The 112,949-nt window shown below is 65.1% G+C and carries 107 protein-coding genes, 3 tRNA genes and 2 pseudogenes (1 of these 112 cut by a window edge); 75 read left to right on the top strand and 37 right to left on the bottom strand.

Features of this window, described 5'->3' with window-relative positions; genetic code table 11:
* The 4 genes from rdgB to KHN96_RS11025 form a co-directional block, all read right to left on the bottom strand.
* Positions 1 to 27, bottom strand: the 5' portion of a protein-coding gene (gene rdgB / locus KHN96_RS11010) for an RdgB/HAM1 family non-canonical purine NTP pyrophosphatase (protein WP_045787903.1). The gene continues 579 nt to the left of window position 1, outside the view; the window shows 27 of its 606 coding nt (coding positions 1-27); the start codon lies at positions 25 to 27; its stop codon lies off the left edge, out of view.
* 20 nt (positions 28 to 47) lie between these two features.
* Positions 48 to 764, bottom strand: coding sequence for a ribonuclease PH (gene rph / locus KHN96_RS11015; RefSeq protein WP_045787280.1), 717 nt, complete (start codon positions 762 to 764; stop codon positions 48 to 50).
* Between the two features lie 100 nt (positions 765 to 864).
* The gene (locus tag KHN96_RS11020) at positions 865 to 1,779 is read right to left on the bottom strand and encodes a PP2C family protein-serine/threonine phosphatase (RefSeq protein WP_045787279.1); all 915 of its coding nucleotides are present in this window, start codon (positions 1,777 to 1,779) and stop codon (positions 865 to 867) included.
* A 101-nt stretch (positions 1,780 to 1,880) separates the two neighbouring features.
* Complete coding sequence (locus KHN96_RS11025; protein WP_045787278.1) at positions 1,881 to 2,903, bottom strand: serine/threonine-protein kinase; 1,023 nt, start codon at positions 2,901 to 2,903, stop codon at positions 1,881 to 1,883.
* 147 nt (positions 2,904 to 3,050) lie between these two features.
* On the opposite strand from KHN96_RS11025, the gene KHN96_RS11030 reads away from it, so the two are divergent.
* The 3 genes from KHN96_RS11030 to rpoZ all read left to right on the top strand — a co-directional run bounded on the left by KHN96_RS11030 (position 3,051) and on the right by rpoZ (position 5,020).
* A complete protein-coding gene (locus KHN96_RS11030; RefSeq protein WP_045787277.1) occupies positions 3,051 to 3,986 on the top strand; it encodes a YicC/YloC family endoribonuclease in 936 nt (311 codons plus the stop codon).
* A gap of 26 nt (positions 3,987 to 4,012) precedes the next feature.
* Positions 4,013 to 4,678 (top strand): guanylate kinase, encoded by a 666-nt coding sequence (gene gmk / locus KHN96_RS11035; RefSeq protein ID WP_045787276.1) that lies wholly within the window; start codon positions 4,013 to 4,015, stop codon positions 4,676 to 4,678.
* 138 nt (positions 4,679 to 4,816) lie between these two features.
* Positions 4,817 to 5,020 (top strand): DNA-directed RNA polymerase subunit omega, encoded by a 204-nt coding sequence (gene rpoZ / locus KHN96_RS11040; protein WP_045787275.1) that lies wholly within the window; start codon positions 4,817 to 4,819, stop codon positions 5,018 to 5,020.
* A gap of 71 nt (positions 5,021 to 5,091) precedes the next feature.
* Here the strand turns inward: rpoZ and KHN96_RS11045 are convergent, their stop codons facing one another.
* Positions 5,092 to 5,274: a hypothetical protein gene (locus KHN96_RS11045; RefSeq protein ID WP_045787274.1), complete on the bottom strand. Its 183-nt coding sequence runs from the start codon at positions 5,272 to 5,274 to the stop codon at positions 5,092 to 5,094.
* Between KHN96_RS11045 and KHN96_RS11050 the strand changes: the two genes are divergently transcribed.
* Positions 5,273 to 7,687: a RelA/SpoT family protein gene (locus tag KHN96_RS11050; protein WP_045787273.1), complete on the top strand. Its 2,415-nt coding sequence runs from the start codon at positions 5,273 to 5,275 to the stop codon at positions 7,685 to 7,687. The genes KHN96_RS11045 and KHN96_RS11050 overlap by 2 nt on opposite strands.
* A 161-nt stretch (positions 7,688 to 7,848) precedes the next feature.
* On the opposite strand, the gene KHN96_RS11055 is transcribed toward KHN96_RS11050, so the two are convergent.
* Positions 7,849 to 7,925 (bottom strand) — tRNA-Arg (locus KHN96_RS11055).
* A gap of 136 nt (positions 7,926 to 8,061) precedes the next feature.
* Here KHN96_RS11055 and greB point away from each other — a divergent pair.
* On the top strand, positions 8,062 to 8,625 hold the full coding sequence (greB, locus tag KHN96_RS11060) for a transcription elongation factor GreB (protein ID WP_062738347.1): 564 nt from the start codon (positions 8,062 to 8,064) through the stop codon (positions 8,623 to 8,625).
* Positions 8,626 to 8,634: 9 nt separating this feature from the next.
* On the opposite strand, the gene KHN96_RS11065 is transcribed toward greB, so the two are convergent.
* Positions 8,635 to 9,468 (bottom strand): DMT family transporter, encoded by an 834-nt coding sequence (locus KHN96_RS11065; RefSeq protein WP_045787271.1) that lies wholly within the window; start codon positions 9,466 to 9,468, stop codon positions 8,635 to 8,637.
* Positions 9,469 to 9,604: 136 nt separating this feature from the next.
* On the opposite strand from KHN96_RS11065, the gene KHN96_RS11070 reads away from it, so the two are divergent.
* From KHN96_RS11070 to KHN96_RS11080, 3 genes are all read left to right on the top strand, one after another.
* Positions 9,605 to 10,540 (top strand): transcriptional regulator GcvA, encoded by a 936-nt coding sequence (locus tag KHN96_RS11070; protein ID WP_062738348.1) that lies wholly within the window; start codon positions 9,605 to 9,607, stop codon positions 10,538 to 10,540.
* Positions 10,541 to 10,612: 72 nt separating this feature from the next.
* On the top strand, positions 10,613 to 11,008 hold the full coding sequence (locus KHN96_RS11075) for a YXWGXW repeat-containing protein (protein WP_062738349.1): 396 nt from the start codon (positions 10,613 to 10,615) through the stop codon (positions 11,006 to 11,008).
* 116 nt (positions 11,009 to 11,124) lie between these two features.
* Entirely contained in the window at positions 11,125 to 11,430 is a 306-nt protein-coding gene (locus tag KHN96_RS11080) for a hypothetical protein (RefSeq protein ID WP_062738350.1), read from the top strand.
* A gap of 6 nt (positions 11,431 to 11,436) precedes the next feature.
* Here the strand turns inward: KHN96_RS11080 and KHN96_RS11085 are convergent, their stop codons facing one another.
* Positions 11,437 to 12,471 (bottom strand): extracellular catalytic domain type 1 short-chain-length polyhydroxyalkanoate depolymerase, encoded by a 1,035-nt coding sequence (locus KHN96_RS11085; RefSeq protein ID WP_045787902.1) that lies wholly within the window; start codon positions 12,469 to 12,471, stop codon positions 11,437 to 11,439.
* Between the two features lie 298 nt (positions 12,472 to 12,769).
* On the opposite strand from KHN96_RS11085, the gene lysM reads away from it, so the two are divergent.
* The 9 genes from lysM to KHN96_RS11130 all read left to right on the top strand — a co-directional run bounded on the left by lysM (position 12,770) and on the right by KHN96_RS11130 (position 21,828).
* On the top strand, positions 12,770 to 13,255 hold the full coding sequence (gene lysM, locus KHN96_RS11090) for a peptidoglycan-binding protein LysM (RefSeq protein WP_062738351.1): 486 nt from the start codon (positions 12,770 to 12,772) through the stop codon (positions 13,253 to 13,255).
* Between the two features lie 366 nt (positions 13,256 to 13,621).
* Positions 13,622 to 14,632 (top strand): thiamine pyrophosphate-dependent dehydrogenase E1 component subunit alpha, encoded by a 1,011-nt coding sequence (locus KHN96_RS11095; RefSeq protein WP_062738352.1) that lies wholly within the window; start codon positions 13,622 to 13,624, stop codon positions 14,630 to 14,632.
* A 32-nt stretch (positions 14,633 to 14,664) separates the two neighbouring features.
* Positions 14,665 to 15,738 carry an alpha-ketoacid dehydrogenase subunit beta gene (locus KHN96_RS11100; RefSeq protein ID WP_062738353.1) on the top strand — a complete coding sequence of 358 codons (1,074 nt, stop codon included), beginning with the start codon at positions 14,665 to 14,667 and terminating at the stop codon, positions 15,736 to 15,738.
* Positions 15,735 to 15,986: a lipoyl domain-containing protein gene (locus KHN96_RS11105; protein ID WP_045787264.1), complete on the top strand. Its 252-nt coding sequence runs from the start codon at positions 15,735 to 15,737 to the stop codon at positions 15,984 to 15,986. Before KHN96_RS11100 ends, KHN96_RS11105 begins: the two co-directional genes overlap by 4 nt.
* Complete coding sequence (locus tag KHN96_RS11110; protein ID WP_045787263.1) at positions 15,983 to 16,693, top strand: dihydrolipoamide acetyltransferase family protein; 711 nt, start codon at positions 15,983 to 15,985, stop codon at positions 16,691 to 16,693. Before KHN96_RS11105 ends, KHN96_RS11110 begins: the two co-directional genes overlap by 4 nt.
* On the top strand, positions 16,693 to 17,472 hold the full coding sequence (locus KHN96_RS11115) for a lipoate--protein ligase family protein (protein ID WP_062738354.1): 780 nt from the start codon (positions 16,693 to 16,695) through the stop codon (positions 17,470 to 17,472). Before KHN96_RS11110 ends, KHN96_RS11115 begins: the two co-directional genes overlap by 1 nt.
* Positions 17,473 to 17,546: 74 nt before the next feature.
* On the top strand, positions 17,547 to 18,119 hold the full coding sequence (locus tag KHN96_RS11120) for a twin-arginine translocation signal domain-containing protein (protein ID WP_115043885.1): 573 nt from the start codon (positions 17,547 to 17,549) through the stop codon (positions 18,117 to 18,119).
* Positions 18,120 to 18,151: 32 nt separating this feature from the next.
* Complete coding sequence (locus KHN96_RS11125; RefSeq protein ID WP_045787261.1) at positions 18,152 to 19,732, top strand: GMC family oxidoreductase; 1,581 nt, start codon at positions 18,152 to 18,154, stop codon at positions 19,730 to 19,732.
* Between the two features lie 143 nt (positions 19,733 to 19,875).
* Entirely contained in the window at positions 19,876 to 21,828 is a 1,953-nt protein-coding gene (locus tag KHN96_RS11130; RefSeq protein WP_062738356.1) for a sigma-54-dependent Fis family transcriptional regulator, read from the top strand.
* 132 nt (positions 21,829 to 21,960) lie between these two features.
* Here the strand turns inward: KHN96_RS11130 and KHN96_RS11135 are convergent.
* The 5 genes and pseudogenes from KHN96_RS11135 to pepN all read right to left on the bottom strand — a co-directional run bounded on the left by KHN96_RS11135 (position 21,961) and on the right by pepN (position 28,498).
* A pseudogene (locus KHN96_RS11135) lies at positions 21,961 to 23,473 on the bottom strand (sensor domain-containing diguanylate cyclase).
* A 404-nt stretch (positions 23,474 to 23,877) separates the two neighbouring features.
* Positions 23,878 to 24,270: a LysR substrate-binding domain-containing protein gene (locus KHN96_RS11140; RefSeq protein WP_181817394.1), complete on the bottom strand. Its 393-nt coding sequence runs from the start codon at positions 24,268 to 24,270 to the stop codon at positions 23,878 to 23,880.
* A gap of 299 nt (positions 24,271 to 24,569) precedes the next feature.
* Positions 24,570 to 24,645: transfer RNA gene (locus KHN96_RS11145), tRNA-Thr, on the bottom strand.
* A gap of 75 nt (positions 24,646 to 24,720) precedes the next feature.
* Complete coding sequence (locus KHN96_RS11150) at positions 24,721 to 25,737, bottom strand: class 1 fructose-bisphosphatase (protein ID WP_045787258.1); 1,017 nt, start codon at positions 25,735 to 25,737, stop codon at positions 24,721 to 24,723.
* Between the two features lie 46 nt (positions 25,738 to 25,783).
* Positions 25,784 to 28,498: an aminopeptidase N gene (pepN, locus tag KHN96_RS11155; protein ID WP_062738358.1), complete on the bottom strand. Its 2,715-nt coding sequence runs from the start codon at positions 28,496 to 28,498 to the stop codon at positions 25,784 to 25,786.
* A gap of 154 nt (positions 28,499 to 28,652) precedes the next feature.
* On the opposite strand from pepN, the gene KHN96_RS11160 reads away from it, so the two are divergent.
* Positions 28,653 to 29,297 carry a DUF4136 domain-containing protein gene (locus KHN96_RS11160; protein ID WP_062738359.1) on the top strand — a complete coding sequence of 215 codons (645 nt, stop codon included), beginning with the start codon at positions 28,653 to 28,655 and terminating at the stop codon, positions 29,295 to 29,297.
* 294 nt (positions 29,298 to 29,591) lie between these two features.
* The gene (locus tag KHN96_RS11165) at positions 29,592 to 31,913 is read left to right on the top strand and encodes an NADP-dependent malic enzyme (protein WP_062738360.1); all 2,322 of its coding nucleotides are present in this window, start codon (positions 29,592 to 29,594) and stop codon (positions 31,911 to 31,913) included.
* A 99-nt stretch (positions 31,914 to 32,012) separates the two neighbouring features.
* On the opposite strand, the gene KHN96_RS11170 is transcribed toward KHN96_RS11165, so the two are convergent.
* The 6 genes from KHN96_RS11170 to KHN96_RS11195 form a co-directional block, all read right to left on the bottom strand.
* A complete protein-coding gene (locus KHN96_RS11170) occupies positions 32,013 to 33,083 on the bottom strand; it encodes a porin (RefSeq protein ID WP_062738361.1) in 1,071 nt (356 codons plus the stop codon).
* A 137-nt stretch (positions 33,084 to 33,220) separates the two neighbouring features.
* A complete protein-coding gene (gene uraD / locus KHN96_RS11175; protein ID WP_062738362.1) occupies positions 33,221 to 33,742 on the bottom strand; it encodes a 2-oxo-4-hydroxy-4-carboxy-5-ureidoimidazoline decarboxylase in 522 nt (173 codons plus the stop codon).
* On the bottom strand, positions 33,739 to 34,701 hold the full coding sequence (puuE, locus tag KHN96_RS11180) for an allantoinase PuuE (RefSeq protein ID WP_045787252.1): 963 nt from the start codon (positions 34,699 to 34,701) through the stop codon (positions 33,739 to 33,741). Before puuE ends, uraD begins: the two co-directional genes overlap by 4 nt.
* Positions 34,702 to 34,894: 193 nt before the next feature.
* On the bottom strand, positions 34,895 to 36,313 hold the full coding sequence (locus KHN96_RS11185) for an 8-oxoguanine deaminase (RefSeq protein WP_062738390.1): 1,419 nt from the start codon (positions 36,311 to 36,313) through the stop codon (positions 34,895 to 34,897).
* Between the two features lie 16 nt (positions 36,314 to 36,329).
* Positions 36,330 to 37,739, bottom strand: a complete 1,410-nt coding sequence (locus KHN96_RS11190) for a nucleobase:cation symporter-2 family protein (RefSeq protein ID WP_062738363.1) — start codon at positions 37,737 to 37,739, stop codon at positions 36,330 to 36,332.
* 93 nt (positions 37,740 to 37,832) lie between these two features.
* Positions 37,833 to 38,588, bottom strand: coding sequence for a GntR family transcriptional regulator (locus KHN96_RS11195; RefSeq protein WP_045787250.1), 756 nt, complete (start codon positions 38,586 to 38,588; stop codon positions 37,833 to 37,835).
* A 367-nt stretch (positions 38,589 to 38,955) separates the two neighbouring features.
* On the opposite strand from KHN96_RS11195, the gene uraH reads away from it, so the two are divergent.
* Positions 38,956 to 39,309 carry a hydroxyisourate hydrolase gene (gene uraH, locus KHN96_RS11200; RefSeq protein WP_045787249.1) on the top strand — a complete coding sequence of 118 codons (354 nt, stop codon included), beginning with the start codon at positions 38,956 to 38,958 and terminating at the stop codon, positions 39,307 to 39,309.
* A gap of 17 nt (positions 39,310 to 39,326) precedes the next feature.
* The gene (locus KHN96_RS11205; protein ID WP_045787248.1) at positions 39,327 to 40,595 is read left to right on the top strand and encodes a urate hydroxylase PuuD; all 1,269 of its coding nucleotides are present in this window, start codon (positions 39,327 to 39,329) and stop codon (positions 40,593 to 40,595) included.
* A gap of 212 nt (positions 40,596 to 40,807) precedes the next feature.
* Here KHN96_RS11205 and KHN96_RS11210 read toward each other — a convergent pair whose 3' ends face one another.
* The 6 genes from KHN96_RS11210 to xdhA all read right to left on the bottom strand — a co-directional run bounded on the left by KHN96_RS11210 (position 40,808) and on the right by xdhA (position 48,817).
* On the bottom strand, positions 40,808 to 41,380 hold the full coding sequence (locus tag KHN96_RS11210; RefSeq protein WP_045787247.1) for a TMEM165/GDT1 family protein: 573 nt from the start codon (positions 41,378 to 41,380) through the stop codon (positions 40,808 to 40,810).
* A 90-nt stretch (positions 41,381 to 41,470) separates the two neighbouring features.
* Positions 41,471 to 42,817: a guanine deaminase gene (gene guaD / locus KHN96_RS11215; protein ID WP_244855865.1), complete on the bottom strand. Its 1,347-nt coding sequence runs from the start codon at positions 42,815 to 42,817 to the stop codon at positions 41,471 to 41,473.
* 18 nt (positions 42,818 to 42,835) lie between these two features.
* Positions 42,836 to 43,873 carry an adenosine deaminase gene (locus tag KHN96_RS11220; RefSeq protein ID WP_062738365.1) on the bottom strand — a complete coding sequence of 346 codons (1,038 nt, stop codon included), beginning with the start codon at positions 43,871 to 43,873 and terminating at the stop codon, positions 42,836 to 42,838.
* 2 nt (positions 43,874 to 43,875) lie between these two features.
* Entirely contained in the window at positions 43,876 to 44,904 is a 1,029-nt protein-coding gene (gene xdhC / locus KHN96_RS11225; protein WP_045787244.1) for a xanthine dehydrogenase accessory protein XdhC, read from the bottom strand.
* 19 nt (positions 44,905 to 44,923) lie between these two features.
* On the bottom strand, positions 44,924 to 47,290 hold the full coding sequence (gene xdhB / locus KHN96_RS11230; protein ID WP_062738366.1) for a xanthine dehydrogenase molybdopterin binding subunit: 2,367 nt from the start codon (positions 47,288 to 47,290) through the stop codon (positions 44,924 to 44,926).
* A gap of 3 nt (positions 47,291 to 47,293) precedes the next feature.
* Positions 47,294 to 48,817, bottom strand: a complete 1,524-nt coding sequence (gene xdhA, locus KHN96_RS11235) for a xanthine dehydrogenase small subunit (protein WP_045787242.1) — start codon at positions 48,815 to 48,817, stop codon at positions 47,294 to 47,296.
* 210 nt (positions 48,818 to 49,027) lie between these two features.
* Here xdhA and KHN96_RS11240 point away from each other — a divergent pair, with 210 nt between their 5' ends.
* Positions 49,028 to 49,972: a LysR substrate-binding domain-containing protein gene (locus KHN96_RS11240; RefSeq protein ID WP_045787241.1), complete on the top strand. Its 945-nt coding sequence runs from the start codon at positions 49,028 to 49,030 to the stop codon at positions 49,970 to 49,972.
* A gap of 34 nt (positions 49,973 to 50,006) precedes the next feature.
* Here KHN96_RS11240 and KHN96_RS11245 read toward each other — a convergent pair whose 3' ends face one another.
* Positions 50,007 to 50,843: an ABC transporter substrate-binding protein gene (locus KHN96_RS11245; RefSeq protein ID WP_045787240.1), complete on the bottom strand. Its 837-nt coding sequence runs from the start codon at positions 50,841 to 50,843 to the stop codon at positions 50,007 to 50,009.
* Positions 50,844 to 51,000: 157 nt separating this feature from the next.
* Between KHN96_RS11245 and KHN96_RS11250 the strand changes: the two genes are divergently transcribed.
* From KHN96_RS11250 to KHN96_RS11265, 4 genes are read left to right on the top strand one after another with little or no spacing between them, the layout of a single operon-like run.
* Positions 51,001 to 52,101, top strand: a complete 1,101-nt coding sequence (locus tag KHN96_RS11250; protein WP_045787239.1) for a substrate-binding domain-containing protein — start codon at positions 51,001 to 51,003, stop codon at positions 52,099 to 52,101.
* A 56-nt stretch (positions 52,102 to 52,157) separates the two neighbouring features.
* The gene (locus tag KHN96_RS11255) at positions 52,158 to 54,692 is read left to right on the top strand and encodes an ABC transporter permease (protein ID WP_062738367.1); all 2,535 of its coding nucleotides are present in this window, start codon (positions 52,158 to 52,160) and stop codon (positions 54,690 to 54,692) included.
* A 21-nt stretch (positions 54,693 to 54,713) separates the two neighbouring features.
* A complete protein-coding gene (locus KHN96_RS11260) occupies positions 54,714 to 55,118 on the top strand; it encodes a group II truncated hemoglobin (protein ID WP_045787237.1) in 405 nt (134 codons plus the stop codon).
* Between the two features lie 36 nt (positions 55,119 to 55,154).
* The gene (locus tag KHN96_RS11265) at positions 55,155 to 55,733 is read left to right on the top strand and encodes a DUF924 family protein (RefSeq protein ID WP_045787236.1); all 579 of its coding nucleotides are present in this window, start codon (positions 55,155 to 55,157) and stop codon (positions 55,731 to 55,733) included.
* 6 nt (positions 55,734 to 55,739) lie between these two features.
* Here KHN96_RS11265 and KHN96_RS11270 read toward each other — a convergent pair whose 3' ends face one another.
* From KHN96_RS11270 to KHN96_RS11320, 11 genes are all read right to left on the bottom strand, one after another.
* Entirely contained in the window at positions 55,740 to 56,336 is a 597-nt protein-coding gene (locus KHN96_RS11270; protein WP_045787235.1) for a LysE family translocator, read from the bottom strand.
* 8 nt (positions 56,337 to 56,344) lie between these two features.
* Positions 56,345 to 56,929, bottom strand: a complete 585-nt coding sequence (locus KHN96_RS11275; protein WP_045787234.1) for an LOG family protein — start codon at positions 56,927 to 56,929, stop codon at positions 56,345 to 56,347.
* A complete protein-coding gene (locus tag KHN96_RS11280; RefSeq protein ID WP_045787233.1) occupies positions 56,926 to 57,627 on the bottom strand; it encodes a TetR/AcrR family transcriptional regulator in 702 nt (233 codons plus the stop codon). Before KHN96_RS11280 ends, KHN96_RS11275 begins: the two co-directional genes overlap by 4 nt.
* A 127-nt stretch (positions 57,628 to 57,754) precedes the next feature.
* Complete coding sequence (locus tag KHN96_RS11285) at positions 57,755 to 58,207, bottom strand: diacylglycerol kinase (RefSeq protein WP_045787232.1); 453 nt, start codon at positions 58,205 to 58,207, stop codon at positions 57,755 to 57,757.
* Between the two features lie 12 nt (positions 58,208 to 58,219).
* The gene (locus KHN96_RS11290) at positions 58,220 to 59,263 is read right to left on the bottom strand and encodes a glycosyltransferase family 4 protein (RefSeq protein WP_181817423.1); all 1,044 of its coding nucleotides are present in this window, start codon (positions 59,261 to 59,263) and stop codon (positions 58,220 to 58,222) included.
* 98 nt (positions 59,264 to 59,361) lie between these two features.
* Entirely contained in the window at positions 59,362 to 60,312 is a 951-nt protein-coding gene (locus KHN96_RS11295; RefSeq protein ID WP_045787231.1) for a UDP-2,3-diacylglucosamine diphosphatase, read from the bottom strand.
* Between the two features lie 244 nt (positions 60,313 to 60,556).
* Positions 60,557 to 61,573, bottom strand: a complete 1,017-nt coding sequence (locus KHN96_RS11300; RefSeq protein WP_045787230.1) for an esterase/lipase family protein — start codon at positions 61,571 to 61,573, stop codon at positions 60,557 to 60,559.
* A 27-nt stretch (positions 61,574 to 61,600) separates the two neighbouring features.
* Positions 61,601 to 62,125 (bottom strand): RDD family protein, encoded by a 525-nt coding sequence (locus KHN96_RS11305; RefSeq protein ID WP_062738368.1) that lies wholly within the window; start codon positions 62,123 to 62,125, stop codon positions 61,601 to 61,603.
* A gap of 88 nt (positions 62,126 to 62,213) precedes the next feature.
* Positions 62,214 to 63,065 (bottom strand): DUF3106 domain-containing protein, encoded by an 852-nt coding sequence (locus tag KHN96_RS11310; RefSeq protein WP_062738369.1) that lies wholly within the window; start codon positions 63,063 to 63,065, stop codon positions 62,214 to 62,216.
* 11 nt (positions 63,066 to 63,076) lie between these two features.
* Entirely contained in the window at positions 63,077 to 63,514 is a 438-nt protein-coding gene (locus tag KHN96_RS11315; RefSeq protein WP_045787227.1) for a DUF3619 family protein, read from the bottom strand.
* Positions 63,511 to 64,077, bottom strand: a complete 567-nt coding sequence (locus KHN96_RS11320) for an RNA polymerase sigma factor (protein WP_045787226.1) — start codon at positions 64,075 to 64,077, stop codon at positions 63,511 to 63,513. Before KHN96_RS11320 ends, KHN96_RS11315 begins: the two co-directional genes overlap by 4 nt.
* A 359-nt stretch (positions 64,078 to 64,436) precedes the next feature.
* On the opposite strand from KHN96_RS11320, the gene KHN96_RS11325 reads away from it, so the two are divergent.
* The 49 genes and pseudogenes from KHN96_RS11325 to KHN96_RS11565 form a co-directional block, all read left to right on the top strand.
* Positions 64,437 to 66,194 carry an acetolactate synthase 3 catalytic subunit gene (locus KHN96_RS11325; protein WP_062738370.1) on the top strand — a complete coding sequence of 586 codons (1,758 nt, stop codon included), beginning with the start codon at positions 64,437 to 64,439 and terminating at the stop codon, positions 66,192 to 66,194.
* Complete coding sequence (gene ilvN / locus KHN96_RS11330) at positions 66,194 to 66,685, top strand: acetolactate synthase small subunit (protein WP_004630835.1); 492 nt, start codon at positions 66,194 to 66,196, stop codon at positions 66,683 to 66,685. The genes KHN96_RS11325 and ilvN overlap by 1 nt, the downstream gene beginning before the upstream one ends.
* 75 nt (positions 66,686 to 66,760) lie before the next feature.
* The gene (ilvC, locus tag KHN96_RS11335) at positions 66,761 to 67,777 is read left to right on the top strand and encodes a ketol-acid reductoisomerase (RefSeq protein WP_045787224.1); all 1,017 of its coding nucleotides are present in this window, start codon (positions 66,761 to 66,763) and stop codon (positions 67,775 to 67,777) included.
* 147 nt (positions 67,778 to 67,924) lie between these two features.
* Entirely contained in the window at positions 67,925 to 68,572 is a 648-nt protein-coding gene (locus tag KHN96_RS11340; RefSeq protein ID WP_062738371.1) for a phosphatidylserine decarboxylase, read from the top strand.
* A 12-nt stretch (positions 68,573 to 68,584) separates the two neighbouring features.
* On the top strand, positions 68,585 to 69,457 hold the full coding sequence (gene pssA / locus KHN96_RS11345) for a CDP-diacylglycerol--serine O-phosphatidyltransferase (RefSeq protein ID WP_045787222.1): 873 nt from the start codon (positions 68,585 to 68,587) through the stop codon (positions 69,455 to 69,457).
* Positions 69,458 to 69,773: 316 nt separating this feature from the next.
* Entirely contained in the window at positions 69,774 to 71,315 is a 1,542-nt protein-coding gene (locus KHN96_RS11350; RefSeq protein ID WP_045787221.1) for a 2-isopropylmalate synthase, read from the top strand.
* Between the two features lie 316 nt (positions 71,316 to 71,631).
* Entirely contained in the window at positions 71,632 to 72,891 is a 1,260-nt protein-coding gene (locus tag KHN96_RS11355) for a branched-chain amino acid ABC transporter substrate-binding protein (protein ID WP_045787220.1), read from the top strand.
* Between the two features lie 159 nt (positions 72,892 to 73,050).
* Positions 73,051 to 73,320, top strand: a complete 270-nt coding sequence (rpsO, locus tag KHN96_RS11360) for a 30S ribosomal protein S15 (RefSeq protein WP_045787219.1) — start codon at positions 73,051 to 73,053, stop codon at positions 73,318 to 73,320.
* Between the two features lie 310 nt (positions 73,321 to 73,630).
* Entirely contained in the window at positions 73,631 to 75,805 is a 2,175-nt protein-coding gene (gene pnp / locus KHN96_RS11365; protein ID WP_045787218.1) for a polyribonucleotide nucleotidyltransferase, read from the top strand.
* 91 nt (positions 75,806 to 75,896) lie between these two features.
* A complete protein-coding gene (locus KHN96_RS11370) occupies positions 75,897 to 76,844 on the top strand; it encodes an HAD family hydrolase (protein WP_045787217.1) in 948 nt (315 codons plus the stop codon).
* Between the two features lie 20 nt (positions 76,845 to 76,864).
* Positions 76,865 to 77,869: an NAD(P)H-quinone oxidoreductase gene (locus KHN96_RS11375; RefSeq protein WP_062738372.1), complete on the top strand. Its 1,005-nt coding sequence runs from the start codon at positions 76,865 to 76,867 to the stop codon at positions 77,867 to 77,869.
* Between the two features lie 81 nt (positions 77,870 to 77,950).
* Positions 77,951 to 78,697, top strand: coding sequence for a triose-phosphate isomerase (gene tpiA, locus KHN96_RS11380; RefSeq protein WP_045787215.1), 747 nt, complete (start codon positions 77,951 to 77,953; stop codon positions 78,695 to 78,697).
* 63 nt (positions 78,698 to 78,760) lie between these two features.
* The gene (secG, locus tag KHN96_RS11385; RefSeq protein WP_062738373.1) at positions 78,761 to 79,111 is read left to right on the top strand and encodes a preprotein translocase subunit SecG; all 351 of its coding nucleotides are present in this window, start codon (positions 78,761 to 78,763) and stop codon (positions 79,109 to 79,111) included.
* A gap of 178 nt (positions 79,112 to 79,289) precedes the next feature.
* Positions 79,290 to 79,374, top strand: a tRNA-Leu gene (locus KHN96_RS11390).
* Between the two features lie 164 nt (positions 79,375 to 79,538).
* Positions 79,539 to 79,898 (top strand): NADH-quinone oxidoreductase subunit A, encoded by a 360-nt coding sequence (locus tag KHN96_RS11395; RefSeq protein WP_062738374.1) that lies wholly within the window; start codon positions 79,539 to 79,541, stop codon positions 79,896 to 79,898.
* A gap of 6 nt (positions 79,899 to 79,904) precedes the next feature.
* Positions 79,905 to 80,387 (top strand): NuoB/complex I 20 kDa subunit family protein, encoded by a 483-nt coding sequence (locus KHN96_RS11400; protein WP_003261929.1) that lies wholly within the window; start codon positions 79,905 to 79,907, stop codon positions 80,385 to 80,387.
* A gap of 1 nt (position 80,388) precedes the next feature.
* Positions 80,389 to 80,991, top strand: a complete 603-nt coding sequence (locus KHN96_RS11405) for an NADH-quinone oxidoreductase subunit C (protein ID WP_045787213.1) — start codon at positions 80,389 to 80,391, stop codon at positions 80,989 to 80,991.
* Between the two features lie 13 nt (positions 80,992 to 81,004).
* Positions 81,005 to 82,258, top strand: coding sequence for an NADH-quinone oxidoreductase subunit D (locus KHN96_RS11410; RefSeq protein ID WP_045787212.1), 1,254 nt, complete (start codon positions 81,005 to 81,007; stop codon positions 82,256 to 82,258).
* A gap of 112 nt (positions 82,259 to 82,370) precedes the next feature.
* Positions 82,371 to 82,874 (top strand): NADH-quinone oxidoreductase subunit NuoE, encoded by a 504-nt coding sequence (gene nuoE, locus KHN96_RS11415; RefSeq protein WP_062738375.1) that lies wholly within the window; start codon positions 82,371 to 82,373, stop codon positions 82,872 to 82,874.
* Positions 82,875 to 84,170 carry an NADH-quinone oxidoreductase subunit NuoF gene (nuoF, locus tag KHN96_RS11420; RefSeq protein WP_045787210.1) on the top strand — a complete coding sequence of 432 codons (1,296 nt, stop codon included), beginning with the start codon at positions 82,875 to 82,877 and terminating at the stop codon, positions 84,168 to 84,170.
* A gap of 12 nt (positions 84,171 to 84,182) precedes the next feature.
* Positions 84,183 to 86,534, top strand: coding sequence for an NADH-quinone oxidoreductase subunit NuoG (gene nuoG / locus KHN96_RS11425; RefSeq protein WP_045787209.1), 2,352 nt, complete (start codon positions 84,183 to 84,185; stop codon positions 86,532 to 86,534).
* Between the two features lie 8 nt (positions 86,535 to 86,542).
* Positions 86,543 to 87,607 (top strand): NADH-quinone oxidoreductase subunit NuoH, encoded by a 1,065-nt coding sequence (gene nuoH, locus KHN96_RS11430; RefSeq protein WP_045787208.1) that lies wholly within the window; start codon positions 86,543 to 86,545, stop codon positions 87,605 to 87,607.
* A gap of 20 nt (positions 87,608 to 87,627) precedes the next feature.
* A complete protein-coding gene (nuoI, locus tag KHN96_RS11435) occupies positions 87,628 to 88,119 on the top strand; it encodes an NADH-quinone oxidoreductase subunit NuoI (protein ID WP_003261939.1) in 492 nt (163 codons plus the stop codon).
* A 154-nt stretch (positions 88,120 to 88,273) separates the two neighbouring features.
* Entirely contained in the window at positions 88,274 to 88,906 is a 633-nt protein-coding gene (locus KHN96_RS11440) for an NADH-quinone oxidoreductase subunit J (RefSeq protein WP_062738376.1), read from the top strand.
* A gap of 17 nt (positions 88,907 to 88,923) precedes the next feature.
* A complete protein-coding gene (gene nuoK, locus KHN96_RS11445; protein ID WP_004630788.1) occupies positions 88,924 to 89,235 on the top strand; it encodes an NADH-quinone oxidoreductase subunit NuoK in 312 nt (103 codons plus the stop codon).
* A gap of 27 nt (positions 89,236 to 89,262) precedes the next feature.
* Positions 89,263 to 91,320: an NADH-quinone oxidoreductase subunit L gene (gene nuoL, locus KHN96_RS11450; protein ID WP_062738377.1), complete on the top strand. Its 2,058-nt coding sequence runs from the start codon at positions 89,263 to 89,265 to the stop codon at positions 91,318 to 91,320.
* 12 nt (positions 91,321 to 91,332) lie between these two features.
* Positions 91,333 to 92,799 carry an NADH-quinone oxidoreductase subunit M gene (locus KHN96_RS11455; RefSeq protein ID WP_045787205.1) on the top strand — a complete coding sequence of 489 codons (1,467 nt, stop codon included), beginning with the start codon at positions 91,333 to 91,335 and terminating at the stop codon, positions 92,797 to 92,799.
* A 16-nt stretch (positions 92,800 to 92,815) separates the two neighbouring features.
* The gene (gene nuoN / locus KHN96_RS11460; RefSeq protein ID WP_045787204.1) at positions 92,816 to 94,291 is read left to right on the top strand and encodes an NADH-quinone oxidoreductase subunit NuoN; all 1,476 of its coding nucleotides are present in this window, start codon (positions 92,816 to 92,818) and stop codon (positions 94,289 to 94,291) included.
* A gap of 13 nt (positions 94,292 to 94,304) precedes the next feature.
* Positions 94,305 to 94,610 (top strand): DUF2818 family protein, encoded by a 306-nt coding sequence (locus tag KHN96_RS11465; RefSeq protein WP_045787203.1) that lies wholly within the window; start codon positions 94,305 to 94,307, stop codon positions 94,608 to 94,610.
* A gap of 43 nt (positions 94,611 to 94,653) precedes the next feature.
* Positions 94,654 to 95,271 carry an NUDIX domain-containing protein gene (locus KHN96_RS11470; protein WP_062738378.1) on the top strand — a complete coding sequence of 206 codons (618 nt, stop codon included), beginning with the start codon at positions 94,654 to 94,656 and terminating at the stop codon, positions 95,269 to 95,271.
* Positions 95,272 to 95,408: 137 nt separating this feature from the next.
* Entirely contained in the window at positions 95,409 to 95,873 is a 465-nt protein-coding gene (locus KHN96_RS11475; RefSeq protein WP_045787201.1) for a DUF1178 family protein, read from the top strand.
* 84 nt (positions 95,874 to 95,957) lie between these two features.
* Positions 95,958 to 97,154 (top strand): acyl-CoA dehydrogenase family protein, encoded by a 1,197-nt coding sequence (locus KHN96_RS11480; RefSeq protein ID WP_045787200.1) that lies wholly within the window; start codon positions 95,958 to 95,960, stop codon positions 97,152 to 97,154.
* A 25-nt stretch (positions 97,155 to 97,179) separates the two neighbouring features.
* Positions 97,180 to 98,310 (top strand): acyl-CoA dehydrogenase family protein, encoded by a 1,131-nt coding sequence (locus KHN96_RS11485; RefSeq protein WP_045787199.1) that lies wholly within the window; start codon positions 97,180 to 97,182, stop codon positions 98,308 to 98,310.
* Positions 98,311 to 98,366: 56 nt separating this feature from the next.
* Positions 98,367 to 98,837 (top strand): MaoC family dehydratase, encoded by a 471-nt coding sequence (locus tag KHN96_RS11490; protein WP_062738380.1) that lies wholly within the window; start codon positions 98,367 to 98,369, stop codon positions 98,835 to 98,837.
* Positions 98,838 to 98,874: 37 nt separating this feature from the next.
* The gene (locus KHN96_RS11495) at positions 98,875 to 99,354 is read left to right on the top strand and encodes a MaoC family dehydratase (protein WP_045787197.1); all 480 of its coding nucleotides are present in this window, start codon (positions 98,875 to 98,877) and stop codon (positions 99,352 to 99,354) included.
* A 260-nt stretch (positions 99,355 to 99,614) separates the two neighbouring features.
* Positions 99,615 to 100,877: an urea ABC transporter substrate-binding protein gene (gene urtA, locus KHN96_RS11500; protein ID WP_045787196.1), complete on the top strand. Its 1,263-nt coding sequence runs from the start codon at positions 99,615 to 99,617 to the stop codon at positions 100,875 to 100,877.
* 105 nt (positions 100,878 to 100,982) lie between these two features.
* Complete coding sequence (gene urtB, locus KHN96_RS11505; RefSeq protein ID WP_062738392.1) at positions 100,983 to 102,593, top strand: urea ABC transporter permease subunit UrtB; 1,611 nt, start codon at positions 100,983 to 100,985, stop codon at positions 102,591 to 102,593.
* Between the two features lies 1 nt (position 102,594).
* Positions 102,595 to 103,764, top strand: a complete 1,170-nt coding sequence (gene urtC, locus KHN96_RS11510) for an urea ABC transporter permease subunit UrtC (RefSeq protein ID WP_062738381.1) — start codon at positions 102,595 to 102,597, stop codon at positions 103,762 to 103,764.
* Positions 103,761 to 104,612 (top strand): urea ABC transporter ATP-binding protein UrtD, encoded by an 852-nt coding sequence (urtD, locus tag KHN96_RS11515; RefSeq protein WP_009241045.1) that lies wholly within the window; start codon positions 103,761 to 103,763, stop codon positions 104,610 to 104,612. Before urtC ends, urtD begins: the two co-directional genes overlap by 4 nt.
* Before the next feature lie 141 nt (positions 104,613 to 104,753).
* Positions 104,754 to 105,446, top strand: coding sequence for an urea ABC transporter ATP-binding subunit UrtE (gene urtE, locus KHN96_RS11520; RefSeq protein ID WP_045787193.1), 693 nt, complete (start codon positions 104,754 to 104,756; stop codon positions 105,444 to 105,446).
* A gap of 102 nt (positions 105,447 to 105,548) precedes the next feature.
* Positions 105,549 to 106,436, top strand: coding sequence for an urease accessory protein UreD (locus KHN96_RS11525; protein ID WP_062738382.1), 888 nt, complete (start codon positions 105,549 to 105,551; stop codon positions 106,434 to 106,436).
* 79 nt (positions 106,437 to 106,515) lie between these two features.
* Positions 106,516 to 106,818, top strand: a complete 303-nt coding sequence (ureA, locus tag KHN96_RS11530) for an urease subunit gamma (RefSeq protein ID WP_045206205.1) — start codon at positions 106,516 to 106,518, stop codon at positions 106,816 to 106,818.
* A 61-nt stretch (positions 106,819 to 106,879) separates the two neighbouring features.
* Complete coding sequence (locus tag KHN96_RS11535; protein WP_062738383.1) at positions 106,880 to 107,497, top strand: HupE/UreJ family protein; 618 nt, start codon at positions 106,880 to 106,882, stop codon at positions 107,495 to 107,497.
* 13 nt (positions 107,498 to 107,510) lie between these two features.
* Positions 107,511 to 107,816, top strand: coding sequence for an urease subunit beta (locus tag KHN96_RS11540; protein WP_012762288.1), 306 nt, complete (start codon positions 107,511 to 107,513; stop codon positions 107,814 to 107,816).
* Between the two features lie 13 nt (positions 107,817 to 107,829).
* Positions 107,830 to 109,548: an urease subunit alpha gene (gene ureC / locus KHN96_RS11545; protein ID WP_045787189.1), complete on the top strand. Its 1,719-nt coding sequence runs from the start codon at positions 107,830 to 107,832 to the stop codon at positions 109,546 to 109,548.
* A gap of 288 nt (positions 109,549 to 109,836) precedes the next feature.
* Positions 109,837 to 110,481, top strand: coding sequence for an urease accessory protein UreE (gene ureE / locus KHN96_RS11550; protein WP_062738393.1), 645 nt, complete (start codon positions 109,837 to 109,839; stop codon positions 110,479 to 110,481).
* Positions 110,474 to 111,163, top strand: a complete 690-nt coding sequence (locus KHN96_RS11555) for an urease accessory protein UreF (protein WP_062738394.1) — start codon at positions 110,474 to 110,476, stop codon at positions 111,161 to 111,163. Before ureE ends, KHN96_RS11555 begins: the two co-directional genes overlap by 8 nt.
* An 11-nt stretch (positions 111,164 to 111,174) precedes the next feature.
* A complete protein-coding gene (gene ureG, locus KHN96_RS11560; protein WP_027681054.1) occupies positions 111,175 to 111,798 on the top strand; it encodes an urease accessory protein UreG in 624 nt (207 codons plus the stop codon).
* Between the two features lie 174 nt (positions 111,799 to 111,972).
* Positions 111,973 to 112,839, top strand: a pseudogene (locus KHN96_RS11565) (IS481 family transposase); the annotation flags it as partial.
* Between the last annotated feature and the right edge of the window lie 110 nt (positions 112,840 to 112,949).

Raw genomic sequence — 112,949 nt, forward strand, 5'->3', positions numbered from 1 at the left:
GTTGGAGGCGAGCACGATCTTGCGCATGGCTGCCGCGACGGTTGCGCTCACAGGCCCAGCGCCTGCTTCTGCAGGCCGATCAGTTCGCGGATGCCCTTGTCGGCGAGGCCGAGCAGCGCCTCCATTTCGGCGCGCGTGAAGGGCGTGCCTTCGGCCGTGCCCTGCACCTCCACAAAGCCGCCGCTGCCCGTCATCACGACGTTCATGTCGGTGTCGCACGCGGAGTCTTCGGGGTAGTCGAGGTCGAGCACCGGCACGCCGTCGACCACGCCGACCGAGACGGCCGCCACGAAATCGCGGATGGGCTCGCCCACGAGCAGGCCTCTTTCGCGCATCACCGAAACGGCGTCATGTGCGGCGACGAATGCGCCGGTAATGCTGGCGGTGCGCGTGCCGCCGTCCGCCTGCAGCACGTCGCAATCGAGGTGCAGGGTATGTTCGCCCAGTGCGGCCAGGTCAAACACCGAGCGCATCGCGCGGCCGATCAGGCGCTGGATCTCCTGCGTGCGGCCGGTCTGCTTGCCGCGCGCGGCTTCGCGGTCGGAGCGGGTGTGCGTCGAGCGCGGCAGCATGCCGTATTCGGCCGTCACCCAGCCTTCGCCGCTGCCTTTCTTGTGGGGCGGCACCTTGGGCAGCACGCTTGCCGTGCAGAGCACTTGCGTGTCGCCAAAGCACACCAGCACCGAGCCTTCGGCATGGCGCGTGAAGTGGCGGGTGAGGGTGACGGGGCGGAGTTGGTCGGGCTGGCGGCCGCTGGGTCGCATGTGGGGTCTCGCTTGAGAAAACGTGTAGCCCGACATGATACCGGCCCGCGCTGCCAGCGTGATGCTGGCAGGGCGGGCCGGCGGCGTGCAGACCAGCGGCTCAGCGCGTCAGGTTGCTCGTCTTGTCGATGGCGGCGCGGATCTCGGCGATCGAGCGCTCGATCTCTTCCTCCGACATCAGCCCCGATTCGCCGCTGGGCGCGTCAAGGATGGACGTGGTGAAGGCGTTCAGCGGCAGGGTGTCGGTCTGCACCGAATCCTGCGTGGTCGTCACCGCATCGAGTTCCCACATCATGGCGATGGCCGTGGTGTTGTCCGCCGTGTCGCCGGCGTTGCGCAGGGCGCGCGCGATGAGCTCCGGAATGGCCTGCGTGACGGAGAAGCTCGTGCAGGTGTCGACCAGTTCGTCTTCCTGCACGCTGCCCCACAGGCCGTCGGAGCACAGCATGGCGACGTCGCCGGGCTCCAGGTTGACCGGCCCGCCGATGTCGATCAACGGCAGGTTGGGTGAGCCCAGGCAGTTGTAGATCTTGTTGCGCTCGGGATGGTTGGCCACCTGCATCGGCAGCACGCGGTCTTGCTGCAGCAGGTTCTCGATCTTGGAGTGATCGCGCGTGCGCGTGACGAGCGCGCCTTTGCGCATCAGGTACATGCGCGAGTCGCCCGCGTGCGCCCAATGCAGGGCACCGCGCTGCGCCAGGGCGCAGACGATCGTCGTGCGCGGTGCATCGGGCAGGCCGTTGGTCTCGGCATAGCGGTGGATGTCGCGGTGCGCGAGCATGATGCCTTCATGCAGGAAATCGCGCGGATTGCGGATGGACGGGCGGGCGTGGCGCTGGAACTGGCGCGCCATGGTCTGCAGCGCCTGCTGGGCCGCGACTTCGCCCAGGGAGTGTCCGCCCAGACCGTCGCACAGCACCATGAGCATGGCGTCGCGCGTGAAGCAGTAGCCCATGCGGTCCTGGTTGACGCGTCGCGCGCCCTTCTTGCTTTCTTGATAAACCGAGAAACGCATCGTGGCAGTGAGGTTTCGATCAAAAGGGAAAACGGTGCAGCGGCTGGTCGCGTCCAGTGCTGCACCGTTGGAATGTAAAAATCATACTCCGCGCGAGCGGGTCAGTTGTCCCGGCGGCGCAACAGGCTCATGAATCGCGTGGTCAGCGGCTCTTTTTCGTCCGGCACGGGACCGCCCAGCGTGACGGCAGTCAGAGCCTGCATCTCGGTCAGGGCATTGCTCTCTTCGCGCAACACCTTCTGCAGGCGGAAGACGCTTTGCGGGCGCTCTTCCGGCTTCAGCTTCAGGCACCAGCCGACCAGGTCGATCAGGCTGCTCGTATAGACCTTGCGCAGGCGCTCCAGGCCTTCTTCGAGCTTGTCCTCCTTTTCGCGCTGCGTGGCTTCCTGGGGCGGCGTGCCGGCCATGCAGGCGTAGATCGTGGCGCCGATGCTGTAGATGTCGGTCCACGGCCCCAGTTCGTTGTGCTTGCGATACAGCTCCGGCGCGGCAAAGCCGGGCGTATACATCGGCTGGAAGCGCGACGCCTCGGCAGTCAGCGTCTGCCGTGCCGCGCCAAAGTCGAGCAGGATCGGCGAGTGGTCTTCGCGCAGATAGATGTTGCCAGGCTTGATGTCGAGGTGGAGCAGCTTGTGGATGTGGACTTCGCGCAGACCGCTCATCAGGTCGTGGAAGACCTGGCGGATGAAACGCTCACGCAGCATCTTCAGCTTGCCCTGCTGGCGCGCGGCGAGAATGTGCTCCTGCAGCGTTTTGCCCTGCTCGTACGCCATCACCATGTAGACGGTGCCGTTTTCCCGGAAGAAATTCAGCACGCGCACGATGGCGGGGTGCGAAATCCTGGCCAGCGACCGGCCTTCTTCAAAGAAATACTTGAGCCCCAGGCGGAACGCGCTTGCGCTTTCTTCCGGCACGACGGGGATCAGCTCGCCGGGCGCGCGACGGGCCAGTGACGACGGCAGGTATTCCTTCACGGCCACCGGCGTCCCATGCTCGTCGGTGGCGAGATAGACGAAGCTGAACCCCCCGCTGGCCAACTTCTTTACAATACGATAGTTGGACAGCAACGTGCCGACCGGCAGCGGCGCACTGCGTGGCTGTCCTGAGCCTTTTGACTCTGTCATGGGTTTGTATCGCGAAATGGCTGACGGATTCTCCCCGAGCAGTCCATACGTTGTAAAGCGACAAAAGGTGGGGGATTCCCCGCCAATTCGGGGCCTGAAAAGACGCCGCCGGATTCCCGATCCGTATCCAGAACACACCACGATTCCATGATCCACAGTATGACCGGCTACGGCGTCGCTACACGCCAGGCAGCCTTTACCGATGCGCATGGCGCACCCAGCGGCGGCGTTGCCACCGTGTCGGTCGAATTCCGCACCGTCAATTCGCGCTTCCTCGACCTGCTGTTCCGCGCGCCGGAAGAGTGCCGCGCCTTCGAGCCGGCCCTGCGCGAGATGCTCATGAGCGCGCTGTCGCGGGGCAAGCTCGAATGCCGGATCAACCTCCAGCGCCAGGAAGCCGCCAGCGATGTCGCCGCCCTCAATGTCGACGTGCTGCAACAGCTGGTGAAGCTGGAGCAGGAAGTCACCCGTCATCTGCCCGCTTCGGGATCGCTGCGCATGGGCGAGATCCTGCGCTGGCCCGGAGTGCTCGCAGAGCCGCAACTGACGCAGGACGCTCTGCGCGATGCCGTGATCGACGCCGCTAAAGAGGCGCTCAAGCAACTTCTGGAGTCGCGCCGCCGCGAAGGCGATGCGCTCAAGGCCGTGTTGCTGGAGCGCGTCGACGCGATGCTGGCGATCGTCGATCGGTTGACGCCGATGGTGCCCGTGCTGATCCAGCAGCATCAGGACAAGCTGACGGAGCGCCTGCGCGAAGCGTTCGGGCTCGCCGCGCCGGAAGGCACGCCGGCGCTCACCCGCGACGAGCTCTCCGAGCGGATCCGTCAGGAGGCGACCGTCTACGGCATCCGCATCGACATCGCCGAGGAGCTCTCGCGCCTGCAGGCGCACCTGCGTGAGACGCGCCACATCCTGGAGAAGGGCGGCCAGATCGGCAAACGCCTGGATTTCATGATGCAGGAGCTCAACCGGGAGGCCAACACGCTCGGCTCGAAGGCCGCCGCCAAGGAACTGGCGGACGCGTCGATGGAGCTGAAGCTGCTCATCGAGCAGATGCGCGAGCAGGTCCAGAACCTCGAATAACACCCTCAGCACGACAGAACGAGAACATGCCATCCCCTCAAGCGCACTCCGCCGTTGATACGCCCATCGAGAACCATTTTCCGGGCAGCCTGTTCATGGTCGTGGCGCCGTCTGGCGCCGGCAAGTCGACGCTGGTGAACGCGCTGCTGGCGCAGGATCCATCGATCCGGCTGTCGATCTCGGCCACCACGCGCAAGCCGCGCCCGGGCGAGCAGCATGGCCGCGAATACAACTTCATGACCGTGGAGGAATTCAAGGCCTGCCGTGACCGCGGCGAGTTCCTCGAATGGGCGGAGGTGCACGGCAACTACTACGCCACCTCGCGCGTGTGGATCGAAGAGCAGATGCGCGCCGGCACCGACGTCCTGCTGGAGATCGACTGGCAGGGTGCGCAGCAGGTGCACCGCCGTTTTGCCAACGCGGTGGAGATCTTCATCCTGCCGCCATCGCTCACGGCGCTGGAAGACCGCCTGAAGAAGCGCGGCCAGGACGAACCCAATGTGATCGTGCGCCGCCTGCTCGCCGCCGGCTCCGAGATGGCCCACGCGCCCGAAGCCGACTACGTGATCATCAACGAAGATTTCAACACGGCACTCACCGAACTTCGCACGGTCGTGCAGGCGACGCGGCTGCGTTTCGGTGCACAGAAGGCGCGCCACGGCGAGCTTTTCGTGGAACTGGGCATCCATTGAGCCGTGCGGTGCGCCCGGGGTTTTCCGGTGCACCGGCAAAAGTGTGGTAGCGCTCGTGCCGCCGCCGGCTGCGAGGCGAGGGCTGCGCTGCTGCTAAAATACCGAGATCAACAAGATTTGCCACCAGGTGGAGTTTTCATGGCGCGTATTACCGTCGAAGATTGCTTGAAACAGATTCCGAACCGCTTCGAACTGGCGCTGGCCGCAACGTACCGCGCGCGTCAGTTGGTGCAGGGCCACACGCCCAAGGTCGATGCCAAGGACAAGCCCACCGTGATCGCGCTGCGCGAGATCGCCGCCGGCCAGGTCGGTATCGAAATGCTCAAGAAGGTCCCTTCCTGAGCTGACGCATTGCCTGGCGTGGTACGCTGCCCCGGTCACTGATCGCGGCGATGGATCGTTCGTGCGATCTTTCATGGATGTGAAAGCCGCGATTGCCCGAGACCCGGCATGCCTACCTCGCCTGCTTCCTCTTCTCCCAGGACCAAACGTCCCGCCACGCACGAGAACCACGTGCCGCCGGCGGGACCGTCCGGCAGCGCGCCGGCCGAGTCGGTGCCGCCATCTGGGTCTTCCTCCGCTTCGTTGGTCTCCATGCCGTCATCCGCTTCCGGCCCCACGTCGCCTCGCACGGGCGCGCCGAACCTGCCTGACCCGCGTGGCGCCGACCTGGTAGGGGAGCGGTCGGCACTGCCGCCCAAATCCCACAAGAGCCCTGCCGCCGACGCGGCCACTCCGGCCGCCAAGCCGGAGGCCGGCGACACCCTCTTCATCGATGCGGTGCTGGAGCAGACTTACCGGCACCTGTTCGGCCCGACTTCGCAGCCGGCCGCGCCGCCGCGCCAGCAGGTCGTTTCCATCGCGGGGCTCACAGAGAAACTGTCGTACCTGAAGCCCGCTGACCTCAAGCTGGTGAAGGAGGCATTCCACTTCTCCGATGAGGCGCACCTCGGCCAGTACCGCCAGAGCGGCGAGCCGTACATCACGCACCCGGTGGCGGTGGCGGAAATCTGCGCCGGCTGGAAGCTCGACGTGCAATCGATCATGGCGGCATTGCTGCACGACGTGATCGAAGACCAGGGCGTCACCAAGAGCGAACTCGCCGAGAAATTCGGCCCGAAGGTCGCGGAACTCGTCGATGGGTTGACCAAGCTGGACAAGCTCGAATTCCAGAGCCGCGAGCAGGCGCAGGCCGAGAGCTTCCGCAAGATGCTGCTCGCGATGGCGCGCGATGTGCGCGTGATCCTCGTCAAGCTGGCCGACCGTACGCACAACATGCGCACGCTCGACCATGTACCGCCCGAGAAGCGCCGCCGCATCGCGGGCGAGACGATGGAGATCTACGCGCCGATCGCGCACCGGCTCGGTCTGAACACGACGTATCGCGAGCTGCAGGAACTGAGCTTCCGCATCGGGTCGCCGTTCCGGTATGCCACGCTCGAGAAGGCCGTCAAGGCGGCGCGCGGCAACCGGCGCGAAGTGGTGAGCCGCATCCTTGAGGCCGCGCAGCGGGCCCTGACGGATGCCGGCATCCCGGCCGAGATGACCGGCCGCGAGAAGACGCTCTACAGCATCTATCGCAAGATGCACGACAAGCAGCTGTCGTTTTCGCAGGTGCTGGACGTGTACGGTTTTCGCGTGGTGGTCGACACGCAGATGCAGTGCTACATGGCGATGGGCGCGCTGCACAGCCTCTACAAGCCGATGCCCGGCAAGTTCAAGGACTACATCGCCATCCCGAAGATCAACGGTTACCAGTCGCTGCACACGACGCTGGTGGGCCCGTTCGGCACGCCGGTGGAGTTCCAGATCCGCACGCGCGAGATGAACCAGATCGCGGAAGCCGGCGTGGCCGCGCACTGGATGTACAAGCAGCATCACGACGAGCCCGATCGCGCGCAGCAGCAGGCGCATCAGTGGTTGCAGTCGCTGCTGGATATCCAGAGCCAGACGGGCGATTCGCAGGAGTTTCTCGAGCACGTCAAGATCGACCTGTTCCCCGATGCCGTCTACGTGTTCACGCCCAAGGGCGAGATCCGCGCACTGCCGCGCGGTGCCACGGCCCTGGATTTCGCCTATGCCGTGCACAGCGATCTGGGCAACCAGTGCGTGGCGGTCAAGATCAACAACGAGCTGCTGCCGCTGCGTACCGAACTCAAGAACGGCGACATCGTTGAAGTGGTGACCGCGCCGTACTCCAAGCCGAATCCGGCCTGGCTCACGTTTGTGCGCACTGGCAAGGCGCGTGCGGCCATCCGTCATTTCCTCAAGACGGCCAAGCTGGACGAGGCGATTCAGCTGGGCGAACGCCTGCTCGATCAGGCCCTGCGCCAGCTCGGTATCGACATGAAGGCCGTGCCGGCGCCGGTGTGGGAGCGCATCGTGCAGTGGACGGGCAACAAGGCGCGCGAAGACGTCTTCGCAGACCTGGCGCTCGGGCGCAGGGTGGCCGCCGTGGTGGCGCGCCGCATCGAGATCGTCCTGCAGGATGCCGGACACGAGGGCGACGAGGCGCTGATGGCCGCGGTCCATACCTTTGCGGGCGACGAGGCACCGGCCGTCACGGTCAGCGGCGACGAGGGCATGGCGATGGTGTTCTCGCCGTGCTGCCGGCCCATCCCCGGCGACCCGATCGTCGGCTACATCGGCAAGGGCGAAGGACTGCAGATCCACGTGCAGGAGTGCCGCGTCGCCAAGCGGCTGCACGGCAAGGATCCGGAACACTGGATCGACGTCATGTGGGCCGAGCACACGACGCGCGCCTTCGATGTGTCGATCAAGGTGCTGGTGCGCAACACCAAGGGCATTCTCGCGCGCGTGGCGGCGGACCTTACGTCGGCCGACGCCAACGTGGCGCATGTGTCGATGGAGCAGGAGGGCGACCAGGAGGCGACGTTCATGACGTTCCTGATCCAGGTGCATGACCGCGTGCACCTGGCAGACGTGATGCGCGCGCTGCGGCGCAACCCGGATGTGATCCGCATTGCGCGGGATCGTGGCGGCGACTGACGTCCTGCCCGAGCGAAGAACCAAGAAGGCGAGGCCACGAGGCTTCGCCTTTTTGTTTGTGATCCACGCGCGAAGCACGTCGGCGTGAGGTCGTGCCCCGAGCCTGTCGAACGGGCAAAAGAAAAGGGCTTCCATTTCTGGAAGCCCTTTTTGAATGAGGTTGGCGCGGCTGGCAGGATTCGAACCCACGACCCCTTGGTTCGTAGCCAAGTACTCTATCCAACTGAGCTACAGCCGCAACCGAGAAATGAGATTATACAGAGATTTTCGATCTTGTGAACCCCCTTCTTCACTTTTTCTTCGCTGGAGTTGTCGACGGGGCCACCTTTCTATAATGGAGCCTTGATCCATCAGGCTTTACCGTTGGTCCGACCATGAACAAGGCTTTCGTCCGGGAAGATGCCGGCGACGATGAAGACGACCTGCCCGAAGGTGCTGCGCCGCTGCCGCCGGGGTCGAAGAACTACATCACACCTGCGGGGTACGAGCGCCTGCGCACCGAGCTGATGCACCTGATCGACACCGAGCGGCCCGAAGTGGTGGGCATCGTGTCGTGGGCCGCGTCCAATGGCGACCGCTCCGAGAACGGCGACTACCTCTACGGCAAGAAGCGGCTGCGCGAAATCGATCGGCGCATCCGCTTCCTCACGCGCCGCATCGAAAAGGCCGAGGTGGTCGACGCCAGCCTGCAGGGCGACAACGACCAGATCTTCTTCGGTGCCACGGTCACCTATGCGAACCAGGCCGGCGAGGAAACCACCATCACGATCGTCGGCATGGACGAGGTCGATCTCGACAAGGGTCACGTGAGCTGGATCTCGCCGATTGCGCGCGCGCTCATCAAGGCGCGTGAAGGCGATACGGTGCCGCTGCGCACGCCCACGGGCGTGGAGCAGATCGACATCCTTGAAGTCCGGTATCCGCCGCGCAAGACGTGAGCGCGACGCTCAGGCCGGATGGCCCAGGCAATAGGCGCCCAGGGCAATCACGGAGCAGGCCGACAGGCGTCGCGCGGTGAGCGACTCCTTCAGGAACACGCGGCCGAGCAGTGCAGCAAATACCACCGACGTTTCGCGCAGGGCCGATACCGGGCCCATCGGCGCGAGCGTGACGGCCCAGATGACGATGCCGTACGCGGCCAGCGACACCACGCCGCCGCCGAACGCCTTGAGCGTGTCGGCGTCGCGCACGTCGATGTTCAGCGGGCCCTTCCACACGCGATACAGCAGCACCATCGGCAGGCCATCGAGCATGAACAGCCAGGCCGAATAGGCGTTCGCGTTGCCCGCCGCGCGCGCGCCGATGCCGTCGCACACCGTGTAGCAGGCGATGAACACACCGGTGGCCAGCGCAGCCAGCGTCGAGCCGACGTCTGCCTTGCGGCCGCGCGCCAGGCTCAAGATGCCGCCGCTGACCAGTACCACGCCGGTTAGCGCGATCGCGCCGGGCATCTCGCCCGCAAACAGGGCGGCACCGACCGTCACCAGCAGCGGCGACGAGCCCCGCGCGATGGGATAGACCTGCCCGAACTCTCCGAACCGGTAGGCGCGCGCGAGGAAGACGTTGTACCCGACGTGCAGTACGGCCGAGACCGCGACGTACGGCCAAGCCGCCGGGGCGGGCAGCGGCAGGGCGATCGCCATCGGCACGGCCGCCACGCCCGAGGCCAGCGTCATCAGCGTGATGGCGCGCAGGCGGTCGGTGCCGCTTTTGAGCAGCGCATTCCAAGACGCATGAAGCAGCGCGGCGCACAGGACGAGAGCGATGACGGCGGGGGTCACGATGGCGATGTGTGATCGGGTGGATTTTTCTCACCCGATATCGCATGGATTGGATGAAGAAGCGCCAGCGTATCCCCAGAAAGAGGGATTCACAATCGATATATACTGACCCGATCTGTGCAAAAAACTCACGTGAATGCGCCAGCTGCCCCCACTGAACGCGGTGCGCGCCTTTGAATCGGCGGCCCGCCATCTGAGCTTCACGCGCGCCGGCGAAGAGCTGAACGTTACGCATGGCGCCATCAGCCGGCAGATCCGCGCGCTGGAAGCGTGGCTCGGCGTCCTGTTGTTCCGACGGCTGAATCGCCGCGTCGAGCTGACCGATGCCGGCCAGCGTTACCTGTCCGAGATCGGTGTCGCGCTCGATCGGATCAGCATGGCCAGCCAGGCACTGCGTGACCGCGATGCGGCGCGCATCCTGCGCGTGAACAGCATCCCGACCTTCACGATGCGCTGGCTGATTCCGCGGCTTTCGACATTTCAGATGCGGTTTCCGCGGGTGGAGGTGCGGCTCACCACCTCCACCGACGACATCGAAGACTTGCCCGACCATTTCGACGTGATCATCCGTGGTGGGCCGGAGATCCACGCGGGATTCCGCTCGGGCCGGCTCCTCGACGAGAGTCGCTTTCCGGTATGCAGCCCGGCGCTGCTCGAACGCGTGCCGTTGCGGGCGCCATCGGATTTGCGCCATCACACGCTGCTGCATTCCGATACGTTGCCCTCGGTGTGGCCGAGCTGGCTCGTGCTCGCGGAGGTGCCGAACCTGCGGCCGGCGCATGCGCTCACGTTCGAGCATTTCTATCTGTCGATCCAGGCCGCGATCGACGGGCTCGGTGTGGCGATGGGGCCCTCGGCGCTCATCACCGAGGATCTGGAGGAGGGGCGTCTGGTGGCCCCCTTTCCGGACCTTGCGTTGAGCGCGCGCAGCTACTACTGGTACTGCCCCGCGCGCAACCTGGGCGACGAAGTGGTGCAGGCATTCTGTGCGTGGCTGGAGGAGCCTCGCCCACAACGTCACACAAACGTGAACACATTGTCGGTCTCCCGTAACGAAGGTAACGCTGCGTAACACCCTAGAGCCGGTCGAGGTGCGCGATGCTACGATCGAATCAAGCTCGATTGCCTTGAAGGAGGTCCTGATATGAAGAAGAACGCATGGATGCTCGCCGCCTGCCTGGTGGCAGCCGGATTGGCCGGTTCGATCGCTCTGCCGGCACAGGCTCAGGTTTCCATTGGGGTGCAGATCGGGCCGAGCTACGCTCCGCCGCCGCCTCGCTATGAAGCCGTGCCGGTCCTGCCGCCCGGCTATGTCTGGACGCCCGGTTACTGGCAATGGCGTAACGGGCGTTATGTCTGGCGCTCCGGATATCGCGTGCATGCCCGGCCAGGCTATTACTGGCGCGAGCCACGCTGGGAGCAGGGTCCGCGTGGCTGGGTATTGCGTGAAGGCGGCTGGGATCGCGACGACGACGGACACGGGCGCGGCCATGGCCGCTATCACTGCCCGCCGGGCCACGCACGCAAGGGCGAGTGCTGATACTGACGCTGCAACGGCAAGCCGGTCCTGGACCGGCTTGTTTTTTGCGAACACGGTCTGTGATGCAGCGCCCGGCACGGTCAACGTACCTTCGGGCCGTTTCTCCAGGAGGCAACATGACAGTGCAATCGAATTGGCGCACCGAGTTCTACAAGGGCTTCGACGTCTACGTGCTGGCCATTCCGCGCGCGGAGCGGGCGTCCGGCGAAGGCGCAACGACGCCGTCGCAATGGGACTTTGTGGTGCGCATCTGCGAGTCGGGGGCGGATCCGACAGCGGTGGAGACGCTCGTCGCCCATTCGCATGACGAGCGGCCGCTGCCCACGCGCGCGCACGCCGAAGATGCCGGCCTTACACGCGGCTACGGGCTGGTCGATGCGCTGCTTGGGCGCAATGCCGTGCAGCAGTCGATCGATCTCTGACGGCGCTTATGCCGCCAGGGCTTCGGCACGCGCGTGCTGCCGCGCGAATTGCCACCACAGCCAGGTGGCATCCGGCCCGGGCGCGTGAAACGCATAGCGCGGGTCGCCCCCGCTCCAGGCGTGGCCCGTGGCGGCGATTTGGCACAGGCTGACCACGCATTCACCGTCGCGCATGTCGTTACGCAGGACGAAGCCTTCGCCGCGCACGGTCTCGCGCGAGACGCCGTTGGTGTCGCCGAGGTGGTTCAGCGCGCGAAACTGCGCGGCCAGCTGCAACTGGTTGGCCGGGTTGACGGCTTCGTCGCGCAGGCCGTGCAGGATCATCGTCGGCATGCCGGGGTAGGTGGCCACATTCACCAGGCCGGAGAGCGCATCCACCACATCGACGCGCGCACCACGGCGCATCAGGTTCAATGCGGAAGCCGCCGACCGGGCCACGCCGAGCGCCGGGCCGGAGTGCAAGGCCAACGCCGCGAACAGCGTCGGATGACGCAGCGCCATCAACCCCGCCAGGCCTGCGCCCGCCGACAACCCTGCGAGATAGACCCGCGACGGGTCCGCACCCGTGCGCGCCACGGTCTGTTCAACGAGCTGCACGAGGCCGTCAGCCTCGCGTGCTCCCGTATGCTCGGGGTCGTACCAATGCCAGCAACACTGCGGATGCGCGCGGCGCGGTTGCTCCGGATACAGCACGATGAAGCCTTCGCGGTCTGCGAGCGCGTTCATGCGCGTGCCATGTGCGAGCACTTCGGCCGACTGCTTGCAGCCATGCAGCATGACCATGAGCGCCGGTGGCTTGCTGCCGCGCGCAGGCGGTGTGTAGAGCCAGTATTCCGGCCGGCGTGCCACCACGGCGGGGGACTCGGGTTCATAGATGAACTGCTCGCGCACGAACGCGCCCTCCGTCGGGGTCGGGCGCAGGCGGCGGGGCCCGTCGCGACGGGCGGCCGGCTTCGCGGGCTTGACGGGCTTGGGCGGCCACGACTGGCGGCCGAACCCCGGCGAGGCAAGGGCGTCGACCAGCCGGGTGATGGACTTCATCCACGTACGGTGCATGACGGCGGCGGATGGCTCGGATGAGAACGATGGTGCCTGTGCTGCCCGAGCGATCGCAAGTGGTTTCGATAACAGTCGGACAGTGTGCCAGTGATTTTGGTGCGTTGCAGCACTGCAAATGAAAACGACTTCCCACGTGCGTTGGCAGGCGCACAGTTTGCATTTGCGCCCCGACTGTCATGGAGACAAGGTGGGCGACCGGCTACACTGCCGCGGAAGGCGCGCGCCCCCACGCGCCTTTTCCGCTTTCCTCGTTCCCCGTTGTTGACACAAGGAGGTCGTTATGGGTTTTTTTGACTTCATCAAGGAAGCTGGCGAGAAGCTCTTCCACGGCAGTGCGGCCGCCGCCCCCGCCGCCGCACCGGCCGACGCGGATGCCGCAAAGGCCGCGGACGACGCCAAGGGCCAAGCGATCCAGGACTACATCGCCAAGCAGGGCCTGAGCGCCACGGCGCTCTCGGTGCAGGTCGAAGGTGACACGGCCAAGGTGTTTGGCGTGGCACCCGACCAGGCAACGCGCGAGAAGATCATCCTGTGCTGCGGCAATGTCGAGGGCATCAAGTCGGTGGATGACCAGATGTCGGTCAACACGGAGTCGGCCGAGTCGCAATGGCACACCGTCGAGCGCGGCGACACGCTCTCGGCCATCGCCAAGAAGTTCTATGGCGATGCGAACAAGTACCCGGTCATCTTCGAGGCCAACAAGCCGATGCTGTCGGACCCGAACAAGATCTATCCGGGCCAGAAGCTGCGCATTCCGGCAGCGTGACCTGTCTGGCAGTGGAACCACGGGAAAGGGCCTTCGGGCCCTTTTTCTTTGGCGAGGCCTGCGCACGGTTCTGCATCCGCTTCCCGCTTGCGGCCGTCCCTGAGGCGCGCGATTGATGATGGCAGCCGACTGAGACATCTGTCTCGTTCGCTGCGACGTCTGTCTCGCTGCACGGCCCGCAGTTGAGACATCCTGAAGCCCGCACCCATCTCGCACACCATGGCCGCGAAGCCTTTTGCCACAAGGCTTTGCGGCAGATGCTCCCGCTCGAGCCGCCCAGCCTGTTGCAGCTGGCACCCCTCTTGCAATTCCCGCTCAGCCGGCCCTGAAACCGGACACCAATACGAGCGCAAGAGGAGACTTTGCATGGACCCGACACCCCAACATCTTCTGTGGATGTACGAGAAGATGATCGAGATTCGCCAATATGAAGAGACCATGGCGAAGGTCTATCTGGAAGGCAAGCTGCCGCCGAAGATTCAGAAGGGCCTGGCGTTCGACATTGGCGCCGGCCCCGTGCCGGGGGAGATGCACCTGTCGGCAGGGCAGGAGCCGGTGGCCGTCGGCGTATGTGCGCACCTGCGGCCCGAAGACACCGTGGTCGGGCCGCACCGTGCCCACCATTTCGCCATCTCCAAGGGCGTGCCGCTTGACGAGATGACGGCCGAGATCTTCGGCAAGGCCACGGGCCTGGGCCGCGGCAAGGGCGGCCATATGCACCTGTTCCACCCCGAGACGAAGTTCTCCTGCAGCGGCATCGTGGGCGCGAGCATGCCGCAGGCCTGCGGCGCCGCGCTCGCGGCACGCAAGTTCAACAAGGATTGGGTGGCGGTCGCCGTGTTCGGCGAAGGCGCGGCCAACCAGGGCGCGTTCCACGAATCGCTGAACCTGGCCGCGCTGTGGAAGCTGCCCGTCATCTTCATCTGCGAAGACAACAAGTACGGCATCTCGGTCGAGAAATCCGAATCGACGGCGGTGCCGTCCAACGACGTGCGCGCGGCCGGCTATGGCATGCCGGGCGTGCTGGTCGATCGCAATGATGCCGTGGCGGTGTATCGCGCCGCCGGCCAGGCCGTGGCCCGGGCGCGCCGCGGCGAGGGCCCCACGCTGATCGAGGTGAAGACCGACCGCTACCTCGGCCATTTCCAGGGCGACCCCGAAACCTATCGCCCGAAGGACGAGGCGAAGCACCTGCGCGAGTCCGATCCCATCAACCTGCTCGGCAGCAGCCTGCGTGCGTCGGGCCTGCTCGATGACAACGCGGATGCCGCACTGCGGGCCGCAATCGCTGCGCGCATCGACGCGGCCTACGACTTCGGCCGCAACAGCCCGTACCCCGAGCCGAGCGACGCGCTGAACCACGTTTTCGTCCACTAAGCAGCCCCTGCGGCCATTCCAGGAGACTCACCATGCAAGCCTCACAAGGCGCGGCGCAGGGCGCGCGCACCCTCACCATGGCGCAGGCCATTTCCGAAGCCATCGGCCAGGAAATGGAACGCGACCCGCGTGTCTTCGTCATGGGCGAAGACATCGGCAAGTACGGCGGCATTTTCAGCGCGACCACTGGGTTGCTCGACCGCTTCGGGCCGGATCGCATCATGGACACGCCGATCTCGGAGACGGCCTTCATCGGGGCGGCGCTGGGCGCGGCGGCAGAAGGCCTGCGCCCCATCGCCGAGCTGATGTTCGTGGATTTCTTCGGGGTGTGCTTCGACCAGATCTACAACCATCTGGCCAAGAACACCTACATGTCGGGCGGCCGTGTCGCGCTGCCGGCGGTCATCACCACCGGCATCGGCGGCGGCTACAACGATGCGGCCCAGCACTCGCAATGCCTGTACGCGAGCTTTGCGCACATGCCAGGGATGAAGGTGGTCGTACCGTCCAACGCATACGACGCCAAGGGCCTGATGATCCAGGCCATCCGCGACGACAACCCCGTCATCTTCTGCTACCACAAGGGCATCATGGGCCTGTCGTGGATGTCCTACTTCGAGGGCAGCACGAACGCGGTCCCCGAAGAGGCCTACACGATCCCCTTTGGGCAGGCGCGCGTGGCGCGCGAAGGCCGCGACGTGACCATCGTCACGCTCTCGCAGATGGTGCAGAAGTCATTGTTGGCGGCCGAGCAGCTCGCCGCCGAGGGCATTGACGTTGAGGTGATCGACCTGCGCACCATCGTGCCGCTCGACCGCCAGGCCGTGCTGCGCTCGGTGGCCAAGACCGGCCGTCTGCTGGTGGCCGACGAGGACTACCTCAGCTTCGGCCTGTCTGGCGAGATTGCCGCCATCGTGGCGGAGAACCTCGACACCGTGGCATTGCGCGCGCCCGTGCGGCGCCTGGCGGTGCCCGACGTGCCCATCCCGTACTCCCGGCCGCTCGAGCAGTTCGTCATTCCGCAGGTCGACAGCATCGCCGCGCAGGTGCGTGCGCTGGTGCAGCACCCACCCGTTTCCTATTCACTCAAGCGAGAAGCAGCATGATCGACGTATTGATGTCCGACGCCGCCTGGCAGGACGTGGAAGAGGGCACCGAGGCCCTGTTGCAGGAGTGGCTCGTCAAGCCCGGGGAGGCGGTGAGCGCCGGGCAGCCGTTGGCGGTGGTGGAGCTCGTCAAGACCACGCATGAGGTAACGGCGCCGGCCGACGGCGTGGTCGCCGCGCTGGAGGTGGCCGCGCAGGACACCTTCGGGCGCAGCGCCGTCCTCGCACGGCTGGAGCCCAAGGCATGAGCCACGACCTTGCTTCCGTGCCGGAGGCCGGCGCGCGCCGTGTCGTGCCGCTCGCCGGCATGCGCGGCGCCATCGCGCGCTCCATGGGCGCCGCGTGGCAGGTGCCGCGCGTGGCGCAGTCGATCGAGGTGGATGCCACCCGGTTGGAAGCCGCCGTGCAGGCCCTGCAGCAGCAGCTCGGGCCGCAGTGCAAGGTCACGCTGACGGCCTTCGTGCTGCGCGCTGTGGCGCTGACGCTGCGCGAGCATCCGCGCCTGAACGCCCGCGTGGTGGAAAAGGAAGTCGAGCTGATGCCCGACGTCAACATCGGCCTGGCCGTCAGCCTCGACGAGGGGCTGATGGTGCCGGTGCTGCGCCAGGTCGATACGAAGCCGGTGGCCGACATTGCCGCCGAGAGCCGCCGCCTGGCGGAAGGCGCGCGGGCGGGCACGCTGTCACCGGGCAGCTACCAGCAGGGCACGTTCACCGTCACCAACCTGGGCATGACCGGTATCGACAGCTTCACCCCGATCATCAACGTGCCGCAGGTCGCCATCCTCGGCGTGACGCGCGTTGCCAGGCGCGTGGTGGTGCGCAACGACAGCATCGTGATCGCGCCGATGATGGGCCTGCATCTCGTCTTCGATCACCGCGCTGTGGACGGCTACCCGGCCGCGCGCTTCCTGACCGACCTGCGCACGCGGTTGGAAACCACGGAAGGCCTGTGATGCTCGCGCCCGCCTTTCTTGCCGACGGCATCCACTGCGCGCAGGAGCAGGCGTGGAACCGCGCGCAGCTTGCGCAGCCGGTTCTGCGGCCCGCCGTGCGGCTGTGGACCTATGCGGCGCCCGGTGTCGTGCTCGGCCGCGCGCAGGCCACGCTGCATGCGCAGCTGGCGGGCGGCCGTACGCCGGTGGTCGTGCGCGATGCCGGAGGCGGCGCGGTGCTGACGGGGCCGTGGATGCTGTCCGCGTCGATCGTGCTGCCTGCAGACCACCCGTTGCTCGCGACCGGCACGGTGTCCAGCTACCGCTGGCTCGGGATGCTGCATGCGGGCCTGCTGCGCGATCTCGGCATGGCCGCCCATGCGGTGGCGCCCGAGGCGCTGCAGGCGGCGCGCCCGGACCCGTCGCTCAAGTGGGCCTGCTTTGGCGGCCTGTCGCCGTGGGAAGTCGTTGTCGGCCAGCGCAAGATCGTTGGGCTCGCCCAGGTCCGGCGGCGCACCGGCGCCTTGCTCACCTGCGGCACGCTGCTTTCACCTCCCGACTGGCCGCTGCTGTGCAGCGTGCTGGGCGCGGACACCGCCGACGTCGCGCGCTTGCAGGCCTGCACGACGTCGTGTGCGGAAGAGCTCGGCATGCCGCTGATGGCGACCGTCCTGGCCGAGCGCCTGCACCACATGCTCATCGACGTGCTGGGCGAACACGACGATCCGGGCGGCCCCGCTCAACCACGCCGCGCGCGCCGACCGGCGCCGGGCCCCCTGTCCGCCGCGGCGGGCCCGTGATCCCACGGCCAACGCAGTGCATATCCACAAAACGAGGCGCGCCCTGTGCCCGCCCACAAAAGGAGGCAATCACCATGAAACCCACGGCACCCGCTGGCCCCGCCATGCGCGTACTGGACAAACAACCGAAGGTGTCGCGCCGAGGCTTTCTGCGCGGCAGCGGCCTGGCCGCGATCGGCGTCACGGTCATCCCGGCGGCCATGGCGGCCAGCAAGGACGTGGCGGTCACGCAGAGCTTTCCGCGCCTCGGTACGGCCACCGGCAAGACGCTGGTGCGCATGGCGCGCGACATCTATCCGCACGACAAGCTGGCCGACACGTTCTACGTGGAGGCGGTCGCGCCCTATGACGCCGCCTCCGCCAAGGACCCGGCGGTAAGAACCCTGCTGACCGACGGCGTGAGGGACCTGGATCAACGCGCAAGGCAGCGCTATGGCGTGCCCTATGCCCAGGTCAAAACCGAGAGCGAACGCGTGGCGCTGCTCAAGGACATCGAACCCACGCCCTTCTTCAAGAAGGTCCAGGGCGACCTGGTCACGGGGCTCTACAACAACAAGAAGCTGTGGCCGCTGTTCGGCTACGAGGGCTCGTCGTGGCAGAAGGGCGGCTACCTGCACCGCGGCTTTGACGATATCGACTGGCTCTGAGCCGGCACACAACAAAACAGGAGACAACCATCATGGCGGATCAGGCAAGGTTCTCGCTCGACGATGACAGCGTCGTCGTGATTGTCGGTTCGGGGGCAGGCGGCGGCACGCTGGCCAACGAACTGGCGCAGCGCGGCGTCAAATGCGTGGTTCTGGAAGCCGGCAAGCACTACACGCAGGCTGATTTCGAGAACGACGAATGGGCGATGTTCAACAAGATCTCGTGGCTCGACAAGCGCATCTCGGCCGGCGGCTGGCATCACACCAAGACGTATCCGAACCTGCCGGCCTGGATTGTGAAGGGCGTGGGCGGCTCGACGGTGCACTGGTCGGGCGTGGCGCTGCGGTTCCAGGAGCACGACTTCCACACCAGGACTACGTATGGCGCGATCCAAGGCGCCAACGTGCTCGACTGGCCCATCACGCTGGCAGAACTCGAGCCGTATTACGAACTGGCAGAGAAAAAGATGGGCGTATGCGGCACAAAGGCCAGCGGCCTGCCGCCGATGCCGCCGAACAACCACTACAAGGTGATCGAGGCGGGCGCGAAGAAGGTTGGCTACAAGCACATCGTCCGCCCGGCGGCGTCCAACTCCGAACCGTACGACGGCCGGCCCGGCTGCATGCAGATCGGTTTCTGCATGCAGGGCTGCAAGATCGGTGCGAAGTGGTCCACGCTCTATACGGAAGTGCCGCGCGCGCAGGCCACGGGCAACGTTGAACTGCGGCCCGAATCGATGGTGCTGCAGATCCAGCACGACAAGCAGGGCCGTGCCAACGGCGTGCTCTACGTCGACAACAAGGGCCGCAAGCAGCTGCAGAAGGCGCGCGTGGTGTGCGTGGCCGGTAATTCGATCGAGTCGCCGCGGCTGCTGCTGAATTCGGCGTCGAGCATGTTTCCGGACGGGATGGCGAACTCGTCGGGGCAGGTGGGCAGGAACTACATGAACCACGCCACGGCGGCGGCGGTGTCGATCCACAAGAAGCCGGTCTACATGTACCGCGGCTTTGACATTGCCGCCGTGGTGGCTGACGAGGTGCCGCTCAACACCAAGCGCGGGTTTGTCGGCGGCTACTACCTTGAGGGCCTGGCGATTCACCTGCCGTACACGGCGGCGTTCATGAAGCCGGGCGGCTGGGGGCGCGACTTTACCTCGGCCCTGGAAATGTACGACCACATGAGTTGTGTCTGGGTATGCGGTGAAGACCTGGCGCGCGAGCAGAACAGCATCACGCTGCATCCGACCGAGAAGGATCAGTACGGCCTGCCCATCCCCATCGTCACCAAGACCTATCACGAGAACGACGAGAAGATCACGGCGCACGGCCTCGTGCAGTGGCGCAAGGTGTCGGAAGCGGTGGGCGCGACCCGCGTGATCGACATGCCGGCCTATCCGGCCAGCCACAACATGGGCACCAACCGCATGAGCGCCAATGCCCGCGATGGCGTGGTCAACAAGTGGGGCCAGGCGCACGACGTGAAGAACCTGTTCATTTCCGACGGCAGCCAGTTCACGTCGAGCTCCGCGGCCAACCCCACGCTCACCATCGTGGCGCTGGCCATCCGGCAGGCGGAATACATTGCCGGGGCATTGAAACGGCAGGACATCTAGGCCCGCCGGCCTGGTCGCCGGCACGTTGCGGTGACCGGGCAAATCGATTAGCGTAGACCGCATCGCGGGCCCCTCAACGACCGGCACGAGACCGGCGGCATGGGCTCCGCATCCCTTCCAATGCGGCGGCCAAGGAGACAGTCGTGCAGCAAAAAGCACACCGCGCACATATCGAGCGGCTGCTCGCCTTTTCGCAGCAGCCGGGGGAGGCGCACGGCGTCATCGAGCGCTCGTGGCGGCGCTGCCTGGACGACTACGGCCGCGACCCCAGCCGCCCGACGCCCGCGTACATCGTCGAGGCGCATCAGCTGCGCGAGCACAAAGACCAGATCGAGGATTTCCTGAGCGTCGCCCGCACCGGCATGGAGCAGCTCTACAAGCGCGTCTCCGGCCTCGACTACGTGCTGCTGCTGACCGACGCCTATGGCGTCACGGTCGACTTCATCGGCAACGACCACCTCGACCGCGAACTCAAGCGCTCCGGCCTCTATCTGGGCGCCGACTGGAGCGAATCGCGCGCCGGCACCTGCGCGGTCGGCACGTGCATCGTCGAGCAGGCCCCGGTCACATGCCACCAGACCGACCACTTCGACGCCTGCCACATCTCGCTCACCTGCAACAGCGCGCCGCTGTTCGACCCGACGGGCAACTTCCTGGGCGTGCTCGACGTGTCGGCGCTGAGCGCACCGGCTCCACGCGAAGGGCAGCACCTCGCGCTGCAGATGACGGCCATGTATGCGCAGAAGATCGAAGACGCCAACTTCCTGCGCTACTTCCGCGACCAATGGATTCTGCGGCTGGGCTCGACGTGGTCCCTGGTCGATGTGGACAGCGAAATCATGATCGCCTTCGATGCCGACGGCATCATCCGCGGCATCAACAGCGGCGGGCGGCGCAAGCTGCGGCTTCAGAGCGATCCGCATGCCGACGTGCGCGGGCATCTGCTCACGGAAGTGTTTCGCCAAGACATGAGCGAGCTGTGGCGCATTGCCCGCGCGGGCACCTCGTCGGAGCGCACGGCGGTGCGGATGTTCGACCACGGCGTGTACTACGCCACCGGGATTCCGCCGCGCGGTGCGCCGAGCAAGCCGTCGATGCCATCGGCCGCGGCACAGCCCGCCTTGCCGAGCCCCGAGGCGAGCGCAGCGCTGGACGCCCTCGGCGCAGACGATCCGCACATGCAGCGGCTCATCCTGCAGGCCAAGCGCCTGGCCAACAAGCCGCTCAACATCCTGGTGCAGGGCGAGACCGGTACCGGCAAGGAGGTCCTCGCCAAGGCGCTCCACAGTGCGAGCGAGCGCCGCGGCAAGGCGTTCGTCGCCGTCAACTGCGCCGCGATTCCCGAATCGCTGATCGAGAGCGAACTGTTCGGCTACACGCCCGGCACGTTCACGGGCGCCCGCAGCAAGGGCATGCGAGGCCTGATCGCACAGTCGGATGGCGGTACGCTCTTCCTCGATGAAATCGGCGACATGCCACTGCACCTGCAGAGCCGGCTGCTGCGCGTGCTGTCCGAACGCGAGGTGATGCCGCTCGGCTCGGAAAAACCGATTCCCGTTGACCTGCGCGTGATTGCCGCCTCGCACCGCGACCTGCGTCAGCTGATTGCCGAGCAGCGCTTTCGCGAGGACCTCTACTACCGGCTATGCGGCGCAACGCTGCACCTGCCGACGCTGCGCGAGCGGCGCGACAAGGATTACCTGATCGGCCGCATCGTCGAGGAAGAGGCGCGCCAGCTCGACATGCAGGCGGAGCTCGCACCGGCCGCGCTGGCCCTGCTGCGCAATTACCCGTGGCAGGGCAATGTCCGCCAGCTGCGCAACGTGCTGCGTTTTGCGCTGGCCATGAGCGACAACGGCTTGATCGACGTCGATGCCTTGCCGCCCGAGATTCTGGAGGGCTCGACCGGGAGCATGCCGTCGGCGGTTCCTGCCGCGGCCGAGGCAGCTGCCGGCAACGAGCGCGAAGCGCTGCTGGCCGCCCTGCGCCGCAACAAGTGGCGCATTACGCAGGTCGCGCACGAGCTTGGCATCGCGCGTGCGACGGTCTATCGGCAGATGGAGCGGTTCGGAATCGTCGCGCCCAATCAACAGTAGTAAGGCGGGCGGGCGAGACATCGCAGCGGTGATCACGGCCTCTGGTCCGCAGCGCACGATGGATGCCTGCGGTACCGGAGGCACATCCTTGCAGCGTCACGCAACCGTTCGCGGCGAGCGCGGCTCCTGTGCCTAGGTGGCCGCGACGGGCTCCGAGGGCGTCGAGGCGGCGGCGATGTCGTGGAAGGAGACGGTCTTGTTTCGTCCGCTGGCTTTGGCGTAGTACAACGCTTCGTCGGCCTCCTTGATGAGGTCCTGCGCCTCTCCCACCTGCTCGGGCGTCCAGGAAGCGAGGCCGATACTGACGGTAACGTGCCCGAGGTCGCTCCCGACGTGTTCGATCAACAGTCCGATGATTGCGGTTCGGATCTTCTCGGCGATCTGGCGCGCGCCGGCTTCCGGGGTATCGGGAAGCAGCACGATGAACTCCTCTCCACCGTAACGGGCCGCTGTGTCGCCGGGGCGGCGGATGTTGTCGGCAATGCATCGCGCGACGGCGGCGAGTGCGTCGTCTCCGGCCTGGTGTCCGTAGGTGTCGTTGTAAGACTTGAAGCGGTCGATATCGATGAAGAGCAGGGAAAGGGTGGACCGCGCCCGGCGTGCGCGTCGCCACTCGTTCTCCAGCAACTCTGCGAATCGGCGGCGATTGCTCAGGCCCGTGAGCCCGTCGGTGCGGGCGAGCAGCTCAAGCTCGTACTCGGCGCGGATTCTCCGGCGCAGCTGTGCGCCAAGCATCAGCGTCAGCACGATGAAGGAAATACCGAACGCGAACACCAGACCGCCGATGATCAAGGCGCGGCTTCGCCACCTGGCATAGATATCGTCCTCGGCCTCCGCGACCATGATGATGAACGGCAGCTTCGTGAAGTGCTTGAAGTAGTAGACCCGTCGGACCCCGTCGATGGAGGCGGTCTCGGAAAACGTCCCTTCCCGGGCCGTTTGGAACTTCTGGAAGGTGGCGGCCTTGCTGATGTTGCGGCCGACGATCTTCGGGTCGTACGGCTGGCGCATCACCATCACCCCATTGGAACCGATGAGCGAAATGGCGTCGCGCTCCCCCAGATCGAGACCGCCGAAGAGCTTGTGGAAATAGTCGAGATTGAGCGCGACCACGGCAATCCCGCCAAACGACCCGTCCGGCTTGGAAATGCGTCGTGACAGGGCAATGCTGAGCGCGCCGCCCCGCAGGCGCGACACATAAGGGTCACTGATGTACAGGCCGGCGTCCGGGTTTTCCCTGTGGATCGTGAAGTACCTGCGGTCCGCGAAATTGCCCTGCCGCGGGACGTCGTTGGCCGAGTCCTGAACGATGTTGCCGTGCTCATCGAAGATCAGCATCGCGCCGAGGTAGTCTGCCGTCATCGCATGGTCGAACAGAATCGCCCGCCGCAGCGCGGGTGGCACCGACATGATGTTTGGCAACTGCAGGTTGTGGATCGCCGCCTGCAGGGACAGGTCGTATAGCTCGATGTTGCGTTCGATGTCGCGCTCTGCCAGCAAACCAACGTTGCGCGAGGTTTCGCGGGCACGCTCCAGCGCGTCGGCCCGGCTCTGGATAAGTTGCAACACACACACCCATCAGCGCACAGGCAATGACGATGCCGATACCGATGATGGAATATGGAATGCGTTTGCGATGGGGCATGGGTCTGCTAGGGAGGAGGGAGGCTGTCCCCGAAGGCGCGAAGGACCGTTCTTATACTATCGGATATGCAACAAGTTGTTGTCTTACATCGGGGGACCGGGCCCGTCTAGGCCTTCCACCTGTTGCGGTTTAATTCACAACCCGACCGTAGTGTTGTAGTGATCGTCGTTGGGTTGGTGGGTGTCTTGCTGGACATGCCATCCGTGGGGTCGATTCTGGGCTTCCATCGGATCTTCTCCGCATGCAGGGGGCGTCGATCTATCGACCGACTCGTTTGTGCAGGGCGCAGGCGAGCCGCAGGTGCTTGGGGGCGGCACAGTGTTGCCTCTGCAGGAGCCGGACATCGGAGGATGCGGCGGTCGGGTTGCCGGAGTACCGGTCGGTGCGCCCCGCATGCGCGATCGTCACTGTTGGTCGTTATCGCGCCCGGCTTTTAGGCGCTTGAGGAACCAGCGGCCCGCCGGCCCAGGCGGTGTGTCCTTTCGGTAGACAGCAAACATGGCGATCGGAGGCGTGTACGGTTGGAAGGCTTCCAGCTGCAACGGCACGAGCTTTCCCGAATCGAGGTCATCCTGAACCATCGCCACCGGCATGTGCCCCCAGCCGAATCCAGCGCGCAGGAAGGCATGCCTGGCGCCCAGATCGGCCAGTCGCCATCTATGCGGCGAGAAAACGCCGAAGGTCTTGCCTTCCGTGAGCGTTGTGCGATCGGTGAGCACCAGTTGCACATGCTCGTCGAGCTCAGCGGGACGAATGACCCACGGCTTTGACCCCAACGGATGGGACGGCGCCGCCACGGTGATTCCAGCCTGCGAGCGTCGAATCGGCTCCGCTGCACCTGTTCGCCGGCAAGATGGCCAACGAACTCGCGGCTGCCAACGCCAGCGCGGTCGCAAAGGGTCTGCACGGGTGGAAGGGCTCTCTGAACCCACTGAGTTCGCGACTAACCCGGTGATGGCCACATCATGGCGGGCCGAAGGGTATGAGGGCGATAGGCGTCTCGCGGCTGATATGGGCAGCAGCGATCTGCGCGTACGCCAGATTTGCGCCAAAAAAGACAAAACCCAAGCATAGGCTTGGGTTTTGGGTGATGTCCTGGTGCCGCTGACCGGAATCGAACTGGTGACCTTCGCATTACGAATGCGCTGCTCTACCGACTGAGCTACAGCGGCGTCGGAAACAGCGATTCTAGCAGAACTTTTTGTCACCCTGCAAGCACCGCTGAAACCTCGGGCAAAACCGCGTCGTCATGCCGTCTTGGCGGCCTCGCGGTGGTACTGCGTCACGCGGTCCACTTCGTTTTTCGACCCCAGGATCACGGCCACGCGCTGGTGCAGCTTCTCGGGTTGGATGTCGAGAATGCGCTCAAGGCCGTTGGTGGCGGCGCCGCCGGCCTGTTCCACCAGGAAGGCCATCGGGTTGGCTTCATACATCAGGCGCAGCTTGCCGGCCTTGCCCGGCTCGCGCTTGTCCCACGGATACATGAAGATGCCGCCGCGCGTGAGGATGCGGTGCACGTCCGCCACCATCGAGGCGATCCAGCGCATGTTGAAATCCTTGCCGCGCGGGCCTTCGGTGCCGGCCAGGCATTCGTCGATGTAGCGGCGCACGGGCGGGGCCCAGTGGCGCATGTTCGACATGTTGATGGCGAATTCCTTCGTATCGGCCGGAATCTTCACATCGCGGTTGGTCAGGATGAAACTGCCGACTTCGCGGTCGAGCGTGAACATGTGCACGCCGTTGCCGACGGTCAGTACCAGCGTGGTCTGCGGGCCGTACACGGCATAGCCCGCGGCGACCTGCTTGGCGCCCGGCTGCATGAAATCGGCCTCCGAGACAGCCTCGCCGGGCTTGGGCATGTGCAGCACCGAGAAGATCGTGCCGATCGACACGTTCACGTCGATGTTGGACGAGCCGTCGAGCGGATCGAACAGCAGCAGGTATTCGCCCTTCGGGTAGCGGTGTGGAATCTCGTAGAACGATTCCATCTCTTCCGAAGCCATGGCGGCGAGGTTGCCGCCGTATTCGTTGGCCTCGAGCAGGACTTCGTTGGCGATCACGTCCAGCTTCTGCTGGGTTTCGCCTTGCACGTTGCCGGTGCCGGCCGAGCCGAGCACGCCGGCAAGGGCCCCCTTGTTGACGCTGTGCGAGATCGCCTTGCAGGCGCGCGCCACGACTTCGAGCAGCAGGCGCAGCTCGGCCGGGATGGTGTTGTGCTCGCGCTGCTCTTCGATCAGGTAGCGGGTGAGGTTGATGCGCTTCATGGGTTCTCCTGAGACGGGCGCGATTTTACGATACAAGCGGTGACATTCAGGCCAGCGCCTTGCCGACGATCTCCCGCACATCGCGCGAGAGGCTCGGGTGTGCCGCCACGCGCTTGAGCGCGTCGTGCATGGCGTCGCGCAGCGCCGGCACGTATTTGCGCCAGCGGTCCATCACGCGCGCCAGGCGCGCCGACACCTGCGGATTGATCGCATCGAGCGCCAGCACCTGCTCGGCCCAGAACGCATAGCCGGAGCCATCGGCGGCGTGGAACTGCGCGGGGTTGCCCGAGCAGAAGCTGAAGATGAGCGAACGCGCCCGGTTCGGGTTGCGCAGCGTAAAGGCCGGATGCGCCATCAGTGCGCGCACGGTCGCCAGCGTCGGCTTGCCCGCGGCACCTGGCTGCATGGCCTGCAGCGAGAACCATTTGTCGATGACGAGCGCGTCGTCGGCAAAGCGGGTGTAGAAGTCGGCGAGGGCGGCTTCACGGCCGGGGCCGTAGCTGTTCACCATGGCAGAGAGGGCGCCCATGCGGTCGGTCATGTTGGTGGCGGCGGCGTATTGCTTTTCGGCGAGGGCCAGCGCTTCGGGCGCCTCGGTTTCCACGAGGTAGCCGAGAGCGATGTTCTTGAGCGCGCGCTTGCCCGCGGAGACGGCATCCGGCGAATACGCGCCTTCGGTCTGGTTGTCGTGGTAGGCGCGCAGCAGCTCGGCGTTGAGTGCCGCGGCCAGCGTGCGGCGCAGCGTGCGGCGCGCGGCGTGGATCGCGGCCGGGTCGGCCACGTCCATGCGCTCGGCCAGGTAGCTCTCGGCCGGCAGGATCAGCATCTGCTCCCGGAAGGCCGGGTCCAGGGCGCGATCGGCGACCACGGCGCGCAGCGCCTCCACCAGTGCGGGGTCGACAGCGGGCGCGCGGCCCTGCTGGATGTCGGCCACCATGCGCAGCAGCGTGTCGGTGGCCAGGCGCTGGCCGGCTTCCCAGCGGTTGAACGGGTCGGAATCGTGCGCAAGCTGGAAGGTGAGCTGCTCGGTCGTGTAGCCGTACTCGACGATGACCGGCGCCGAGAAATTGCGCAGCAGCGAGGGCAGCGGCGCCTCTGCCACGTCTTCGAAGACGAAGGTCTGCTCGGCCTCCGTGAAGTCGAGCACGCGCGTGGTGGCGGGGCTGCCCGATGCCGTTTCACCGCGCAGGCGCAGCGGCAAGTCGCGGCCCTGGCTGTCGATCAGGCCGATGGCGAACGGGATGTGGAACGGCTGCTTCTGGATGCCGCTGCCCACCTCGATGCCGACCGGCTCGCAGCGCTGGCGCAGCGTGAGCGTATAGGTGTGCGTGGCGGCGTCGTGGCGGCCTTCCACGGTGACGACCGGCGTGCCGGCCTGGCTGTACCAGCGGCCGAATTGCGTGAGGTCGCGGCCGTTGGCGTCGGCCATGGCGGCGCGGAAGTCGTCGCAGGTGACGGCCTGGCCGTCGTGGCGCTGGAAGTACAGGTCCATGCCCTTGCGGAAGCCGTCGCGGCCGAGCAGGGTCTGGTACATGCGCACGACTTCGGCGCCTTTTTCATACACCGTGACGGTGTAGAAGTTGTTGATCTCTTCGTAGCTGTCGGGGCGCACCGGGTGGGCCATGGGGCCGGCATCTTCGGGGAACTGCGCCTGGCGCAGCAGGCGCACGTCTTCGATGCGCTTGACGGCGCGCGCGCTCGCAGCGGCCGTTTCGTTGCCCGCCTGGGCGGCGGCCTGCGCAGCCATGTCGGCGGAGAACTCCTGGTCGCGGAACACCGTCAGGCCTTCCTTCAGGCTCAGCTGGAACCAGTCTCGGCAGGTGACGCGGTTGCCCGTCCAGTTGTGGAAATACTCATGGCCGACCACCGATTCGATGTTGGCGAAATCCACGTCGGTGGCGGTTTCCGCATTGGCCAGCACGTACTTCGTGTTGAAGATGTTCAGGCCCTTGTTCTCCATCGCGCCCATGTTGAAATCGCCCACGGCGACGATCATGAAACGGTCCAGGTCGAGCTCCAGGCCGAAGCGGCGCTCGTCCCAGCGGATCGAGTGGATGAGCGAATCCATTGCATGGCGCGTCTTGCCCAGATCCTGCGGCTCGACCCAGACCTGCAGCAGCTTTTCCTTGCCCGAGGCGGACTGGATGCGCTCTTCAATGCATTCCAGCTTGCCGGCCACCAGCGCAAACAGGTACGACGGCTTCTTGAACGGGTCGTGCCACACCGTCTCGTGGCGGCCCTCCGGCAGGTCGCGCTCGGACACCAGGTTGCCGTTGGACAGCAGCACCGGGTAATCCGCCTTCGACGCGCGCAGCGTGACGGTGTAGACCGTCATCACATCCGGGCGGTCAAGGAAGTAGGTGATCTTGCGAAAGCCTTCCGCTTCGCACTGCGTGAAGAAGTTGCCGTTCGAGACGTACAGCCCCATCAGCGACGTGTTGGCCGCCGGGTTGCAATAGGTGGCGATTTCGAGCGTGAAGCTGGCGCCCACGTCTGCCGGGACCGCGTCCACCGTCAGCGTGTCGCCGCTGGCCTGCAGGCCGGACAGCGCCCGGCCGTCGAGCGTTGCGCCCGCCAGCTCCAGCCCTTCGCCCATCAGCACGAGCGGCCTGCCGGCCTCGGTGCGGGTCATGCGCATGCGGTTGACGACGCGGGTGCGCTCGGGCACGAGGTCGATTTCCAGGGCCACGTCGTCGATGCGGAAGGCCGGGGCGGTGTAGTCCTTGCGGTAAATCGTGGCGGCGGTGTCGGTGCGCAACATCGGTAACATCCTCGTAGCGGAACGCAAAAGACCATTGTACTCAGGCCCCCGGCGGGAATCTTCCATGCCGGGCCTGACTCTCAGTCACAGGCCGTCCGCAACGCTTTTGCGCCTGTGCAGCCATCTGTCTGATCGAGAGTAGGGGGATTTTTCTATGTGGAAGTGGAACAAGACATCGGGCGTCTGGCCGATGGGCGGTGCGCTGCTCGCGGCCAGCCTGCTGGCGGGCTGCGCGAGCACGGTCACCAGCCAGGTGACGGCATTCCGGCAGCCGGGCTGGAACGATACCCCGCCCCGCACCTACGCCTTCGAGCGCAGCCTGGCGCAGCAGAACGATCTCGAACGGCAGACCTACGAGGCCTGGACTTCAGACCAGCTGGCCGCACACGGCTTCACCAGCGCGCCGCGCGGGAACGCGCGCTACCTCGTCCGCGTGGAATACTCGACGGCCACGCGGCTCGTGCAGGTGCGGCAGCCGGTCTATCCGGAACCGTACTGGGGGCCTGGGCCGTGGGGTCCGTGGCGCAGTCCGTGGGGGCCCTGGGGCCCGTGGGGTCCGCAATATGTCGAATCGAACGTGCAGGTACCGGTCTATACGTACCACGCCGAGATCGACGAGGCGGCCACCGGAAAGCGCGTCTACCAGGTGACGGCCCAGACACAAGGCGGCGATGGGTCGCTGACGGCCGTGATGCCGTATCTGATCCGCAGCGCATTCGCCAACTTCCCGGCGCCGAACGCGCAGCCCATCCTCGTCGAGCTGCCCGTTGATCCATCGGTGAAACCGGCGCCTAAGTAATGCGCCCGGGTGGGCTTGGCGGCCTCTCTACGTTAGAATGCGTGACCTAATTTGTAGGCCGCCAGCCGTACCCTGCTTGAGCGTTGTCACTCCATCCCACCCCGCGCCGACCGCCACCCCTGGCCGGCGCCGCTTGCGTCCCGTCGCTACCGTCCTGACGGCGCACCGCAACGCTTGCGGCCTCGCTTCCGGTTTCTCCCGGTTCCTCCTGTTTTTTGCCCCTCCGTACCAGGGTGAGCCTGCCTGAGCGCACGTGCGTTTCCGCGGCAGAACACCCCATCAGGATTCATCCATATGAACGACAAGCTTCACGATGCCTCGCCGGATTCCCAAGACAAGGGCGCCGAGGCCGAATTGCGCCGCGCTGCACTCGAATATCATCGCGCCCCCACGCGCGGCAAGATCGAGGTGCGCCCCACCAAGGCCCTGATGAACCAGCGCGACCTGTCGCTGGCGTACTCGCCGGGGGTGGCCTACGCATGTACGGCCATCGAGCAGGATCCGTCGCTGGCGGCCGAATACACCTCGCGCGGCAACCTCGTCGGCGTGATCACCAACGGCACCGCCGTGCTGGGCCTGGGCGACATCGGCCCGCTGGCCGGCAAGCCGGTCATGGAAGGCAAGGGTTGCCTGTTCAAGAAGTTTGCCGGCATCGACGTGTTCGACATCGAGCTGGCCGAGCGCGATCCGGACAAGCTGGTCGACATCATCGCCTCGCTGGAGCCGACGCTGGGCGGCATCAACCTCGAAGACATCAAGGCGCCGGAGTGCTTCTACATCGAGCAGAAGCTGCGCGAGCGTCTGAACATCCCCGTCTTCCACGATGACCAGCACGGCACGGCGATCATTTCTTCGTCGGCGCTGCTCAACGGCCTGAAGGTCGTCGGCAAGGACATCGCCAAGGTGAAGGTGGCGGTGTCGGGCGCGGGCGCGGCGGCCATCGCGTGTCTGGACCTGATGGTGAGCCTGGGCGTCAAGCGGGAGAACATCTACGTGGTCGACTCCAAGGGCGTGATCTATGCCGGCCGCGACGCCAAGATGGAGCCGAACAAGGCGCGCTATGCACAGGACACCCCGGCCCGCACGCTGGCCGACATCGTGCGCGATGCGGACGTGTTCCTCGGCTGCTCGGCCGCCGGCGTGCTGACCGCCGAGATGGTCAAGACGATGGCCGACAAGCCCATCATCCTGGCACTGGCCAACCCCGAGCCGGAAATCCGTCCCGAGGTGGCCAAGGCCGCCCGCCCTGACTGCATCATTGCAACGGGCCGTTCGGATTATCCGAACCAGGTCAACAATGTGCTGTGCTTCCCGTACATCTTCCGCGGCGCGCTCGATTGCGGCGCCACCAAGATCACGGAAGCGATGAAGCTCGCGTGCGTGAAGGCCATCGCTGAACTGGCCGAAGCCGAGACGAACGATGCCGTGGCGCAGGCCTACGCCGGCCAGGAACTGAACTTCGGCCCGGATTACATCATTCCGAAGCCGTTCGATTCGCGCCTGATCGAGAAGATCGCCCCGGCGGTGGCCAAGGCGGCCGAAGAGTCCGGTGTGGCCACGCGCCCGATCCAGGATCTGGATGCCTATCGCGCGCAGCTGAGCGACTTCGTGTATCACACCGGCCTGACGATGCGCCCGGTCTTCTCGGCCGCGAAAGCCAACCCGAAGCGCGTCGTGTACGCCGAGGGTGAAGAAGAGCGCGTGCTGCGCGCCGTGCAGACGGTGGTCGACGAAGGCTTGGCCAAGCCGATCCTGATTGGTCGTCCGCACGTGATCGAGATGCGCATCCAGAAGGCCGGCCTGCGCCTGAAGGCCGGCGTGCATTTCGAGCTGGTGAACCCGGAAGACGATCCGCGCTATCACCAGTACCACACGGCCTACCACGAACTGATGGGCCGCAACGGCGTGACGCCCGACATGGCGAAGTCGGCGCTGCGCCGCTCGAACACGCTGATCGGCGCGATGCTGGTGCGCCTGGGCGACGCCGACGCCATGCTGTGCGGCACGATCGGCCGCTTCGACGCGCACCTGGAACACGTGCGCGATGTGATCGGCCTGGCGCCGAACGCCAAGGTGTTTGCGGCCATGAACGGCCTGATGCTGGAGAAGCACACGCTGTTCATCGCCGACACGTTCGTCAACGAGAACCCGAGCGCTGAAGAGCTGGCCGACATCACCAAGCTGGCGGCCGAGGAGGTGCGCCGCTTCGGCCAGGAGCCGAAGGTGGCGATGCTGTCGCACTCGATGTTCGGCTCGTCGAAGAACGCGTCGGCCCGCAAGATGCGCGCCGCGTACGACCTGCTGAAGACCGAGGCGCCAGACCTGCAGGTGGAAGGCGAGATCCAGGGCGATGCGGCGCTGTCGGAAGACATCCGCCACCACTTCCTGCCCAAGAGCGCGTTCTCGGGCAGCGCGAACCTGCTGGTGATGCCGTCGCTGGATGCGGCCAACATCGCGTTCAACCTGCTCAAGATCACGGGCGGGCAGGGCGTGACGGTGGGCCCGATCCTGCTGGGCGCGGCCAAGCCGGTGCACATCCTGAACCCGTCGGCCACGTCGCGCCGGATCGTCAACATGACGGCGCTGGCGGTGGCGGACGTGTCGGCCGCGCGCTGATCGGTTGATCGTCGCGTTCGGGCCGCCGCAGCGCGGCGGCCCAATGAAAAACGGCGCCTGGGGAAAGTCCAGGCGCCGTTTTTATTTGCTGCCGACGGCTCAGAACTTCGCGCGGATGCCCACGCCGAACGTGTCGGCCGAGCTCAGGTCCGACACCTTGTCGCGGAAATACGCGGCATACACGTCGGTGCGCTTGGACAGCGCGTAGTCGTAACCCACCGCCCACGTATTGCGCTTCACGTCCACTGCACCGCTGGTTTTCGTGTACGCGTACGACGCGAGGATGCTGCCCGGGCCGACCGGGATCGACACGCCGAGCTGGCCGCCGTTGCTCTTGGCGTCGCCCGTGTTGATCGTGTTCTTGATGTACTGGTACTGGCCGTACAGCTTGACCACGCCAAAGTCGTACGTCGCGCCCAGCTGCGCAGCCGTCTGGCGCGAGAAGCCCGTCACCAGCGCATTCAAGTCGCCCGGATTGGCGTTGAAGCGCACTTGCTGGAAGGCCGCCGTGGCCGCGAAGTTGCCGCGGAAGTACAGGAAGTTGCCGCCCCACTTGTTCTGGCCGTTGTGGCCGGCCTGCTCGCCTGCCCCGTAGATGAAGTTGCCGGTCAGCCCGTTGAAATCGGGCGTGGAATACATGATCGAGTTGTTCCAGCCCGAATCGCCCACCAGCCCCGAGATGCCCGCGGCGCCCGTCAGGCCGTTACCGAGGTAGGTGTGGAACACCATCGGCGAGAACGTGTACGAATCGCCGTACGGGTTGAACAGGATCGTCGAGACGAAATACGGCGGCGTGATACGGCCGAGCTTGATCGTGCCCCACGAGTTCGAAGACAGGCCGACGGTTGCGTTGCGCGCGAAGAACGTGTCGCCGTCAAAGCGACCGGCCTTGCCGGTGTCGGGACGGAAGAATGCTTCTAGCGTGAAGATCGCCTTCAGGCCGTTGCCCAGGTCTTCGCTGCCCTTCATGCCCCAGTACGACGTCGACATGCCACCCGAATTGACGCCCCAGGCACGATCGGATGCGCCGAGGTTCTTGGTTGCGCCGGCCCAGGCGTCCACCTGGCCGTAGAGCATGACGGACGATTGCGCCTGTGCCCCGGCACTCGCTGACCCCAGTGCCGCTGCCGCTGCCAGCGCGGCCGCGCCACGCTTGATGTTCCACTGCATTGCTACCTCCTTGGTTGTTGAAGATCACCGTGGGTCGCGCCGCATTCTTCGATGCGGTCGCAGGCCGGCTGGTCAGGCTCCATGCCGGGCGGCGTCCCAGGCCCCATGACACCGCGCCCACAGCGTTGTTGTCGTGCTTAACCTGAAATCAAATCGTGCAGACGGAAGCCCGCGATCCGGTGGATCTGCTCCAGCGACGTGCGCAGCTCGGTATCGCGGTCGTTCTCGACGCGCTTGGCGAAGGCTTCGATGATGCCGTGGCGGTCGTAGCCGCGCACCGCGAGAATGAACGGGAAGCCGAACTTCTCGTTGTAGCGGGCGTTGAGGTCTTGCAGGCGCGCAAACTCTTCCGGCGTGCACTGGTTCAGCCCCGCGCCGCTTTGCTCGCGCGTCGACTCGGCAGTCAGTTCGCCGCGCACGGCAGCCTTGCCGGCGAGCTCCGGGTGGGCACGGACGAGCGCGAGCTGCGGGCCTTCGCCGGCGTTGTCCACGGCGTGGCGCATGGCGTTGGCAAGCGCATCGGCGGACGCGAACGGGCGTTGCGCGGCAGCCTGCTCGGCCACCCACGGCGAGTGTTCGTAAACGCCGCCCAGGACTTGCACGAACTGGGCAGCGTCCATGCCGTTGAGTTGCGAAAGGGTGTAAGTCGTCGGGCTCATGCTGCGGTGCTCAAAACGGGTTGCCTGGCGTACGGGTGGTGCTGCATCCAGTGGTTGGCGATGTCGATGCGGCGGCAGATCCACACCTTGTCGTGCGATTGCACGTAATCGAGGAAGCGCTGCAACGCACGGAAACGCGCCGGACGGCCCAGCAGCCGGCAATGCATGCCGATCGACAGCATCTTCGGGCGGGCGAGGCCGTTCGGGTCGCCTTCTTCGTACAGCACGTCGAAGGCGTCCTTCAGGTACTGGTAGAAGTGGTCGGCCGTGTTGAAGCCCTGCGGACTGGCGAAGCGCATGTCGTTGGTGTCGAGCGTGTACGGCACGACCAGGTGCGGCTTGGTCTCGCCGGATGACGTTTGGACTTCGGTCCAGAAGGGCAGGTCGTCGCCGTAATAGTCGGCGTCGTAGACGAAGCCGCCGTGCTCGACGACCAGGCGGCGGGTGTTCGGGCTGTCGCGGCCGGTGTACCAGCCCAGCGGCGCGTTGCCGGTCATCTGGCGGATGATCTCGACGCCGATGCGCATGTGCTCGCGCTCGGTCGCTTCGTCGATGTTCTGGTAGTGGATCCAGCGCCAGCCGTGGCAGGCAATCTCATGACCGAGGTCCACGAACGCCTGCGTCACGTCCGGATGACGCTGCAGCGCCATCGACACACCGAAGATGGTGAGCGGCAGCCCGCGCTTTTCGAACTCGCGCAGGATGCGCCAGACGCCCGCACGCGAGCCGTATTCGTAGATGCCTTCCATGCTCATGTGCCGAGCAGGGTAGGCGGCCGCGCCGATGATCTCGGAGAGGAACTGCTCAGAACCGGCGTCGCCGTGCAGCACGCAGTTTTCACCGCCTTCCTCGTAGTTGAGGACGAACTGCAGGGCTACGCGCGCGCCGCCCGGCCACTTGGGGTCGGGCGGGTTCTTGCCGTAACCGATGAGATCGCGCGGGTAGTTGTTGTTGGTCATGATTTTTGGCACCGAAGAGACTTCATACAACACCGGCCGGACGGCGGAATGGGGTTTTCCAAATGCGCGACATCACGCGTGGATGTTGTTCCCGTCAACGCAGGGCCAGCGCCGCTTGCGCGTGGCCAGGCCCTGTGTTGTCGGGACGCCGCAGATACGCGGGATGTCGTGCACCAGGCCACCCTCCATCCGGTCACGCCGGGACTGCCCGGGCAGCCTGCGCCAGTTCCAGCGCGAGCTTCCGGTGAACCGTGAGATGGGCGTCGAGTTCGAGCGTGGTCAGGCGGCCGTCTTCGACGACCACGCGCCCGTTGATCACGCTATGCGCCACGTTGGACGGGGCGCAGAACACCAGGGCGGCGACCGGATCGTGATCGGCGCCGGCAAGACCGACCTGATGGCGGTCGAAGCTGACAAAGTCGGCGGACATGCCGGGCGCCAGGGCGCCGATGTCGTCGCGGTTGAGCACCCGCGCGCCGCCGAGCGTGGCGATTTCCAGCGCCTCCCGCGCGCTCATCGCCGCAGGGCCGAAGCCCACGCGTGCCAGCAGCATGGCCTGGCGCGTTTCGCCGAGCATGTGCGCGCCATCGTTCGACGCGCTGCCGTCCACGCCCAGGCCGACCGGCACGCCGGCATCGCGCATGGTGCGGATGGGCGCAATGCCGGAGGCCAGGCGCATGTTCGAGCACGGGCAATGCGCAACGCCCGTGCCGGTGCGTGCAAACACGTCGATGCCGTGTGCGTCGAGCTTGACGCAGTGCGCATGCCACACGTCGTGGCCGACCCAGCCGAGGTCTTCGGCGTACTCCGCCGGCGTCATGCCGAACTTTTCGCGCGAGTACGCAATGTCGTTGTCGTTCTCGGCCAGGTGCGTGTGCATCGATACGCCATAGCTGCGCGCAAGCCTGGCCGATTCGCGCATGAGGTCGCGCGAGACCGAGAACGGCGAACACGGCGCCACCACCACGCGCAGCATCGAATGGCGATCGGGGTCGTGCCAGGTTTCGATCAGGCGCTGCGTTTCCTTCAGGATGGCGTCTTCGCCTTCGACCACGCGGTCCGGCGGCAGGCCGCCCTGGCTGCGGCCGACGCTCATGCTGCCGCGCGCTGCGTGAAAGCGCATGCCGATCAGCCGCGCGGCTTCGATGGAGTCGTCCAGCCGGCAGCCGTTCGGGTACAGATACAGGTGGTCGCTCGACGTCGTACACCCCGAGAGCAGCAGCTCTGCCATCGCCGTGAGCGTGGACACGCGCACCATCTCGGGCGTGAGCCCCGCCCACACCGGATACAGGTTCGTGAGCCAGCCGAACAGTTCGGCATCCTGCGCGGCGGGCAGGGCGCGCGTCAGGCTCTGGTACATGTGGTGGTGCGTGTTGACGAAGCCTGGCGTGACGACGTGGTCGCGCAGCTCAATGACCCGCACGCTGGGCCGGCCGATGGCATCGCGATACTGCGACGGCAGATCGGCCGTGGCGCCCACCCATTCGATCACGCCGCCGCGCGCCACCAGGGCGCCGTCGGCGATCTCGCGCCGTTGCGCGTCCATGGTGACCAGCACGTCGGCGTGACGCGCGATCAGAAGCGGATCCGTGTGCGCGGGAGTGGCGCTCATGTGCCCGGCCATGCGGTTACTCCGTGCCGTGGGTGTTGGCAGCGGCCTCGCGCATCGCGTGCTCGGTTGACTGCATGCCGTTGTAGTAGAGGTTCAGGATGACGGCCACCAGCGTGCCCAGCACGATGCCGCTGTGCGTGACCGGCTCCAGCCACTTGGGCAGGTACTGGAAGAACGTCGGCGCCAGCGTGGGGATCATGCCGAAGCCGATCGAGATGGCCACGATGAACAGGTTGTGGCGGTACTTGTTGAAATCGATCGAGCCCAGGATGCGCACGCCGGTGGCGGCCACCATGCCGAACATCACGATGCCCGCGCCGCCCAGCACGAACGACGGCACCGACGCCACGATGTGCGCCATCTTCGGGAACAGGCCCAGCAGGATCAGGATCACGCCGCCCATGGCCGCCACGAAGCGCGAGCGCACGCCCGTCACCGTCACCAGCCCCACGTTCTGCGAGAACGACGTGTACGGGAACGTGTTGAACACGCCGCCGATCACGGTGCCAAGGCCGTCGGCGCGCAGGCCGCGGGTCAGGTCATCCGTGGAGAGCTTCTTGCCGGTGATTTCCGCCAGCGCCAGGAACATGCCGGTCGATTCCACCAGCGTGATCAGCATCACGATGCACATCGAAGCGATGGCGCCGAAGTGGAAGGTCGGCATGCCGAAGTGCAGCGGCGTGATGACGGCCACCCACTCGGCCTCGGCCATGCCGGCAAAGCTGACCTTGCCGAACGCCATGGCGATGAACGTGCCGATCACGATGCCCAGCAGCACGGCGATGTTGCCGATCAGGCCGCGGCCATACTTGGTCAGCAGCAGGATGATGACCAGCACCGCCAGCGCAATTGCCAGGCCGCTCAAATCGCCATACGCAGGGTTGGGCACGGTCTTGAGCACGCCGTCGACCATCGTTTTCATGGTCGGCTGGCCGCCGGCTGCCCAGTTGATGCCCACGCCCATCAGCGACATGCCGATCAGCGTGATGACGGTGCCCGTCACCACCGGCGGAAAGAGCCCGAGCACGCGCCCCATGAGCGGCGCGACGATGATGCCGAACAGCCCCGCCGCGATCACCGCGCCGTAGATGCCGAGCAGGCCGATGCTCGGGTCGGTGCCGATGGCGATCATCGGGCCGACCGAGGCGAACGTCACGCCCATCATCACCGGCATGCGGATGCCGAACTTCCAGATGCCGAACGCCTGGATGAGCGTGGCCAGCCCCGCGGCAAACAGGTCGGCGTTGATGAGAAAGGCGAGCTGTTCCTTGGGCAGATGCAGTGCGCCGCCCACGATCAGCGGCACCGCGACGGTGCCTGCATACATCACCAAGACATGTTGCAGACCCAGTGCGAGCAGGCGGCCGTACGCCACGCGCTCATTGGTCAGGTCCGCCGTGGGGGCGGCGATGGTGCTGCTTGCCATGAAGGTCTCCTTTTTGGTGGTGAGCCGGATGGCATCCGGCCTGGGGGCGGCGGCCTCTGTCGTGCCAGCTCGCCCGATACGGCAAAACCGGTCCTAGACTTGGTTGCGCGGGCCCAATACCGAACGCAGGTCGAAATCAGCGGGCGCTTCGGGGCGCACGCGGTCGGCACAGCATTGCAAGTGCTGGGCCATGTGGGCCTGCGCGGCGGCGGCGTCGCCGCGCTCGAGCGCGTTGAGGATGTCCAGGTGTTCGTCGAACGAGCAGGCGTTGTTGCCCGGGGCCTCGACGCTGGCGATCATCAGCGTGGTGCGCGACACCAGCCGGCGCATCATCTCCACCACCAAGGGGTTGCCTGCCTGCTCGGCCAGCGCGACGTGGAATTCGGCGGAAAGACGGATCCAGCGCGGCCGGTCATGCGTGACGAAGGCCTGGCGCTCTTCCTTGACGAGTTCCACGAGCGGGGCGATGGCGGCTTTCGGGTCGCCGCCGCGGCCGACCTTGTCGAGCACGGCACGCTCCAGGATCTGGCGCAGCTCGAACATGGCGTGCGCCTCGTCGATGGAAGGCGCCGCAATGAACGCACCGCGATTCGGTTCCAGATCGACCAGGCCGTCGGCGGCCAGCCGGGAGAACACCTTGCGCACCGTATGGCGTGCGGTGGCATAGATTTCGCACAGTGCGTGCTCCGTGAGCTTCGTGCGCGGGGGAAGGCGGTGCTCCATGATCGCGTCGTAGATCTCGTGGTACATCCGTTCTTCGAGCGACATACGTGCCCCCGCTGCCTTGGTGCCCGACGTACCGGGCTTTAGCGTCGTTTCCGTGGAGACCAGCTTGAGATTCTTGGACATGGAAGACCCGCCTTTCAGTAGTGCAGCGCCGCATCAGGAGCCGCGAAAATCTGTTGACAATTATTCGGGTGGGCCTTCAATATTGTCAACAAAATGCGTTCTGGAATCCGACAAACTAGGGAAATCCCTGTTTCACGTCCCCACAGAGACAGGGGTGTCGGACCGGAGCGAGCGACGGCTTTGCCGGCTTGGCAGGCGCCTTCCACACGAAGGCCGCAGGCGTAAACCGGCTGGACGCGCGCCGGGATGCGTGCAGTAGCACGTACCGAGCGGGCCCCGACGCCAGCCCTTGCCACACAAGGGTTCGGCGCGAGGTGCAAGTGGAGGCAGCGGCGCTTCTGAAAATTCGAACTACAGAGGAAGACAAATGGGACGCTTGACTACCCATGTGCTCGACACCGCTGCAGGCACGCCGGGCCAAAACCTGGCGATCGCCCTGTTCAAGATTGTCGACAATCAGCGCCAACCGATCAAATCGGTTCGCACCAATCACGATGGCCGTTGCGATGCGCCGCTGCTGGAAGGCGATGCGCTGCAGGCCGGCGTCTATGAGCTGGACTTCGCGGTGGGCGACTACTACCGCGCGGCCGGCGTCAAACTCCCCGAGCCCGCGTTTCTGGACGTGGTGACGCTGCGCTTCGGCGTGGCCGATACCGGCGCGCACTATCATGTGCCGCTGCTGGTGTCGCCGTGGTCGTACTCGACCTATCGCGGCAGCTGACGCACGGGGAGCGCATCATGGAAGGCTATATCCTCGACTGGGCCAACCTGCTCTTGCGTTGGCTGCACGTGATCGTCGCGATTGCGTGGATCGGCTCGTCGTTCTACTTCGTGTGGCTCGACAACAGCCTGACCAAGCCGACCGCACCGGACCTGAAGGACAAGGGCGTCGACGGCGAGCTGTGGGCTGTGCACGGCGGCGGGTTCTACAACCCGCAGAAGTACCTGCTGGCGCCGAAGCAGTTGCCCGAACATCTGCACTGGTTCTACTGGGAGTCGTACTCGACATGGATGTCGGGTTTCGCGCTGCTGACGGTGGTGTACCTGTTCAACGCCAACGTCTACATGATCGATCGCAGCATCTTCGACATGTCGGCGACGACGGCGGTGATCCTCGCGCTGGCGTTCCTGGTGGTCGGCTGGCTGGTGTACGACACGATCTGCCGCGTGTTCGGCAAGAACGACCGCGTGGTGGGCATTCTGGTTGCGATCTACGTGGTGATCGCGGCGTATGCGGCGTGCCACCTGTTCTCGGGCCGTGCAGCGTTCCTGCTGATCGGCGCGATGATCGCGACCATCATGAGCGCCAACGTGTTCTTCTGGATCATCCCGGGGCAGCGCAAGGTGGTGGCCTCGCTCAAGGCTGGCGAGAAGCCGGACCCGATCCACGGCAAGCGCGGCAAGCAGCGCAGCGTGCACAACACGTATTTCACGCTGCCGGTGCTGTTTGCGATGCTGTCGAACCACTACAGCATGACGTACGCCCACAAGTACAACTGGGCCGTGCTGGTGCTGATCATGCTGGCTGGCGTGCTGATCCGCCAGTTCTTCATCCTGAAGCACAAGGGCGTGATCAACTGGGGCTATCCGGCAGCGGGCGTGGCCGTGCTGCTCGGTGTGGCCGTATGGCTGGCACCGGTGCAGCGTCCGGCAGCGCCTGCGGCGCAAACTCAGGCAGCAGCGGCCCCGGCGGCAGCCGCAGCGGGCGGCGCTTCGGCACCCGCCGCGGCGGCTCCGGCGGCGGCTGGCGGATCGGATTTCTCCAAAGTACAGGCAGTCGTTACCGCACGGTGCTACCAATGTCACTCGGCGCATCCTACCCTGATGCCTTCGCCGGCCAAGGGCGTGCTGCTCGATACGCCGGAGCAGTTGTCCGCGCATGCGCAACTCGTCTACCAGCAGGCTGTGCAGCAGAAGCTGATGCCCCTGGGCAATGTGACGCAGATGACCGACGACGAACGCGCGATCATCGCGAAGTGGTTTGAAGGCGGCGCCAAGACGAACTGACACTTGGGCGCAAGCCACAACAGGACGGTTTATCGGAGCATGTCACGCGTTCCCTAGCGGGTGACATGACCGGTGAGGGTTGAACGGGGCTGCGGCCCCGTTTTTTTTGCCTGAAGCCTTGCAGCGGTGTTTGCTTGGCCGGCCCGATCGGCTGGTGCCTCGCCTGCGAAAGGGATGCCGGCAAGGCAGGTTCAGCGTCTCGGAATGACGACTTACTTCCCGACGCCCAGCAGTGCCAGCACCCCGAGCACCAGGAAGATCAACGCCGCGATCCGATGCACGAGCTGGATCGGCATGCGCGCCGCAAACTTGTTGCCCATCAGCACGGCCGGCACATTGGCGAGCAGCATGCCGATGGTCGTGCCTGCCACGACCGATACGACGTCATGGAAGCGCGCTGCCAATGCCACCGTGGCGATCTGCGTCTTGTCGCCCATCTCGGCAAAGAAGAACGCGACGATGGTCGTGCCCAGGATGCCCAGGCCGCGCTGCGTGCCCGAAGGCGCTTCTTCTTCATCGAGCTTGTCCGGAATCAGCATCCATCCGGCCATGGCGATGAAGCCGACGCCGAGGATCCAACGCAGGACGTTTTCACCGAGCACCTGCGTGATCCAGCCGCCGACAGCGCCGGCAAATGCATGGTTGACGAGGGTGGAGATGAAGATGCCGAGAATGATCGGCACCGGCTTGCGAAAACGCGCGGCCAGCAGGATCGACAGCAGCTGCGTCTTGTCGCCGATTTCCGCAAGCGCGACGATGCCGGTGGAGACGAGGAAGGCTTCCATGTTGTTGTGGTGTCCGGGCCGTATGCGAACCAATGACGCGCCACTGCCGGCCCTGTCCGCAGTGGGTTGTCATCGGTCTCGCCAGGCGCGTCACCGGGTGCACGGATGGCACCCTGAGTGCGGCTGACCACGCCATAACCGCCTGTCGTTGCGACGGCGGTCAAGTCTGTTGCCCAGCAGCGCCAACGAGAACAGCAGCTCTTCGAGGGTTTCAGAACGCGCGTTGCGGCGGGCCAGCAGCGGCGTGGCGGCCGGGTCCAGCACGATGAAGTCGGCTTCCGCGCCCGGCACGAAGCTGCCGATGCGGTCTTCCCAGCCCAGCGCTTCGGCGGCGCCGCGAGTGGCAAGGTAGAACATGCGCAGCGCGGTCAGGTGATAGCCGCCCATGCGTGCGACCTTGTGCGCCGTGCCCATCGTGCGCAGCATCGAGAACGAGCTGCCGCCGCCCACGTCGGTGGCCAGCGTCAGCGCCAGGCGGTGTGCATCGTTGGCGTGGAAGTCGTACAGGCCGCTGCCCAGGAACAGGTTCGACGTCGGGCAGTGCGCGACGGCGGCGCCCGATTCCGCGAGGCGTTTGCGGTCGCCGTCGTCCAGCCAGATGGCGTGGCCATAGAAGGCACCCTTGCGCAGCAGCCCGTAGCGGTCATACACATCCAGGTAGCTGCGTGCGTTCGGGAACAGCTCGGCCACCCATTTGACCTCGTCGGGATTCTCGGCGACGTGCGTCTGGATGAAGACGTCCGGGTATTGCCTGGCCAGTTCTGCGCAGGCCTGCAACTGCGCTTCACTGGAGGTCGGCGCAAAGCGCGGTGTGATGGCATAGGCCAGGCGGTCCTTGCCGTGCCAGCGCGAGATCAGGTCGGCCGTGTCGCGCGCACCGGACTCGGCTGTGTCGCGCAGGTATTCCGGGCAGTTGCGGTCCATCATCACCTTGCCGGTGATCAGACGCATGCCGCGCTGCCGGGCTGCCGTGAACAGTGTCTCGGCGGAGCCGCGATGCACCGTGCTCCAGACCATCGCGCTCGTCGTGCCGTTGCGCAGCAGTTCGTCGAGGAAGAACGAGGCGACGCCGGCGGCGTACTGCTCGCTCTCGAAGCGGCGCTCTTCGGGAAAGGTGTACGTCTCCAGCCAATGCAGCAGGCCCGGCGACGGCGACGCGATCATGTCCGTCTGCGGGAAGTGGATGTGCGTGTCGATGAAACCCGGCACGATCAGCTTGCCGCTGTGGTCGTGCAGCTGCGTGCCGGCGGGCAGGCCCTCGCGCAGTGCGGCGTAGCCGCCCGCCTGCAGTACCTTGCCGCCTGAAACCACCAGCAGGCCGTCCTCCCAATACTCATAGGCATCGCGCTCGCGATACTGCGGATCGTGCAGGAAATGCAGCACGCGGCCGCGGTAGGCGTGAACGGTGGCGTTTGAGTTTGGAGGCATCTTGGTCATTCGTCGTCTCGTGGGGTTTCAGTGGGTGGCGTTCCAGTGGACGTCCACCGCGTTCAGCCACAGGGCTTTGTCCTGCTTGGGCAGGAAGGACGCCTCGAAGCTGTTGCGCGCGAGCGTGTGGGCATCGGCAGCGCTCAGGTCGAGGGCGTCGAAGGTGGCGAGCCAGTTGGCGTTCATGTAGCCGCCGAAGTAGGCCGGGTCATCGGAGTGCAGCGTCACTGCGCAGCCGGCGTTCAGCAATTGCTTGAGCGAGTGGTCGCGCAGGTCGGGGTAGACCTTCAGCTTTTCGTTCGACAGCGGGCAGACCGTCAGCGCGATGCGCTCGGCGGCGAGGCGCCTGACCAGTGCCGCGTCGTCGATGGCGCGCACGCCGTGGTCGATGCGCTCCACCTTCAGGATGTCGAGCGCGTCGGTCACGTACTGCGCGGGGCCTTCCTCACCGGCGTGGGCGACCAGGCGCAGGCCGAGTTCCTTGCAGCGTGCGAAGACACGCGCGAACTTCTCGGGCGGGTTGCCGCGTTCCGACGAATCGAGCCCCACACCGATGATGCGGTTGGCCGGGTCCTGGATGTACGGCAGGGCGGCTTCCAGCGTAGTGAATGCGTCTTCCTCGCTCAGGTGGCGCAGGAAGCAGAGGATCAGCCGGCTGGAAAAACCATGCTGGCGCTCGGCGTCGTCCAGCGCGCGGACGATGCCACCGATGACCACGTGCATCGGCACGTTGCGCGCGGTGTGGGTCTGCGGGTCGAAGAAGATCTCGGCGTGGCGGACGTTGTCGGCCACGGCACGCGCCACATAGGCGGCGGTCATGTCGTAGAAATCCTGCTCGGTGAGCAGCACGCTTGCGCCCGCGTAGTACAGGTCGAGGAACGATTGCAGGTCGTCGAAGGCATACGCCGCGCGCACTTCCTCGACGGAGGCATACGGCAGCTTGACGCCGTTGCGCTCGGCCAGCGCGAACATCAGTTCGGGTTCGAGCGAGCCTTCGATGTGGATGTGCAGTTCGGCCTTCGGGCTGGTGGCGATGCGTTCGGCAAGGGCTGGCGAGATCGGCATGATCAGACTGGCGTAGGAGTGCGGTAGGGGACTATCGCGCCGCCGCTGGCAGTGGTGAGCGCGTGCTGTTGCAGCTCTCGCACCTGCAGCAGTTGCGCGACGACGGAGACCGCAATGATATCCGGCGCCTTGTCGGCGATGCCAGCAATCCCAATCGGGCAGACCATTTCCGGCAGGCGTGCGGGGTCGACGCCGTGTTCGACCATGCGGTGCTCGAAGCGGGCGCGCTTGGTCTTGGAGCCGATGAGACCGAAGTAGGCGAAGTCCGTGCGGCGCATGATGCGTTCGCACAGCGCGAGGTCCAGCGCATGGTTGTGCGTCATGACCAGGAAGTAGCTGCCGGCCGGCGCGTGGTCGATCACGGCTTCCGGCGTATCGCTGGCTTCGATGACGACGTTCGGCGGTACATCGGCGGGGAACATCGCGTCGCGCTCGTCCACCCATGTCACGCGGCAGGGCAGGTTGGCCAGCGCGCGCACGATGGCGTGGCCGACATGGCCCGCGCCGCACAGCACGATCGACATGTCGGGCGGCAGGATGGTCTGCGTGAAGCCCACCGCATCGAACTGCACGCCGGCCGCCGCGGCATCGCCAATGGCGGCCGTGACGGGCACCGACGGGTCGGCCGATACGGAACGGCGCAGGCTGCGACGCTGGCGCATGGCGTCATCGGCCAGGGCGATCCACTGCGCATCGCGCGCATCGAGCCGTTCGAGCGACAGGCGCACCACGCCGCCGCAACACTGGCCGAGCGCGGGCCCAAGCGGGATGCGCACGAACTGGCGGCGCGCTTCGCCGCTGGCTTCGTGCGCCGCCATCATCGCCTGGGCGATCTCCATCGCGCGCCATTCGAGGTGGCCGCCGCCGATGGTGCCGAAGAAGCCGTCCGCGCACACCAGCATGAGCGTGCCCGCCTCACGCGGGGCGGAGCCCTGCACGTCCGTCACCGTGACCAGTACGCACGGCTGCCCCGCCTGCACGGTGGCCAGCACGTCGGCAAAGCGGAAGGGGCGCAGTTGTGTGTGGTCCATGGTGGCCTCGGTCTCGGGCTCAGACGGTCAGCGGGGCGCTGCGGATCGCGTCGATGGCCTTGAGGATTTCCTCGCACGTGGCCGGCGCGTTCAGCGGCGGATTGGTGCGGCCGTCGCCCACGGCGGCCACCGCGTCGCGAATGGCGAAGAATACCGAGAACGGCAGCAGCAGCGGGGGCTCGCCCAACGCCTTGGAGCGGTGGATGCTGTCTTCCACGTTGGCGTTGTTGAACAAGCGCACGCGGAAATCCGGCGGGCAGTCGTTGACGGTCGGGATCTTGTAGGTGGACGGCGCATGCGTCATCAGCTTGCCGTTCTTGTTCCACCACAGTTCTTCGGTCGTCAGCCAGCCCATGCCCTGGATGAACGCGCCTTCCACCTGGCCAATGTCGATGGCCGGGTTGATCGAGCGGCCGGCGTCGTGCAGCACATCGGCGCGCAGCAGGCGCCATTCGCCGGTCAGCGTATCGACCACCACTTCCGACACTGCTGCGCCATAGGCGTAGTAGTAGAACGGACGGCCCTGCAGCCTGGCCTGGTCCCAGTGCAGCTTGGGCGTGGCGTAGAAGCCGTCCGACCACAACTGCACGCGCGCGATGTAGGCAAGGCGGATCAGTTCGTCGAACGGCACGCGGCGTGGCCCGATCTCCACCTGGTCGGCCACGAACGCGACGCTGCTGGCAGGTACGTTGTAGTGCTGCGCGGCAAATGCGGTGAGACGCTCGCGGATCTGGCGGGCGGCATCCTGCGCGGCCTTGCCGTTCAGGTCGCTGCCCGTGGACGCGGCGGTGGCCGAGGTGTTGGCGACCTTGCTGGTGTCCGTGGCCGTGACGCGAATGCGCGTGAACGCCACGCCCAGTTCGTGCGCGACCACCTGCGCAACCTTCGTGTTCAGGCCCTGGCCCATTTCCGTGCCGCCGTGGTTCACCAGGATCGAGCCATCGTTGTACACGTGCACGAGCGCGCCGGCCTGGTTGAAGTGCTTCACGTTGAACGAGATGCCGAACTTCACGGGCGTGAGCGCCAGGCCGCGCTTGAGCACCGGGCTCGTCGCGTTGAATGCGCGGACGGCCTCGCGGCGCGCCCGGTACTCCGACGACGCTTCGAGCTCGTCGAGCAGTTCGTGGATGACGTTGTCTTCCACCGTCTGGCCGTACGGCGTGACGTTGTTCGTGGTCTTGCCGTACAGGTTGGCGCGCCGCACGTCGAGCGGGTCCTTGCCGAGGGCGCGCGCGATGTTGTCCATGATGTACTCGATGGCAAACGCGCCCTGCGGGCCGCCAAAACCGCGGAAGGCGGTGTTCGACTGCGTGTTGGTGCGCGCACAGAAGCCGTCGATCTCCACTTCCGGCAGCCAGTAGGCGTTGTCGAAGTGGCAGATGGCGCGCGTCATCACGGGGCCGGACAGGTCGGCCGAGAACCCGGCGCGCGAGGTCATGTCGACCTTCACGCCCTGGATGCGGCCGTCGTCGTCGTAGCCGGCCTCGTAGGCGAAACGGAAGTCGTGCCGCTTGCCGGTGATCATCATGTCGTCGTCGCGGTCCGGACGCAGCTTCACCGGGCAGGCGAGCTTCCAGGCCGCGAGCGCGGCGCAGCAGGCAAACAGGCCCGACTGCGACTCCTTGCCGCCAAAGCCGCCTCCCATGCGGCGGCATTCGACCTGCACCTGGTTGGCGTGCCAGCCCAGCATGTGCGACACCATGTGTTGCATCTCGGTCGGATGCTGCGTGGAGCACCACACGTGCATGCCGTTGTCTTCCTTCGGCACCGCGTACGAGATCTGGCCTTCCAGATAGAACTGCTCCTGGCCGCCCAGCGACATGTGGCCCGCTTCAGCGTGGGGCGCAGCGGCGATGCGCGCAGCGGGTTCGCCGCGCTTGAGGTGCATCGGCGGCAGCACGGATTTGCCGGCGGCGCGGGCTTCTTCGGGGGTGAGGAGCGCGGGCAGCACTTCGTACTCGATCTGGCCCAGGCGTGCCGCGCGGCGCGCCGCATCGTGCGACGTGGCTACCACGATGAACATCGGCTGGCCGACAAAGTGCACCGTGTCGGTGGCCAGGATCGGATCGTCGTGGATGATCGGGCCGCAATCGTTCGTGCCCGGAATATCGGCCGACGTGAATACCGCCACCACGCCCGGCGCCGCTTTCACGCGCTCGAGGTCCATGTTGACGATGCGCGCATGCGCCTGCGTGCTCATGCCCAGTGCCGCGTGCAGCGTGCCGGCCAGCTCGGGGATGTCGTCGGTATAGGTGGCGGTGCCGGCCACATGCAGGTGCGCGGATTCATGCGGGCGCGAGATGCCGACCACGGCACCGCGCTGGTCGGGCATCGCCGCCGCGATGTCGGCTTCCGCCAGCAGGAAAGCTTCGGTTTGCTTGTTCATGTCTCAGGCAGCGGTGAGGGTGTTCAGTTCGACCGCGCGCACATTGATCTGTTCGGGCGCGAGCGGCCCGTCGGCGCGGGTTTCCAGCCAGAAGCGGTACACCGTGTTGGCCGCCGAGATGCGGCGGTAGTTGTCCGTGGCGCGCATGTCGGTCAGCGGCGTGTAGTCGCGCGACATGGCTGCCATGGCCGCCCGCACGGTCGCTTCGTTCCACGGCTGCCCGATGATGGCGTTCTCGGTTTCGGTCGCACGCTTGGACGTTGCGGCCATGCCGCCGTAGGCGATGCGCGCGCTGCGGACGCGGGTTTCGCCATCCTGGTCGTCCAGCTCGATCGCGAGCGCCGCGCACACGGCTGAGATGTCTTCGTCAAAGCGCTTGGACAGCTTGTACGTGCGGAAGCGCAGCGCATCGCGGCCCTCGCGTGCCGGAATGCGCAGGCCGGCCACGAACTCGCCGTCTTCCATCGCGTTCTTCTGGTAAGCCAGGTACAGGTCTTCGAGCGGCAGCTCGCGGCGGGCTTCCCCGCGCTGCAGCACGACCCGCGTGCCAAGGGCGATGAGGGCTGGGGCCGAATCCCCGATCGGCGAGCCGTTGGCGATGTTGCCGCCCAGCGTCCCGGCGTTGCGGATCGGCAGCGAGGCGAAGCGCTTCCACAGTTCGGTCAGCTCCGGGTAGTCCTGGGCGAGGAAGCCGTAGGCCGCCTCCAGCGACACCGCGGCGCCGACCTCGATCCAGCCGTCGCGCTTTTCCAGTGCGTACAGGTCGGCCACCTGCCCGATGTACAGGATGTCGCCCAGCTCGCGGAACTGCTTCGTGACCCACAGGCCCACGTCGGTGCTGCCGGCGAGGATGCGGATGTCCGGGTGCGCAGCCTTGATGGCGGCGAATGCCGAGACGGTGCGTGGGGCGTAGAAGCGCGGCGCGTTCTCGACACCGGCGGGGGCGTAGGCGAAGGTGTCCTTGCGCTGCAGGTTGCGCAGCGTTTCAGCCAGCTGAGTGCGGTCGATGCCGGCCGGCGCGGGCAGCTCGAACATGCGTTCGCCCGCGTCGATGATCGGCCGGTAGCCGGTGCAGCGGCACAGGTTGCCCGTGAGCGAATCGCAGATGGCCTGGCGGGACGGCGGCGCGTTGCTGCCGGTGTTCTCGTACAGCGCGTAGAGCGACATCACGAAGCCCGGGGTGCAGAAGCCGCACTGCGAGCCGTGGCACTCGACCATCGCCTGCTGCACCGGGTGCAGCGAGCCATCCTTGCTGCGCACGTCTTCCACCGTGAACAGCGCCTTGCCATCGAGCGTGGGCAGGAACTGGATGCAGGCGTTGACAGCCTTCAGGCCGACGCTGCCGTCTGCCTGCAGCTCGCCGAGCACGACGGTACATGCACCGCAATCGCCCTCGGCACACCCTTCCTTGGTGCCTGTGCAGTGCGCGTCTTCACGCAGGTATTGAAGCACCGTCCGGGTGATCGGCGCGTCTGAAACGGTGCGCACCTGGCCGCGGTGGAAGAAGCGGATGGGCTGAGTCTCCATGGGGTCTACGCGTGTTTGTGTGTATGACGGAACCATAGCACCGGGTCAGGAATGCAATATTTGGCCCAGGTGATAACCCGCATCGGAAAGCCAAAATCCGGGGTATACCCGTCGGTAGTGGTCTGGCGGCGCGGCGTGCAAGTGACATACACTCACAGCGTCCCTCAGCCCGTTTTTGTCGGTACGGCGTCGCCCGTGCCCGGTGTCCACATGCACGGCAAAGATCACCTCGATACGTACCTCCTGCGCGTTCTGTACACGCTGCTCACCGAGCAGAGCGTGACCCGTACGGCCGTCAAGCTTGGCCAGTCGCAGCCGGCGATCAGCAATACCCTCAAGCGGCTGCGCGAGATCACCGGGGACGCCATCCTCGTGCGCGGCAAGAACGGCATGGTGCCCACCGAGCGCGGCCACGAGCTGCTCACGCTGGCGCAGCAAAGCCTGGAGGCGATGGAGCGCATCGCCCGGCCGTCGCAGGAGTTCGACCCGGGCAACACGACGCGCACGTTCCACCTGGGGGCGCCCGATTACCTCGACGCGTTCTTCCTCCCCAACATCGTGGAGCGCCTGCGCAAGCACGCACCGCAGGCCAAGCTGGTGGTGCATCCGCTCAATGCCGGTGTGGATTACCTCGCCGCGCTCGAGCAGGGCGGCATGGATCTGGTGATCGGCAACTGGCTCTCGCCGCCCGAGCATCTGCATATTTCACCGCTGTTCGACGACGAGGTGGTCTGCATGCTCGGTGCACAGCACCCCCTGGCGCGCAAGGGCATCTCGCTCAAGCACTATGTCGAGATGCCGCATCTCGCGCCGGCTCCGTATGCGGCGATGCAGCGCAGCATGATCGATCAGGCACTTGCAGAGCAGGGTTTGAAGCGGCAGATCCAGGTGTCGCTGCCGTATTTCGGGCTGGTGCCGTATGTCCTGATGCGCACCGATCTGGTGTTCACGACCGGCCGGCAATTTGCCGCGCATTGCGCGCAGTACCTGCCGATCCGCATCCTGCCCACGCCCGTGGCGTTCCCGAAGATGCGTTTCTACCAGCTGTGGCACGAGCGCAGCCACGCCGCACCCGACGTGATGTGGCTGCGCCGCATGATCGGCGAGGTCGCGGCGGAGCTGCCGCAGCATCCGCAATTGGAAACGGCGGCCTGAGCCGCCGTTCCGTCAGTCGCCGCTTGCGCCTGCGTCACTTGCCGCCGGCGAGCGCCTTTCCGTAGTTCGGGAAGAACACCTGCTCGCCGTTCACCTTGAAGTCGGCAATGGCCTGTTGGCCAGCCGGCGAGGTGATCCATTCGATGAGTTTCGTGGCGTCGGTGTAGTTGATGCCCGCGTGCTTCGCCGGGTTGACCGCAATGATGCCGTACGGGTTGAACATGCGCGGATCGCCGGCCAGCACGATGTCGAGGCCGGTCTTGGCGCGGTAGGCGCCGTAGGTGGCGCGGTCCGACAGCGTGTAGGCGTTCATCTGGGCGGCCATGTTCAGCACCTCGCCCATTCCCAGGCCGGCGCTCACGTACCACGGCTTGCCCTTCGGGTCGATGTCGGCGGATTTCCAGTAGGCCTTTTCCATGACGTCGGTGCCGGAGTTGTCTGCGCGCGAGATGAACTTCGCGTTGGCCCTGGCGATGGTCTCCATGCCCTGGATCACGTTCTTCTGACCCCGCACGCGGGCCGGGTCGGCGGCCGGGCCGACGAGGATGAAGTCGTTGTACATCACGTCGCGCCGGTCGATGCCGCCGCCGGACGCAACAAAGGCATCCTCGAGCGGACGGGCGTGCACCAGCACCACGTCGACGTCGCCCGATTCTCCGAGCTTGACTGCCTTGCCCGTGCCAACGGCAATCACGTGCACATGGACGCCCGTGGCGGCCTCGAACTTGGGGAGCAGGACTTTGAGCAGGCCCGAGTTTTCCGTGCTCGTGGTGGTGGCCATGCGGAGCTCGCCAGCATATGCGGCCGTGGCGGCGGCCAATGTCAGGCAGAGTATCGCAGGCAGCCGAAGGGTTTTGAGGAATCCGGGCATGGTGTCAGGGTCATGTGGAACACGTGGACGCTTTATGTCGAATGCTGCATGATTGCGGCAATTCGGGGACGGCCGGCGGCCACCATGCGCCCGCCCCAGAATCCGAGGCATTGTTCTCTGGGGCCGCGGTCGAAGTAAATAGGAAATCTTTAACATAATGGCGTTCCAGTTTGAGGTCTTTCCGGTGATCGGGCCGGACGATAATCCGCGCGCTAACGGCAAGGTGTTCCAGTTGCTGCGCGCCGTGCGGGAAACCGGCTCCCTGCATCGGGCCGCGAAGCAGGTCGGGTTGTCGTACCGGCACGCCTGGGGCGTCATGCGATCGTGGGAAGAGATGCTCGGGCGCACCTTGCTCGACATGGAGCGCGGCCGGGGCGCGTCGCTCACACTGTTTGGCGAGCGCCTGCTGCGCGCCGAGATGCGGTTGCGCGAGCAGCTCGACCCCGCGCTGCGGCAAGCCATGGGGCAGTTCCTGTCGGAGCTCGACGACGCCTCGCAGTCGCAGGCGCGCATCCGTTTTTCGGGCAGCCACGATCCGGCCGTCGAGGTGCTTGCCCAGACGCTGGCCGCGCATGGCAACGGCGCGCACCTGGACACCGTCTTCTGCAGCGCCGTCGAGGGGCTGATCTGCCTGCAGGAAAAGCAGTGCGAGGTGGCCGGCTTCTATGTGGCGCCGCAGCAGGGCGCCGGCTCGATCGCGCATCAGACCCTGCGCAAATGGCTGCGGCCCACTGCCGTGCGCCTGATCGCATTGGCCGACCGGGAGCAGGGGCTGATGATGTCGGCCGACTGGGCCGGCAAGGTACAGTCGTTGAGCGACCTGGCGCGCACCCAGGCGCGTTTCATCAACCGCCAGCGCAGCTCCGGCACGCGTCTGCTGTTCGATCAGCTGCTGGTTGCGGCGGGGTTGTACCCTGATCAGATCAACGGCTACGACGAACAGGAGTTTTCCAGCGACAAGATCGCCGTGGCCGTGCAGGAGGGCCGCGCGGACGTCGGCTTCGGGCTGCGTCCGGGGGCCGAGGCGCACGGGCTGCATTTCGTGCCGCTGACGCGCGAGACGTATTACCTCGCGGTGCGCCGCAACGACGCCCTGGCGCCGTGGGTGCGCGAACTCATGGAGCGCATCGGCCAGCCGGCCTTCCGCGAAGGGCTCGGTCATCTTGCCGGCTATCGCGCGACCGAACATGTCGCGTTGCTCACGGCTGACGAAGCGCTGCCGTGGCACGTCGACGAGGCGCGCACGCCTGCCCACTGAAGTCATGCGAACATGGCGGGGTCTGCGCGACGCCGCGCCCCGTTCCCGTGTTGCCCATGCTCCGTTTTTCCGTCTGGACCCAAGCCTTGCGCATGCTGCGCCGCGACTGGCGCGCCGGCGAGCTGAACCTGCTGCTCATCGCCCTGGTGCTGGCGGTGGCTGCGCTGGCGTCGGTCAGTTTCCTGGCCGATCGCATGCATGCCGGCCTGGAGCGCGATGCGCGTCAGCTGATCGGCGCCGATGTGCTCGTGGTGTCCGATCAGCCGTTGCCGCCCGACATCGAGGCGCATGCCCGCGCCGGCGGCCTGCAGGTCGCGCATACGGCCACCTTCCCCAGCATGGCCAGCACGCTCACCAACACGTCTTCCGGCGAGCCGGCATCGCAACTGGCGGCCATCAAGGCCGTCGATGCGGGCTACCCGCTGCGCGGCACGCTCAAGGTCAGCGACGACGCGCGCGACCCGGCCGGCGCGCCCATCCGCGGCATTCCGGCCGCCGGCACGGTGTGGGTCGATGCGCCGCTGCTCGAAGCGCTCGGCATTCGCGTGGGCGACGCCATCCGCCTCGGCACACGCTCGTTCCGCGTCGCTCACGTCATCACGCAGGAGCTCGATCGCGGCGCCGGCTTCATGAACTTTGCTCCGCGCGTGATGCTGCCCATGGCCGATCTGCCTTCCACGGGGCTGGTTACGTATGGCAGCCGCGTCACGTACCGGCTGCTGGTGGCAGGCCCGGATGCGGCGGCCAATGCGTTCCGCACGTGGGCCGAAAACGCGCTGAAGACCCGCGGGCTGCGCGGCGTGCGCGTCGAATCGCTGCAGAACGGTCAGCCGCAGATGCGCGAAACGCTGGACCGCGCGGAACGCTTCCTCTCGCTCGTCGCGCTGCTGGCGGCCATGATCGCCGCGGTGGCCATCACCATGGCGGCGCGCCGCTATACCGCGCGGCATACCGATGCGGTGGCGGTCATCAAGTGCCTGGGCCTGAAGCAGGGGCAGATTCTGGGCACGTTCGCGCTGGAGTTTCTGCTGATCGGCGTGCTGGGCTCCGCGGTCGGCGTGGCGCTTGGCTATGGCGCGCACTGGCTGCTGCTCGCGTCGCTTGGCGATCTGGTCACGGTCTCGCTGCCTGCGCCGTCTGCATGGCCGGCTGTGGTGGGTTTGGCAGCGGGTCTCGTGCTGCTGGTCGGTTTTGCCGTGCCGCCGTTGCTCGGCCTGGTGCGGGTGCCGCCGCTGCGCGTGTTGCGGCGCGATGTGGCTGAGCGCGCAGTCGCCGCATGGGTCGGGTATGCGCTGGGCGCGGCGGCTTTCTTTGCCCTGCTCGTGGTCTCTGCGCGCGACGTGAAGCTCGGGGCGCTGACGGCGGCGGGCTTTGCGGGGGCGATTCTGGTGTTTGCGCTGCTGGCCGCCGCGGGCCTGCGCGGGCTCGCCGTATCGCTGGGCCGAGGGCGCGCGCTGGGCGTGGGCTGGCGCTTTGCGCTGGCCGTGCTGGAGCGCCGTCGTGGCGTCAGCGTGCTGCAGACGGTGGCCCTCGCGGTGGGGCTGATGGCGTTGCTGCTGCTCGCCATGACGCGCAATGACCTGATCCGTTCGTGGCACAACGCCACGCCGGCCGACGCGCCAAATCGCTTCATCATCAACATCCAGCCGGACCAGGTCGAGCCGGTCACGCAGGCGCTGGCGCAGGCCGGCGTGGCGGCGCCAAGGCTCTATCCGATGGTGCGCGGGCGCCTGACGCAGGTGAACGGGCAGGCCATCAATGGCCAGACCTACGCTGAATCCCGTGCGCGCAATCTGGTCGAGCGCGAATTCAATCTCTCCTACGCGACCGAGCAGCCTCCCGAGAACCGTATCGTCTCCGGGCAGTGGTTCAGCGGCCAGAAGCCGGAAGCGTCGGTGGAAGAGGGCATCGCCAAGACGCTGAACCTGCGCGTGGGCGACGTGCTGCGTTTCGACGTGGGCGGCCAGCCGGTGGACGCGCCCATCACGTCATTGCGCAAGCTCGACTGGAGCTCGATGCGCGTGAACTTCTTCGTGATCCTGCCGCCCGTGGCGCTGCGCGACATGCCGCAGACGTACGTGACAGCGTTCCGCATTCCCGCCGGCCAGGCCGATCTGCCGGCCAGGCTGGTGCGCGAGTTTCCGAACCTGACGGTGGTCGATACCGAGCTGATCCTGAACCAGGTGCAGGGCGTGCTGGACCAGGTGACCGCGGCGGTGGAGTTCCTGTTCGTGTTCACGCTGGCGGCCGGTGTGCTGGTGCTCTATGCCGCGCTCTCGGGCTCGCGCGACGAGCGCCTGCGCGATGCCGGCGTGCTGCGGGCGCTCGGTGCGGGCTCCGGCGTGGTCCGCCAGACGCAATACGCCGAGGTGCTGATCGTCGGCGGCCTCGCGGGCTTGATGGCCGGCGTGGGCGCCATCGCCATCGGCTGGGTGCTGTCGGCGTATGTGTTCGATTTTCCGTATCGTTTCAACCCGGCGATCTTGCCGGTGGGCATCCTTGGCGGCATGGCCTGTGCCTTTGCCGGCGGGTGGCTCGGCCTGCGCGACGTGCTGCGCCGCCCTGCCATGGCCACCTTGCGCGATGCCTGACTCTCTTCACGTGATGGCTGTATGACAGATGCAACTGCCGGCCAGGAAACCCTGGCCTTTGACCTCATCGGCGGCGAGGCGCGCGTGCGCGAACTCGTCGACCGCTTTTACGACCTGATGGACCTCGAGCCCCAGTTCGCGGTGCTGCGCGCGCTGCATCCGCAAAGCCTCGAGGGCTCGCGCGACAAGCTTTTCTGGTTCCTCTGCGGCTGGCTTGGCGGGCCGAACCACTACATCGAGCGCTTCGGTCATCCGCGCCTGCGTGCACGGCACCTGCCGTTTGAGATCGGCACGCAGGAGCGTGACCAGTGGATGCGCTGCATGGCGCTGGCCATGCAAGACCTCGGTCTGGACGAAGCGCTGCAGATGCGCCTGATGCAGGCCTTCTGGCAAACCGCCGACTGGATGCGCAACGTGCCGCGCTGAACGGCCCATCACAAGAACGATTCGAGGAGACTTTCCATGATCGGCTTGCCCACTGCCGACGACGTGCTTGCGTTCTGGTTCGGCAACGCACCGCTGCACGCACCGCGGCCGGAATGGTTCGCGAAGTCCGACGCTTACGATGCCCAGATCCGCACGCGCTTCCTGCCGCTGTGGGAGGCCCTCTCGAGCGGAGGCGCCGACACGTGGATGGACACGCCGCTGGAAGCCATTGCGCGCATCGTGGTGCTCGACCAGTTCCCGCGCAACATGTTCCGCAATACCGCACGCGCATTTGCGAGCGACACGGCAGCGCTGCATACCGCGCAGATCGTCGTGGCTGCCGGCTGGGATGCGCAGTTGCCGACGCGCTTTCACCGGACGTTCTGCTACCTGCCGTTCGAGCACAGCGAATCGCTGGCCATGCAGGACGAGTCCATCCGGCTCTACACGCGCTTGCGCGACGAGGAAGGCGATGCCGACCCGCTCGTCTGGGCGGAAAAGCACCGCGAGATCATTGCGCGCTTCGGGCGCTTTCCGCATCGGAATGCGGCACTCGGGCGCACGTCGACGCCCGAGGAGGTGGCGTTCCTGGCGCAGCCGGGCTCCTCGTTCTAGGCGCGATCAGCGCGCCAGCACGGAATACATGAGCGTGCCGGAGAACGCCAGCAGCACGAGCGACGCACCACGCAGCAGCGTGGGCGTATGCGGCGCCCAGCTGCGGCGGGCCGTCAACAGCACGCCGAGATACGACCAGCCGACCGCGATCGGCACCAGCACGACGAGGAACGACGCGATCGTCCACGCAAAATACTGCGCCGACCGGAAGGCCTCGAGCGGAAACAGCGTACTGGCAAACAGCAGGGCCTTCGGGTTCATCAGCGTGGTGAAGAACATGTCGCGAAAGCTGACGGGGCTGGCCGTGACATGTTGCAGCGCCTTGCTCTGGCGCCATATCTTCGCGGCCAGGTAGACGATGTAGGCCGACGCGATGAGCTTGATGCCCATCGGCAGCCACGGCCGGTCGGCCGACACCGCGCTGAGGAAGAAGCCCCAAAGCGCGATGCCCAGCACATAGCCAAGCGCTTCCGCGGCGATGAGCGGGCTGGTCCGCCGCACCCCGACCTTGAGCCCCGACGACAACAGCAGCGTGTTGGTCGGCCCCGGCACGATGAGGACCAATGACACGTACAGTGCCATCCTGAGCAAGGTGTCCGGCATGTCGCGGCTTACGTGCGCTCGCGGCGCTCGGACCACTTGTCGACGGTTTCGCGCGGCGCGCGGGCGAGCATGTCGATCAGTTCGGCAGGATCGGTGCTCACGTGGAGCAGGTTGGCGTGATGGCGCTTGAGGAAACCCTCGTGCACGGCGTGGTCGATGAACGCGAGCAGCTTGTCGTAGAAGCCCGCCACGTTGAGCAGGCCGATCGGCTTGTTGTGGTAGCCGAGCTGCAGCCACGTGAAGGTTTCGAACAGCTCTTCGTATGTGCCCACGCCGCCGGGCATGGCGATGAACGCGTCGGCGCGGTCGGCCATCATCTGCTTGCGCTGGTGCATGCTGTCAACGATGTGCAGCTCGGTCAGATCCTTGTGGCCAACCTCCTTGCGCACCAGCGATTTCGGGATGATGCCGATGACGGGGGCGCCGCCCTGCAGGACCGCATCGGCCACGATACCCATCAGGCCGACGTTGCCGCCGCCGTAGACCAGCGTGAGGCCACGCTCGGCCATTTCGTTGCCCAACGCGATGGCGTTGGCCTTGTATTCCGGGCGCTCGCCCGGGCTGGAACCGCAATAGACGCAGATCGATTTCATTGTGCAGGGTGGCTGGTGTCGAGCGGCGGATCGTTGCTGCGGCTGACCGCCAGCAGATCGAAGGCACGCCGCGGCTTGCCGCGCAGGTAGGGCGCGAGGATGGAAAGGATGTGGTAGCTCGCACCGTGCAGGTGGTCGCGGATGGCGTTCGGGTCGTTGTACTGGCGCGGGTGCTGCACGAACTGGAACGACAGCCAGTAGGTCGCCACCACGACGATGTTGGTGCACATGACGTCGACCTGCTCGGGCGTGGCTTCCATCTCGCCGTCTTCGATGAACTGATGGCAGATGTCCATCGCGAAGTGGCGCTTCTGCTCGACGATGCGCTTGAAGTTCAGCTCCAGCATGCGGTTGCGCGCAAGCAGGTCGTTGATGTCGCGGTACAGGAAGCGGTAGTTCCACAGGAACTCCGACATGTACTGCAGGTAGCCCCACGTCTCGTCGAGCGTGGCCTTGTGGTCGTCGGGCAGCTTCAGGCGACGGCTCATCTCCTGCTCGAACTGCACGAAGATCGAGTTGATGATGTCGTCCTTGTTGCGGAAGTGGTAGTACAGGTTGCCCGGGCTGATCTCGAGCTCTTCGGCGATCGTCGTGGTCGTGACGTTGGGCTCGCCCAGTTCGTTGAACAGGCGCAGCGACACCTCGAGGATGCGATCGCGCGTGCGGCGGGGGCCGGTGGAGTGCTGCTTGGTTTCCATTGAACTGCCAAGGCCGGTGGCCCTGTCTCCGTGGCATGTAGGTGCCCGGATTATAAGAGATCGTGCTGCGGCAACGACGCCCCACCCGCAGCGGGCGCGGCGCCGCCGAACGTTGTCGTGCCGCTTTTCAGCGCAGCAGCGACGCGATCCACGGCCAGGCGATGGCCGCCCACGTGCCCACGCACAGCAGCAGGGCCAGCATGACGGCCGCGCTGCCGAAATCCTTCGCACGCTTGGACAGGCCATGCTGCTCGAGCGAGATGCGATCGACTGCCGCCTCCACGCTCGAATTGAGCAGCTCGACGATGAGCACCAGTACCAGAGTGCCGATCATCATGATGCGCTCCACCACCGTGGCCGGGATGACGAACGCACACGGCAGCAGGATCGCGCACAGCGTCAGCTCCTGGCGGAACGCGCTTTCCTCGTCAATGGCGAAGCGGATGCCGCTGATGGAATTCTTGAGCGCAAACCACGCGCGCGTGATGCCGCGATTGCCCTTGTGCGGGTTGTCGGCGGGCGAATACGCATCCGCCGCAGAAGGCGCCGGCGGCCGTTCCGGCGGGGAGGTCGGCTTCATGGAACGCAAGACTCAGGCACCCGCGGCTGTGGACGGTTGAGCGGTCTTGGCATCGCCCGATGCGGCGGCCGGCATGGGCCGCAGATGCGCAAGGAATTGCTCCGACGCCGCGCGCCATGAGAACTTCTCGGCATGCGCGCGCGCCGTGGCGCGGTCGATGCGCAGCGCTTCCAGGCAGGCCTCCCGCAGGTCTTCGCGCAGGGCGCCGGCCGGGGAATCGCCCAGCACGTCGATCGGACCCGTCACCGGATACGCCGCGACCGGCAGCCCGCTGGCCAGCGCTTCGAGCAGCACCAGGCCAAACGTATCGGTGCGGCTCGGAAAGACGAACACGTCGGCTGACGCATACACCTTGGCGAGTTCCGGCTGCTTGAGCACGCCGAGGTAATTGGCGTTCGGATATTTCGCCTTCAGCCCGGCCAGTGCGGGGCCTTCACCGACGACCCATTTGGAGCCGGGAAGGTCGAGCTCGAGGAAGGCCTCGACATTCTTCTCGACGGCCACGCGGCCGACGTACAGGAAGATCGGATGAGCGGTGTTCAGGACGTTGCCACGCTGCGCCGTGAAGATGTCCAGGTCCACACCGCGCGTCCACAGCACGCCATTGGTGATGCCGTAGTCGGCGAGGTCTTTCAGCACGACGGGCGTCGGCGCCATCACCGCCTGGGCGGGGCTGTGGAACCAGCGCAGGAAGCGGTACGTCCACGCCAGCGGAATGCCGAAGCGCGCCTGCACGTACTCCGGGAAGCGCGTGTGATACGCCGTCGTGTACGGCAGCTTGTGGCGCAGCGCATAGGCGCGCGCGGCCAGCCCCAGCGGCCCCTCGGTGGCGATGTGCAGCGCCTGTGGCGCGAATGTTTCGATGCGCTCCCGCACGCGCTTGGAGGGCAGGATCGACAGGCGGATCTCCGGATACGTCGGGCACGGCACCGTCTTGAATTCAAGCGGCGTGATCATGTCGACGATGTGGCCCATGGCTTCGAGTTCGCGCCGCGTCTGGGTGAGGGTGCGGACGACGCCGTTGACCTGCGGTTCCCAGGCATCGGTGACGATCATGATTTTCACGGGCTCTCCTTGCGGTGTGGCGGATGTCGGATGAATGGCGAGGGCGGGCTGAACGAGATCGATGCCGGTTTGGGTCATGTGGGGTTCCATCAGGCGGTGGCCGCCGCGGCACGGCGTGCGCGGCGGGACGTGCGCGGTGCATCGAGCAGATGCGTCCAGTAGACGATCTGCAGTTCGCCTTCCATCGTTTCGACCAGGGCGGAGAGGCTCTCGACCCAGTCGCCGTCGTTGCAATACAGCTGGCCGTCGATCTCGCGGATCTCGGCCTTGTGGATGTGTCCGCAGACCACCCCGTCGCAGCCGCGTCGGCGGGCCTCGTCGGTCATCACCCGCTCGAACGAGTTGATGAAGTTCACCGCGTTCTTGACCTGGTGCTTGAGGTATTGCGACAGCGACCAATACGGAAACCCCAGCCGCACGCGGATGCGGTTGAAGTGACGGTTCATGGCCAGGATGAAGGTGTAGAGCGAGTCGCCCACGTAGGCGAGCCAGCGCGCGTGCTGCATGACGCCGTCGAACAGGTCGCCGTGCACGACCCACAGGCGCTTGCCCGTGGCCGTCACATGCACGGCGTCTTCCGCGACTTCGATGTCGCCGAAGTTCAGGCCGTGGAACTGGCGCGCCATCTCGTCGTGGTTGCCCGGGATGAACACGACGCGTGTGCCCTTGCGCGCGCGGCGCAGCACTTTCTGCACGACGTCGTTGTGGGCCTGCGGCCAGTACCAGCCCTTGCGCAGCTGCCAGCCGTCGACGATGTCGCCCACCAGGTAGAGCGTGTCGGACTCGTTGTGCTTGAGAAAGTCGAGCAGGTAGGCGGCCTGGCAGCCCGGCGTGCCGAGGTGGATGTCCGAGAGCCAGATCGTGCGGTAGCGGTGCACGTTCTCGGCAGGCGGGTCGGTGTCCTTGTCCGCCGATTGGCCGGGCGTGAGCGCCTGGGTCGGTGTGCTGGCTGGCGTCTCGTGATCTCGCACGTCACCCCGACCGGCCGGCGCGGCCGAGCCGAGCGCACCGGCGGCGGACAGGCCCGCGGCCAATTGCATCAGGGGCGGTGGAGCGTTCCAGTCGGAACCGGTGAGGAGGGCAGCGCGAAAGCGTTGCGCGAGGCGGCGGAGAAAACCAGGGCGCGATGGCAGATTGGGCGAGACCATGTCGGCAACGGAGGCTGCGTTGGACCGATTTCGCCACCGCTGCGTGAACAAGCCATGTCAAAAACATGACCGTCACATGACGGGGTCGCCGCAAGACAAGGCGGCGTTGGCCCGAGAGTCTTGCCGGTGGCGCGTTTCAGGCCGCAGGGGCCGGGAGGCTCGCTTCAATGCGCGCCAGCTCTGCCAGCACCGCCTGGCGTATGCGCGCGTCGCATAGCAGCGACACATGGCCAATGCCGGAGAACGCAATGTGCCGTGCGCCATCGAGCCACGATGCGCCGGCCGGCCCGACAATGGAGTCGTGCCACGAGAAGATCGACGTGATGCGCGCGCGCGCGGCGGCCGTTTCAGACGCTGCCAGGCGCCGCAGCCACGGGCTGGCCCACGCCATCTGGCGCACGTTGTGGCCGCGGCCCGTGCGCGCCATCGCCGTACCACGGTGCGGTGTGCCGAGTGTGATGACGTGCGCGATGAAGTCGGCCTCGCACTGCCGAAGCGCAGCGCGTGCCGCGAGGCCGCCCATGCTGTGGCAGAGCAGGACGGGCGCGCGGCCGTGGGCGTGCGTCAGGCGCGCAACGGCAGCGGATATGTCGCTGGCGTAGTCGTCGATGTCGCCCAGCAGCGGCATGAGGTCGATGGCCTCGGTCGGGTGGCCGGCAGCGGCCAGGTGCTTCTGCATGGGCAGCCACACCGCGCGGTTGCAGCCATAGCCGTGGATCATCAGTACAGGCACGCGCCTGCCGTCACGCGCCGGCGCATCGAACGCAGCATGTGCGCGAAACGGCTGCAGCACGTTGAACATCCACGCCACGGATACACATTCGCGGAGCCAGCAGCCGACGAAGCCGAGGAGGCCGATGCGTTGCGTGCTGGGCACGGGCATGCGGTCCCACGTCGGGTCGTCCGGTATTGCTACGCCCAGGTTCGTCGACGAGACGAGAAACGCCCAGCCGACCGACAGCAGATAGGCCATCACCAGCACGATGCCGGCGAGCAGCGCGGCCATGGGCCAGCGCCATCCGCCCCAGTGATGCAGGCCCCATGTCACGGCGACCGTCGCCGCGCACTGCAGCGCGACGGCAACGCGGCGTGCCGTGGCCGCCGTCAGGAAGGAAAGGGGAACCGTGGAGGCGGGCAGGTCGGCGCGCGTCATGTTGAACCGGCCGCCTGCAGGGTGGGGTCAGTCGCGCACCAGCCGCGTGCCGGCCAGGCGATCGTGCAGGAACTGCCGTTGCGGATCGAGCCACGCCAGCGCGCCCCAGGCGAGCAGACAGACCGCTGCCACGGCCGCGCCCGTCCAGCGGGATGCCCCGCTCAGGTGGATGATGCCGACTGCCGCGGCCACCCACATCCACGCCAGCACGTAGCGCGCAACGGCACGGCCGAACGAAATGCGCGAACCGTCGGCATTGACCACGCGCATGCGCCATGTCTGCATCGCCAGGGTCCGGCCGCGCTTGCACCAGAACCCGACGAAGTAGGCGCCCATCGCCAGGAAGCCCCAGACCTGCAGGCCCACATCGCCGGTGCGCGCCAGCGGCGGCACGATGGCCCGCAGAAGCAGGAACACGGCGGTCGCTCCGAACATCACGCCGAACAGCAGCAGGCCTTCATAGAGCATGCCCGCTAGACGGCGGCGCAGGGTGGGCGCTGCGAGCGCATCGTGCGCCGCAGCCGAGGAAGCAGGGGAAGCGGGAGTGGCCATCGAACGGGTGAGCGCGGCAAGCGCAATCCAACATCCGCCGGCAAGGCTTGCGCGGCGCTGTTCGGATTATGCCAAAGGGTGTGCCGGCTCAGCCGCCGAGCACCGTGGACGGGGGCGGACTCCCCGATTCGCCCCCCGTCGTGGTGGACGGCGCGGCGGGCTGCGCAGGGGCGGGGGGCGTGCTTACCGGTGCGGGTGCCGCAACGGCGGGCGCCGAGGCAGCGTTCGGAGCCGGCGTGGCCGCGGGGCTGGACGCTGTAGCCGTCACCTTGCCAGGCGGCGTCGTGCGCGTCGTGCCAGGCTTCGTGCGCCCATGATGGACCGCCTTGGCAGCATCCTTGGCGAGGCTCGCATTGCCGGGCAGCGCCGTGACCGCAGACGGATGTTTCTGCGCCTTGGCGGCGGCCGCCAAGGCCTTCTTCTGCTCATCCGACAGCTTCTGGTAGCTCTGCCAGGCCTCGCTTTTCTTCTGCAGCGGCACGGACTTGGTGGTCTGGAAGTTCTCACGCGCACGGTGGCGCTGCTCGGGCGTGAGCTTGACCCAGTCGGCCATGCGGGTTTGCAGGCGCTGCTGCTGGGCCGGCGTGTATCTCGGATACGCCTGCGCGATCTGCAGCCACTTCTTGCGCGCAAGCTCCGGCATGTCGTTCCACTCCGGTGCCAGCGGCGCCAGGATGCGCTGCTGCACGATGGTCAGTTCCGACCAGTTCGGGTGGACGGAGGGCCGCGGATTGGTTGCAGGCGGCGTCGGCAGGTCGACCGGGGCGTTGACGATGACCCCCGATGCAGCAGGCACCGGCGCCGAAGCGCTGGTGCCCTGTGCGATCGCGAGCCCTGCCGTCAGTCCTGCGGTACCAAGCAGCAGGGCCACGCTGTTGCGCAGACGCCGGATCCGATCGCCGCGCGGTGGTTGGCCGTGGGTGTGGAAGACGTTGCTCATCGATCAGCCTGTCACTGATCGTGCTTCAGGTACTGGTGGAAACCTTGGTCGGCGTAGGCCGCCAGCGGCAGGTCGTCGAGCAGCATGGCGGTGTCGACCTCGGCGAGCTCGTCCACGCGCTGCTGTTGCTGCCACTGGTAGATTCCAGCGAGGCCCGCAACCAGCGCGATGGTCGGCCACAGCAGGCCGAACCGGCGCAGGAACGCTGCGGCGCGTTGCAGCGGCGAGGCGCCGCTTTCCATCTCGAACGACGCCGAACCGCCACCGGGCAGCGCCAGGGCGGGCGCATGGACCGTCCGCGGGGCTTCCGCTTTCTTGTGCGCAAGCGCCGTGCGGCGCGCCGCTGCGAGGCGGTCGCGCACATCGGGCGGCAACTGCCCGGCCGACTCGTTCAGAGCGGTGCGGACGGCGTGCACAAAACGGCGTTCTCGGAGTTCTGCCTTGTTCATAGTCGGATACCTCGCGCCCGCAGCGCCTGGGCCAGGGCGTGTGTTGCCCGCGAGCAGTGCGTCTTTACGCTGCCCTCGGAACAGCCCATTGCCAGGGCCGTCTCGGCAACATCCATGTCTTCCCAGTAACGCATCAGAAAGGCTTCCCGTTGACGTGTGGGGAGCTTCTCGATTTCGCGCTCCAGGATCTCGAGCACCTGCGCACGTTCCACCTTGTCGGCGCTGGACTCCGCCGCTGTGGAGCCGGCTTCGCTTTCGATGAGTTCGAGCGGGTCGGTGTCGTCGCCCTCGGCATCGGAGCGAAAGCTCGAGAACAGGCTCACCCAGGTGTTGCGCACCTTGCTGCGACGGAACCAGTCATGGATCGTGTTCTGCAGGATGCGCTGGAACAGCAGCGGAAGCTCGGCTCCGGGCTTGTCGCCGTATTTCTCGGCCAGCTTGATCATGGCGTCCTGCACGATGTCGAGCGCGGCATCGTCGTCGCGCACCGCAAAGACCGCCTGCTTGAAGGCGCGTTTTTCGACGCTTAGGAGGAAGGCCGACAGTTCCTGTTCAGAGGCCATACAACGGCGAGTGCGAATCCTGTGGGGCAGCCGGGGCGAAATTCACACTGTCATATGTGATCCTAGCGCCGCGTGGCAGCGACGGCCAAGGCCGTCAAAAATGTTGCGATGCTAGCAAAAATGCGGGTCGGCGGACACCCCGAGTGTCTGGCGGGCGGCCCGACGTGGCGAATCTTGGCGCTGCTGGACCGCCATGCGGCATTCCAGTATCATCCCCGGTTCACAATATCTGTGGTTTGTCTCATCTGGCTGCCCATCAGGCGGTCCATCCATGCAGACGCGCAACCGCTCAAACCCGCGCCACAAGCCCGGTAGAGAGCATCCGAACAATTTTTTGCCGAAAATTGCAAAGGACTGAAATGAATATGCCAAGCGCGGAATTTTCCCACGCCAATAGCGGTTCATCTGCCGACATGATGGGGGCTGACATCCTCGTCAATGCGCTCGCGGCAGAGGGCGTCGAGTTCGTCTGGGGTTACCCCGGCGGCGCGGTGCTCTACATCTACGACGCGTTCTACAAGCAGAACAAGATCGAACACATCCTGGTGCGCCATGAACAGGCGGCAGTCCATGCGGCTGACGGCTATGCGCGCGCCACGGGCAAGGTCGGTGTCGCCCTCGTGACGTCCGGCCCCGGCGTGACGAACGCCGTGACCGGCATCGCCACCGCCTACCTGGATTCGATCCCGATGGTGATCATCACCGGTAACGTGCCGACGCACGCCATCGGCCAGGATGCCTTCCAGGAGTGCGACACCGTCGGCATCACGCGCCCGATCGTCAAGCACAACTTCCTGGTCAAGGACGTGCGCAATCTCGCCTCGACCATCAAGAAGGCGTTCTACATCGCCTCGACCGGCCGCCCGGGCCCGGTGGTGGTGGACATCCCCAAGGATGTCTCGCGCGAACTGTGCAGGTACGAGTACCCGAAGACCATCGAGATGCGCTCGTACAACCCCGTCAACAAGGGGCACTCGGGTCAGATTCGCAAGGCAGTAAGCCTGCTGCTGCAGGCCGAACGTCCGTACATCTATTCGGGCGGCGGCGTGGTGCTGGCCGAGGCCAGCGAAGAGCTGCGCCAGCTGGCCGCACTCACGGGCTACCCCGTCACGAACACGCTGATGGGCCTGGGAGCATTCCCGGGCACCAGCAAGCAGTTCGTGGGCATGCTCGGCATGCATGGGACGTACGAAGCCAACATGGCCATGCAGAACTGCGACGTGCTGATCGCCATCGGCGCGCGGTTTGACGACCGCGTGATCGGCAGCCCGGCACACTTCTCGTCGCAGCCGCGCAAAATCATCCACATCGACATCGATCCGTCGTCCATTTCCAAGCGGGTGAAGGTCGACATCCCCATCGTCGGCAACGTCAAGGACGTGCTGCAGGAGATGATCGCCCAGATCCAGTCGGGCGAAGCCAAGCCGAACAAGGCGGCGCTCGCGAAGTGGTGGGAGCAGATCGAACAGTGGCGCAGCGTCGACTGCCTGAAGTACGACCGCACCTCCGAGATCATCAAGCCGCAATACGTGGTGGAGAAGATCTGGGAACTGACCAATGGCGACGCTTTCATCTGCTCCGACGTCGGTCAGCATCAAATGTGGGCCGCGCAGTTCTACAAGTTCAACGAGCCGCGCCGCTGGATCAACTCCGGCGGTCTGGGCACGATGGGTGTCGGCCTGCCGTACGCGATGGGTATCAAGAAGGCGTTCCCGGACAAGGAAGTCGTCACCATCACGGGTGAGGGCTCGATCCAGATGTGCATCCAGGAACTGTCGACCTGCCTGCAGTACGACACGCCCGTGAAGATCTGCTCGCTCAACAACGGTTACCTCGGCATGGTCCGCCAGTGGCAGGAAATCGAGTACGACAACCGCTACTCGCATTCCTACATGCAGGCGCTGCCCGACTTCGTGAAGCTGGCCGAATCGTATGGCCACGTCGGCATGCGCATCGAGAAGACGTCTGACGTCGAGCCCGCACTGCGCGAGGCTTTCCGACTCAAGGATCGGACCGTGTTCCTCGACTTCCAGACCGACCCGACCGAAAACGTCTGGCCGATGGTCCAGGCAGGCAAGGGCATCTCCGAAATGCTGCTCGGCGCGGAGGACCTGTAATGCGTCACATCATTTCCGTCCTGCTGGAAAACGAACCGGGCGCGTTGTCGCGCGTGGTGGGCCTGTTCTCGGCGCGTGGCTACAACATCGAGACGCTGACGGTCGCCCCGACCGAAGACGCCTCGCTGTCGCGCATGACCATCGTCACGACCGGTTCGGACGACATCATCGAGCAGATCACCAAGCACCTGAACCGCCTGGTGGAAGTCGTCAAGGTCGTCGACCTGACCGAAGGTGCGCACATCGAGCGCGAGCTGATGCTCGTGAAGGTGCGCGCGGTCGGCAAGGAACGCGAGGAGATGAAACGCACCGCGGACATCTTCCGCGGCCGCATCATCGACGTGACCGAGAAGACCTACACGATCGAGCTGACCGGCAACGGCAGCAAGCTCGACGCGTTTCTCGATGCCATCGATCGCACTGCCATTCTCGAGACCGTTCGCACAGGCGGCTCGGGCATCGGCCGCGGCGAGCGCATTCTGAAGGTTTGAACCGGCGCGTGCACCAGCGTGCAGCTGCGGCCGGACCCCATCGATATCGAAGTATCTGAAAATTAGGACATCAACATGAAAGTGTTTTACGACAAGGACGCCGACCTCTCCCTGATCAAGGGCAAGAACGTCACCATCGTTGGCTATGGCTCGCAAGGCCACGCCCACGCCCTGAACCTGAACGACTCGGGCGTGAAGGTGACGGTCGGGCTGCGCAAGAACGGCGCGTCGTGGAACAAGGCCGTCAACGCCGGCCTGCAGGTCAAGGAAGTGGCCGAGGCGGTGAAGGAAGCCGACGTTGTCATGATCCTGCTGCCGGACGAGCAGATCGCCGATGTGTACAAGAACGAAGTGCACAACAACATCAAGCAGGGCGCCGCACTGGCATTCGCGCACGGCTTCAACGTGCACTATGGTGCCGTGATTCCGCGTGCCGACCTGGACGTCATCATGATCGCCCCGAAGGCGCCGGGTCACACCGTGCGCGGTACGTACACGCAAGGTGGCGGCGTGCCGCACCTGATTGCCGTGCACCAGGACAAGTCGGGCACAGCGCGTGACATCGCCCTGTCGTACGCCACCGCCAACGGCGGCGGCCGCGCCGGCATCATCGAGACGAACTTCCGCGAAGAAACCGAAACCGACCTGTTCGGCGAGCAAGCCGTGCTGTGCGGCGGTACCGTCGAACTGATCAAGGCTGGTTTCGAGACGCTGGTCGAAGCCGGTTACGCTCCGGAAATGGCTTACTTCGAGTGCCTGCATGAGCTGAAGCTGATCGTCGACCTGATCTATGAAGGCGGCATCGCCAACATGAACTACTCGATCTCGAACAACGCCGAATACGGCGAGTACGTCACCGGCCCGCGCGTGGTGACGGAAGAGACCAAGAAGGCCATGAAGCAATGCCTGAAGGACATCCAGACCGGCGAATACGCCAAGAGCTTCCTGCTGGAGTACAAGGCCGGCCAGCCGACGCTGATCTCGCGCCGCCGCCTGACCGAAGAGCACCAGATCGAGCAAGTTGGCGCCAAGCTGCGTGCGATGATGCCGTGGATCGCCAAGAACAAGCTGGTCGACCAGTCGAAGAACTGATCGGACGCATCTTGTGCGAGAAAGCCAGCCTTCGGGCTGGCTTTTTTTTATGCTGATTCCAGGACGCCAGATACTGTTTCAAGTGCTGGCGCGGCCCCGTGTCGGCTAGAATGCCGCATTTCCTTCAAGACGCTGTCGAGGTCTGAGTTGAACAACACGTATCCGCATCCCATCATCGCCCGTGAGGGCTGGCCGTACCTGGGCGCGATCTTCGTCGTCTCGCTCATCGTGCAGATGGCCGCCGGCTTTGGCTGGGCGTGGCCGTTCTGGGTGCTGACGCTGTTCGTGCTGCAGTTTTTCCGCGATCCGGCGCGCCCCGTGCCAACGCAGGCCAACGCGATTCTCTCGCCGGCAGACGGCCGCATCGTTGCCGTCGAACAGGTGCGCGACCCGTACGCCGATCGCGATGCGCTGAAGATCAGCGTGTTCATGAACGTGTTCAACGTCCACTCCAACCGCGCGCCGGTCGATGGCACGGTGCAGCAGGTGCAGTACTTCCCCGGCAAGTTCGTCAACGCAGACCTGGACAAGGCGTCGCTCGAAAACGAGCGCAACGCCATCGTGCTGCGCCGCGGCGACGGCCAGCTCGTCACGTCCGTGCAGGTGGCCGGCCTCATTGCGCGGCGCATCCTTTGCTACACCAGGGTTGGAGAGACGCTCGCGCGCGGGCAGCGCTACGGTTTCATCCGCTTTGGTTCGCGCGTTGACGTGTATCTGCCGCTCACTGCCCGGCCGCGCGTGACGATCGGCGAGAAGGTGTCCGCCACCGTCACGGTGCTCGCCGAGCTGGACTGACCGGAGGCCGCCATGCCCGCGTTCAACCGCCGCAAGAAGCGCTTCACCGCCGGCAACGTGACGCACCTGCGTCCGCTGCGACACAACCAGCCGCGCTCGGATGACGACGATCTCGAAATCGTGCGCCCGCGCCGCCGCGGCATCTATCTGCTGCCCAACGCGTTCACGACGGCGGCCCTGTTTGCCGGCTTCTTCGCGATCGTGCAGGCGATGAACCTGAACTTCGAGACCGCCGCCATCGCCATCTTCGCGGCGATGGTGCTCGATGGCATGGACGGCCGTGTCGCGCGCATCACCAACACGCAAAGCGCGTTTGGTGAGCAGTACGATTCGCTCTCCGACATGGTCTCGTTTGGCGTGGCGCCGGCGCTGGTCATGTACGAATGGATCCTGCGGGATCTGGGCAAGTGGGGCTGGCTCGCCGCGTTCGTGTATTGCGCGGGGGCCGCCCTGCGCCTGGCACGCTTCAACACCAACATCGGCGCGGTCGACAAGCGCTTCTTCCAGGGTATGCCAAGCCCCGCTGCGGCAGCCCTGATCGCCGGTTTCGTCTGGCTGGCCATCGACAACAAGCTGCCCGTCAAGGAGCTCTGGATGCCGTGGGTAGCATTCGGGCTGACGCTGTACGCAGGGCTGTCGATGGTGTCGAACGCGCCGTTCTACAGCGGCAAGGCGCTCGACGTGCGGCATCGCGTGCCGTTCGGTGTGATGGTGCTGGTGCTCGTGCTCTTCGTCGTGGTGTCCAGCGACCCGCCGGTCGCGTTGTTCGGGCTCTTCGTGGGCTACGCGGTGTCAGGCTACCTGCTCTGGGGCTGGCGCACGTTGCACGGGCAACAGGGCAGTCCGCGCCTGCCGAAACAGGTTTCCGACGATGTGCACGAGTGATCCGTGCGTGACGTTTTTGTGCGCTTGCGTCAATTTTTGAATTCGTCTATAGTCGTTCGCATGCTTTCGCGCCCGATTTCCATTCTGATTACGCTAGTCTCGATTGGTGGCCTACTAGGTCATCAGGTCGGGACACGCGCATAGGAAATCGCAAGACGAGGCAAGCAAAACCGCCAAGTTTTCGCGAACCAGGATTCAACAGCGCCCCGGCCTGCAACCATGCATGCCGGGGCGTTTTGCATTCTGCGCCGCAAAAAACGATCCGAGACACCATCAAGACCGACGCCAAAAACGTCACCCCCACCAAGGAGCCGCAATGAGCGACAAACTCATCATTTTCGACACCACCTTGCGCGACGGCGAGCAGTCCCCGGGTGCGTCGATGACCAAGGAAGAGAAGATCCGCATCGCCAAGCAGCTCGAGCGGCTCAAGGTGGACGTGATCGAAGCCGGCTTCGCAGCCAGCTCGAATGGTGACTTTGAGGCGATCCGCGCGATTGCGCAGTCGGTCAAGGATTCGCGGATTTGCTCGTTGGCCCGTGCGAATGATCGCGACATTTCCCGCGCTGCCGAGGCGCTCAAGCCGGCGGGGCAGTTCCGCATCCACACGTTCATCGCCACGTCGGCGCTGCATATGGAGAAGAAGTTGCGCATGACGCCGGACCAGGTGTACGAGCAAGCGCGTCTGGCGGTGCGCTTCGCGCGCCAGTTCACGGACGACATCGAGTTCTCGCCCGAAGACGGCAGCCGCTCCGACATGGACTTCCTCTGCCGCGTGCTGGAAGGCGTGATCGCCGAGGGCGCGACCACCATCAACCTGCCCGACACAGTGGGCTATGCGGTGCCGGAGGGCTACGCCGGGCTGATCCGCTCGGTGCGCGAACGCATTCCGAATTCGGACAAGGCGATCTGGTCGGTGCATTGCCACAACGATCTCGGCATGGCGGTCGCCAATTCGCTGGCGGCCGTCAAGCTTGGGGGCGCACGCCAGATCGAATGCACGATCAACGGCCTGGGCGAGCGCGCCGGCAACACGAGCCTCGAAGAGGTCGTGATGGCGGTCAAGACGCGCCGGGACTACTTCAACCTCGATGTCGGCGTCGATACCACGCAGATCGTGCCGGCCTCCAAGCTGGTTTCGCAGATCACCGGTTTTGTCGTGCAGCCGAACAAGGCCGTGGTGGGCGCCAATGCCTTCGCTCACGCGTCGGGCATTCACCAGGACGGCGTGCTCAAGGCGCGCGACACCTACGAAATCATGCGCGCCGAAGACGTGGGCTGGACGGCCAACAAGATCGTCCTCGGCAAGCTCTCGGGCCGCAACGCATTCAAGCAGCGCCTGCAGGAACTCGGCATCGAGCTGGATTCGGAAGCCGAGCTGAACGCCGCATTCCAGCGCTTCAAGGAACTGGCGGACCAGAAGGCCGAGATCTTCGACGAGGACATCGTCGCCATCGTCTCCAATGAAGCGCAGCACAGCGAGGGCGAGTACTTCCGCTTCGTGTCGCTGTCGCAGCGCTCGGAAACCGGTGAGCGCCCGCACGCGCGCATCGTCTTCGTGGCCGACGGCAAGGAAGTGACCGGTGAAGCCGAGGGCAACGGCCCCGTCGATGCCACGCTCAACGCCATCGAAAGCCGGGTCGCCAGCGGCGCGGAGCAGCTTCTGTATTCGGTCAACGCCATCACGACGGGCACGCAGGCTCAGGGCGAGGTGACGGTGCGTCTGTCCAAGTCCGGCCGCATCGTCAACGGCGTGGGCACCGACCCGGACATCGTCGCGGCGTCGGCCAAGGCCTATCTGGCCGCCCTGAACAAGCTGCAGGACAAGAGCAGCGAGAAGCTCAATCCGCAGATCTGAGCGCCGGCCTCAACGCACACCCCAGGAGCGACTCGACCTACACGATCACAACAGAGCGCGCACCCGGTTACCCGCCGGGCCGCGAAGCGGGTGCGGCGGCACCGGACACGCCAAGAGCGTGATTGCTGTGCCGGCCGCCTTTGAGAGCGATGTCCGTGCCATCCACGACGCCGCCGACCCGAACATCCACGCCAGGTGATGCGCCTTGCGTGGATGTTGCCGTTGCGACGAACCGTCCTCTGTTGACCAGCGGCTGCGCGTGCCTTGTGTTGGCGTGCGCAGCCGCTTTACCATCCGCGCTTCACGGAGGTTTGACATGGTGTTTCGTTGGTTCGTGGCCGCGCTGGCGGCTGTGGGGATGTGCGGGGCCGCAGCGGCCCAGCCTGAAGCTGGGCCCATTCGGTTGGCCTTGATCGAGGGGCTGTCAGGACCGTTCGCCAATGCGGGTGAGGCGGTGGACCGCAATCTGCGCATTGCCATCGAAGGCGTGAACGCGCGCGGCGGCGTGAAGCTGCCGGATGGGCGTCATCCGCTTGCGCTGGTGCGTTTCGACAGCAAGAACACGGTCGATGAGTCGCTGCTGCAATTGCAGGCGGCCACCGATGCCGGCATCCGGTTCGTCCTGCAGGGCAACAGTTCATCGGCCGCGGCGGCCTTGTCGACGTCCATTTCGCGCTACAACGAGCGACATCCGGACGCGCGCGTGCTGTTCCTGAACTATGCGGCCGTCGACCCCGCGCTCACCAACGAGGCGTGCAGCTTCTGGCATTTCCGTTTCGATGCGTCGGCCGACATGCGCATGCACGCACTCACCGAAGTGATCCGCACCGACAAGGCCGTCAAGAAGGCCTACCTGATCGGCCAGGACTACACGTTCGGGCGCCAGGTCGCGCAGCTGGCGCGTCAGCAGTTGGCCGAAAAGCGCCCCGACGTGGCCATCGTCGGCGAGGTACTGCACCCGATCGGCAAGGTGAAGGATTTTGCGCCATACGTGGCGCGCATCGCGGCGTCCGGCGCCGATACGGTCATCACCGGCAACTGGGGGAATGATTTGACGCTGCTCGTCAAGGCGGCGCGGGATGCGGGGCTCAAGGCCCGGTTCTTCACGTTCTACGGCAACTCGCTCGGCGCGCCGGCGGCCATGGGCGAGGCAGGGGTCGGCCGCGTGGTGGCCGTGGCGGAATGGCATCCGAACCTGGGTGGCGTGAAGTCGGATGCGTTCTACAAGGCCTTCCGTGTGCGCTATCCAGCACCCTCAGACGACTACCCGCTGCTGCGCGATCAGATGATGATCGACATGCTCGCGGCCGCCATCGAGCGCGCCGGCACAACGGAGGCAACAGCCGTGGCGCGTGCACTGGAAGGCGCTTCCCTTGACACCGGCTTCCACCGGATCACGCTGCGTGCCGACGACCATCAGGCCATCCAGCCGCTTGTCGTGATGCAGATGGAGCGGGCCGGCACGGGTGCTGCGCCCTTCGATATCGAGGGCTCGGGCTACGGCTTCCGTACGCTCAGAGTGATTCCCGCGCCGCAAACCGCCTTGCCGACCACGTGCAAGATGGTGCGCCGTTAAGCGCTCCTGGCGCGGAGTGTCGTTGCGGGCCGGTTCTGCGCTATAATCGCGGTCTTGCCGTCCAGACCGGTCTTGGGATGGATGGCCGGATCATTGTTCAACACGGCACCGGCGGCGGCCAATGAGGCGCTGCAGTGTCCGCAAGTCAAAGGAATCGAAATGTCCGTCGCTGACATCAACAAGCAAGAAATCGTCAAGGATAACGGCCGCAGCGCCAACGACACGGGCAGCCCGGAAGTGCAGGTTGCACTGCTGACCGCCCGCATCAACGAACTGCAGCCGCACTTCAAGGCGCACATGAAGGATCACCACAGCCGTCGCGGCCTGCTCAAGATGGTGAGCCGTCGCCGTCGTCTGCTGGACTACCTCAAGAGCAAGGACGCTGACCGTTACACCGCGCTGGTTGCCAAGCTGGGTCTGCGTAAGTAATGGTGGGTCTCACGCACTGCGCGTGATGAACAAGTGCCTGCGTCAGCATGCTGATGCAGGCATTTTGTTTTTGGCGGCCGCGTTGGCGGCTGCGCCGGGCAACCGGCAATGATGGCGATCGGTGATGAAGCCGGTCGTTGGGACCGGGGGCGGCAGGAAGCGGAATCTTGTGTCATTCCAGCGCGGCATTGGGCGCCAGCGCTGCGCTGGAATGGCATAAACACACTTCTGCAACCGCACCGTCTCCCGGAACGTGTTTGTCGTGGCGAAGCGTCATGAAGCTCGCCGCGAATACTGAACAGGAGATGCTATGACCATGTTCAACAAGGTCGTCAAGGAATTCCAATGGGGCGGCCACAAGGTCCGCATGGAAACGGGTGAGATCGCCCGCCAGGCGAGCGGCGCTGTGCTGCTCGACATGGAAGACACCGTAGTGCTCGCCACCGTGGTGGGCGCCAAGAACGCCAAGCCGGGCCAGGACTTCTTCCCGCTGACGGTCGACTACATCGAGAAGACCTATGCCGCCGGCAAGATCCCGGGCGGCTTCTTCAAGCGTGAAGGCCGTCCGTCGGAAAACGAAACGCTGACCTCGCGCCTGATCGATCGTCCGCTGCGTCCGCTGTTCCCGGAAGGCTTCTACAACGAAGTCCAGGTCGTCGTGCACGTGCTGTCGATGAACCCCGAAGTGCCGGCTGACATCCCCGCGCTGGTGGCGGCTTCGGCTGCGCTGGCCGTGTCGGGTCTGCCGTTCAACGGCCCGGTGGGCGCTGCCCGCGTCGGCTACAAGGATGGCCAGTACCTGCTGAACCCGAACCGCGCGCAACTGGCGCATTCCGAGCTGGATCTGGTTGTGGCCGGTACCGAGCGTGCCGTGCTGATGGTCGAGTCCGAAGCCAACCAGCTGTCGGAAGAGGTCATGCTCGGCGCCGTGGTGTACGGTCATGAGCAGATGCAGATCGCTATCAACGCGATCCACGACCTGGTGCGTGAGGGCGGCAAGCCCGAGTGGGATTGGCAAGCCGCTCCGAAGAACGAAGCGCTGATCGCCAAGGTGTCGGAACTGGGGCTGGCCGATCTGCAGGCCGCTTACCAGCTGCGCCAGAAGCAGGCACGCAGCCAGAAGCTGAAGGAAGTCTACAAGTCGGTGGCAGAGAAGCTGGCCGAAGCTGGCGTGGAAGCCGACGGCGTGGAAGTGGACAACATCCTGTTCGAGCTCGAGTCGAAGATCGTGCGCGGCCAGATCCTCAACGGCGAGCCCCGTATCGACGGGCGCGACACCCGCACGGTGCGCCCGATCGAGATCCGCTCGTCGGTGCTGCCGCGTGCGCACGGCTCGGCGCTGTTCACGCGCGGTGAAACGCAGGCGCTGGTGGTGGCGACGCTCGGCACCAAGAGCGACGAGCAGATCATCGACGCGCTGCAGGGCGAGTACCGCGACCGCTTCATGCTCCACTACAACATGCCGCCGTTCGCCACCGGCGAAACCGGCCGCGTGGGCAGCCCGAAGCGCCGCGAAATCGGCCACGGCCGTCTGGCCAAGCGCGCACTGATCCCGGTGCTGCCGAAGGAAGATGAATTCGCCTACACGATCCGCCTGGTGTCCGAAATCACCGAGTCGAACGGTTCGTCGTCGATGGCGTCGGTGTGCGGCGGCTCGCTCGCGCTGATGGACGCTGGCGTGCCGATCAAGGCGCACGTGGCCGGTGTGGCCATGGGCCTGATCCTCGAAGGTAACAAGTTCGCCGTGCTGACGGACATCCTGGGTGACGAAGATCACCTGGGCGACATGGACTTCAAGGTGGCGGGTACCGATGCCGGTATCACCGCGCTGCAGATGGACATCAAGGTGCAGGGCATCACCAAGGAAATCATGCAGGTCGCGCTGGCGCAAGCCAAGGAAGGCCGTCTGCACATCCTGGGCAAGATGCAGGCTGCCATGGGCGGCGCACGCACCGAGCTGTCGGAGCACGCTCCGCGCATGATCACCGTCAAGATCAACCCGGAGAAGATCCGTGACGTGATCGGCAAGGGCGGCTCGACCATCCAGGCGCTCACCAAGGAAACCGGCTGCACGATCGACATCCAGGAAGACGGCACGATCACCATCGCGTCGACGTCGTCCGAAGGCATGGCCGAAGCCAAGCGCCGTATCGAAGCGATCACGGCCGAAGCCGAAGTGGGCAAGATCTACAACGGCACCGTGCTCAAGCTGCTGGACTTCGGCGCGATCGTGAACATCCTGCCGGGCAAGGATGGCCTGCTGCACATCTCCGAGATCGCCAACGAGCGCGTGAACCAGGTCTCCGACTACGTGAAGGAAGGCCAGGCCGTGCGCGTGAAGCTGCTCAGCACCGACGAGAAGGGCCGCATGCGTCTGTCGATCAAGGCCGCCAAGGCTGAAGAAGGCGACGTGCCCGCCGCTGCCCCGCAGGCGCCGGGCGCTGGCGACGCTGTCTCGCAACAGCAGCAGCAACAGCAGCAGTAAGCGAGCGGTTTTCGCAGCGAAGAACGGCTGGACGATGTCCAGCCGTTTTTTTGTTTACACTGCGTCGCGAGTTCTCCACCTGGGCCTGACCATGAGCCGCCTGTTCGAGCAAAATCGCATCGCCATCGTCTGGGATTTCGACAAGACGCTGATCCCGCGCTACATGCAAGTGCCGCTGTTCGAGCGCTTCAACATCGCCGAGCAGGCCTTCTGGGACGAGGTCGCCGCCGGTTCGAAGGCAATCGAATCGCGGGGCCAGAAGGTCAACCACGAGACGTTCTACCTCAATGTGCTGCTGCGCCATGTGCGCGACGGCCGCATGGGCGGTCTGGATAATGCTACGTTGCGCGAGCTCGGGGCCGACCTCGAGTTCTTCCCGGGCGTGACCGACTTCTTTGAGCGCAGCAAGGCCTGGGTGCGCGAAAACGCGGCGTATCAGGCGTTCGACATCAAGCTTGAGCACTACATCGTCAGTACCGGCCTGACCGAGATGATCAAAGGCTCCCCCATCGCGCCCTACATCGACGGCGTGTGGGGATGCGAATTCCTGGAGGCCCCCGATGCAAGCGGCCGGCCGGTTATCTCGGAGGTGATCTATGCCATCGACAACACCACCAAGACCCGTGCGCTCTTCGAGATCAACAAGGGTGTCAACAAGCACCCCGAGGCCGTCAATGTGAACTCATCGATTGCCGAGGACGAACGCCGCGTGCCGTTCGCCAACATGATCTATGTGGCCGACGGCCCGAGCGACATTCCGGCGTTCTCGGTGGCGCGCAAGGGCGGCGGTCGCACGTATGCGGTCTACAACCCCGAGAGCCCGCGCTCGTTCGAACAGGCCGACAACCTGCGTGCTGATGACCGCGTCGACATGCTGGGCCCGGCCGACTACCGCTCCGGATCACCGACCGAGATGTGGCTCAGATTGCATATCGGCAAGATTGCCGACGCCATCGTCCACGGCAAGCAGGAAATCCTGCGCGAAACCACGCGCGGCATCCCGCAGCACTTTGTCGAGCCCAAGCGCGCTGCGTCATAACCCTCACCGATCCGATTCTCATGAAAGCGATTGAAATTACCGAGTACGGCGCTCCCGAAGTCCTGAAGCTCGGCGAGCGCCCGATGCCTGAGCCCAAGGCGGGTGAAGTGTTGATCCGCGTACGTGCCGCCGGCGTGAACCGTCCCGACGTGTTTCAGCGCACCGGCAACTATCCGGTGCCACCGGGCGCGTCGGACATTCCCGGCTTGGAAGTCGCAGGCGAAATTGTGAGCGGCGATCTTTCACATGCCGACAACCGCTACGGGCTGAAGGCCGGCGATCGGGTTTGCGCGCTGGTGCAGGGCGGCGGGTATGCGGAATTCTGCACCGCGCCCCTGGGCCAGGTGCTGCCGGTGCCGACCGGGCTGTCTGATGTCGAGGCTGCCGCGTTGCCTGAGAACTACTTCACCGTGTGGTCCAACGTCTTTGATCGCGGCCTGCTCGGCAAAGGCGCACACGGTGCCGATGAAACGCTGCTCGTGCAGGGCGGGTCCAGCGGCATCGGCACGACGGCCATCCAGATCGCGTCGGCACTCGGCCATCGCGTGTTCGCCACGGCGGGCAGTGCCGACAAATGCGCCGCCTGCGTGGAGCTCGGTGCCACGCGTGCGATCAACTACAAGACCGAGGATTTCGTCGAGATCGTCAAGGCAGAAACGGGGCGGGGCGCCGACGTCGTGCTCGACATGGTCGGGGGCAGCTACGTTGCACGCGAGATCGCCTGCACGGCCGACGATGGCCGCATCGTGCTGATCGCACTGCTGGGCGGCGCCAAGGCCGAAGTGCCGCTCGCCGACATCCTGCGCCGGCGCATCACGCTGACCGGCTCGACGCTGCGCCCGCGTCCGGTGGCGTTCAAAGCCGCAATCGCTGCCCATCTCTACGAGAAGGTCTGGCCGCTGCTGGCGTCCGGACGCATCAAGCCGGTGATCCATGAGGTCATGCCGACCGCACAGGCTGCGCAAGCCCATGCGCTGATGGAGTCGAGCGCCCACATCGGCAAGATCATGTTGGTTTGGGACTGACCGCGGGACGCCAAAATTGACCCTGTTTTTGCCGCCACGGTAGAATGCCGGGTTTATTTGACAGTCGACCGGGCAAAAAACGTGAACGCTAGACCGAAGCTGGTGGTGGGCAACTGGAAGCTGCATGGCAGCCTGAACACCAATGCGGCACTGCTCGAGCAGATCAAGGCTGCCGGAAAGACCCGTGCTGCACTGGCGGTCTGCGTGCCGTTCCCTTACCTGGCGCAGTGTCAGGCGCTGCTGGCGGGCTCGGCGGTGGGTCTCGGTGCACAAGACGTATCGACCGAGACGCGCGGAGCGTTCACCGGCGAGGTGGCGGCATCGATGCTGACGGAGTTCGGCTGCGGCTACGTGATCGTCGGCCACTCCGAGCGCCGCACGTATCACGGCGAGACGGACGCACAAGTGGCGACCAAGGCGCTGCGCGCACTCGAGCATGGGATCACCCCGATCGTCTGTGTTGGCGAAACGCTGGCCCAGCGCGAGGCCGGCGAAACCGAGCAGGTGGTGGGTCGCCAGCTGGATGCCGTCCTGGAAGCGCTGTCCGTCGAGCAGCTGGGTCGTATCGTCGTCGCCTACGAGCCCGTGTGGGCGATCGGGACCGGCAAGACGGCCACGAGCGAGCAGGCGCAGGCGGTGCATGCCTTCCTGCGTGCACGTGTTGCGGCCCGGGATGCGGGTGTGGCACAGCGGCTGCCGATTCTTTACGGCGGCAGCGTCAAGCCCGATAACGCGGCAGAGCTGTTTGCGATGGCTGACATCGATGGCGGCCTGATCGGCGGGGCGTCGCTGAAAGCAGAAGATTTTGTGGCGATCGGCCGCGCTTAAACGGCCGTTCGGGCCGTCATGTGAAAGCGCTGACGCTCGCAACATATTATTGAGAGAAATGAAATGGCAATTCTGAAGACTCTGCTGGTCGTGGCGCAAATCCTGAGTGCGCTCGGCGTGATTGGTCTGGTGCTGCTGCAGCACGGCAAGGGCGCCGACGTGGGTGCGGCTTTCGGCTCTGGCGCGTCGGGCAGCCTGTTCGGTGCGACCGGCTCGGCCAACTTCCTGTCGCGCACCACGGCGGTACTGGCAACGGTGTTCTTCGTGGCCACGCTGGCGCTGACGCTGATTGGTACCAACAAGGGCAGCGTGTCGGTGGGTGTGATGGGTTCGGTTGCGCCTGCAGCATCGGCTCCGGCCGCTTCTGCGCCCGCTGCTCCGGCCGCTGCTTCCGCGCCTGCCGTTCCCAAGTAATCTGATGTAACGGAAGGGGGTGTGCCGTCGGCTTTTCGGTGCGCTCCCGAGCATAAGTTTTTTGTTTGTGCATTGAACAAAAGCTGCGCTTTGCGGTAGAATGCAAGGCTTGAAACAACACGGGAAACGGCAACGGCGCCTAGCCTGATCCGGCCTCCTGATCGAGTTTCTTCCCCCAGCCGACGTGGTGAAATTGGTAGACACGCTATCTTGAGGGGGTAGTGGCGAAAGCTGTGCGAGTTCGAGTCTCGCCGTCGGCACCAATCAAATTTCGGGGTCTGTTCAACGGGAGTGTTCCGCGCAGGCCCCTCCGCAAGGCGGCGCGCAGTCAGGCGTCGTGAGGCTGCGGACCCGGCGCCTTTGATGGGGCGACAAGGCGCCGCCTGCGGGCAGTGCTGTTGCAACCATTCAAAAAGGCGGGCGTCCCTTGAACCTCGAAGCCTATTTCCCCGTACTGCTGTTCATCGTTGTCGGCGTTGGCCTTGGCCTGGTGCTGATGACCATCGGCCGTGTCCTCGGTCCGAACAATCCCGATCCTGACAAGCTCTCGCCGTACGAGTGCGGCTTCGAAGCATTCGAAGACGCGCGCATGAAGTTCGACGTGCGCTATTACCTCATCGCCATCCTGTTCATCCTGTTCGATCTGGAGACTGCGTTCCTCTTTCCGTGGGGCGTGGCGCTGCGTGAGATCGGCTGGCCGGGCTTCTTCGCGATGGGCGTGTTTCTTCTCGAGTTTCTCGTGGGCTTCGTCTACATCTGGAAAAAAGGCGCGCTCGATTGGGAGTGATGTGAAATGGCGATCGAAGGCGTACTCAATGAGGGCTTTGTCACGACCACCGCTGACAAGCTGATCAACTGGACCCGTACCGGGTCGCTGTGGCCGATGACGTTCGGCCTGGCCTGCTGTGCCGTGGAAATGATGCACGCCGGTGCGTCGCGTTATGACCTGGACCGCTTTGGCGTGGTGTTCCGCCCGTCGCCGCGTCAGTCCGACGTGATGATCGTGGCAGGCACGCTGTGCAACAAGATGGCGCCGGCCCTGCGCAAGGTGTACGACCAGATGGCCGAGCCGCGCTGGGTCATCTCGATGGGCTCGTGTGCCAATGGCGGGGGGTATTACCACTACTCGTATTCCGTCGTGCGCGGCTGCGATCGTATCGTGCCGGTCGACGTGTATGTGCCGGGCTGTCCGCCGACGGCTGAAGCGCTCATCTACGGCATCATCCAGCTGCAGGCGAAGATCCGCCGCACCAACACCATCGCGCGCAAGGGCTGAGATGACCGACAAGCTAGCCACCCTGAAGGCCGCGCTGGAGAAGGCGCTCGGCAACCGCATTCAGAGCCTGACCGAGGCGGTTGGTGAATTGACTCTCGTGGTCAAGGTTGCCGACTACCTCGACGTCATGCGCACGCTGCGCGACGACGCATCGCTGAAGTTCGAACAACTGATGGATCTGTGCGGCGTCGATTACGCCGACTACGGTGACGGCGCCTGGAACGGCCCGCGCTTTGCCGCCGTATCACACCTGCTGTCGGTGTCGCACAACTGGCGCGTGCGTGTACGCGTGTTTGCGCCCGATGACGATTTCCCCGTCGTTCCGTCGGTGGTCGACATCTGGAACTCCGCCAACTGGTTCGAGCGTGAAGCGTTCGACCTGTACGGTCTGGTGTTCGAAGGCCACCCGGACCTGCGCCGTATCCTGACCGACTATGGCTTCATCGGCCATCCGTTCCGCAAGGACTTCCCTGTGTCGGGCTATGTGGAAATGCGCTACGACCCGGTGCAGCGGCGCGTGGTCTACCAGCCGGTGACCATCGAACCGCGCGAGATTACACCGCGTGTGATCCGCGAGGATCAGTACGGTGGTCTGAAGCACTGAAGGGCGCCCGATCATGGCAGATATCAAGAACTACACTCTGAACTTCGGCCCGCAGCACCCGGCCGCACACGGCGTGCTGCGCCTGGTGCTTGAGCTGGACGGCGAAGTCATTCAACGTGCCGATCCGCACATCGGCCTGCTGCACCGCGCGACCGAAAAGCTCGCCGAGCAGAAGACCTGGATCCAGAGCGTGCCGTACATGGACCGGCTCGACTACGTGTCGATGATGGTCAACGAGCACGCGTACGTCATGGCCATCGAGCGCCTGCTCGGCCTCGAGGTGCCGCTGCGCGCGCAGTACATCCGCGTCATGTTCGACGAGATCACGCGGATCATGAACCACCTGATGTGGATCGGTTCGCACGCGCTGGACGTGGGCGCCATGGCGGTGTTCCTCTACGCCTTCCGTGAGCGCGAAGACCTGTTCGACATGTACGAGGCAGTGTCGGGCGCGCGCATGCACGCGGCTTACTATCGTCCGGGCGGCGTGTATCGCGACCTGCCTGACACGATGCCGCAATACAAGGCATCCAAGGTGCGCAACGAGAAGGCGCTGGCCGCCTTGAACGAGGCGCGTTCCGGCTCGCTGCTGGACTTCATCGAAGACTTCACCAACCGCTTCCCGAAGTACGTCGACGAGTACGAAACTCTGCTGACCGACAACCGCATCTGGAAGCAGCGTCTGGTCGGCATTGGCGTGGTCAGCCCGGAGCGTGCGCTCCAGAAAGGGTTCTCCGGCGCGATGCTGCGCGGCTCGGGCATCGAGTGGGATGTGCGCAAGAAGCAGCCGTACGAAGTGTACGACCGCATCGACTTCGACATCCCGGTCGGCGTGAACGGCGATTGCTACGACCGTTACCTGGTGCGCGTGGAAGAAATGCGCCAGAGCAACCGCATCATTCGCCAGTGCATCGAGTGGCTGCGCAAGAATCCCGGCCCGGTGATCACCGACAACCACAAGGTGGCACCGCCGTCGCGCGTGGACATGAAGACCAACATGGAAGAGCTGATTCACCACTTCAAGCTCTTCACCGAAGGTATCCATGTGCCCGAAGGCGAGGCCTATGCGGCGGTCGAGCACCCGAAGGGCGAATTCGGTATCTACGTGATCTCGGACGGTGCCAACAAGCCGTATCGCCTGAAGATTCGTGCCCCCGGCTTTGCGCATCTGGCCGCGCTCGACGAGATGGCGAAGGGCCACATGATCGCCGACGCCGTGACGATCATCGGGACGCAAGACATCGTGTTTGGCGAGATCGACCGCTGAACCCGCAAGAAAGAACGGTTTGACGCGCAGGCAAGCGCGGCTGTGAAACGAGGACGCACGCCGGGGCCGACAGAAGCAACAGGCCCCGCGTCCCGCACCAATCGCAACGAAAATGCTATCAGCAGAAGCTCTCAAGGAAATCGACCGGGCGGTCGCGAAGTATCCCGCCGACCAGAAGCAGTCCGCCGTGATGGCGGCGCTGGCGGTCGCGCAGAGCGAAAAAGGCTGGGTATCGCCCGAAGTCATGCAGTTCGTGGCCGAGTACCTCGAAATGCCGCCGGTGTGGGTCGAGGAAGTGGCGACGTTCTACAACATGTACGACACGAAGCCGGTGGGCCGCTTCAAACTGACCGTGTGCACCAACCTGCCGTGCGCGCTGTCCGGTGGCGAGCGTGCTGCGGAATACCTGAAGAAGAAGCTGGGCATCGGCTTCAACGAGACCACGCCCGACGGCAACTTCACGCTGAAGGAAGGCGAGTGCATGGGCGCGTGCGGCGATGCACCGGTCATGATCGTCAACAACACCCACATGTGCAGCTTCATGAGCAACGAGAAGCTGGACGCACTGATCGCCGACCTCCAGGCGAAGGCGTCCGCCAACGGAGCAGGCAAGTAAATGACCTCCCTGCACGATCGACACATCCAGCCGCTGATTCTCGCCGGCCTGAACGGCGACAACTGGCACCTCGAAGACTACGTCAAGCGTGGTGGCTATCAGCAGCTCAAGCGCATCCTCACCGAGAAGGTCTCGCCCGAGCAGGTCATTGCCGACGTGAAGGCGTCGGGCCTGCGTGGCCGCGGCGGTGCGGGCTTCCCCACGGGCCTGAAGTGGAGCTTCATGCCGCGTCAGTTCCCGGGGCAGAAGTATCTCGTCTGCAATTCGGACGAGGGCGAGCCGGGTACGTTCAAGGATCGCGACATCCTGCGCTACAACCCGCATGCGCTGATTGAAGGCATGGCCATCGGCGGTTATGCGATGGGCATCACCGTGGGCTACAACTACATCCACGGCGAGATCTGGGAAGTCTACAAGCGCTTCGAAGAGGCGCTGGAAGAAGCGCGCGCCGCTGGCTTCCTGGGCGACAACATCCTCGGCTCGGGTTTCAGCTTCCAGCTGCATGCTCACCATGGCTATGGCGCGTACATCTGTGGCGAAGAAACCGCGCTGCTCGAGTCGCTGGAAGGCAAGAAAGGCCAGCCGCGCTTCAAGCCGCCGTTCCCGGCGAGCTTCGGCCTGTACGGCAAGCCGACGACGATCAACAACACCGAAACCTTTGCCGCAGTGCCGTTCCTCCTGGCGATCGGTCCGGACAACTACCTGAAGATGGGCAAGCCGAACAACGGCGGCTCGAAGATCTTCTCGGTGTCCGGCGACGTTGAACGCCCGGGCAACTACGAAATTCCCCTCGGCACGCCGTTCCCCAAGTTGCTTGAATTGGCCGGCGGCATGCGCGGCGGCAAGAAGCTCAAGGCGGTCATCCCGGGTGGGTCGTCGGCGCCGGTCGTGCCGGCCGACCTGATGATGGCCTCGGACATGGACTATGACTCGATTGCCAAGGCCGGGTCGATGCTGGGTTCGGGCGCGGTCATTGTGATGGACGAAACACGCTGCATGGTGAAGTCGCTGCTGCGCCTGTCGTACTTCTATTACGAAGAATCGTGCGGCCAGTGCACGCCTTGCCGCGAAGGTACGGGCTGGCTGTACCGCGTGGTCGATCGCATCGAGCACGGCAAGGGTCGCCAGGAAGACCTGGACCTGCTGAACAGCGTGGCCGAAAACATCATGGGCCGGACCATCTGCGCGCTCGGCGATGCCGCTGCGATGCCGGTCCGCGGCATGCTCAAGCACTACTGGGATGAGTTCGCGTATCACGTCGAACACAAGCAGTGCATGGTGCCCACCTACATTTAAGCGTGGCAGAACATGGTTGAAATCGAAATCGATGGCAAGAAGGTCGAGGTTGCCGAAGGCAGCCTGGTGATGGAGGCGGCTCGCCAGGCGGGCACCTACATTCCTCACTTCTGCTATCACCGCAAGCTGTCGGTCGCGGCCAACTGCCGGATGTGTCTGGTCGAGGTCGAGAAGGCGCCCAAGGCACTGCCGGCCTGCGCCACGCCGGTGACGGCGGGCATGAAGGTCTTCACCAACTCCGAGAAGGCGGTGAAGGCGCAGAAGTCCGTGATGGAGTTCCTGCTGATCAACCACCCGCTGGATTGCCCGATCTGCGATCAGGGCGGCGAGTGCCAGCTGCAGGATCTGGCCGTCGGGTACGGCAAGTCCGAATCGCGCTACAAGGAAGAGAAGCGCGTGGTGTTCCACAAGAACGTGGGCCCGCTGATCTCCATGGAAGAGATGACGCGCTGCATTCACTGCACGCGTTGCGTCCGCTTCGGCCAGGAAGTCGCTGGCGTGATGGAGCTCGGCATGCTCAACCGCGGTGAGCATTCGGAAATCACGACATTCGTTGGCCAGACGGTCGACTCCGAACTGTCGGGCAATATGATCGACCTGTGCCCGGTCGGTGCGCTGACCAGTAAGCCGTTCCGCTACTCGGCCCGCACGTGGGAGCTGGCACGCCGCAAGTCGGTGTCGCCCCACGATGGCCTGGGCGCCAACGTGATCGTCCAAACCAAGAACCAGCGTGTGATGCGCGTGCTGCCGCTGGACAACGAGGCGATCAACGAATGCTGGCTGTCCGACAAGGACCGCTTCGCCTACGAAGGCCTGAACAGCGACGACCGCCTGACCCAGCCGATGCTCAAGCAAGGCGGTCAGTGGAAGGCCGTCGACTGGACCACAGCGCTGGAATACGTCGCCAACGGTCTGAACAGCATCAAGCGCGACCACGGTGCCGAGCAGATCGGCGCGCTCGCCAGCCCGCACAGCACGCTGGAAGAGCTGTTCCTGCTCCAGAAGCTGGTGCGTGGCATCGGCAGCGACAACGTCGACTTCCGCCTGCGCCAGTCCGATTTCTCGGTCAAGCCGACCGGCGCACCGTGGCTGGGCATGCCGATCGCCGACGTTTCGCTGCTGCAGCGTGCGCTGATCGTGGGTTCGTTCCTGCGCAAGGATCATCCGCTGCTGGCCGCGCGTCTGCGCCAGGCCGGCAAGAAGGGCGCGCAGTTGAGCGTGATCGGTGCCGGTGGTGAAGATCTGCTGATGCCGGCTACGCAACTGCTGGGCGCGCCGTCGCAGTGGCTTGCGTTGCTGTCGCAAGTCGCGGTGGCCGTGGCGGCTGCCAACAACGTGGCCCGTCCGGGCGGCACCGACGGCATCGAAGCCGGTGACGTTGCCAAGCGCATTGCCGCGAGCCTCGCTTCGGGCGAGCGCAAGGCCGTGTTCCTCGGCAATGCTGCGGTGGCGCATCCGCAATTCTCGCGACTGCACGCGCTGGCCCAATGGGTTGCGCAGCAGACCGGTGCCACGCTGGGCTTCCTGACCGAAGCAGCCAACACCGTGGGCGGCTACATTGCCGGCGCACTGCCGCAAGGCAACGGCCTCGACGCCGCGGCCATGCTCGCGCAACCGCTTCGCGCCTATGTGCTGCTGGGCGCAGAGCTGGAGTTCGACTCCGCCAATCCGGCACAAGCGCGTGCGGCGCTGGACCAAGCTGATACCGTGGTCGTGCTGTCGCCGTTTGCATCGCGTGCCGCGCTCGAATACGCAGACGTACTGCTGCCGACGGCACCGTTCACAGAAACCTCGGGCACCTTTGTCAACTGTGAAGGCCTGCCGCAGAGCTTCAACGGCGTGGTCCGCAGCCTGGGCGATTCGCGTCCGGCGTGGAAGGTCCTTCGTGTGCTGGGCAACCTGCTGAACGTTTCGGGCTTCGAGTACGACAGCTCCGAAGCAGTGCGTGACGAAGTGCTCGCCACGCCGGCCGCCGATCGTCTGTCCAACGCAACCACGGCGCAGACCACGGCTCCGGCAGTCACCAACGCCGGCATTGAGCGCCTGGCCGACGTGCCGATTTACCACGCCGATCCGATCGTTCGCCGCGCGGGTTCGCTGCAACTGACGGCCGCCGCACGTGCTGCAGTGCGTGCCAGCCTGCCGGCCGATCTGTACGCGCAACTTGGTCTCTCCAATGGCGATGCCGTGCGCGTGACGCAAGGGCAGGCCAGCGTGGTGCTGCCGGCCGTGCTGGACAAATCGCTGGCCTCTGGCGTGATCCGTGTGCCTGCCGCCACCGAAGCCTCGGCTCAACTGGGCGCGATGTTCGGCGCGGTAAGCGTTGAGAAGGTTGAATCGTCCGCGCTGGCGGCTACGGTGTAAGGGTCAACATGATCGAGTCGATTACTTCTTTCGGTACCGCCACCTTTGGTGGCTGGTGGCCGCTGATCTGGACGCTGGTCCGCGCGGTCTGCATCGTCGTGCCGCTGCTGCTCTGTGTGGCGTACCTGATCCTGTGGGAGCGCAAGCTCATCGGCTGGATGCACGTGCGCCTGGGTCCGAACCGGGTGGGCCCGATGGGCCTCCTGCAGCCGATTGCCGACGTGCTGAAGCTGCTGCTCAAGGAAGTCATGGTGCCGAGCGCGGTCAGCCGAGGCATGTACATCATTGCGCCGCTGATGGTGCTGATGCCCGCGGTGGCGATCTGGGCGGTGGTGCCGTTCCAGGCGGAAGCCGTGGTATCGAACATCAACGCGGGCCTGCTGTACGTGATGGCAATCAGTTCGGTGGGCGTGTACGGTGTGATCCTGGCGGGTTGGGCCTCCAACTCGAAGTACGCATTCCTGGGTGCGATGCGTGCGTCCGCTCAGATGATCTCGTACGAAATCGCCATGGGCTTCGCGCTGGTGACGGTGCTGATGGTGACGGGCAGCCTGAACCTCTCGGACATCGTCAACTCGCAGAACCGCGGCTTCTTTGCAGACCACGGCGTCAACATCCTGTCGTGGAACTGGCTGCCGCTGCTGCCGATGTTCGGCGTGTACTTCATCTCCGGCGTGGCCGAAACCAACCGCCATCCGTTCGATGTGGTCGAAGGCGAGTCTGAAATCGTGGCCGGCCACATGATCGAGTACTCCGGTATGGCGTTCGCGCTGTTCTTCCTGGCTGAGTACATCAACATGATCGTCATCTCGGCGATGACGGCAACGATGTTCCTGGGGGGCTGGGCTCCGCCCATCGACGCGCCGGTGTTCAACTGGATCCCGGGCTTCTTCTGGCTGCTGATCAAGGTCTTCCTGCTGCTGTCGGTCTTCATCTGGCTGCGTGCATCGTTCCCGCGCTATCGCTATGACCAGATCATGCGCCTGGGCTGGAAGATCTTCATTCCGCTCACTGTGGGCTGGCTGGTCGTCGTCGCCATCTGGTTGGTGTCGCCGTGGAATATCTGGAAGTAACGGGACAATAGGAAGGCACCATGTTGCTTGCCATCAAGGAATTCTTTAACAGCCTGCTCCTGAAGGAACTCTTCAAGGGGCTGGCGCTGACCGGGCGCTACCTGTTTGCGCGCAAGATCACCGTTCTCTTTCCGGAAGAGAAGACGCCGCTGTCGCCGCGCTTCCGCGGCCTGCATGCGCTGCGTCGCTATCCGAACGGAGAAGAGCGCTGCATCGCCTGCAAGCTGTGCGAAGCCGTCTGCCCGGCCCTGGCCATCACGATCGAGTCCGACCAGCGCGACGACGGCACCCGCCGTACCACGCGCTACGACATCGACCTGACCAAATGCATTTTCTGCGGCTTTTGCGAGGAAGCTTGCCCTGTGGACGCCATCGTCGAGACGCACATCCTGGAATACCACGGTGAGAAGCGCGGCGACCTGTATTTCACCAAGGACATGCTGCTGGCCGTGGGTGACCGCTTCGAGCCGGAAATCGCGGCCAACAAGGCGGCTGACGCAAAGTACCGCTGATTCAGGACGCCCGCCGGGCAGTTGGCGGGCGGCGCAGTTGAACTCCCGCAAGGACTTCGGCTCCTCGTGAGCCAACCAGCTATGGCGGCAAGTCGCAATCTTGCCGCCACGGCTTTGGACAAGCGCGTGCCGCAAAACGGCACGCGTCAGGATCATGGAAATCACGACGATTATCTTCTACTGTTTCGCGCTCGTGCTGGTGCTCTCAGCGCTGAAGGTCATCACCGCGAAGAATCCCGTGCACGCGGCGCTGTTCCTCGTGCTCTCGTTCTTTACCGCGGCGGCGATCTGGATGCTGCTCAAGGCCGAGTTTCTGGCCATCACGCTGGTGCTGGTCTACGTGGGGGCGGTGATGGTGCTGTTCCTCTTCGTGGTGATGATGATCGACATCGACATCGAGCACCTGCGGCGGGATTTCTGGACTTACGTGCCCATGGCCGCCTTCGTGGGTGTTGTCATCATCCTGGAAATGGCCGTGGTGCTGACCAAGACCTTCATGGGGCGCGTACAGCCGGTGCAGGAATTGCCCAAGGGTTTCAACGGCCCGAATACGCAGGCGCTCGGCAAGCTGATCTACACCGACTACATCTACGCCTTTGAAGTGGCGGGCGCGGTGCTGCTGCTGGCGATCGTCGCAGCCGTTGCGCTGACGGCACGCCGCCGCAAGGACACCAAGACACAAAACCCGGCCGAGCAGATCCGCGTGCAACGCAAGGACCGCGTGCGCCTGGTTTCGATGCCGGCGGAAAAGTCGTCTGGCGCAGCTTCGGCTGAATCGAACAGCTGAGCCCCGGGAGAACCCACATGTCTTCGCTATCCCTTGCCCATTACCTCGTGCTCGGTGCGGTGCTGTTTGCCATCAGCATCGTCGGCATCTTCCTGAACCGCAAGAACGTCATCGTGCTGCTGATGGCGATCGAGCTGATGCTGCTCGCGGTCAACCTGAACTTCGTCGCGTTCTCCCATTACCTGGGCGACCTGGCGGGGCAGGTGTTCGTGTTTTTCATCCTGACGGTGGCCGCGGCGGAATCCGCGATCGGTCTCGCCATCCTGGTGGTGCTGTTCCGTAACCTGGACACCATCAACGTCGACGATCTGGACAGCCTCAAGGGCTGACCGGCGCAACCACTGATAAGAAGCTCCATGGCAACCACGCTCAATCCCAACCTGCTGCTGGCGATTCCGCTCGCGCCGCTGGCCGGCGCGGCGATCGCCGGGCTGTTCGGCACGAAGTTCTTCGGCGAGAAGATCGGCCGCGCGGCGTCCCACAGCGTCACCATCCTTGGTGTTGCGATCGCCTTTGTTCTCTCGGCGCTCACGCTGTCCGATGTCATGAATGGTGCGGGCTACAACGGCACCGTCTATGAATGGATGACGCTCGGCCCGCTGAAGATGGAAGTCGGCTTCCTCATCGATTCGCTCACGGCGATGATGATGTGCGTGGTGACCTTCGTGTCGCTGATGGTTCACATCTACACCATCGGCTACATGCACGAAGACCCGGGCTACAACCGCTTCTTTGCCTACATCTCGCTGTTCACGTTCTCGATGTTGATGCTCGTGATGAGCAACAACTTCCTGCAGCTGTTCTTCGGCTGGGAAGCAGTGGGCCTGGTCTCGTACCTGCTGATCGGTTTCTGGTTCAAGCGTCCGACGGCCATCTACGCCAACATGAAGGCGTTCCTGGTCAACCGCGTGGGTGACTTCGGCTTCGTGCTCGGTATCGGTCTGCTGCTCGCATACAGCGGTAGCCTGAGCTACGCAGACGTGTTTGCCGCTCGTGACAAGCTGTCCGCCATTGGCTTCCCGGGCACCGACTGGCACATGCTGACGGTGGCCTGCATCTGTCTGTTCATCGGTGCGATGGGCAAGTCCGCACAGTTCCCGCTGCACGTGTGGCTGCCGGACTCGATGGAAGGCCCGACGCCGATTTCCGCACTGATCCACGCGGCGACCATGGTGACGGCCGGTATCTTCATGGTAGCGCGCATGTCGCCGTTGTTCGAGCTGTCGGACGCCGCGCTGTCGTTCGTGCTGGTCATCGGCGCCATCACCGCGCTGTTCATGGGCTTCCTCGGCATCATCCAGACCGACATCAAGCGCGTGGTGGCGTACTCGACGCTGTCGCAGCTCGGCTATATGACGGTGGCGCTGGGCGCTTCAGCCTATCAGGTGGCCGTGTTCCACCTGATGACGCACGCGTTCTTCAAGGCGCTGCTGTTCCTTGGTGCCGGCTCGGTCATCATCGGCATGCACCACGATCAGGACATGCGCAACATGGGCGGCCTGCGCAAGTACATGCCGATCACGTGGCTGACGTCGCTGGTGGGTTCGCTGGCGCTGATCGGTACGCCGTTCTTCTCGGGGTTCTATTCGAAGGATTCGATCATCGAGGCGGTGCGTGAATCGCACCTGCCGGGCGCGCAGTTCGCCTACTGGGCGGTGCTGGCCGGCGTGTTCGTGACCGCGTTCTATTCGTTCCGCATGTATTTCCTGGTGTTCCACGGCGAGGAGCGTTTCGGCAAGGCCGATCAGCATCACGACGAGCACCACGAAGAGGAAGACGGCGGCAACGAGCACCATGGTCTGGCGCCGGGCGAGAAGCCGCATGAGTCGCCATGGGTGGTGACGGTGCCGCTGGTGCTGCTGGCTATCCCGTCGGTCATCATCGGTGCGATGGCGATCCAGCCGATGCTGTTCGGTGAGTTCTTCAAGCACGGCGTGGTCTTTTCGGAAGTCATCTTCAACGGCGAAAACCATGAAGCCATGAAGGTGCTGGCCGAAGACTTCCACGGCTGGGTGGCGATGGCGCTGCACGGCTTTACATCGGCACCGTTCATTCTGCTGGTGGCGGGTGTCGTGCTGTCATGGTTCTTCTACCTGAAGCGGCCGGATATTCCGGCGGCGATCGCCAAGCGTTTCTCCGGCGTCTACAAGCTGCTGGACAACAAGTACTACATGGACAAGATCAACGAGATCGTCTTTGCCAACGGGGCGGTCAAGTTCGGCCGCGGCCTGTGGAAGGGCGGCGATCAGGGCGTGATCGACGGCGTGGTCGTCAACGGCAGCGCGCGTCTGGTGGGCTGGTTCGCGAGTGTCGTGCGCCTGCTCCAGTCCGGCTTTATCTATGACTATGCGTTCGCGATGATCATCGGCACGGTAGCGCTGCTGACGTACTTCGTGTTCCTGGCAGGCAAATAAGGGATTACAAAAATGGTTCTGTCTTTTGCGATCTGGCTGCCGATCTTCTTCGGCGTGCTGGTGTTGGCCTCGGGCTCAGACCGCAATCCCGGTTATGTCCGCTGGATGTCGCTGATCGGCTCGCTGATCAGCTTCGTGATGACGCTGCCGCTCGTCACGGGCTTCGACAAGTCGACGGCCGCGATGCAGTTCGTCGAGAAGTCGACCTGGATCGAGCGCTTCCACATCAGCTACTACCTCGGCGTGGACGGCCTGTCGATGTGGTTCGTGGTGCTGACTGCCTTCATCACCGTGATCGTCGTGATCTCGGCCTGGGAGGTGATCACCGAGCGCGTGGCCCAGTACATGGCTGCGTTCCTGATCCTGTCGGGCCTGATGATTGGCGTGTTCGCGGCGCTCGACGGCCTGCTGTTCTACGTGTTCTTCGAGGCCACGCTGATTCCGATGTACATCATCATCGGCGTGTGGGGCGGACCGAACCGCGTGTATGCAGCCATCAAGTTCTTCCTGTACACGCTGCTCGGCTCGCTGCTGATGCTGATCGCACTGCTGTACCTGTACTTCCACAGCGGCACGTTCGAAATCCTGCAGTGGCACCAGGTCAAGCTGTCGATGAACGAGCAGATCCTGTTGTTCATCGCTTTCTTCATGGCGTTCGCCGTGAAGGTACCTATGTGGCCGGTGCACACGTGGTTGCCGGACGCCCACGTGGAGGCGCCGACCGGCGGCTCCGTCGTGCTGGCCGCGATCATGCTGAAGCTCGGCGCGTATGGCTTCCTGCGGTTCTCGCTGCCGATCGCACCCGATGCGAGCCACAGCCTGTCTGCGTTCATCATCGCGATCTCGCTGGTGGCCGTCATCTACATCGGCCTGGTGGCACTGGTGCAGGCCGACATGAAGAAGCTGGTCGCGTATTCGTCGATCGCCCACATGGGCTTCGTCACGCTGGGCTTCTTCATCTTCAACGAGATCGGTATCGAGGGCGGCATCGTTCAGATGATCTCGCACGGTTTCATCTCCGGTGCGATGTTCCTGTGCATCGGCGTGTTGTATGACCGTGTGCACTCGCGCCAGATCGCCGATTACGGCGGCGTGGTGAACACGATGCCGAAGTTCGCAGCGCTGTCGGTCTTCTTTGCGATGGCCAACTGCGGTCTGCCGGCCACCTCGGGCTTCGTGGGCGAATTCATGGTGATCCTGGGTTCGGTCCAGTTCAATTTCTGGATCGGTCTGCTGGCAGCCACCGCGCTGATCTTTGGTGCGGCGTATTCGCTGTGGATGGTCAAGCGCGTGATCTTCGGCGATGTGACGCACAAGCACGTAGCCGAGCTGAAGGACCTGAATTGCCGTGAGTTCTTCATGCTGGGCGTGCTGGCGATCGCCACCCTGTACATGGGCCTGTATCCGAAGCCTTTCACCGATGTCATGCATGCGTCCGTGGTCAATCTGCTGAACCACGTGGCCCAGACCAAGCTGTAAGCAGCGAGAAGAAACTATGCAATCGTCCTCCTCCATTGCGGCTGTTGCCCCAATCATTTTTCTCGCGCTAGGCATTGGTGCCGTCAACTGGATCGATCTGGCGCGCGGCAAGAACCGGAGCAGCGTTGCCTATCCGGTCTCGCTGGTGATCACGCTGGTGCTGACGGTCTGGTTTGCGTTGAATGCCGCCGCCGGTGAAACGCACTACGCATTCGGCAACATGGCCGTGATCGACCCGATGGCCAACGTGCTGTCGTCGTTCTGCGCGCTGACGCTGTTCGTGACGCTGGTCTATACGCGCCGCTATCTGAACGATCGCGAGATGTCGGCCGGCGAGTTCTACATGTTCGGCTTGTTCACGTTGGGTGGGCAGGTCGTTATGATCACCGGCAACAACTTCCTGGTGCTGTACCTGGGCCTGGAGTTGCTGTCGCTCGCTTCGTACACGCTGGTTGCTCTGCGCCGTCGCTCCAACGTGTCGTCCGAATCGGCGATGAAGTACTTCATCCTGGGTGCGCTGGCTTCGGGGCTGCTGCTCTACGGCATGTCGATGCTCTACGGCGCAACCGGTTCGCTCGAACTGGGCAAGGTGTTCGACGCCATCAAGAGCGGTGAGATCAACAAGACGATCCTCGTGTTTGGCGTGGTCTTCATCGTTGCCGGCCTGGCCTTCAAGCTCGGTGTGGCGCCGTTCCACATGTGGGTGCCCGATGTCTATCAAGGCTCGCCCACGGCAGTGACGCTGCTGATTGCCGGCGCGCCCAAGGTGGCGGCGTTCGCGATGGCGCTGCGCATCCTGGTGGAAGGGCTGCTCCCGCTGGCATTCGACTGGCAGAACATGCTGATCGTGCTGGCCATCGTGTCGCTCGCCGTCGGCAACATCACCGGTGTGGTTCAGACGAACTTCAAGCGCCTCCTGGGCTATTCGACGGTGTCCCACATGGGCTTCCTGCTGCTCGGCATGTTGTCGGGCGTGAGCTCCGGCAAGCCGGATCTGACGGCTCAAGCCTACAGTGCGTCGATGTTCTACGCCATCACGTACGTGCTGACCGCGCTGGGCGCCTTCGGCGTGATCCTGCTGCTGGCGCGCAAAGGCTACGAGGCCGAGGAGATCGCCGACCTGAAGGGCTTGTCGAAGAAGAGCCCGTGGTTTGCATTGCTCATGCTGTTCATGATGATGTCGCTGGCGGGCCTGCCCCCGACGGTCGGCTTCTATGCCAAGCTGTCGGTGCTGGGCGCGGTGGTCGATGCAGGCATGCCGTGGCTCGCCGTGGTGGCGGTCCTGTTCTCTCTGGTGGGTGCGTTCTACTACCTGCGTGTCGTGAAGGTGATGTACTTCGATGCACCGGCCGACGAGGGCCCCGTGGAAGCGACCTTCGGCCTGCGCTCGCTGCTGTCCGTCAATGGCCTCTTGGTGCTGGTGCTCGGCATCTTCCCGGCCGGCCTGATGAGCCTGTGCTACCAGGCCATTCGCCTCACGCTGGCTTCGTAAAGTAGCCGGCACCATGAGCACCTCGACGGGCGGCCTGTTTGTCATCGTGTTGGCACTGGTGTGTGCGAACCTGCCGTTCGTCAATCAACGCGTGCTCGCCCTGGTGCCGGCACGCTGGCCGCGCAAGCCGTTCTGGCTGCGCGGCGCCGAGCTGATTGCCATGTATGTGGTGGTTGGGCTGGTCGGCTTCGGCATTGAATCGAGCCAGGGCAATGCGTTTGCGCAGGGCTGGCAGTTCTACGCGATCACCGCTTGCCTGATGCTGGTGTTTGCGTTTCCCGGCTTCACTTGGCAATACCTGGTTCGTCATCCCCGTTGAACCCGCCGGGCAGGTCCTCTCTGTCTCGGCATGAGAGCCTGCCATGTCCGATTCCACCCCACCGAACCCGAACACCCCCGTCAACGCCGCGCACGATGCCGATGCCGGCCTGCGCGAGACCCCCATTGCGTCTGCCTTGATGCACCAGGGCAAGTTCCTGACGCTCAAGCAGGACATTGTCCGCCTGCCGGACGGGCGCCATGCCAGCCGGGAATACCTGATCCATCCAGGCGCCGTCATGATGATTCCGCTGTTTGATGACGGTACCGTGCTGATGGAGCGGCAATTTCGCTACCCGGTCGGGCAGGTGATGATCGAGTTCCCGGCCGGCAAGCTCGACCCGGAAGAAGGCGGACTGGCGTGCGGCAAGCGCGAACTGCGCGAGGAAACCGGCTACACGGCCGAGCGCTGGGACTATCTCACGCGCATCCATCCGGTCATTTCGTACTCCACCGAATTTATCGACATCTATCTTGCGCGCGACCTGAAGCAGGGCGATGCCGCGCTTGACGAAGGCGAGTTCCTGGAGACCTTCATCGCGCCGGCAGGCCAATTGATCGACTGGGTGCGCGAGGGCAAGATCTCCGACGTGAAAACCATCATCGGGGTATTCTGGCTCGAGAAGATCTTGTCGGGCGCGTGGGCCCCGAGTGGCGCCTGATCCGCTTGTACTCGCGGTTTTCCGCCCCCATCTTCCGTTAGTCAATCCTGTGGCGAACGGTCGTGCGAAAAAATTAGCACGACCGTTCACAAATTTCCGAATCGGGGATACACTCATCCCCACGCGCTGGACCGATCATGAAAGTGCTGGACCTCCGCTGTGCCAATGACCACCGCTTCGAAGGCTGGTTCGGCTCCGATGCCGACCTCCAATCGCAGCAGGAACGCGGGCTGTTGACGTGCCCGGTTTGCGGTCACACCGAGGTTGAGCGCCTGCCGAGTGCACCGCGCCTGAACCTGTCGTCGTCCCGGGCGGAGACCTCCGCGAAGGACGGCACCGCCAAGGCAGCGGCAAGCGAGGCTCGCGCGCAAGCCGCGACCCTGCAGCAGCTCTATCTGAAGGCCGTCCGCCATGTCCTGGCCAATACGGAGGACGTTGGCGAGCGGTTTGCCGAAGAGGCGCGCCGTATGCATTACAACGAGGCGCCGGAGCGCGGGATTCGCGGGACGGCCTCGCTGGAAGAAGCGCGGGAGCTGGCAGAGGAGGGCATCGACGTGATGCCGCTGTTGGTGCCCGAGGCGCTCAAGCAGCCCGTGCACTAGTTGCCCGATTCAGGTCCGCGCCGGTCCGACAAGAACGTTCTTCGCTGGTTTGCCGCAGCGGAGAGCCAACCACAGGAGACAGGCATGGATCTGAACTACTCGGCGGCCGACGATGCGTTCCGCCAGGAAGTCCGCAGCTGGCTGCAAGCCAACCTGCCCAAGGACATCCAGGACAAGGTGTTGAACCACCGCCGCCTGAACCGCGACGATTTCGTCCGCTGGCACAAGGCGCTCGCGGCCAAGGGCTGGTCCGTGCCGCACTGGCCTGTCGAGTGGGGCGGCACGGGCTGGTCTCCCATCCAGAAGCACATCTGGGACGAAGAGTGCGCGCAGATTGGCGCGCCCGGCGTGCTGCCGTTTGGCGTGAGCATGGTGGCGCCGGTCATCATGAAGTACGGCAACGAAGCGCAGAAGCGCTACTACTTGCCGCGCATTCTGGACTGCACAGATTGGTGGTGCCAGGGCTATTCGGAGCCGGGGTCCGGTTCGGACCTGGCCTCGCTCAAGACACGCGCCGTGCGCGAGGGCGATCACTACATCGTCAACGGCCAGAAGACCTGGACCACGCTCGGCCAGCACGCCGACATGATCTTCTGTCTCGTGCGCACGGACCCGGAAGCCAAGAAGCAGGAAGGCATCTCGTTCCTGCTCATCGACATGAAGACGCCGGGCATCACCGTGCGGCCGATCATCATGCTCGATGAAGAACACGAAGTGAACGAGGTGTTCTTCGACAACGTGAAGGTGCCGGTTGAAAACCTCATCGGCGAAGAAAACCGTGGATGGACGTACGCCAAGTACCTGCTCGGCCATGAGCGCACCGGCATTGCGCGCGTGGGCAATTCCAAGCGCGAACTGGCGTTCCTCAAGCGCGTCGCCCTGCAGCATCAGAAGAACGGTAAGCCGCTGCTGGAGGATCCGGTGTTCGCGGCCAAGGTGGCTTCGCTCGAGATCGAACTCCTGGCCCTCGAAATGACGGTGCTGCGCGTGGTGTCGAGCGAGAGCGCCGGCAAGGGGCCCGGCCCGGAGGCGTCGCTGCTCAAGATCAAGGGCACGCAGATCCAGCAGATGCTGACCGAGCTGATGGTCGAGGCTGCCGGGCCGTATGCCCAGCCGTTCGACCCCAGCTACCTGGAAGGCGAAACGCAACAGGCCATCACGGGCGACAACGATGCCGCGCCCCTGGCACCGTACTACTTCAACTATCGCAAGACCTCGATCTACGGCGGGTCGAACGAGATCCAGCGCAACATCATCAGCCAGATGATCCTCGGCGTCTAACGAGCAACGGATAACGGAGACAACCATGGATTTCTCGTTCACCGACGAACAGAAGCAACTGGCCGATGCAGTGCGCCGCTTCATCGACAAGGACTACGGTTTCGAGGCGCGCAACAAGGTGGTGTACTCGCCCGAAGGCGTGTCCCAGGCGCACTGGGACGCGCTGGCCGAACTGGGCCTCACCGCGTTGCCAGTGCCGGAAGCACAAGGCGGCTTTGACGGCCGCGCGATGGACCTCCTGGTAGTGATCCAGGAACTCGGCCGTGGCCTCGTGGTGGAGCCCTATCAGGCCACCGTGCTCGGTGCCCAGGCACTCAAGCTGGCGGGCGGACAGGACGCACTGCTCGAAGACGTGGCCGGTGGCGCCGTGAAGCTCGCCATCGCGTTCCACGAACGCCAGTCGCGCTACGAACTCTTCAACGTGACGACGCGCGCCGCCCAGCAGGGCAGCGGCTGGGCGCTTACGGGCGAGAAGACCGTCGTCGTGCACGGCGCGCAGGCCGGCAAGCTCATCGTGTCGGCACGCACCGGCGGCGAAGCGCGTGACACTGCCGGCCTGTCGCTGTTCCTGGTTGACCACGATGCAGCCGGTGTGACGGTCAAGGACTACCGCACCATCGACAACCTGCGTGCCGCCGACATCCGCTTCGACAACGCGCCGGCCACGCTGCTCGGCAAGGTCGGCGAGGCATGGGAGACGATCGATGCCGTCGCAGACCTGGGCTGCGTGCTGCTGTGCGCGGAAGCGATCGGCCTGATCGATGCGCTGAATGCCGCCACGCTCGAATATACGAAGACGCGGCAGCAGTTCGGCGTGCCGATCGCACGCTTCCAGGCGCTGCAGCACCGCATGGTCGACATGTTCATCCACGCGGAGCAGGCGCGTTCGATCACGTATCTTGCTGCCGCGCACTTTGAGGACGGCGATGCCGAGGCGCGCCGCCGTTATGTGTCGGCGGCCAAGGCGCGCGTGGGTCAGGCAGCGCGTGACGTCGGCCAGGAAGCCGTGCAGTTGCACGGCGGCATGGGCGTGACGAACGAGCTGCCGGCCGCGCACATGTTCAAGCGCCTGACGATGATCAACACGACGCTGGGCGACGTGGATCACCACCTGGCACGGTTCGCATCGCTGGCGGGCTTCAAGAACGCAGCATAAGCGCAAGTTCGAGCGCCCCGCATTCGTGCGGGGCGTTGTCATTTGGAGGAGACAACATGGCAGAAGCAACGCGGTCGTACGAGTTTTACTTCGACGATTTCGAGGTCGGCCGTACGCTGGAGATGGGCACGTACACCGTCACCGAAGAAGAGATCCTGTCTTTTGCGCGGCAGTACGATCCCCAGCCGTTCCACATCGACGAAGAGGCGGCCAAGCACAGCATCTACGGCGGGATCATTTCGAGCGGCTGGATGACATGCTCGATCATGATGCGGCTGATGGTGCAGGGTTTCCTGAGCAAGGCGGCCAGCATGGGTTCGCCTGGCGTGGACGAGATCCGCTGGATCAAGCCGGTGTATCCGGGCGATACGCTGTCGGTGTCGAGCACGTGCATGGAAGTGCGGCCGTCCCAGTCGAAGCCGGATCGCGGCGTGGCGGTCAACCGCTGGGAAGCACGCAACCAGCGCGGCGAACTGGTCTGCACGGTGACTGGCATGGGCTTGTTCGGCCGCCGGCCCAAAGTCTGATTCGCTGCGCATTCCACCACCCGAGGAGACAAACCACATGCGCATCATCGAATCGCTCGACGAGCTCAAGGGGCTGGTCGGCCAGGAAGTCGCGGTGAGCGACTGGACCGAGATCACGCAGCACCAGGTGAACCTGTTTGCCGAGGCCACGGGCGATCACCAGTGGATTCACGTCGATGTGGAACGCGCCAAGCGCGAATCGCCGTTTGGCGCGCCGGTGGCGCACGGGTTCCTGACGCTGTCGCTGTTGCCGATGCTGATGGAGAAGGCCCTGAAGATGTCCGACGTGAAAATGGGCGTCAATTACGGCCTGAACCGGGTCCGCTTTACGGCACCCGTGCCGGTTGGCAGCCGCGTGCGAGCGCGCGTGAAGCTGCTCGAGATGGAGCTGCTGCCGCCGCTGCCCAATGCCCCCGCCCTGACCGGTGCACAGATGACGTGGGCCGTGACGTTCGAGCGTGAAGGACAGGAGCGCCCGGTGTGCGTGGCAGAAACGATCTCGCGCCGCTACTCCTAGCGGCACGCTCTTCAGGCTTCCAAGGGCCGGCGCAATGCCGGCCTTTCTTTTTGCGCGCGCGTGAGCTTGCGCTTCGCCCGTTTTGTTGCTTATCGACGCCTGCCCCACGTCTGAGCACGACCACGCCCCAATGCGCGGAGTTGGAGCGGTCTTGGCACCGTTTTGGCGCCGATTTCCCATCGAGCGAGCGAAAAGCGATGGCACGGTAGTTGCACTTTCGGCCCCGGGAGTCGTTCTCACTACCAACAAGAGGAGCCGCAATGAAACGTCGTGAGCTGTTGAAGCTGTCAGCCGTCGCTGGCGCAACGCTGTTGTCCATGTCCAGCCTGGCGTTTGCGCAGGCAAAGGACCCGATCAAGGTCGGCATCCTGCATTCGCTCTCAGGCACCATGGCGATCTCCGAAACGTCGTTGAAAGACGTGGCGCTGATGACCATCGACGAGATCAACAAGAGCGGCGGCGTGCTGGGCCGCAAGCTCCAGCCGGTGGTAGTGGATCCGGCGTCGAACTGGCCGCTGTTTGCCGAGAAGGCGCGCGGGCTGCTCACGCAGGACAAGGTGGCCGTGACGTTCGGCTGCTGGACGTCGGTGTCGCGCAAGTCGGTGCTGCCGGTGTATGAAGAGCTGAACGGCCTGCTGTTCTACCCGGTGCAGTACGAAGGCGAAGAAATGTCGAAGAACGTCTTCTACACTGGCGCGGCGCCCAACCAGCAGGCCATTCCGGCCGTGGAATACCTGATGAGCAAGGAAGGCGGCGGTGCCAAGCGCTTCTTCCTGCTCGGTACCGATTACGTCTATCCGCGCACGACCAACAAGATCCTGCGCGCGTTCCTGCACAGCAAGGGCGTGAAGGACAGCGACATCGAAGAGGTCTACACGCCGTTCGGCCACTCCGATTACCAGACCATCGTTGCCAACATCAAGAAGTTCTCGCAGGGCGGCAAGACTGCGGTCATCTCGACCATCAACGGCGACTCCAACGTGCCGTTCTACAAGGAACTCGGCAACGCGGGCCTGAAGGCCAAGGATGTGCCGGTGGTGGCGTTCTCGGTCGGTGAGGAAGAGCTGCGCGGCATCGACACCAAGCCGCTGGCCGGCCAGCTTGCCGCATGGAACTACTTCATGTCGGTCAAGAACCCCGTCAACGAAGACTTCAAGAAGAAGTGGGCTGCATGGGTCAAGGCCAACAACCTGCCGGGCGGCGACAAGCGCGTCACCAACGACCCGATGGAAGCGACCTACGTCGGCATCATGATGTGGAAGCAGGCCGTCGAAAAGGCCGGCACCACCGACGTGGACAAGGTGCGTCAGGCGATGTACGGCCAGCAGTTCAAGGCGCCGTCGGGCTACACGCTCGTGATGAACAACAACCATCACCTGAGCAAGCCCGTGATGATCGGCGAGGTCAGGGGCGATGGCCAGTTCAACGTCGTGTGGAAGACGCCGACGGTGATCCGCGCCAAGCCGTGGAGCCCGTACATCCCCGGCAACGAAGGCAAGCCCGACATGGTTGCAAGCAAGTGATGTGACCTCGCGGGCCGGCCATGTGACGAGCATGGCCGCCTTTTGAACGACGCTGTACGACGTGGCTGGCCGGGCTCCGTGCCGGCCGCCACGCATCGGATTGCCATGACCCGCTTTCTTGCCGCACTGCTGTGCGCCCTGTGCTTGGTGGCTGTACCTGCCGCCCAATCGTGGGCCGCAGGGCAGCCGCTCACTCAGGCCGACCTCAAGCCTCTGGCCGGAGACGACTTCGATGCCAAGGTCAAGGCGCTCAACGCGCTGACCGCTGCGCCCGCCGAACAAGCCGGGCCGATTCTGCAAGCCTTGCAGAATGACGCGTTGTTCTTCGCGCCTGCCGCCGGCATGGTGCGTCAGGACGGCGAGAAGTACCTGGACGCGATCACTGGCCAACCCGTCACCGTCAAGGCCGACGATCTGCAGTCCCTCACACTGAACAATGCCCTGCGTGCGCAACTGGACAGCGCGGCGAGCGGCTTCGTGCTGCAATCGCCGGACCGTGCCGTGCGCGCGCAGGCCGTCGATACGTTGCTTGCGCATCCCGAGACGGCGTCGCGCCCCATTGTCGACGCGGCGCGCAAGCATGAAACCGATCCGGAGTTGCGCAGCAAGCTGCATGTGCTCTGGGCCAATCTCGCGCTTGACGACGGCACGCATGCCGAGAAGCTCGAAGCGCTCAAGCTGCTTGCGGGCGATACCAACCCGCAGACGCGCCAGCGCATCGCCCCGTTGCTTGCGAAGGACAGCGGTGCCGACGATGAACTGCGCGCCGCGGCCCAACAGGCGCTCGACGGCCTCGCCGCGCAGCAACGCAAGGCCGAGCTGGTCGGCAACCTGTTTGCGGGGCTGAGCCTCGGTTCGGTGCTGCTGCTGGCGGCGCTTGGGCTGGCCATCACCTACGGGCTCATCGGCGTCATCAACATGGCGCACGGTGAGTTCCTGATGATCGGCGCGTACGCCACCTACGTGGTCCAGACGATTTTCCGCAACTACTTTCCGAACGCGTTCGACTGGTATCTGCCCGCAGCGCTGCCTGCTGCGTTCCTGGCGGCGGCCATCGTCGGCTTTGCGCTGGAGCGGCTGGTGCTGCGTCACCTGTATGGCCGTCCGCTCGAAACGCTGCTCGCCACGTTCGGGATCAGCCTGCTGCTGATGCAGGCCGTGCGTTCGATCTTCGGTGCGCAGAACGTGGAGGTGGCGAACCCGAGCTGGATGAGCGGCGGCATTGCGCTGTATCCGGGCCTCGTGCTGCCGTACAACCGGCTCGTCATCCTGCTGTTTGCGCTGGCCGTGGTGGCGATTGCGTGGGCGGTGCTCAACCGCACGCGCCTGGGCCTGTTCGTGCGGGCCACCACGCAGAACCGCACGATGGCGGCCTGCGTTGGCGTGCGCACGTGGAAGGTCGACAGCTACGCGTTTGCATTCGGTGCCGGTATTGCCGGCCTGGGCGGCTGCGCGCTCTCGCAGCTCGGCAACGTCGGGCCGGACCTCGGCCAGAGCTACATCATCGATTCGTTCATGGCCGTGGTGCTGGGCGGGGTGGGGCAACTGGCCGGCACGATCATCGGTGCGTTCGGGCTGGGTCTCATCAACAAATTCATCGAGCCGTTCTATGGCGCGGTGCTGGCAAAGATCATCGTGCTGGTGCTGATCGTGCTGTTCATCCAGAAGCGTCCGCAGGGCCTGTTCGCCCTCAAGGGCCGCAGCGCCGAGGCCTGATATGACGACGACCAAGTTCTCTCTCGATATCCCGGCGCGCATGCCGCTGCTGTCGCGGCGCGGGTGGTCTGCGCTGGTGCTCGTGTCGCTCATCGTGTGCATTGGCGCGCCGGTGTGCGCGCTGCTGGTGCCGGAGGGTAGCCCGCTGCATCTGTCGGCGTATGCGCTCACGCTCATCGGCAAGATCATGTGCTACGCACTCGCGGCGCTGGCGCTCGATCTGGTGTGGGGCTATTGCGGCATCCTGAGCCTCGGGCACGGGCTGTTCTTCGCGCTCGGCGGTTATGGCATGGGCATGTACCTGATGCGCTCCATCGGCCGCGAAGGCGTGTACAAGAGCGACCTGCCGGACTTCATGGTCTTCCTCGACTGGAAGGAGCTGCCGTGGTTCTGGCACGGCACCGAGCACTTCGCCTGGGCCATGCTGCTGGTGGTTCTGGTGCCCGGCGTGCTGGCGTGGCTGTTCGGCTTCTTTGCCTTCCGCTCGCGCGTCAAAGGCGTCTACCTGTCGATCATCACGCAGGCGATGACGTATGCGGCCATGCTGCTGTTCTTCCGTAACGAGACGGGCTTTGGCGGCAACAACGGCTTTACGGATTTCAAACGCATCCTCGGCTTCCCGATCTCCGCATTGCCGACGCGCACGGTGCTGTTCGTGGCGACGTTCGTGGCGCTCGTGCTGGCGTTCATCGCCTGCCGCGCCATCGTCACGTCCAAGTTCGGCCGCGTGGTCACCGCCATCCGCGATGCCGAAGCGCGCGTGATGTTCTCCGGCTACAACCCGCTCGGCTACAAGCTGTTCGTGTGGACGTTCTCCGCCGTGCTGTGCGGCATTGCGGGCGCGCTCTACGTGCCGCAGGTCGGCATCATCAACCCGGGCGAGATGTCGCCGGGCAACTCCATCGAGATGGCCGTGTGGGTGGCCGTGGGCGGGCGCGGCACGTTGATCGGCCCCATCATCGGCGCGTTCCTCGTCAACGGCGCCAAGACGTTGCTCACCGCATGGGTGCCGGAGTACTGGCTGTTTGTGCTCGGCGCGATCTTCGTTCTGGTCACGCTGTATCTGCCGAACGGCGTGCTGGGGCTGCTGGGCAAGCTGCGCATGAAAAAGCGCGCGCCCACGCCAGCCGAGGCGCATGAAGCCGCGACCGTCACCGGAGACCACGCATGAGCACGTTCACCGAACTCCCCGACCGTGCCGAGACGGGCACCGCCACCGGCATGGGCCATCTGGTCGAGCCGGACACGATCGACGTCTCGCACGGCGCCATTCTTTATCTTGAAGACGTGACCGTGCGCTTCGGCGGCTTTCGCGCACTGAACGCGCTCACGCTGTCGATCGACCACGGCGAGCTGCGCTGCATCATCGGCCCCAACGGCGCGGGCAAGACCACGATGATGGACGTGATTACCGGCAAGACCGGGCCGCGCAATGCCGACGTGACCGGCCGTGTCTTCCTCGGCCAGACCATCGACCTGCTGCGCCTGACCGAGCCGCGCATCGCGCAGATCGGCATCGGCCGCAAGTTTCAGAAGCCGACCGTGTTCGAGCAGCACACCGTGTGGGAAAACCTGGAACTGGCCATGAAGGCCGACAAGCGCTGGTGGGTCTCGCTGCGCGCGCGTCTGCTGAACGATGGCCGCCAGCGCATCGAAGAAACGCTCGGCCGCATCCACCTGGAAGCGGAGGCCTATCGGCCCGCCGGGCTGCTCTCGCACGGGCAGAAACAGCGGCTGGAGATCGGCATGCTGCTGATGCAGCAACCGCAACTGCTGCTGCTCGACGAACCGGTCGCCGGCATGACGGATGAAGAGACGATGCAGCTTGCAACGTTGCTCAACGGCCTGCGTGGCACGTGCTCGATCATGGTCGTGGAACACGACATGGAGTTTGTCGCCGCCCTGGCGGGGGCAGAAGGGCGCGTGACCGTGCTGGCTGAGGGCAGCGTCCTGGCCGAAGGCACGCTCGACGCCGTCAAGCGCGATGAGCGAGTGATCGAATCCTATCTGGGGCGTTAGAAGGCTCCGCAAAGCTACTGCGCGTCCCGATCTTGCCCCTGTGATGCTCGCCGTACCCGTGTACGGCTGCGCTTCTCGGGCCAACATCGGACCGCTCGCTACGTTTTTCAGAGCCTTCTCAAGGCAAAAGGAAAGAACGCGATGTTGCAGGTCCAACAACTGAACCAGTACTACGGCGGCAGCCACATCCTGCGCAACGTCAGTTTTGACGCCCCTACGGGCAAGCTGACCACGCTGCTTGGCCGTAACGGCGTGGGCAAGACGACGCTGCTCAAATGCTTGATGGGGGTGGTGCCCACCGCCAGCGGCGCGATCGATTGGGAAGGGCGCACCATCCAGAAGCTGCCCGCGTATGAGCGTGTCTCGCAGGGGCTCGCCTATGTGCCGCAGGGGCGCGAGATCTTTCCGCGGCTGACGGTGGAAGAGAACCTGCTGATTGGCGCGGCCGCCAAGCGCGCGCCGTCCAAGGTGCCCGATTCCATCTACGAGCTGTTTCCAGTGCTCAAGGAGATGAAGGGCCGGCGCGGCGGCGATCTGTCTGGCGGCCAGCAGCAGCAACTCGCCATCGGCCGCGCGCTGATGAGCGAGCCGCGCCTGCTGATCCTGGACGAGCCGACCGAAGGCATCCAGCCGTCGATCATCCAGGAGATCGGCCGCACGCTGCGGCGCCTGGTGGACGAGTTCGGCATGTCGGTGCTGCTGGTCGAGCAGTACTACGACTTTGCGCGCAGCATTGCCGACCGCTACGTCGTCATGAGCCGTGGCGAGGTCATCGCCCAGGGCGACGGCGCCAATATGGAAGCTGATGGCGTGCGTGATCTGGTCGCCGTTTGATGCCCCGGCTGATGTCCCGGTATTCGACGGAAAATGTCGAATGCCAAATCTGTGGCATCTGGCTATGATGAGAAAATTCCTAGCCGCCGTGCTGCCTTCCTGATGCGCCATCCCGATTTTCCTGTCCCGCCGCAGACCGATTCGTTCGCGTCCTGGGAAGCCTCGCTGCACCTGGCGTTTGCACGGCGCGGTGAGCGCACCGTGCTGGCCACGTGCCGGCATCAGGGGCCGCTGCGGGTGCAGAAGGCGCTGTATCCGGAAGGCGAGGGCGTGTGCCATGCCGTCATGCTGCATCCGCCTGCAGGCATTGCCGGTGGTGATGTACTCGATATCGACATCGAACTCGGTGCCGACGCGCATGCTGTGCTGACCACGCCCGGCGCCACCAAGTGGTACAAGTCGCTCGGCCGCACGGCCACGCAGCGCGTTGCCATCCGGGCGGAGGCGGGGGCGCGGCTCGACTGGCTGCCGCAAGAGAACATCGTTTTCAACCAGGCCCGCCCGATCATCGACCTGACGCTGGACCTGGCACCCGGCGCCACCGCCATCGGTTGGGACACCACCATGCTCGGCCGCCACGCCGCCGGTGAATCGTGGGCCGAAGGCCGCATCGCCATGCGCACCGCTCTGCGTTGCAACGGTCAGCCGCTGTGGATCGAGTCTGCCGCGTTCGACGCGCAATCGCCCGTGCTGAATGCGACGACGGGCATGGCCGGCTTCCACATGGTGGGCACGCTGTGGGCCGTGGGCGAGGGCGCCACCGAAGCCCTGGCCGAATCGATGGCCGAGCACCTGCCGTACAACGCCGACCTGCGCGCGGGCGTCACGTGTCTCACGCAAGATGCGCCCGGCCTGCCAAACGTTTTGTTGCTGCGCGTGCTCGCACGCCGGCCCGAAGATGCGCGCGCGTTGCTGTCACAGACGTGGCTTGCGCTGCGCGAACCGATGCATGGCGTGGTAGGCCGTCCGCTGCGCCTCTGGTCTACATGACGGCCACATGTTGGCGACCCGACCTCGCATCGCCCGATCTGCACTGAACTGAATTGACCCTCACCGAAGAGAGCCCCTCGTGGAACTGACCCCGCGCGAAAAAGACAAGCTGCTGATCTTCACCGCCGCCTTGCTGGCCGAGCGCCGCAAGGGCCGCGGCCTCAAGCTCAACTACCCGGAAGCCGTCGCCTTCATCAGCGCCGCCATCATGGAAGGCGCACGCGATGGCAAGACGGTCGCCGAGTTGATGCACTACGGCACCACGCTTCTCACGCGCAATGACGTGATGGACGGCGTGGCCGAGATGATTCCCGACATCCAGGTCGAAGCCACGTTCCCGGACGGCACGAAGCTCGTCACCGTCCACCACCCGATCGTTTGAATTTTGATTTTCAAGTTTCAAGTTTGAAGTCCGCACGCCACTCACCACTACGAGTCCTGCCATGACGCCTACCCTGTCTCGCTTCGTCCGGCCCGCTGCGGCCATCGCGCTTACGTTTGGCGCCTCCATCGCGTTTGCCCACCCGGGGCATCCGGGCCATACCGCTGAGGGCAGCCTGCTCGCCGGGTTCCTGCATCCGCTCACGGGCGCAGATCACCTGCTGGCGATGGTGGCCGTGGGCGTGTGGAGCGCACTGGCCTCGCGCTCGGTGCGCGATGCGCTGTGGGCGCCCGTCGCCTTTGTCGCGTTGATGATTCTGGGCGCGCTGCTCGGCGCCGGCGATGTGGCGGTGCCCATGGCCGAGCCGATGATCGCCGCATCGCTGCTCGTGTTCGGCCTGCTGATTGCCGCACGCGCGCAGCTGCCGACGTGGGGCGGTGCGCTGCTGTGCGGCGCGTTCGCGCTGTTCCACGGCTATGCGCACGGCACGGAATTCCCCGCAGGGGCGCAGGCCATGTTCCCGTATTTCGTCGGCGGCTTTGCCGTGGCGACGGCGCTGCTGCACACCGCCGGCATCGGCGCGGGCTTTGCCCTGAAGCCGCGTCTGGCATGGCTGGCGCGTCTGTCGGGCGTGGGCGTGGCGCTGTACGGCGCAGGCCTGCTCGTCACGGCCATCTGAGGGGGCTTGCACCATGATCCCCGGCGAACTCCTGCCGCAAGACGGCGATCTCGAACTCAATGCAGGCCGCGCGACGGTGACGGTCACGGTGGCCAACACCGGCGACCGCCCCGTGCAGATCGGCTCGCATTACCACTTCTATGAAGTGAATGACGCGCTGCGCTTTGACCGCGAAGCCGCGCGCGGGTATCGGCTCAATATCGCCGCAGGCACCGCCGTGCGCTTCGAGCCGGGGCAGGAGCGCACGGTCGAACTCGTGGCGCTGGCCGGCGACCGCGTGGTCTACGGCTTTGCCGGCCGCGTGATGGGCAAGCTTTGAGCGAGACACGGACATGACATTGAAGATCAATCGCCGCGCGTATGCGGAAATGTTCGGCCCCACGACCGGCGACCGCGTCCGCCTGGCCGATACCGAACTCATCGTCGAAGTCGAACGCGACTTCACCCTCTACGGCGAGGAAGTGAAATTCGGCGGCGGCAAGGTCATCCGCGACGGCATGGGCCAGAGCCAGCGCGAATCGAAAGACTGCGCCGACACCGTCATCACCAACGCGCTGATCATCGACCACTGGGGCATCGTCAAGGCCGACATCGGCCTGAAGCACGGCCGCATCTCGGCGATCGGCAAGGCGGGCAATCCGGACATCCAGCCCGGCGTGACCATCGTCATCGGCCCCGGCACCGAGATCATCGCGGGCGAGGGCATGATCGTCACCGCCGGCGGCGTCGACTCGCACATCCACTTCATCTGCCCGCAGCAGATCGACGAAGCGCTCAACAGCGGCGTGACGACGATGATCGGCGGCGGCACTGGCCCCGCCACCGGCACCTACGCCACCACCTGCACGCCGGGCCCGTGGTACATGCAGCGCATGCTGCAGGCCGCGGATGCGTACCCGATGAACATCGGCTTCCTGGGCAAGGGCAACGGCAGCCTGCCGGGCGCGCTGCGCGAGCAGATCGACGCAGGCGCCATCGGCCTGAAGCTGCACGAAGACTGGGGCTCCACGCCCGCCGCCATCGACTGCTGCCTCGGCGTGGCGGACGACACCGACACGCAGGTCGCCATCCACACCGATACGTTGAACGAATCGGGCTTTGTTGAAGCCACCGTCGCGGCATTCAAAGGCCGCACGATCCACACGTATCACACCGAAGGCGCGGGCGGCGGGCACGCGCCCGACATCATCCGCGTGTGCGGTGAGTCGAACGTACTGCCGTCGTCGACCAACCCGACGCGGCCGTTCACCGTCAACACGCTGGACGAGCACCTCGACATGCTGATGGTGTGCCATCACCTCGATGCGTCCATCGCCGAAGACATCGCCTTTGCCGAGAGCCGCATCCGCCGCGAGACGATTGCCGCCGAAGACATCCTGCACGACCTCGGCGCGTTCTCGATGATCTCCAGCGATTCGCAGGCCATGGGCCGCGTCGGCGAAGTCGTACTGCGTACGTGGCAGACCGCCCACAAGATGAAGGTGCAGCGCGGCAAGCTGGCCGGTGATCCGAACGATGCGCGCGGCGGGCATGACAATTTCCGCGTCAAGCGGTACGTGGCGAAGTACACGATCAACCCCGCGCTCACGCACGGCATCGCACATGAAGTCGGCTCGGTTGAAGTCGGCAAGTGGGCAGACCTCGTGCTGTGGAAGCCGGCGTTCTTTGGTGTGAAGCCGAGCCTGATCCTGAAGGGCGGGATGATTGCCTCTGCGGCGATGGGCGATGCGAATGCGTCGATCCCGACACCGCAACCGGTGCACTATCGGCCGATGTTTGGGTCGGCGGGCGGGGCGCTGGGGCGGACGTCGTTGACGTTTCTGTCGCAATCAGCTGCTGCGGCTGGCGTGGCGGAGCAGTATGGGTTGGCCAAGACGACAGCGGTGGTCAAGGGCACGCGTACTGTGAGCAAGGCAGACATGATTCATAACGACTGGCGGCCTGACATTACTGTGGATCCGGAGACGTATCAGGTGGTGGCGGATGGGACGGTGTTGACTTGTGAGCCGGCGGAGGTGTTGCCGATGGCGCAGAGGTACTTTTTGTTTTGAGTTTTTGGGGAAAGGGCCTTGGTGGTCCATCCCCTTTTCGTACCCTGCCGGGCACGACCTACTTTTTGGGGCAAGACAAAGAAAGTGAGTCGCTCCCGGCAGGGGGTGAAATGAGAAATGCGCTGCCACGCCGAGATCGAAACTCCACGCTTGGAGATCAGAACTCGGCGTTTGGAGATCAGAACTCGACACGTGAAGTTCCGAACCCGATGCGTGGGGTCTCTGAACCCAAAGCTTGGAGTTCAGAACTTCGAGCTTCATAGTTGGATGACGAATCAGGTCGTAAAGATGCTTTCCATCAACAAACACCTCCCCGCACCACATGGCCTGGCCTCCGTGCTGGTCAAGCGTGCGCCCAAGCTGGTGCTCCCCTTCCTGGAGCGCAGCCGCAGCCGCCTGCGCGCCGCCCTCGACGATGGCCGTGAAGTGGCCGTCGTGCTGCCGCGCGGCACCGTCATGCGCGGCGGCGATGTGCTGGTCGCTGAAGACGGCACGCTGGTGGAAGTGCAGGCCGCACCGGAGCAGGTCCTGCGCGTGAGCAGCGACAACCGTCTCGCGCTGATGCGCGCTGCCTACCACCTCGGCAATCGCCACACGCCCGTGCAGGTCAGCGCCGATGCGCTGCAGCTCGAGGCCGATCCCGTGCTTGAAGACATGCTGATCCGCCTCGGCGTGACCGTCGCGCATGTGGAAGCGCCGTTCGAGCCCGAGGCGGGCGCCTATGGCGGCGGCCATCGTCATGGCCACGATGCGACGTTCGAAGAGGACTACGCGGCCGCGCAGGCGCTGTACCACGAGCATCACGGGCGCGATCATGGCCACAGTCACGCGCATGACCACGGCCACGAGCGCGGTCACGCGCACGGTCACGATCACGACCACGGCCATGTGCATGGCCCCGGCTGCGGCCATCACCACCATCACCATGACTAACGCGGCGCAGCTCACCGCCTTGCTGCATCTTGCGTCCCCGGCGCTGCCGGTGGGCGCGTTCAGCTATTCGCAGGGCCTGGAGGCGGCGGTGGATGTGCGGCACGTGACCGACGAGGCGTCGGCTGCCGCGTGGATTGCCGAAGGCCTCGACGTGCTGGCCGCCTGCGAGGCGCCGCTGTGGCTGCTGCAGTTTGCGGACTGGCAGGCAGGCCGCTTCGATGCCGTGGCCGAGCGCGATGCGTGGTTCCTCGCGACCCGCGAGACGCGCGAGCTGCGGCTCGAAACGTCGCAGATGGGCTGGTCGCTCAGTCGCCTCATCCAGCAGATGGCGTGGGGCGACGAAGCACTGCGCAGCGCATTGGCCGCGCGCGCTTCAGTGACGTTTCCGACCGCCTTTGCCGCCGCCGCTGCCGCACTGAATGTCGACCCGCGCGACGGCGTGACGGCGTACTGCTTTGCCTGGGTGGAAAACCAGATGGCAGCGGCGGTGAAGGCCGTGCCGCTCGGGCAGGCTGCAGGGCAACGGATTCTCTTTGGCCTGCACGCAGCGGTGGCGCGTGCGGTGGAAGAGGCTACGCGGCGTGCGGCCTGTCATCCGCCTGAACTGTCTACGTTTTCGCCCGGGCTGGGCGTGTTGTCTGCCCGGCATGAAACGCAATACTCACGACTCTTTCGATCCTGAACCTGATCAACATGCGAACCAAGAAACTTCCTGCCCTGCGCGTTGGCGTGGGCGGCCCGGTGGGCTCCGGCAAGACCACGCTGCTCGAAATGCTCTGCAAGGCCATGCGCGAGCGCTACGACCTCGTGGCGATCACCAACGACATCTATACGAAGGAAGATCAGCGCCTGCTGACCATCTCCGGCGCGCTGCCGGCCGAACGCATCATGGGCGTCGAGACGGGCGGCTGCCCGCACACGGCCATCCGTGAAGATGCGTCGATCAACCTCGAAGCGGTGGATCGCATGCTCTCCAAGTTTCCGGATGCGGATGTGGTCTTCATCGAGTCGGGCGGGGACAACCTCGCGGCAACGTTCAGCCCCGAGCTGTCGGACCTGACCATCTATGTGATCGACGTGGCGGGCGGCGAGAAAATCCCCCGCAAGGGCGGCCCGGGCATCACCAAGTCGGACCTGCTCATCATCAACAAGACGGACCTGGCGCCGTATGTCGGGGCATCACTGGAGGTGATGGAGAGCGATACGCGCAAGATGCGCGGCGACCGGCCGTTCGTGATGTGCAATCTGCGGGCGCAGGGTGGGTTGGATGAGGTGATTCGGTTTATTGAGAAGCAGGGGATGTTGGTGGGGGGCTAGAGTTTTTGGGGCGGTGTGTTGCCTGCGGTGGGCGGTTGTGGTTCATCTCTGTTTCGTACCCTGCCGGGCAAGACTTACTTTCTTTGTCTTGCTGTACGGACCGGAGACATAGGTGACAGGTGTGCGAGGACATGGTTGACACTTTGAGCGGCACATTCGCTCGGAGGTCAGGCCATGCCCTGGAGCACACGAGACACCATGAGCCTTCGTCAAGAATTCGCTCTACTGGCCCTGCAGGAAGGGAGTAATCGGCGCGAACTGTGCCGGCGCTTCAGCATCAGCCCGCAGACCGGCTACAAGTGGCTGGCACGTTACGTTGAGTCGGGAGACGCCGGACTGGCGGACCGGACGCGCCGTCCCTCGCATAGCCCGATGCGTACCGACGCCCCGCTTGAACAGGCTGTCATCGCGTTACGCCAGCAGCACCCTGCGTGGGGCGGGCGCAAGATCAGCCGCCGCTTGGCCGACTTGGGCTGGAGTGATGTACCGGCACCCAGCACCGTGACGTCCATCCTGCATCGGCATGGGTTGATTGCACCCGAAGCCTCAGACGCCTCCACGCCCTGGCAGCGTTTCGAGCACGCCGAACCGAACCAGCTCTGGCAGATGGACTTCAAGGGCGGGTTCGCGTTGGCCGACGGCCAGCGCTGCTCGCCGCTGACCGTGATCGACGATCACTCCCGCTTCAACCTGGTGCTGGCCGCCTGCACGCAGACGCAGAGCGCGGTCGTGCAGCGCCACTTGCGCCAGGCCTTCGAGCGCTATGGGCTGCCGCTGCGCATCAATGCCGATAACGGGGCGCCCTGGGGCAGCCCTACCCAGCCAGGGCAACTTACGGGCCTGGGCTACAGCCCCCCGGCCCACCCGCAGACCAACGGCAAGGACGAGCGCTTCCACCGCACGCTCAAGGCCGAGGCCCTGGCCGGGCGCTACTTCGCCTCTTGCGACGCGGTCCAGCACGCGCTGGATGCCTGGCGCACCGTGTATAACTGCGAGCGCCCGCACCAGGCCATCGACCTGGCCACGCCCCATCTTCAGTACTCGGCTGACCGACTCGGCATGCAGGCTCTCGTGCACGTGGTAGCCGACGATCTTGCGTGAGTACGCGTCCGTCACCAGGCTCAGGTACGCGCAGCGTCCTGCAGTCGGCA

The sequence above is a fragment of the Ralstonia mannitolilytica genome, assembly GCF_905397375.1.
In the GTDB taxonomy this organism is placed as follows: domain Bacteria; phylum Pseudomonadota; class Gammaproteobacteria; order Burkholderiales; family Burkholderiaceae; genus Ralstonia; species Ralstonia mannitolilytica.

Coding starts and splice junctions, on each gene's coding strand:
- rph (WP_045787280.1), bottom strand. CDS start 764: ATGCGACCCAGCGGCCGCCAGCCCGACCAACTCCGCCCCGTCACCCTC.
- KHN96_RS11020 (WP_045787279.1), bottom strand. CDS start 1,779: ATGCGTTTCTCGGTTTATCAAGAAAGCAAGAAGGGCGCGCGACGCGTC.
- KHN96_RS11025 (WP_045787278.1), bottom strand. CDS start 2,903: ATGACAGAGTCAAAAGGCTCAGGACAGCCACGCAGTGCGCCGCTGCCG.
- KHN96_RS11030 (WP_045787277.1), top strand. CDS start 3,051: ATGATCCACAGTATGACCGGCTACGGCGTCGCTACACGCCAGGCAGCC.
- gmk (WP_045787276.1), top strand. CDS start 4,013: ATGCCATCCCCTCAAGCGCACTCCGCCGTTGATACGCCCATCGAGAAC.
- rpoZ (WP_045787275.1), top strand. CDS start 4,817: ATGGCGCGTATTACCGTCGAAGATTGCTTGAAACAGATTCCGAACCGC.
- KHN96_RS11050 (WP_045787273.1), top strand. CDS start 5,273: ATGCCGTCATCCGCTTCCGGCCCCACGTCGCCTCGCACGGGCGCGCCG.
- KHN96_RS11045 (WP_045787274.1), bottom strand. CDS start 5,274: ATGGAGACCAACGAAGCGGAGGAAGACCCAGATGGCGGCACCGACTCG.
- greB (WP_062738347.1), top strand. CDS start 8,062: ATGAACAAGGCTTTCGTCCGGGAAGATGCCGGCGACGATGAAGACGAC.
- KHN96_RS11070 (WP_062738348.1), top strand. CDS start 9,605: ATGCGCCAGCTGCCCCCACTGAACGCGGTGCGCGCCTTTGAATCGGCG.
- KHN96_RS11075 (WP_062738349.1), top strand. CDS start 10,613: ATGAAGAAGAACGCATGGATGCTCGCCGCCTGCCTGGTGGCAGCCGGA.
- KHN96_RS11080 (WP_062738350.1), top strand. CDS start 11,125: ATGACAGTGCAATCGAATTGGCGCACCGAGTTCTACAAGGGCTTCGAC.
- KHN96_RS11085 (WP_045787902.1), bottom strand. CDS start 12,471: ATGAAGTCCATCACCCGGCTGGTCGACGCCCTTGCCTCGCCGGGGTTC.
- lysM (WP_062738351.1), top strand. CDS start 12,770: ATGGGTTTTTTTGACTTCATCAAGGAAGCTGGCGAGAAGCTCTTCCAC.
- KHN96_RS11095 (WP_062738352.1), top strand. CDS start 13,622: ATGGACCCGACACCCCAACATCTTCTGTGGATGTACGAGAAGATGATC.
- KHN96_RS11100 (WP_062738353.1), top strand. CDS start 14,665: ATGCAAGCCTCACAAGGCGCGGCGCAGGGCGCGCGCACCCTCACCATG.
- KHN96_RS11105 (WP_045787264.1), top strand. CDS start 15,735: ATGATCGACGTATTGATGTCCGACGCCGCCTGGCAGGACGTGGAAGAG.
- KHN96_RS11110 (WP_045787263.1), top strand. CDS start 15,983: ATGAGCCACGACCTTGCTTCCGTGCCGGAGGCCGGCGCGCGCCGTGTC.
- KHN96_RS11115 (WP_062738354.1), top strand. CDS start 16,693: ATGCTCGCGCCCGCCTTTCTTGCCGACGGCATCCACTGCGCGCAGGAG.
- KHN96_RS11120 (WP_115043885.1), top strand. CDS start 17,547: ATGAAACCCACGGCACCCGCTGGCCCCGCCATGCGCGTACTGGACAAA.
- KHN96_RS11125 (WP_045787261.1), top strand. CDS start 18,152: ATGGCGGATCAGGCAAGGTTCTCGCTCGACGATGACAGCGTCGTCGTG.
- KHN96_RS11150 (WP_045787258.1), bottom strand. CDS start 25,737: ATGAAGCGCATCAACCTCACCCGCTACCTGATCGAAGAGCAGCGCGAG.
- pepN (WP_062738358.1), bottom strand. CDS start 28,498: ATGTTGCGCACCGACACCGCCGCCACGATTTACCGCAAGGACTACACC.
- KHN96_RS11160 (WP_062738359.1), top strand. CDS start 28,653: ATGTGGAAGTGGAACAAGACATCGGGCGTCTGGCCGATGGGCGGTGCG.
- KHN96_RS11165 (WP_062738360.1), top strand. CDS start 29,592: ATGAACGACAAGCTTCACGATGCCTCGCCGGATTCCCAAGACAAGGGC.
- KHN96_RS11170 (WP_062738361.1), bottom strand. CDS start 33,083: ATGCAGTGGAACATCAAGCGTGGCGCGGCCGCGCTGGCAGCGGCAGCG.
- uraD (WP_062738362.1), bottom strand. CDS start 33,742: ATGAGCCCGACGACTTACACCCTTTCGCAACTCAACGGCATGGACGCT.
- puuE (WP_045787252.1), bottom strand. CDS start 34,701: ATGACCAACAACAACTACCCGCGCGATCTCATCGGTTACGGCAAGAAC.
- KHN96_RS11185 (WP_062738390.1), bottom strand. CDS start 36,313: ATGAGCGCCACTCCCGCGCACACGGATCCGCTTCTGATCGCGCGTCAC.
- KHN96_RS11190 (WP_062738363.1), bottom strand. CDS start 37,739: ATGGCAAGCAGCACCATCGCCGCCCCCACGGCGGACCTGACCAATGAG.
- KHN96_RS11195 (WP_045787250.1), bottom strand. CDS start 38,588: ATGTCCAAGAATCTCAAGCTGGTCTCCACGGAAACGACGCTAAAGCCC.
- uraH (WP_045787249.1), top strand. CDS start 38,956: ATGGGACGCTTGACTACCCATGTGCTCGACACCGCTGCAGGCACGCCG.
- KHN96_RS11205 (WP_045787248.1), top strand. CDS start 39,327: ATGGAAGGCTATATCCTCGACTGGGCCAACCTGCTCTTGCGTTGGCTG.
- KHN96_RS11210 (WP_045787247.1), bottom strand. CDS start 41,380: ATGGAAGCCTTCCTCGTCTCCACCGGCATCGTCGCGCTTGCGGAAATC.
- guaD (WP_244855865.1), bottom strand. CDS start 42,817: ATGACCAAGATGCCTCCAAACTCAAACGCCACCGTTCACGCCTACCGC.
- KHN96_RS11220 (WP_062738365.1), bottom strand. CDS start 43,873: ATGCCGATCTCGCCAGCCCTTGCCGAACGCATCGCCACCAGCCCGAAG.
- xdhC (WP_045787244.1), bottom strand. CDS start 44,904: ATGGACCACACACAACTGCGCCCCTTCCGCTTTGCCGACGTGCTGGCC.
- xdhB (WP_062738366.1), bottom strand. CDS start 47,290: ATGAACAAGCAAACCGAAGCTTTCCTGCTGGCGGAAGCCGACATCGCG.
- xdhA (WP_045787242.1), bottom strand. CDS start 48,817: ATGGAGACTCAGCCCATCCGCTTCTTCCACCGCGGCCAGGTGCGCACC.
- KHN96_RS11240 (WP_045787241.1), top strand. CDS start 49,028: ATGCACGGCAAAGATCACCTCGATACGTACCTCCTGCGCGTTCTGTAC.
- KHN96_RS11245 (WP_045787240.1), bottom strand. CDS start 50,843: ATGCCCGGATTCCTCAAAACCCTTCGGCTGCCTGCGATACTCTGCCTG.
- KHN96_RS11250 (WP_045787239.1), top strand. CDS start 51,001: ATGGCGTTCCAGTTTGAGGTCTTTCCGGTGATCGGGCCGGACGATAAT.
- KHN96_RS11255 (WP_062738367.1), top strand. CDS start 52,158: ATGCTCCGTTTTTCCGTCTGGACCCAAGCCTTGCGCATGCTGCGCCGC.
- KHN96_RS11260 (WP_045787237.1), top strand. CDS start 54,714: ATGACAGATGCAACTGCCGGCCAGGAAACCCTGGCCTTTGACCTCATC.
- KHN96_RS11265 (WP_045787236.1), top strand. CDS start 55,155: ATGATCGGCTTGCCCACTGCCGACGACGTGCTTGCGTTCTGGTTCGGC.
- KHN96_RS11270 (WP_045787235.1), bottom strand. CDS start 56,336: ATGCCGGACACCTTGCTCAGGATGGCACTGTACGTGTCATTGGTCCTC.
- KHN96_RS11275 (WP_045787234.1), bottom strand. CDS start 56,929: ATGAAATCGATCTGCGTCTATTGCGGTTCCAGCCCGGGCGAGCGCCCG.
- KHN96_RS11280 (WP_045787233.1), bottom strand. CDS start 57,627: ATGGAAACCAAGCAGCACTCCACCGGCCCCCGCCGCACGCGCGATCGC.
- KHN96_RS11285 (WP_045787232.1), bottom strand. CDS start 58,207: ATGAAGCCGACCTCCCCGCCGGAACGGCCGCCGGCGCCTTCTGCGGCG.
- KHN96_RS11290 (WP_181817423.1), bottom strand. CDS start 59,263: ATGATCGTCACCGATGCCTGGGAACCGCAGGTCAACGGCGTCGTCCGC.
- KHN96_RS11295 (WP_045787231.1), bottom strand. CDS start 60,312: ATGCAATTGGCCGCGGGCCTGTCCGCCGCCGGTGCGCTCGGCTCGGCC.
- KHN96_RS11300 (WP_045787230.1), bottom strand. CDS start 61,573: ATGACGCGCGCCGACCTGCCCGCCTCCACGGTTCCCCTTTCCTTCCTG.
- KHN96_RS11305 (WP_062738368.1), bottom strand. CDS start 62,125: ATGGCCACTCCCGCTTCCCCTGCTTCCTCGGCTGCGGCGCACGATGCG.
- KHN96_RS11310 (WP_062738369.1), bottom strand. CDS start 63,065: ATGAGCAACGTCTTCCACACCCACGGCCAACCACCGCGCGGCGATCGG.
- KHN96_RS11315 (WP_045787227.1), bottom strand. CDS start 63,514: ATGAACAAGGCAGAACTCCGAGAACGCCGTTTTGTGCACGCCGTCCGC.
- KHN96_RS11320 (WP_045787226.1), bottom strand. CDS start 64,077: ATGGCCTCTGAACAGGAACTGTCGGCCTTCCTCCTAAGCGTCGAAAAA.
- KHN96_RS11325 (WP_062738370.1), top strand. CDS start 64,437: ATGAATATGCCAAGCGCGGAATTTTCCCACGCCAATAGCGGTTCATCT.
- ilvN (WP_004630835.1), top strand. CDS start 66,194: ATGCGTCACATCATTTCCGTCCTGCTGGAAAACGAACCGGGCGCGTTG.
- ilvC (WP_045787224.1), top strand. CDS start 66,761: ATGAAAGTGTTTTACGACAAGGACGCCGACCTCTCCCTGATCAAGGGC.
- pssA (WP_045787222.1), top strand. CDS start 68,585: ATGCCCGCGTTCAACCGCCGCAAGAAGCGCTTCACCGCCGGCAACGTG.
- KHN96_RS11350 (WP_045787221.1), top strand. CDS start 69,774: ATGAGCGACAAACTCATCATTTTCGACACCACCTTGCGCGACGGCGAG.
- KHN96_RS11355 (WP_045787220.1), top strand. CDS start 71,632: ATGGTGTTTCGTTGGTTCGTGGCCGCGCTGGCGGCTGTGGGGATGTGC.
- rpsO (WP_045787219.1), top strand. CDS start 73,051: ATGTCCGTCGCTGACATCAACAAGCAAGAAATCGTCAAGGATAACGGC.
- pnp (WP_045787218.1), top strand. CDS start 73,631: ATGACCATGTTCAACAAGGTCGTCAAGGAATTCCAATGGGGCGGCCAC.
- KHN96_RS11370 (WP_045787217.1), top strand. CDS start 75,897: ATGAGCCGCCTGTTCGAGCAAAATCGCATCGCCATCGTCTGGGATTTC.
- KHN96_RS11375 (WP_062738372.1), top strand. CDS start 76,865: ATGAAAGCGATTGAAATTACCGAGTACGGCGCTCCCGAAGTCCTGAAG.
- secG (WP_062738373.1), top strand. CDS start 78,761: ATGGCAATTCTGAAGACTCTGCTGGTCGTGGCGCAAATCCTGAGTGCG.
- KHN96_RS11400 (WP_003261929.1), top strand. CDS start 79,905: ATGGCGATCGAAGGCGTACTCAATGAGGGCTTTGTCACGACCACCGCT.
- KHN96_RS11405 (WP_045787213.1), top strand. CDS start 80,389: ATGACCGACAAGCTAGCCACCCTGAAGGCCGCGCTGGAGAAGGCGCTC.
- KHN96_RS11410 (WP_045787212.1), top strand. CDS start 81,005: ATGGCAGATATCAAGAACTACACTCTGAACTTCGGCCCGCAGCACCCG.
- nuoE (WP_062738375.1), top strand. CDS start 82,371: ATGCTATCAGCAGAAGCTCTCAAGGAAATCGACCGGGCGGTCGCGAAG.
- nuoF (WP_045787210.1), top strand. CDS start 82,875: ATGACCTCCCTGCACGATCGACACATCCAGCCGCTGATTCTCGCCGGC.
- nuoG (WP_045787209.1), top strand. CDS start 84,183: ATGGTTGAAATCGAAATCGATGGCAAGAAGGTCGAGGTTGCCGAAGGC.
- nuoH (WP_045787208.1), top strand. CDS start 86,543: ATGATCGAGTCGATTACTTCTTTCGGTACCGCCACCTTTGGTGGCTGG.
- nuoI (WP_003261939.1), top strand. CDS start 87,628: ATGTTGCTTGCCATCAAGGAATTCTTTAACAGCCTGCTCCTGAAGGAA.
- KHN96_RS11440 (WP_062738376.1), top strand. CDS start 88,274: ATGGAAATCACGACGATTATCTTCTACTGTTTCGCGCTCGTGCTGGTG.
- nuoK (WP_004630788.1), top strand. CDS start 88,924: ATGTCTTCGCTATCCCTTGCCCATTACCTCGTGCTCGGTGCGGTGCTG.
- nuoL (WP_062738377.1), top strand. CDS start 89,263: ATGGCAACCACGCTCAATCCCAACCTGCTGCTGGCGATTCCGCTCGCG.
- KHN96_RS11455 (WP_045787205.1), top strand. CDS start 91,333: ATGGTTCTGTCTTTTGCGATCTGGCTGCCGATCTTCTTCGGCGTGCTG.
- nuoN (WP_045787204.1), top strand. CDS start 92,816: ATGCAATCGTCCTCCTCCATTGCGGCTGTTGCCCCAATCATTTTTCTC.
- KHN96_RS11465 (WP_045787203.1), top strand. CDS start 94,305: ATGAGCACCTCGACGGGCGGCCTGTTTGTCATCGTGTTGGCACTGGTG.
- KHN96_RS11470 (WP_062738378.1), top strand. CDS start 94,654: ATGTCCGATTCCACCCCACCGAACCCGAACACCCCCGTCAACGCCGCG.
- KHN96_RS11475 (WP_045787201.1), top strand. CDS start 95,409: ATGAAAGTGCTGGACCTCCGCTGTGCCAATGACCACCGCTTCGAAGGC.
- KHN96_RS11480 (WP_045787200.1), top strand. CDS start 95,958: ATGGATCTGAACTACTCGGCGGCCGACGATGCGTTCCGCCAGGAAGTC.
- KHN96_RS11485 (WP_045787199.1), top strand. CDS start 97,180: ATGGATTTCTCGTTCACCGACGAACAGAAGCAACTGGCCGATGCAGTG.
- KHN96_RS11490 (WP_062738380.1), top strand. CDS start 98,367: ATGGCAGAAGCAACGCGGTCGTACGAGTTTTACTTCGACGATTTCGAG.
- KHN96_RS11495 (WP_045787197.1), top strand. CDS start 98,875: ATGCGCATCATCGAATCGCTCGACGAGCTCAAGGGGCTGGTCGGCCAG.
- urtA (WP_045787196.1), top strand. CDS start 99,615: ATGAAACGTCGTGAGCTGTTGAAGCTGTCAGCCGTCGCTGGCGCAACG.
- urtB (WP_062738392.1), top strand. CDS start 100,983: ATGACCCGCTTTCTTGCCGCACTGCTGTGCGCCCTGTGCTTGGTGGCT.
- urtC (WP_062738381.1), top strand. CDS start 102,595: ATGACGACGACCAAGTTCTCTCTCGATATCCCGGCGCGCATGCCGCTG.
- urtD (WP_009241045.1), top strand. CDS start 103,761: ATGAGCACGTTCACCGAACTCCCCGACCGTGCCGAGACGGGCACCGCC.
- urtE (WP_045787193.1), top strand. CDS start 104,754: ATGTTGCAGGTCCAACAACTGAACCAGTACTACGGCGGCAGCCACATC.
- KHN96_RS11525 (WP_062738382.1), top strand. CDS start 105,549: ATGCGCCATCCCGATTTTCCTGTCCCGCCGCAGACCGATTCGTTCGCG.
- KHN96_RS11535 (WP_062738383.1), top strand. CDS start 106,880: ATGACGCCTACCCTGTCTCGCTTCGTCCGGCCCGCTGCGGCCATCGCG.
- KHN96_RS11540 (WP_012762288.1), top strand. CDS start 107,511: ATGATCCCCGGCGAACTCCTGCCGCAAGACGGCGATCTCGAACTCAAT.
- ureC (WP_045787189.1), top strand. CDS start 107,830: ATGACATTGAAGATCAATCGCCGCGCGTATGCGGAAATGTTCGGCCCC.
- ureE (WP_062738393.1), top strand. CDS start 109,837: ATGCTTTCCATCAACAAACACCTCCCCGCACCACATGGCCTGGCCTCC.
- KHN96_RS11555 (WP_062738394.1), top strand. CDS start 110,474: ATGACTAACGCGGCGCAGCTCACCGCCTTGCTGCATCTTGCGTCCCCG.
- ureG (WP_027681054.1), top strand. CDS start 111,175: ATGCGAACCAAGAAACTTCCTGCCCTGCGCGTTGGCGTGGGCGGCCCG.